The 90,000-nt window shown below is 64.3% G+C and carries 90 protein-coding genes, 1 tRNA gene and 1 other RNA gene (1 of these 92 only partly in view); 42 read left to right on the top strand and 50 right to left on the bottom strand.

The window, feature by feature from the left end; genetic code table 11:
- The 4 genes in view from HHL27_RS00460 to HHL27_RS00445 are tightly spaced (at most 53 nt apart) and all read left to right on the top strand, a layout consistent with a single transcriptional unit that may run on beyond the window.
- Positions 1-939, top strand: the 3' portion of a protein-coding gene (locus tag HHL27_RS00460) for a glycosyltransferase family 2 protein (RefSeq protein ID WP_169491429.1). The gene continues 60 nt to the left of window position 1, outside the view; only the last 939 of its 999 coding nucleotides appear in the window; the start codon falls outside the window, past its left edge; its stop codon occupies positions 937-939.
- On the top strand, positions 932-2,449 hold the full coding sequence (locus HHL27_RS00455; protein ID WP_240959215.1) for an oligosaccharide flippase family protein: 1,518 nt from the start codon (positions 932-934) through the stop codon (positions 2,447-2,449). Before HHL27_RS00460 ends, HHL27_RS00455 begins: the two co-directional genes overlap by 8 nt.
- A gap of 53 nt (positions 2,450-2,502) precedes the next feature.
- Positions 2,503-3,465, top strand: coding sequence for a retroviral-like aspartic protease family protein (locus HHL27_RS00450; RefSeq protein ID WP_338114784.1), 963 nt, complete (start codon positions 2,503-2,505; stop codon positions 3,463-3,465).
- Positions 3,466-3,517: 52 nt separating this feature from the next.
- Complete coding sequence (locus HHL27_RS00445) at positions 3,518-5,335, top strand: ABCB family ABC transporter ATP-binding protein/permease (protein ID WP_169491428.1); 1,818 nt, start codon at positions 3,518-3,520, stop codon at positions 5,333-5,335.
- Between the two features lie 7 nt (positions 5,336-5,342).
- On the opposite strand, the gene HHL27_RS00440 is transcribed toward HHL27_RS00445, so the two are convergent.
- The gene (locus tag HHL27_RS00440; protein WP_169491427.1) at positions 5,343-5,546 is read right to left on the bottom strand and encodes a DUF1737 domain-containing protein; all 204 of its coding nucleotides are present in this window, start codon (positions 5,544-5,546) and stop codon (positions 5,343-5,345) included.
- Positions 5,547-5,617: 71 nt separating this feature from the next.
- Between HHL27_RS00440 and HHL27_RS00435 the strand changes: the two genes are divergently transcribed.
- Complete coding sequence (locus HHL27_RS00435) at positions 5,618-6,628, top strand: serine hydrolase domain-containing protein (RefSeq protein ID WP_169491426.1); 1,011 nt, start codon at positions 5,618-5,620, stop codon at positions 6,626-6,628.
- 4 nt (positions 6,629-6,632) lie between these two features.
- On the opposite strand, the gene hslU is transcribed toward HHL27_RS00435, so the two are convergent.
- Genes hslU through HHL27_RS00420 form a run of 3 tightly spaced genes read right to left on the bottom strand, consistent with a single transcriptional unit; the run spans position 6,633 to position 9,039 of the window.
- Positions 6,633-7,934 carry an ATP-dependent protease ATPase subunit HslU gene (hslU, locus tag HHL27_RS00430; protein WP_169491425.1) on the bottom strand — a complete coding sequence of 434 codons (1,302 nt, stop codon included), beginning with the start codon at positions 7,932-7,934 and terminating at the stop codon, positions 6,633-6,635.
- A 4-nt stretch (positions 7,935-7,938) separates the two neighbouring features.
- Positions 7,939-8,496, bottom strand: coding sequence for an ATP-dependent protease subunit HslV (gene hslV / locus HHL27_RS00425; RefSeq protein ID WP_169491424.1), 558 nt, complete (start codon positions 8,494-8,496; stop codon positions 7,939-7,941).
- Between the two features lie 42 nt (positions 8,497-8,538).
- The gene (locus HHL27_RS00420) at positions 8,539-9,039 is read right to left on the bottom strand and encodes an outer membrane protein assembly factor BamE (protein ID WP_169491423.1); all 501 of its coding nucleotides are present in this window, start codon (positions 9,037-9,039) and stop codon (positions 8,539-8,541) included.
- 200 nt (positions 9,040-9,239) lie between these two features.
- Here HHL27_RS00420 and HHL27_RS00415 point away from each other — a divergent pair, with 200 nt between their 5' ends.
- From HHL27_RS00415 to HHL27_RS00405, 3 genes are read left to right on the top strand one after another with little or no spacing between them, the layout of a single operon-like run.
- A complete protein-coding gene (locus HHL27_RS00415) occupies positions 9,240-9,755 on the top strand; it encodes a ubiquinol-cytochrome C chaperone family protein (RefSeq protein ID WP_169491422.1) in 516 nt (171 codons plus the stop codon).
- Entirely contained in the window at positions 9,752-10,270 is a 519-nt protein-coding gene (locus tag HHL27_RS00410; RefSeq protein WP_169491421.1) for a YceD family protein, read from the top strand. Before HHL27_RS00415 ends, HHL27_RS00410 begins: the two co-directional genes overlap by 4 nt.
- Before the next feature lie 4 nt (positions 10,271-10,274).
- Complete coding sequence (locus HHL27_RS00405; RefSeq protein WP_169491420.1) at positions 10,275-11,735, top strand: MATE family efflux transporter; 1,461 nt, start codon at positions 10,275-10,277, stop codon at positions 11,733-11,735.
- 7 nt (positions 11,736-11,742) lie between these two features.
- Here HHL27_RS00405 and HHL27_RS00400 read toward each other — a convergent pair whose 3' ends face one another.
- The 5 genes from HHL27_RS00400 to HHL27_RS00380 form a co-directional block, all read right to left on the bottom strand.
- Positions 11,743-13,395: an ATP-binding protein gene (locus HHL27_RS00400; protein ID WP_169491419.1), complete on the bottom strand. Its 1,653-nt coding sequence runs from the start codon at positions 13,393-13,395 to the stop codon at positions 11,743-11,745.
- 98 nt (positions 13,396-13,493) lie between these two features.
- On the bottom strand, positions 13,494-14,246 hold the full coding sequence (locus HHL27_RS00395) for a TIGR02186 family protein (RefSeq protein ID WP_169491418.1): 753 nt from the start codon (positions 14,244-14,246) through the stop codon (positions 13,494-13,496).
- Positions 14,246-15,160 carry a sulfite exporter TauE/SafE family protein gene (locus HHL27_RS00390; protein WP_169491417.1) on the bottom strand — a complete coding sequence of 305 codons (915 nt, stop codon included), beginning with the start codon at positions 15,158-15,160 and terminating at the stop codon, positions 14,246-14,248. The genes HHL27_RS00395 and HHL27_RS00390 overlap by 1 nt, the downstream gene beginning before the upstream one ends.
- Positions 15,161-15,231: 71 nt before the next feature.
- On the bottom strand, positions 15,232-16,287 hold the full coding sequence (locus HHL27_RS00385) for a hypothetical protein (protein ID WP_169491416.1): 1,056 nt from the start codon (positions 16,285-16,287) through the stop codon (positions 15,232-15,234).
- A 44-nt stretch (positions 16,288-16,331) separates the two neighbouring features.
- Positions 16,332-17,717 (bottom strand): glycosyl transferase family protein, encoded by a 1,386-nt coding sequence (locus HHL27_RS00380; RefSeq protein ID WP_240959214.1) that lies wholly within the window; start codon positions 17,715-17,717, stop codon positions 16,332-16,334.
- A gap of 100 nt (positions 17,718-17,817) precedes the next feature.
- On the opposite strand from HHL27_RS00380, the gene nhaA reads away from it, so the two are divergent.
- On the top strand, positions 17,818-18,993 hold the full coding sequence (gene nhaA / locus HHL27_RS00375) for a Na+/H+ antiporter NhaA (RefSeq protein ID WP_169491415.1): 1,176 nt from the start codon (positions 17,818-17,820) through the stop codon (positions 18,991-18,993).
- A 107-nt stretch (positions 18,994-19,100) separates the two neighbouring features.
- On the top strand, positions 19,101-19,556 hold the full coding sequence (locus HHL27_RS00370) for a Dps family protein (RefSeq protein WP_169491414.1): 456 nt from the start codon (positions 19,101-19,103) through the stop codon (positions 19,554-19,556).
- 7 nt (positions 19,557-19,563) lie between these two features.
- On the opposite strand, the gene gspN is transcribed toward HHL27_RS00370, so the two are convergent.
- The 9 genes from gspN to HHL27_RS00325 all read right to left on the bottom strand — a co-directional run bounded on the left by gspN (position 19,564) and on the right by HHL27_RS00325 (position 28,762).
- Positions 19,564-20,247, bottom strand: a complete 684-nt coding sequence (gene gspN, locus HHL27_RS00365; RefSeq protein ID WP_169491413.1) for a type II secretion system protein N — start codon at positions 20,245-20,247, stop codon at positions 19,564-19,566.
- A gap of 32 nt (positions 20,248-20,279) precedes the next feature.
- Positions 20,280-20,750 (bottom strand): type II secretion system protein GspM, encoded by a 471-nt coding sequence (gene gspM / locus HHL27_RS00360; protein WP_169491412.1) that lies wholly within the window; start codon positions 20,748-20,750, stop codon positions 20,280-20,282.
- The gene (gspL, locus tag HHL27_RS00355; RefSeq protein ID WP_169491411.1) at positions 20,750-21,847 is read right to left on the bottom strand and encodes a type II secretion system protein GspL; all 1,098 of its coding nucleotides are present in this window, start codon (positions 21,845-21,847) and stop codon (positions 20,750-20,752) included. Before gspL ends, gspM begins: the two co-directional genes overlap by 1 nt.
- A gap of 10 nt (positions 21,848-21,857) precedes the next feature.
- The gene (gspG, locus tag HHL27_RS00350; RefSeq protein WP_240959213.1) at positions 21,858-22,361 is read right to left on the bottom strand and encodes a type II secretion system major pseudopilin GspG; all 504 of its coding nucleotides are present in this window, start codon (positions 22,359-22,361) and stop codon (positions 21,858-21,860) included.
- A gap of 2 nt (positions 22,362-22,363) precedes the next feature.
- Positions 22,364-23,593, bottom strand: coding sequence for a type II secretion system inner membrane protein GspF (gspF, locus tag HHL27_RS00345; protein ID WP_169491409.1), 1,230 nt, complete (start codon positions 23,591-23,593; stop codon positions 22,364-22,366).
- Positions 23,593-25,119 (bottom strand): GspE/PulE family protein, encoded by a 1,527-nt coding sequence (locus tag HHL27_RS00340; RefSeq protein ID WP_169491408.1) that lies wholly within the window; start codon positions 25,117-25,119, stop codon positions 23,593-23,595. Before HHL27_RS00340 ends, gspF begins: the two co-directional genes overlap by 1 nt.
- A 16-nt stretch (positions 25,120-25,135) precedes the next feature.
- On the bottom strand, positions 25,136-27,316 hold the full coding sequence (gene gspD, locus HHL27_RS00335) for a type II secretion system secretin GspD (protein WP_169491407.1): 2,181 nt from the start codon (positions 27,314-27,316) through the stop codon (positions 25,136-25,138).
- Positions 27,313-28,167, bottom strand: coding sequence for a type II secretion system protein N (locus tag HHL27_RS00330; RefSeq protein WP_169491406.1), 855 nt, complete (start codon positions 28,165-28,167; stop codon positions 27,313-27,315). Before HHL27_RS00330 ends, gspD begins: the two co-directional genes overlap by 4 nt.
- Before the next feature lie 106 nt (positions 28,168-28,273).
- Positions 28,274-28,762, bottom strand: a complete 489-nt coding sequence (locus HHL27_RS00325) for a hypothetical protein (protein ID WP_169491405.1) — start codon at positions 28,760-28,762, stop codon at positions 28,274-28,276.
- Positions 28,763-28,805: 43 nt separating this feature from the next.
- Between HHL27_RS00325 and HHL27_RS00320 the strand changes: the two genes are divergently transcribed.
- Positions 28,806-29,258 (top strand): NUDIX domain-containing protein, encoded by a 453-nt coding sequence (locus tag HHL27_RS00320; RefSeq protein WP_169491404.1) that lies wholly within the window; start codon positions 28,806-28,808, stop codon positions 29,256-29,258.
- On the opposite strand, the gene dinB is transcribed toward HHL27_RS00320, so the two are convergent.
- On the bottom strand, positions 29,237-30,397 hold the full coding sequence (dinB, locus tag HHL27_RS00315) for a DNA polymerase IV (RefSeq protein WP_169491403.1): 1,161 nt from the start codon (positions 30,395-30,397) through the stop codon (positions 29,237-29,239). The two genes, HHL27_RS00320 and dinB, sit on opposite strands and share 22 nt — an antisense overlap.
- A gap of 117 nt (positions 30,398-30,514) precedes the next feature.
- On the opposite strand from dinB, the gene HHL27_RS00310 reads away from it, so the two are divergent.
- The gene (locus HHL27_RS00310) at positions 30,515-31,744 is read left to right on the top strand and encodes a multidrug effflux MFS transporter (protein ID WP_240959211.1); all 1,230 of its coding nucleotides are present in this window, start codon (positions 30,515-30,517) and stop codon (positions 31,742-31,744) included.
- A 15-nt stretch (positions 31,745-31,759) separates the two neighbouring features.
- On the opposite strand, the gene HHL27_RS00305 is transcribed toward HHL27_RS00310, so the two are convergent.
- From HHL27_RS00305 to apaG, 3 genes are all read right to left on the bottom strand, one after another.
- A complete protein-coding gene (locus tag HHL27_RS00305) occupies positions 31,760-33,718 on the bottom strand; it encodes a putative bifunctional diguanylate cyclase/phosphodiesterase (protein ID WP_240959208.1) in 1,959 nt (652 codons plus the stop codon).
- 119 nt (positions 33,719-33,837) lie between these two features.
- Positions 33,838-34,644 carry a LysR family transcriptional regulator gene (locus HHL27_RS00300; RefSeq protein ID WP_169491401.1) on the bottom strand — a complete coding sequence of 269 codons (807 nt, stop codon included), beginning with the start codon at positions 34,642-34,644 and terminating at the stop codon, positions 33,838-33,840.
- Between the two features lie 66 nt (positions 34,645-34,710).
- Entirely contained in the window at positions 34,711-35,109 is a 399-nt protein-coding gene (gene apaG / locus HHL27_RS00295; RefSeq protein ID WP_169491400.1) for a Co2+/Mg2+ efflux protein ApaG, read from the bottom strand.
- Positions 35,110-35,198: 89 nt separating this feature from the next.
- On the opposite strand from apaG, the gene HHL27_RS00290 reads away from it, so the two are divergent.
- The 3 genes from HHL27_RS00290 to HHL27_RS00280 are packed head-to-tail and all read left to right on the top strand — an operon-like array spanning position 35,199 to position 38,013.
- Positions 35,199-35,804 (top strand): recombination protein O N-terminal domain-containing protein, encoded by a 606-nt coding sequence (locus HHL27_RS00290; RefSeq protein WP_169491399.1) that lies wholly within the window; start codon positions 35,199-35,201, stop codon positions 35,802-35,804.
- Positions 35,805-35,818: 14 nt separating this feature from the next.
- The gene (gene leuB, locus HHL27_RS00285) at positions 35,819-36,874 is read left to right on the top strand and encodes a 3-isopropylmalate dehydrogenase (protein ID WP_169491398.1); all 1,056 of its coding nucleotides are present in this window, start codon (positions 35,819-35,821) and stop codon (positions 36,872-36,874) included.
- Positions 36,875-36,885: 11 nt separating this feature from the next.
- The gene (locus HHL27_RS00280) at positions 36,886-38,013 is read left to right on the top strand and encodes a glycosyltransferase (protein ID WP_169491397.1); all 1,128 of its coding nucleotides are present in this window, start codon (positions 36,886-36,888) and stop codon (positions 38,011-38,013) included.
- A gap of 21 nt (positions 38,014-38,034) precedes the next feature.
- On the opposite strand, the gene HHL27_RS00275 is transcribed toward HHL27_RS00280, so the two are convergent.
- A complete protein-coding gene (locus HHL27_RS00275) occupies positions 38,035-39,330 on the bottom strand; it encodes a phospholipid carrier-dependent glycosyltransferase (protein ID WP_169491396.1) in 1,296 nt (431 codons plus the stop codon).
- Between the two features lie 107 nt (positions 39,331-39,437).
- Between HHL27_RS00275 and HHL27_RS00270 the strand changes: the two genes are divergently transcribed.
- On the top strand, positions 39,438-40,646 hold the full coding sequence (locus HHL27_RS00270; RefSeq protein WP_169491395.1) for a trans-sulfuration enzyme family protein: 1,209 nt from the start codon (positions 39,438-39,440) through the stop codon (positions 40,644-40,646).
- Positions 40,647-40,736: 90 nt separating this feature from the next.
- Positions 40,737-42,080 (top strand): PAS domain S-box protein, encoded by a 1,344-nt coding sequence (locus HHL27_RS00265; RefSeq protein ID WP_169491394.1) that lies wholly within the window; start codon positions 40,737-40,739, stop codon positions 42,078-42,080.
- 176 nt (positions 42,081-42,256) lie between these two features.
- Here the strand turns inward: HHL27_RS00265 and HHL27_RS00260 are convergent, their stop codons facing one another.
- The 3 genes from HHL27_RS00260 to HHL27_RS00250 form a co-directional block, all read right to left on the bottom strand.
- Positions 42,257-42,544, bottom strand: coding sequence for an accessory factor UbiK family protein (locus HHL27_RS00260; RefSeq protein WP_169491393.1), 288 nt, complete (start codon positions 42,542-42,544; stop codon positions 42,257-42,259).
- 95 nt (positions 42,545-42,639) lie between these two features.
- The gene (locus HHL27_RS00255) at positions 42,640-43,194 is read right to left on the bottom strand and encodes a TspO/MBR family protein (RefSeq protein ID WP_169491392.1); all 555 of its coding nucleotides are present in this window, start codon (positions 43,192-43,194) and stop codon (positions 42,640-42,642) included.
- A 100-nt stretch (positions 43,195-43,294) separates the two neighbouring features.
- Positions 43,295-44,005, bottom strand: a complete 711-nt coding sequence (locus HHL27_RS00250) for a TlyA family RNA methyltransferase (protein WP_240959291.1) — start codon at positions 44,003-44,005, stop codon at positions 43,295-43,297.
- Between the two features lie 82 nt (positions 44,006-44,087).
- On the opposite strand from HHL27_RS00250, the gene HHL27_RS00245 reads away from it, so the two are divergent.
- Complete coding sequence (locus HHL27_RS00245) at positions 44,088-44,639, top strand: hypothetical protein (protein ID WP_169491391.1); 552 nt, start codon at positions 44,088-44,090, stop codon at positions 44,637-44,639.
- A 414-nt stretch (positions 44,640-45,053) separates the two neighbouring features.
- Positions 45,054-46,154, top strand: coding sequence for a branched-chain amino acid aminotransferase (locus tag HHL27_RS00240; protein ID WP_169491390.1), 1,101 nt, complete (start codon positions 45,054-45,056; stop codon positions 46,152-46,154).
- A gap of 18 nt (positions 46,155-46,172) precedes the next feature.
- On the opposite strand, the gene HHL27_RS00235 is transcribed toward HHL27_RS00240, so the two are convergent.
- Positions 46,173-47,627 carry a porin gene (locus HHL27_RS00235; protein WP_169491389.1) on the bottom strand — a complete coding sequence of 485 codons (1,455 nt, stop codon included), beginning with the start codon at positions 47,625-47,627 and terminating at the stop codon, positions 46,173-46,175.
- A gap of 183 nt (positions 47,628-47,810) precedes the next feature.
- On the opposite strand from HHL27_RS00235, the gene HHL27_RS00230 reads away from it, so the two are divergent.
- Both HHL27_RS00230 and HHL27_RS00225 read left to right on the top strand, forming a co-directional pair.
- Entirely contained in the window at positions 47,811-48,719 is a 909-nt protein-coding gene (locus HHL27_RS00230; RefSeq protein WP_169491388.1) for an SDR family NAD(P)-dependent oxidoreductase, read from the top strand.
- 87 nt (positions 48,720-48,806) lie between these two features.
- The gene (locus tag HHL27_RS00225; protein WP_169491387.1) at positions 48,807-49,430 is read left to right on the top strand and encodes a DUF4328 domain-containing protein; all 624 of its coding nucleotides are present in this window, start codon (positions 48,807-48,809) and stop codon (positions 49,428-49,430) included.
- On the opposite strand, the gene HHL27_RS00220 is transcribed toward HHL27_RS00225, so the two are convergent.
- From HHL27_RS00220 to HHL27_RS00200, 5 genes are all read right to left on the bottom strand, one after another.
- Positions 49,417-49,734, bottom strand: coding sequence for a hypothetical protein (locus HHL27_RS00220; protein WP_169491386.1), 318 nt, complete (start codon positions 49,732-49,734; stop codon positions 49,417-49,419). The two genes, HHL27_RS00225 and HHL27_RS00220, sit on opposite strands and share 14 nt — an antisense overlap.
- A 23-nt stretch (positions 49,735-49,757) precedes the next feature.
- Positions 49,758-50,087, bottom strand: a complete 330-nt coding sequence (locus tag HHL27_RS00215) for a DUF2794 domain-containing protein (protein ID WP_338114782.1) — start codon at positions 50,085-50,087, stop codon at positions 49,758-49,760.
- Positions 50,088-50,128: 41 nt separating this feature from the next.
- Positions 50,129-50,851 (bottom strand): serine O-acetyltransferase EpsC, encoded by a 723-nt coding sequence (epsC, locus tag HHL27_RS00210; protein ID WP_169491385.1) that lies wholly within the window; start codon positions 50,849-50,851, stop codon positions 50,129-50,131.
- A gap of 64 nt (positions 50,852-50,915) precedes the next feature.
- On the bottom strand, positions 50,916-51,542 hold the full coding sequence (locus tag HHL27_RS00205; protein WP_169491384.1) for an HdaA/DnaA family protein: 627 nt from the start codon (positions 51,540-51,542) through the stop codon (positions 50,916-50,918).
- A 37-nt stretch (positions 51,543-51,579) separates the two neighbouring features.
- A complete protein-coding gene (locus HHL27_RS00200; protein WP_240959206.1) occupies positions 51,580-52,845 on the bottom strand; it encodes a heavy-metal-associated domain-containing protein in 1,266 nt (421 codons plus the stop codon).
- A 120-nt stretch (positions 52,846-52,965) separates the two neighbouring features.
- Here HHL27_RS00200 and purM point away from each other — a divergent pair, with 120 nt between their 5' ends.
- Positions 52,966-54,072, top strand: coding sequence for a phosphoribosylformylglycinamidine cyclo-ligase (gene purM / locus HHL27_RS00195; RefSeq protein WP_169491383.1), 1,107 nt, complete (start codon positions 52,966-52,968; stop codon positions 54,070-54,072).
- Positions 54,065-55,018 carry a phosphoribosylglycinamide formyltransferase gene (purN, locus tag HHL27_RS00190; RefSeq protein ID WP_169491382.1) on the top strand — a complete coding sequence of 318 codons (954 nt, stop codon included), beginning with the start codon at positions 54,065-54,067 and terminating at the stop codon, positions 55,016-55,018. Before purM ends, purN begins: the two co-directional genes overlap by 8 nt.
- A gap of 4 nt (positions 55,019-55,022) precedes the next feature.
- On the opposite strand, the gene HHL27_RS00185 is transcribed toward purN, so the two are convergent.
- The gene (locus HHL27_RS00185; RefSeq protein ID WP_169491381.1) at positions 55,023-55,265 is read right to left on the bottom strand and encodes a hypothetical protein; all 243 of its coding nucleotides are present in this window, start codon (positions 55,263-55,265) and stop codon (positions 55,023-55,025) included.
- A 255-nt stretch (positions 55,266-55,520) separates the two neighbouring features.
- Here HHL27_RS00185 and HHL27_RS00180 point away from each other — a divergent pair, with 255 nt between their 5' ends.
- Genes HHL27_RS00180 through HHL27_RS00170 form a run of 3 tightly spaced genes read left to right on the top strand, consistent with a single transcriptional unit; the run spans position 55,521 to position 58,698 of the window.
- Positions 55,521-57,440: a TadE/TadG family type IV pilus assembly protein gene (locus HHL27_RS00180; RefSeq protein ID WP_240959204.1), complete on the top strand. Its 1,920-nt coding sequence runs from the start codon at positions 55,521-55,523 to the stop codon at positions 57,438-57,440.
- The gene (locus HHL27_RS00175; RefSeq protein ID WP_169491380.1) at positions 57,437-58,027 is read left to right on the top strand and encodes a TadE/TadG family type IV pilus assembly protein; all 591 of its coding nucleotides are present in this window, start codon (positions 57,437-57,439) and stop codon (positions 58,025-58,027) included. Before HHL27_RS00180 ends, HHL27_RS00175 begins: the two co-directional genes overlap by 4 nt.
- The gene (locus HHL27_RS00170; protein ID WP_169491379.1) at positions 58,024-58,698 is read left to right on the top strand and encodes a TadE/TadG family type IV pilus assembly protein; all 675 of its coding nucleotides are present in this window, start codon (positions 58,024-58,026) and stop codon (positions 58,696-58,698) included. The genes HHL27_RS00175 and HHL27_RS00170 overlap by 4 nt, the downstream gene beginning before the upstream one ends.
- Positions 58,699-58,765: 67 nt before the next feature.
- On the opposite strand, the gene ndk is transcribed toward HHL27_RS00170, so the two are convergent.
- From ndk to HHL27_RS00145, 5 genes are all read right to left on the bottom strand, one after another.
- Positions 58,766-59,188 (bottom strand): nucleoside-diphosphate kinase, encoded by a 423-nt coding sequence (gene ndk / locus HHL27_RS00165; RefSeq protein WP_169491378.1) that lies wholly within the window; start codon positions 59,186-59,188, stop codon positions 58,766-58,768.
- A gap of 90 nt (positions 59,189-59,278) precedes the next feature.
- On the bottom strand, positions 59,279-59,722 hold the full coding sequence (locus HHL27_RS00160) for a DNA polymerase III subunit chi (RefSeq protein WP_169491377.1): 444 nt from the start codon (positions 59,720-59,722) through the stop codon (positions 59,279-59,281).
- 4 nt (positions 59,723-59,726) lie between these two features.
- Positions 59,727-60,968: a M24 family metallopeptidase gene (locus tag HHL27_RS00155; RefSeq protein ID WP_169491376.1), complete on the bottom strand. Its 1,242-nt coding sequence runs from the start codon at positions 60,966-60,968 to the stop codon at positions 59,727-59,729.
- Complete coding sequence (locus HHL27_RS00150; protein ID WP_169491375.1) at positions 60,968-61,132, bottom strand: DUF2256 domain-containing protein; 165 nt, start codon at positions 61,130-61,132, stop codon at positions 60,968-60,970. Before HHL27_RS00150 ends, HHL27_RS00155 begins: the two co-directional genes overlap by 1 nt.
- A gap of 9 nt (positions 61,133-61,141) precedes the next feature.
- Complete coding sequence (locus HHL27_RS00145; protein ID WP_169491374.1) at positions 61,142-62,602, bottom strand: leucyl aminopeptidase; 1,461 nt, start codon at positions 62,600-62,602, stop codon at positions 61,142-61,144.
- Between the two features lie 115 nt (positions 62,603-62,717).
- On the opposite strand from HHL27_RS00145, the gene HHL27_RS00140 reads away from it, so the two are divergent.
- The 4 genes from HHL27_RS00140 (at position 62,718) to rsmA (ending at position 68,454) form a co-directional block, all read left to right on the top strand.
- A complete protein-coding gene (locus HHL27_RS00140; protein WP_169491373.1) occupies positions 62,718-65,006 on the top strand; it encodes an LPS-assembly protein LptD in 2,289 nt (762 codons plus the stop codon).
- 181 nt (positions 65,007-65,187) lie between these two features.
- Positions 65,188-66,567 carry a peptidylprolyl isomerase gene (locus tag HHL27_RS00135; RefSeq protein WP_169491372.1) on the top strand — a complete coding sequence of 460 codons (1,380 nt, stop codon included), beginning with the start codon at positions 65,188-65,190 and terminating at the stop codon, positions 66,565-66,567.
- A 43-nt stretch (positions 66,568-66,610) separates the two neighbouring features.
- Complete coding sequence (gene pdxA, locus HHL27_RS00130; RefSeq protein ID WP_169491371.1) at positions 66,611-67,627, top strand: 4-hydroxythreonine-4-phosphate dehydrogenase PdxA; 1,017 nt, start codon at positions 66,611-66,613, stop codon at positions 67,625-67,627.
- Positions 67,624-68,454 (top strand): 16S rRNA (adenine(1518)-N(6)/adenine(1519)-N(6))-dimethyltransferase RsmA, encoded by an 831-nt coding sequence (gene rsmA / locus HHL27_RS00125; protein WP_420874021.1) that lies wholly within the window; start codon positions 67,624-67,626, stop codon positions 68,452-68,454. The genes pdxA and rsmA overlap by 4 nt, the downstream gene beginning before the upstream one ends.
- Positions 68,455-68,490: 36 nt before the next feature.
- Here the strand turns inward: rsmA and HHL27_RS00120 are convergent, their stop codons facing one another.
- Entirely contained in the window at positions 68,491-70,617 is a 2,127-nt protein-coding gene (locus HHL27_RS00120; protein WP_169491369.1) for a malate synthase G, read from the bottom strand.
- Between the two features lie 188 nt (positions 70,618-70,805).
- Here HHL27_RS00120 and HHL27_RS00115 point away from each other — a divergent pair, with 188 nt between their 5' ends.
- From HHL27_RS00115 to HHL27_RS00105, 3 genes are all read left to right on the top strand, one after another.
- Positions 70,806-72,011, top strand: a complete 1,206-nt coding sequence (locus HHL27_RS00115) for a hydrolase (protein ID WP_169491368.1) — start codon at positions 70,806-70,808, stop codon at positions 72,009-72,011.
- Positions 72,012-72,018: 7 nt separating this feature from the next.
- Positions 72,019-73,056, top strand: coding sequence for an arginine N-succinyltransferase (locus HHL27_RS00110; protein WP_169491367.1), 1,038 nt, complete (start codon positions 72,019-72,021; stop codon positions 73,054-73,056).
- Positions 73,057-73,254: 198 nt separating this feature from the next.
- Complete coding sequence (locus HHL27_RS00105; protein ID WP_169491366.1) at positions 73,255-73,509, top strand: hypothetical protein; 255 nt, start codon at positions 73,255-73,257, stop codon at positions 73,507-73,509.
- Positions 73,510-73,588: 79 nt separating this feature from the next.
- On the opposite strand, the gene ssrA is transcribed toward HHL27_RS00105, so the two are convergent.
- Both ssrA and mscL read right to left on the bottom strand, forming a co-directional pair.
- Positions 73,589-73,955, bottom strand: a transfer-messenger RNA (tmRNA) gene (gene ssrA, locus HHL27_RS00100).
- Between the two features lie 50 nt (positions 73,956-74,005).
- On the bottom strand, positions 74,006-74,449 hold the full coding sequence (gene mscL, locus HHL27_RS00095; RefSeq protein WP_169491365.1) for a large conductance mechanosensitive channel protein MscL: 444 nt from the start codon (positions 74,447-74,449) through the stop codon (positions 74,006-74,008).
- Between the two features lie 204 nt (positions 74,450-74,653).
- Here mscL and HHL27_RS00090 point away from each other — a divergent pair, with 204 nt between their 5' ends.
- The 6 genes from HHL27_RS00090 to purU all read left to right on the top strand — a co-directional run bounded on the left by HHL27_RS00090 (position 74,654) and on the right by purU (position 79,218).
- Positions 74,654-75,331 (top strand): LemA family protein, encoded by a 678-nt coding sequence (locus tag HHL27_RS00090; protein ID WP_169491364.1) that lies wholly within the window; start codon positions 74,654-74,656, stop codon positions 75,329-75,331.
- A 26-nt stretch (positions 75,332-75,357) separates the two neighbouring features.
- Positions 75,358-76,149: a TPM domain-containing protein gene (locus HHL27_RS00085; protein ID WP_169491363.1), complete on the top strand. Its 792-nt coding sequence runs from the start codon at positions 75,358-75,360 to the stop codon at positions 76,147-76,149.
- A gap of 1 nt (position 76,150) precedes the next feature.
- Entirely contained in the window at positions 76,151-76,828 is a 678-nt protein-coding gene (locus HHL27_RS00080) for a TPM domain-containing protein (RefSeq protein ID WP_169491362.1), read from the top strand.
- Between the two features lie 78 nt (positions 76,829-76,906).
- Complete coding sequence (locus HHL27_RS00075) at positions 76,907-77,455, top strand: NUDIX domain-containing protein (RefSeq protein WP_169491361.1); 549 nt, start codon at positions 76,907-76,909, stop codon at positions 77,453-77,455.
- Positions 77,456-77,479: 24 nt separating this feature from the next.
- Entirely contained in the window at positions 77,480-78,277 is a 798-nt protein-coding gene (locus tag HHL27_RS00070; protein ID WP_169491360.1) for an SDR family oxidoreductase, read from the top strand.
- A gap of 89 nt (positions 78,278-78,366) precedes the next feature.
- A complete protein-coding gene (gene purU, locus HHL27_RS00065; protein WP_169491359.1) occupies positions 78,367-79,218 on the top strand; it encodes a formyltetrahydrofolate deformylase in 852 nt (283 codons plus the stop codon).
- Between the two features lie 34 nt (positions 79,219-79,252).
- On the opposite strand, the gene HHL27_RS00060 is transcribed toward purU, so the two are convergent.
- Complete coding sequence (locus HHL27_RS00060) at positions 79,253-79,678, bottom strand: DUF983 domain-containing protein (protein WP_169491358.1); 426 nt, start codon at positions 79,676-79,678, stop codon at positions 79,253-79,255.
- A gap of 4 nt (positions 79,679-79,682) precedes the next feature.
- Positions 79,683-81,074, bottom strand: a complete 1,392-nt coding sequence (der, locus tag HHL27_RS00055; protein ID WP_169491357.1) for a ribosome biogenesis GTPase Der — start codon at positions 81,072-81,074, stop codon at positions 79,683-79,685.
- A 124-nt stretch (positions 81,075-81,198) separates the two neighbouring features.
- Between der and HHL27_RS00050 the strand changes: the two genes are divergently transcribed.
- The gene (locus HHL27_RS00050; protein ID WP_240959202.1) at positions 81,199-82,053 is read left to right on the top strand and encodes a CHAP domain-containing protein; all 855 of its coding nucleotides are present in this window, start codon (positions 81,199-81,201) and stop codon (positions 82,051-82,053) included.
- A 12-nt stretch (positions 82,054-82,065) separates the two neighbouring features.
- On the opposite strand, the gene mmsB is transcribed toward HHL27_RS00050, so the two are convergent.
- From mmsB to HHL27_RS00020, 6 genes are all read right to left on the bottom strand, one after another.
- The gene (gene mmsB, locus HHL27_RS00045; RefSeq protein ID WP_169491356.1) at positions 82,066-82,935 is read right to left on the bottom strand and encodes a 3-hydroxyisobutyrate dehydrogenase; all 870 of its coding nucleotides are present in this window, start codon (positions 82,933-82,935) and stop codon (positions 82,066-82,068) included.
- A gap of 11 nt (positions 82,936-82,946) precedes the next feature.
- Positions 82,947-83,735 (bottom strand): enoyl-CoA hydratase-related protein, encoded by a 789-nt coding sequence (locus HHL27_RS00040; RefSeq protein WP_206069299.1) that lies wholly within the window; start codon positions 83,733-83,735, stop codon positions 82,947-82,949.
- The gene (locus tag HHL27_RS00035) at positions 83,719-84,087 is read right to left on the bottom strand and encodes a YunG family protein (protein ID WP_169491355.1); all 369 of its coding nucleotides are present in this window, start codon (positions 84,085-84,087) and stop codon (positions 83,719-83,721) included. The genes HHL27_RS00040 and HHL27_RS00035 overlap by 17 nt, the downstream gene beginning before the upstream one ends.
- Positions 84,084-85,130 (bottom strand): 3-hydroxyisobutyryl-CoA hydrolase, encoded by a 1,047-nt coding sequence (locus tag HHL27_RS00030; protein ID WP_169491354.1) that lies wholly within the window; start codon positions 85,128-85,130, stop codon positions 84,084-84,086. Before HHL27_RS00030 ends, HHL27_RS00035 begins: the two co-directional genes overlap by 4 nt.
- Before the next feature lie 40 nt (positions 85,131-85,170).
- Positions 85,171-86,313 (bottom strand): acyl-CoA dehydrogenase family protein, encoded by a 1,143-nt coding sequence (locus HHL27_RS00025; protein ID WP_169491353.1) that lies wholly within the window; start codon positions 86,311-86,313, stop codon positions 85,171-85,173.
- Between the two features lie 175 nt (positions 86,314-86,488).
- Complete coding sequence (locus HHL27_RS00020) at positions 86,489-87,985, bottom strand: CoA-acylating methylmalonate-semialdehyde dehydrogenase (RefSeq protein ID WP_169491352.1); 1,497 nt, start codon at positions 87,983-87,985, stop codon at positions 86,489-86,491.
- 101 nt (positions 87,986-88,086) lie between these two features.
- On the opposite strand from HHL27_RS00020, the gene HHL27_RS00015 reads away from it, so the two are divergent.
- On the top strand, positions 88,087-88,983 hold the full coding sequence (locus HHL27_RS00015) for a LysR family transcriptional regulator (RefSeq protein WP_169491351.1): 897 nt from the start codon (positions 88,087-88,089) through the stop codon (positions 88,981-88,983).
- 40 nt (positions 88,984-89,023) lie between these two features.
- On the opposite strand, the gene HHL27_RS00010 is transcribed toward HHL27_RS00015, so the two are convergent.
- Complete coding sequence (locus HHL27_RS00010; RefSeq protein WP_169491350.1) at positions 89,024-89,320, bottom strand: DUF3297 family protein; 297 nt, start codon at positions 89,318-89,320, stop codon at positions 89,024-89,026.
- Between the two features lie 91 nt (positions 89,321-89,411).
- Here HHL27_RS00010 and HHL27_RS00005 point away from each other — a divergent pair.
- A tRNA-Val gene (locus HHL27_RS00005) sits at positions 89,412-89,486 on the top strand.
- Positions 89,487-90,000 lie beyond the last annotated feature (514 nt).

The raw sequence follows: 90,000 nt of genomic DNA, 5'->3' as shown, positions 1-90,000 counted from the left end.
CTCGCCGAGGCGATCGAGAGCGTGCTGGGTCAGACGTTCGAGGATTTCGAGTTCCTGATCGTGGATGATGGCTCGAGCGACGCCACCTCGGTGATCCTTCAGCACTATGCCGCGCGCGACACACGGATCCGGCCGATCATACGGGAAAACCGCGGATTGGTCGCCAGCCTCAACCAGTTGCTGGAAGAAGCTCGCGCTCCGCTTATTGCTCGCATGGATGCCGACGATATCGCCGCTCCAACGCGATTTGCGAGACAGTTTGCTTTTCTGGACGCCAATCCGGCCGTTGGGGTTCTGGGAAGCTGGACAACCGACATCAACGAGGTTGGGGCGCCGCATCCGGTCGCAGCGCCCGACCATCCCGTCACGCACGAAGACTTCCTGGCAGCCATCGACTGCGGCCTGCCGCTTCTATGTCATCCGGCGGTGATGTATCGGCGGGACATCGTGCGATCGGTCGGTGGCTATCATGCCGCCTTCCGGCATTGCGAAGACCTGGACCTGTGGCTTCGCCTAGCGACGGTGACCCGGATTGCGAACCTGCCGGAGCGGCTACTGCATTATCGTCACTACGAAGATCAGGTGTCCAGCCGGCACGCCACTGTGCAGCAGGTCGGCGCGGCCGTCGCCAGGATAGCCTACCATGAAAGACTGGCCGGGCGTCATGACCCGACCGCGCAGATTGAAGCACTGCCGCCAATCGAGCAGCTTGATGCGTTGTTCGGCCGCGAGGGAATTGCTCAGGCCGTTCGGGCGCGCGTCGCCCCCGGGCTTCTTTATTCGCGCAGCGGACTGCGAGACGAAGGATTCGACATTCTTCTTCGCTATATAAAGGACGGCGGTGATCGCGCGGGATTGTGGCGAACGGTCGGTCGCCTCATCTTGTTCGGCGAACCTGCAAGAGCTGCCTCGCTAGCTGTGACCCTGCTCCTTGACTGACAACCTGCAAGACAAGGACCAAGAGTTCGGGCGCGAGCCTGCTGCGATGAGTGTCCGCGGCGCCGCAGTCTGGGCGATGGCCGCACAATACCTGTCGTTCGCGGTCCAGTTCGCGACGTCAGTCATCATATCCCGCTTTTTCCTGACCCCGGCGGAAGTCGGCCTGTTCTCGATTGCCATGGCCGCTGCACTGGTGGTTTCCGTGCTGCAGGACTTCGGCCTGGCTCGCTACATTTCCGGCCTGCCCGTCATCGATAGCCACGAAGTGGAGCGTTGTGGATCGGTTGCGATCTTGTTCGCTTTGGCCATCGCCGGGACATTGGCGTGGGCCAGCATCCCCCTCGGCCACTTTTACAAGATGGCCGCGCTGGCCCCGGTGCTTCAGGTCATAGCCGTCAGCTATCTATTCGCTCCGCTTTCGATCGTGCCGTTGGCGCTGATGGCCCGCGCGATGCAATTCCGCGGACATTTTGTCGTCAACTTGTCAGGAGCCATCGCACAAGGAGCCGTTGCGCTCGGTCTCGCCGCGTCAGGATCGTCCTCATTTGCGCTCGCCTGGGCGACCGTCGCTTCGACCCTCGCCCGCGGTGTCACCGCACAGATCTTGCGCCCCACCTTGCCCCGCAGACTCCGTCTCGACGGCGTCAGCGGCGTTCTCGGCTTTGGCGCACGATCCACGCTCCTCTACCTATCGGGTGCTTTGGGGACGAGGACGCCCGATCTTATCGTCGGCAAGGCTCTCGGCGCGTTCGCGGTCGGCCTGTTCAGTCGCGCGGCGAGTCTATCCGATCAGTTCCGCATGCTGATCTCTGGTGCGATCGGCAGCGTCTTCTACCCCGCCTTCGCACGCATTCGTGACCGCGGGGATTCGCTCGGGCCTGCCTATCTTCGCGTGTGCGCCGGCTATTCCGGCGTGGTCTGGCCGGGAATGGCCGCCCTTGCGCTCGGTTCCGAACCCTTAATTCGTGCTCTTTACGGTCCAGCCTGGGCTGCCACGGCGATGCCTTTGACCATGATCGCCTTGACCGAGATCCTGCTCGTGGCCCTACCATTGCACATCGATCTTCCGATCCTCGCCGGGAAGCTCAACCCGCTTCTGGCTCGAAACCTCATCGATACGGCGATGTCGATCGGGTTGCTGGCGATCGGCTGCCATTGGGGCATCACTGGCGCTGCCGCTTCTCGCCTTGTTTACGGGCTGGCGTGGCTGCTGCTCTACTTCGGCTTCATGCGCAGGATTATCGGCTTCGACGTCAATGCACTTTTCGTGATCTATCTGCGAAGCGCAGCAACGACCGTCGCAGCCTTGGCACCACTTGCGCTTGGCTATGTGCTGTGGCTGCCCCCTTCGCAGATGACATTCTTTGGTCTCGCCCTGTGCTCAGTGACAGGTGCCTTTACTTGGCTCGGCGCTCTCGCGTTGGTCCGACATCCCGCGCTGCAGGAGATCATCGCGATCGCATCGCATGTCCCCCTGCCGGCGCGTCTTACCGCTCGGATCCGATCGTAGACCAAGCGCACAAACCGCATGGCCTTGCGGTGTCCCGAGGCGTATGCTCCCAAGTGGAGAAGGATGCCATGAGCCCACGACCGCACATTGCGGCGGGGTTGTACCTGGTGCTGGTGGTTATTGCCTCAGCCAGCGCACTGGCGCAGCCATTGCCGCCTGCAGATGCCGCGCGAACCGAGACGATCGAACTCGGACGAGACGCAAGTCATCGCATGACAGTTCCTGTGCGGATCGGAGCAGCGGGCCCATATGACTTTCTCGTCGACACAGGTGCCGAAAGGACAGTCCTCGCCCGGGACATAGCCACGCGGCTCGGACTCGGGTCTGCGGGAACCGCGCGGATGGTCGGGGTGGCTGGCGTGCAGGATGTCGACCTGGTCGAGGTCGAGGAAATCGGCCTCGGCTCGCGCAGTTTCTATGGGTTGTTCGCGCCGCTGCTGGATGGCGGAAACATTGGTGCTGACGGAATCGTCGGGCTCGACAGCCTTCAAGGCCAGCGCGTCCTGCTGGATTTCGACCGCAACCGCATGGCGGTCGGCGAGGCAGAGGATCTCGGCGGCAACAAGGGATTCGAGATCACCGTCACTGCAAGGCGAAAATCCGGACAGTTGATCATGACAGACGCCGTACTGGATGGCGTGCGCACGGCCGTTGTGATCGACACCGGCTCGGACGCTTCGATTGGCAATCGCGCCCTGCAGAAGGCGTTGGCGAAGAGACGCCAAGCAGAGCGAACGCGCCTGTTTTCGGTCACCGGGCAAACGATCTTCGCCGACGTGGGCTTTGCCCGCCGGCTCGAGCTCGGACGGTTGGTGCTGGGTAACACCGCGCTCGTATTCGCCGACGCGCCGCCGTTCGATCATCTCGGCCTGGGCCGCAAGCCCGCATTGCTGCTCGGCATGAACCAGTTGCGGCTCTTTCATCGCGTTGCGATAGATTTTGCAGCGCGCCGGATCCTATTCGACATGCCCGATGGCCTTCGGCCGCTGGACCCGTTGTTCATGCCGCCAGCCTAGCTTGGCTGCATCGGGACTGGCACCGGCGCAGAAACCGCCTATTTGAAGGGCGATGCCACCCGAAACAACCACCGACCGCAACGCCCGCCACGATGGCTGGCGCACGCTGCAGCGCTTTCTCCCGTATCTATGGCCGAGAGACAATCCGGCTCTGCGCTGGCGCATCCTGGTGGCGTGCGGGCTGATCCTCGTTTCAACCGGCGTCCAGCTTGCCTTGCCCTATGCGCTCAAGTGGGCGGTTGACGCCATGAACACCACGGGGCCGCGGGCAATCCAGTTCGTGATGCTGACGGTGCTGGCTTATGGCGCTGGCCGATTTGCCGGCGTCACGTTCGATAACTTGCGCAACATCGTGTTCGAACGCGTGGGCCAGGATGCGACCAGGCATCTGGCCGAGAACGTATTTGCACGCCTGCACCGGCTTTCGATGCGCTTTCACCTTGCCCGTCGCACGGGCGAGGTGACCAAGGTGATCGAGCGCGGAACCAAGAGCATCGACACGATGCTCTATTTCATGCTGTTCAATATAGCGCCGACCGTACTTCAACTGGTGGTCGTCGCGGTGATCTTCCAGCTGAACTTCGGCTGGGGCCTGGTCGCCGCGACCGGCCTTGCGGTTGTCGCCTATATCTGGGTGACCCGCACGATCACCGAATGGCGCACGCACCTTCGCGAACGCATGAACAAGCTCGACGGGCAGGCGCTATCGCGCGCAGTCGATTCGCTGTTGAACTACGAAACGGTGAAGTACTTCGGCGCCGAAGCGCGCGAGGAAGCGCGCTATGCCGCCGCCACCCGCGCCTATGCCGACGCGGCGGTGAAGAGCGAGAACAGCCTCGGCCTGCTCAACATCGCGCAGGCGCTGGTGGTGAACCTGTTGATGGCCGGAGCGTTGGCCTATACCGTTTGGGGCTGGGCCAAGGGTCAGTACACGGCCGGCCAACTGGTGTTCGTCCAGACATACCTTACCCAGCTGTTTCGCCCGCTCGACATGCTTGGCATGGTCTACCGCACCATCCGCCAAGGTCTGATCGACATGGCCGAGATGTTCCGCTTGATCGACACCGAAGTCGAGGTTGCCGACGCGCCGGGTGCACCGGCGTTGATCGTGCGCCGTCCTTCCGTGACCTTCGACAACGTCGTGTTCGGCTATGAGCCCGACCGGACGATCCTTCACGGCTTGTCGTTCGAAGTACCCGCGGACAGCCGCGTTGCCATCGTCGGCCCCTCGGGCGCGGGCAAGAGCACGATCGCACGGCTGCTGTTCCGCTTCTACGATCCGCAGGGCGGCCGAATCATGATCGACGGGCAGGATATCCGCAAGGCGACGCAGGCAAGCGTGCGTGCTGCCATCGGCATCGTTCCACAGGATTCGGTGCTGTTCAACGACACGATCGGCTACAACATCGGCTATGGCCGTGAAGGCTCGAGCCAGGGCGAGATCGAGACGGCGGCGCGGGGCGCTGCGATCAGCGACCTGATCGACCGCCTGCCACAGGGCTTCGACACCGAGGTCGGCGAGCGCGGGCTCAAGCTCTCGGGTGGCGAAAAGCAGCGCGTGGCGATTGCGCGCACCCTGCTCAAGAACCCTCCGATCCTGCTGTTCGACGAAGCCACCAGTGCGCTTGATACCCGTACCGAGCAGGAAATCCTGGGCACCATGCGTGACGTCGCGCGCGACCGCACTACCATCTCGATCGCGCACCGCCTGTCCACGATCGCGGATTCGGATGTCATCCTCGTGCTCGATCAGGGCCGCCTTGCCGAACAGGGAAGCCATGCCGAACTGCTGCGCCGGGGGGGTCTCTACGCCGAGATGTGGGCGCGCCAGGCCGCCGAGAGCGACGAGATCAGCGAAGCGGCGGAGTAGGCGGAGTTCACTTCACCACGTCGGCCTCGTGCCACACCACCGCTTGTGCCACCTTCACGCAGTCCATTCCGCCGTCGTAGGTAATCGAGGGGGAGCCATAGAGTCGCCAACCCTGCGCCAGCGCCTCGGACACGCGTTCGCAGAAGGCGCGGTCGTCCTTGCCGGTCAGCAAGCGGTAGATCGGCCGGTCCTCGGGAGTTTGGTAGGTCATTGCACTAGTTCCTGTTGGCGATGATCCGCACTTAGGCGATAGTGCCTCCTACCGCCACGGGGGACTCATCGATGCGCGCGCTTGCCGGACTTGTCATTCTCGCGCTGGCTTCGAGCGCGAGCACCGCAGCGCAGGCAGGAGACCGGCTCGATGCAGCGGCGAGCGCACTCGCCGCCCGGGGCTTCACTGGCGAAGTGCTGTCGGGGACGGGCGAGCGCCACGTCATTGGCGTCAAGGTGCCTAAGCGCTGGGTCTTGGGCTCGGTGACCAAACAGATGGTCTCGGTCGCCGCGGCCAAGCTGGTCGAGGAGGGCAAGACCAGCTGGAACGACACGCTGGCCGCGCGTCTGCCCGCCTTTGTGGGCCATCCTTCGGGTTCGGTCACGCTCACGGAGCTGTTCCGGCACACCTCGGGCCTTGCGTCTCCGCAAGACGGCGTGGCCGACGATGCCATTCCACCTTATCTTGCGCGCGGGCGCACAAGCAACGTTCTCGCCCCATGCCTCGCCCCCCCGACAGGCGAACGGGGGCGCTTCCGCTACAACAATTGCGACACGATCGTGGCAGGCGCGATGTTAGAGGCTGCGAGCGGCGAGAGAATCTCCGATCTGTTGAAACGCACCGTCTTTCGGCCGGCGGGCATGACGCACACCCGCTTCGCCCGGCCTGGCGAAATCGTCGCCTACTCGGCCTCCAAGAACAAGATCGACGTCGCCGGTTACGGCGCCTCGGGCGGACTGCTCGGGACGGCCGACGACATCGTCCGCTTCGACAAGGCGCTAATGGGTGGAAAGCTGGTGGACGATGCGCAGCGCAAGCTGCTGTGGCAGGGCGAACCATCGCTCGGCTACGTCGCGCTCGGCGTCTGGAGTTTCCCGGCGATCCTGAAGGGCTGCAAGGGCGAAGTTGCACTGGTCGAGCGGCGTGGCGATGTCGACGGCACGCAAGTGCGCAACATCATCGCACCCGCCCTTGGCCGCTTGGTGGTCATTCTCACCCCGAATCCTGACTTCGACTTCGGCGAAATCTGGCAGGGCAGCGGCGCGAGCTATGATGTCGCGTCCGCCGCCTTTTGCTCCTGAACTGTCAAAGAATGTACTTCGACAGGTCCGCGTTGGCTGCCAACCCTTCTAGCCGCGCAGCGACGTAAGCTTCGTCGACCGTCACCGTCTCACCCTTGCGGTCCTCGGCATCGAAGCTCACCTCTTCAAGCAGCTTTTCCATCACTGTCTGCAGCCGCCGCGCACCGATATTCTCTACGCTTTCGTTGACCTGCGCCGCGGTCCGGGCAACGGCCCGGATCGCCTCCGGCGTGAAGTCGAGCGCGACTTCCTCGGTCGCGATCAGAGCACGGTACTGCTCGACGAGATTGGCGCGCGTTTCCGACAGGATTCGCACGAAGTCGTCTTCGGACAGTGCCTGCAGTTCGACCCGGATCGGCAGGCGGCCCTGCAGTTCGGGCAGCATGTCGCTGGGTTTGGCGACGTGGAACGCGCCACTGGCGATGAACAGTACGTGGTCGGTCTTCATCGGCCCGTATTTGGTCGCGACTGTGGTGCCTTCGATCAAGGGCAGGAGATCGCGCTGCACACCTTCGCGGCTGACTGATCCGCCGCGAACATCCGATACCGCGATCTTGTCGATCTCGTCGATGAAGACTATTCCGTTTGTCTCAGCATTTTGCAGGGCGACGCGGGCAACGTCATCCTGGTCCATGCGCTTTTCGGCCTCTTCGTCGACAAGCTTATCCCACGCGTCAGCAACCCGCATCTTGCGCCGCTTCATCTGCTGGCGACCGAATGCCTTGCCCATCATGTCCGACAGGTTGATCATGCCGACGTTGCCGCCCATGCCCGGAATTTCCATCGGCATCGACGGCGCATCCTCGACCTCGATCTCCACTTCGACATCGTTCATCGAACCGTCCGAGAGACGCTGCTTGAAGCTTTCGCGCGTGGCCTCGCTGGCGCCATCACCGACCAGCGCCTTGAGCAGCCGGTCCATTGCGGCCTTACTGGCTGCCTCGCGGACTGCTTCGCGACGACGCTCCTTTTCAAGGCGAATCGCTTCCTCGACCAGATCGCGCGCAATCTGTTCGACGTCACGACCGACATAGCCGACCTCGGTAAACTTGGTCGCTTCGACCTTCACAAACGGCGCATCGGCCAACTTGGCCAAGCGCCGGCTGATCTCCGTCTTGCCGCAACCCGTCGGTCCGATCATCAGGATGTTCTTGGGCGAAACCTCGTCGCGCAGGTCGGCGGATAGACGCTGACGCCGCCAGCGGTTGCGCAAGGCCACGGCCACGGCCTTCTTGGCGTCGGTCTGACCAACGATATGCTCGTCGAGCGCACGCACGATGGCCTTTGGGGTCAGGGTATCGGTCATTTGATCAGACTTCCTCGACCGTCACGCGGTCGTTGGTGAACACGCAGACTTCGGCTGCAACCTGCATGGCGCGGCGCGCGATCTTTTCAGCGTCGTCTTCGTAATCGGTCAGGGCACGCGCCGCAGCGAGGGCGTAGTTTCCACCCGAACCGATTGCAGCAATCCCGCCTTCAGGTTCAAGCACGTCGCCGTTGCCGGTCAGAACCAGCATGGTTTCCGAATCCGCGACGATCATCAGCGCTTCAAGATTGCGGAGATACTTGTCCGTGCGCCAGTCCTTGGCGAGCTCCACAGCGGCACGCATCAGCTGGCCGCGATGTTGTTCAAGCTTGCGCTCGAGCCTTTCGAACAAGGTGAAAGCGTCGGCCGTCGCGCCAGCAAATCCGGCAACGACCTTGCCGTCTCCGATCCGCCGCACCTTGCGGGCATTCGGCTTCATCACCGTGTTGCCCATCGATACCTGGCCATCGCCGGCAATGACCGTGCGACCGTTCTTCTTCACCCCGATGATGGTGGTGCCGTGCCACTGGATCAGGCCGTGGCTCGCCCTGCTTTCGTCCATGCGTCGCGATATGTGACGCATGGACACGAATTCAAGCGCGCGTCAGCTTCCGTTGGGACCAGACCCGTTCGGGCCGCTGGTGCTGCCAGCCGTGCCGCCCGGAAGAGCGCCAACGGCACCGATGTTGCCGAAAAGGTCCTCGAAGAAGCTGCGATCGCGGCCGAGCGTGGGCGTCTTGTCGCCGTTCGGCTCGATCCGGACGACCTTTTCCATCCCGCCGCGCTGGACACTGGCGACGTTGCCGGCCGGATCGAAATCGATCTTGATGATCTTCTCGTCTCGGGTCCTCGGCCGCATGAACGGAGCCTGCCTCGTATCGATCGACACGTAGTACCAGCTTTGCTTGCCGAACTGGCTTTTGAAGGTCGGCTGGCCAAGCGCGCGTTCGACCGAAAGGCGATTGTCGATGCCCGGCTGGACGGATTCGGTCAGCGCGGGGTCGACCAAGTAGCCGCGATGATCTTTGATGCTCGCACAACCCGAGGCAAGCGCCGCAAGGCCGATAACTGCCACGGCGCGCAAACTGACCTCGGTATTCCGCATTCGTTGCTCCGATCCACTGATCCGGGTGTACACCCGGACAATTGCCATGCGCCCCCGGGTCCCTATATCGCGGCAAGCCTTAGGGCCCAAACGGCATTACCGCAATGGCAGGCTTTCCTGCCAAATGTGGTCTTCGCCCGTTAGACTGCCAGCTTGAATTGGCCCTGAACGGCCGCCTGCCATTGGAAAGGTTTTAGTCCATGTCGCTGCTCGCCCGCCTGTTCGGCCAGACGCAGGACGACCGCGCCGTTGCCCGCCCGCTGTGGCACAAGGTTGTCGAGATCGCCCGCGAGAAGGAGTGGTATCGCGATTGCGGGATTGCCGACAACGTAGCCGGGCGCTTCGACGCGATCACGCTGGTTCTGAGCGTCGTGCTGCTGCGCATGGAAAGGGACAAGGAGCTTATCGAGCCGTCCGTGCGCCTCACCGAGCTGTTCGTCGAGGACATGGATGGGCAACTTCGTGAAAGCGGCGTGGGGGATCTCATGGTTGGCAAGCATGTCGGCAAGCTGATGAGCACGCTGGGCGGTCGCCTCGGCGCCTACAGGGAAGCACTGGCGGCGGGCGAGCAGCCGCTCGCCCAAGCGGTGTCGCGCAATGTCACCTTAGTAGAAGGCGCGGATCCGCTGTTGGTTGCCCAGCGCATCCGGGCCTTCGCAGCAGGCTTGGCGCTTGAACCGGCGCACCGGGTTCTTGCCGCGGAGATCGGGAAGTGAGCGCGCCTGCCCCAGAGTTCAGCCGGGTGATCGATCTGCGCCAGGTTACCGACGCGCCGATCGTGCTGGAGCCTGACGCAGACGAGCGGCGCCGTCTTGCCGCACGCTTCGCTATCAGCGCCGTTGATTCGCTGCACGCCGAACTCGTGCTGGTCCGGGAAGGCGAAAACGTTCTCGCTTCCGGCCTTCTTGTGGCCGACATCGTTCAGGCTTGCGCGATTTCCGGCGAGGATTTCAACGTCCACGTCGAAGAGCCGGTGAACCTTCGCTTCGTGCCACCCGGCCACCATGCGCCCGACGAAGAGCTCGAGATAACTGCGAACGAATGCGATGAGATCGAGTTCGAGGGCCTAACGATCGATCTTGGCGAAGCGATCGCCCAGAGCCTTGCGCTGGCGATCGATCCTTTCGCCGAGGGACCCGAGGCGGACCGCGCGCGGATCCAGCACAACCTGGCCGGCGATCCATCCAGCGGCCCCTTCGCGGCGCTGGCTGCACTGACCAAGAAGGACTAACCCTATGGACGCCCCGGCAGCCACTCCCGTTCGCGCCGGGCATCGAGACCTGACGCGCGGCCCCATTCTGCGCACCCTCATCGCATTTTCGGCTCCCACGCTGCTTTCGAACGTGCTGCAATCGCTCAACGGCTCGGTCAACGCGGTCTGGGTGGGCAGGTTGCTGGGTGAAAATGCTCTTGCCGCCACGGCCAACGCCAATGTGATCATGTTCCTGGTGTTTGCCGGCGTGTTCGGCTTCGGGATGGCCGCCACGATCAAGGTCGGTCAGGCCTTTGGCGCCGGGAACATTGATGCGGCGCGCCGCACGTTCGGCAGTGCGTTGGGACTATGCGTCGGCTTGGCGATCATCGTGGCATCGGCGGGCTGGATGCTGGCACCTTCACTTTTGCGCGCGATGGCTACACCGCCGGAGGTCTTTCACTACGCGCTCGATTACCTGCGCGTGATCTTCATCTCGATGCCGGCATCGATGATCACGCTGATGATCGGAATGGGCCTGCGCGGTGCAGGAGACGCCCAAACGTCGCTGCGCTTCATGATACTTTCGGTCGCGCTGGACGTGGGGCTCAATCCCCTTCTGATCAACGGAATCGGGCCATTTCCAAAGCTTGGAATCGCGGGATCGGCGGTCGCAACGACGATTGCGTCGATCGTGTCGATGGTGTCGCTCCTTGTCTATGTCTACGCGCGCAACCTGCCCCTGCGGTTGCGACAAGCCGAAATCGGCTATCTGATCCCTCAGCCGAGCGAGTTACGCTACATCATCGGGAAAGGCCTGCCGATGGGCGCCCAGATGCTGATCATTTCGGTGGCGGGGATCGTCATGGTCGGCCTGGTGAATCGCGAGGGAGCCACTTTCAGCGCGGCGTATGGAGCGTCGCTGCAATTGTGGAATTACGTGCAGATGCCAGCCATGGCGATTTCGGCCGCCGTATCGGCCATGGCAGCGCAGACCATCGGTGCGGGGCTTACCCAGCGGCTCGGGAAAATCACCAAGGCAGGAATCGTCCTCAACCTTGCAATGACCGGCACGCTGACGGCCCTTATCCTGCTCTTCGATCGCCCCGTCCTGGGCCTGTTTCTCGGCGCGAGCAGCCCGGCTGTGGAACTGGCACGGCACATCCAGTACCTGGCGATCTGGACCTACATCCTTTTCGGCGTCACGATCGTGCTTTTCGGAACCATGCGAGCAGGCGGGGTGGTTTTCGCACCGCTCATCATTCTTACGATCAGCATGTACCCGGTACGGCTCGGTTTCTATGCACTGGCCCGCGGTGCGTTGGGATCGGATGCCTTGTGGCTGTCCTTCACGGTGGGATCCACAATATCGATGATCCTTGCATTCATCGCTTATCGGCGATCTGGCTGGCGAGCGCAGGCTAGAGCGGTTGCCCCGGAAAAATGCGCCGAGGAAACCCACGTCGATGGCGACAGCGCCGGGCGGATGGCTCCAGCGGTCTAGGTCTTTGTTATCGGGACTGTGCGCGCCAGCGCTGAACTGTCCGCTCGACCGAGGCCTCCTCGCCACCGCTCTTGCACCAGAGCTGTGCGAACGACGGATCATCCGATGCTGGCCGCAGCGGTGCATCGAGTTCGTCGAAAGTGACGCGGACAGGGATCGAGACGCCCTCGCCGCAGATGATGCATTCCCGATTCTTCAACGCGGGAATGGAATCGAGGAATCCGCGCGCCCCTTCGGGCATGGCGGCGCGCACGAAAGCCTGATCTCGCTCGTTGTTGAGGCGCATAGCGATGATCGTGCCGCACTGCGAAAGCACGCCCTCGGCCAGGTCGGATGGTCGCTGGGTTATCAGGCCCAGGCTGACGCCGTACTTGCGGCCCTCCTTGGCGATGCGGGAGAGGATCCGACCGACGGAAGAACCGTCTGCATTCTTCTCGTTGGGCACATAGCGGTGCGCTTCTTCGCAAACCAGCAGCACCGGCCTCGTCTCTTCGTCCCGCGACCAGATTGCGTAGTCGAAGACAAGCCGGCTGAGTACCGCCACGACCGTCGACACAATGTCGCTTGGCACGCCGGAAACGTCGATGATCGAAATGGGACGACCATCGGCTGGAAGGCGGAAGACACGCGAGATGAACTCGCTCATCGTGTCTCCCACAAGCATGCCGGAGAACATGAACTGGTAGCGCGGGTCGTTCTTGATCTCGTCCAGCTTGGACTTGATCCGCATGTAGGGGATCGAATTCGTGCCCTTGTCCAGCTTGCCCATCTCGTTGGAAAGGATCTGGGCCAGGTCCGATAGCAGGTAGGGAATCGGGCTGTCGACGGTGATCTTGCCGATCTGTTCGGCAAGGCGATTGCGCTGGCGTGCGGCCAGAAGGCACTTCCCCAGAATGTCCGCATCGATTTGCCGGTCCGCACCGCTCGTGGTGAGGAATATCTCGCAATGCTCCTCGAAGTTCATCAACCAGTACGGCATCTGCAGATTCGACACGTCGAGCAGCTGCCCGATGCCGCGAAATGCTTGCCCATATTCGCCGTGCGGGTCGATCATCACGACATGGCCCTGCGGGGCAGTCTCACAGATGCGATGAAGGATGAGCGATGCGCTCGTCGATTTGCCCGTACCGGTCGAACCCAGCAACGCGAAGTGCTTGCCGAGCAGGGCATCGACGTAAAGCCCGGCGCGGATGTCACGGCTAGGAAAAACCGTCCCGATCGACACGTTGGCCCGGCCATCACTGGCGTAGATCTGACGCAAGTCCGCACTGGTGGCGGGATAGACCAGAGAGCCCGGGATCGGATAGCGGGTCACGCCACGACGGAAAGCAAAGATCCGCCCCGTCAGGCGCTCTTCCTCGCCCTCCCCAAGGAAATCGACCCGTGCGACGATGCAGTCGCTCATGCCACTTTCGTGACGCTGCGTCCGGACGCTGGCCAGAAGCCACGAATTTCCGACCCGGATCTTGATCTGACTGCCCACTTGGCCAGACAGCGATACCGAAGGATCGGCGTCCGCCATGCATTCCTCAAGACGCTTGAGGTCTAGCGCAATCTGGCTGCCAGACCCGGCGACATCGATCACCGAACCGATTGGCTGGCGGGCATTGTCCTCGCTCGCGACTGTGGCAGTGAAGCCCTGCACGATCATCTCGGTCATTGGTAAGCCCTGCCCCTTGCGCGCGCAGGCACGCTGTTACCGGCCTAGGCTAGTCCAAGCAGGGTTAACAACCGGCTAAATTTGCCCCTCGCACCCGGTCAGACCAGCGCGAACAATCGTCCCGCGAGCCATCCCATGCCGACAGACAGCAGGACCGCAAATAGCCCGTATATCAGACCGTTGTTTTCCGCGTTCAGGGCCACGAAGCGCTCGAAACCCTCCTTTTTCACCTCGACCCGGGTTATGGCGGACGCCACCACCTTTCCGTTCCGTATGGCGAAGGTTTCGGCGGTGTATGTTCCGGTCTGCACGCTGGATGGCAGAGATATACGCGCCTGATACAGCACGTCGCCGCTGGTGTGCACGGCGCCATCGTCTTCCTGATAAAGCCCCTGCCGCCGCATCAGGTCCACCAAACCAGCCGCAAAACGCTGCTGTTCGCTGGGATCAATTACGCCAATCGGTGAAAGCTGGAGCCACTTGAGCCCCAGTTCGTAGATTGCCGCAGTCTTGTCATCTACGATCTGCGAAATTGGCCGGGTTGCTGCAACCGCAAAGAACGTCGGAGCTGAGCGGAATTCGGTGCTGTCGGCGTTGACCCAGATGCCCGCAACCTTCTGCTTTTCACGCAATACGATGGAGCGGGCCGGCCCCTCGAGCACGACGACGATATCCGTCCCTTGTGCGGCACGGGTGCCTTCTGGCGACAGAATGGCGCCGAAGAGCAAAAGGTCTGCGCCCGTAAAGCCTTGCCTGACTTGTATCTCGTGCTGGGATATCTCGGGTACGAGCACAGGTTCTCGCGCTCCACCGATCAGGACAAGGATGATCAACAGAAATGCGCACCGCATCACAGCGGCACCAGCGTGTAGATTTCATCCGGCCGATAACCGAGCCCAAGCGCCATGCGGACTGCAACACCCAGGACAATGATCGCCAGGATCAACCGAAGCTGTTCTGGCTTCGCCTTCTGCGCAAATTGAGCGCCGATCTGCGCCCCGGACACCGAACCGAGCAGGAGAAGCGAGGCGAGAACGATGTCGACAGCGCGCGTGGTCAGCGCGTGCATCATCGTCGTTGCCATCGTGACAAACAGGATCTGGAAGAGCGAAGTGCCGACGACAACGCTTGCCCCCATGCCAAGGATGTAGAGCATGGCTGGCACAAGGATGAAGCCGCCGCCTATGCCCATCAGCATCGTCAGAATGCCGGTGGCCATTCCCAACAGCAGCGGCGCGAGAGGCGATATGTAAAGGCCCGAACGGTAGAACCGCCAACGCAGCGGCAGGCTCGCCACAAGCGGATGATGACGCCGCTTTCTTGCTGGGACCGGAACACCGAGTCGCTGCGCACGGAGAGCGGCAACGCTTTCATGGGCCATCAATCCACCGATCCCGCCCAACAGCAGGACGTACAGAATATTGATGACCGTATCGATTTGGCCAAGTGCCTGCAGCAAACGGAAGAGCAGGGCACCGATGCCGGTTCCGATCACGCCGCCCGCAACCAGCACCGCGCCCATCTGGTAGTCGATGCCGCCGCGCCTGGCGTGGGCAAATGCGCCCGAAACGCTGGCCCCTGTCACCTGGCTGGCTGCCGATGCTGCAGCGACCGTGGGTGGAACGCCGTAGAAAATGAGGAGGGGCGTCGTTAGAAAGCCGCCCCCGACACCGAACATGCCGGAAAGCAGGCCGGTCAGCGCGCCCAGCCCGATAATCACCAGGCCATTGACGGCAAGGTTGGCGATGGGAAGGTAGACATCCATCTCCCCCCTTCGCTAGCGCAGCCGGGCGACCAAGGAAACGCCGGAGCCGGTTCTTTTTCGCACCCGCCGGCCTAGAACCCGGTCGAAAGCGTCAAGGCGAGGCCGGATCCGGGCCGCGCATCGCCTGCCACTCGAAACCGCCAATCGAGTGCCGCCTGAAGTGGCACGCCAGCGACTCTCGATCTGAGCGCAGCCCTCGGCCCAATATCGAGCCGCGCCGCGCCGCGCTGCCCGCCGGTCCAGACACCGCCCCCCAGGCGCAACTCAGTATCCATCGCGCCGAGCGGAAACGGCTTTTCCACGTTGGCCTGCGCGTCGAAGAAGGGGGTTGCATTTCGACCGCCGACCCAACCACCCTGTGCGTAGATCGTCGCCTCCAATCCGAGCGGCATCCCGACGGGCGGAATCTCGCTCACCGCTGCCAGTGCGGGTGCCACGCGGGAGGCATCTTGCTCCTTCTGCAGGCGCGCCTCTGCCAGGAAAGCTACGGGCAACCCAGCCGAAGGCCGAAGACCAAGACCTGCTGCAGCCTGGCCATCTTCACCTGTCGTGGCACCTGCGATGCGCAAATAAGCAAAGGCAGCACCACGAGGTCGAGGGCCGAAGCTTCGGCGAACAACCACGCCGAACTGACTTGCACCGTAGGAGGGCATAAGAGATGCCAATGCCCCTTCACGACCACCGCCACCTCGAAGGAACAGCCACGCATCGCCAGACCATCTTTGGCCGGACGCGGATGCGCTGCCAGCGAGCTTCGGCCGAATGTCGCCAACGCGTTCGCAATTGGCCGGCGTGTCGCTGCGGCAAGTCCCATCTCCGACCAAGGCTGATCGGGGCCCGGTTTCGGTCTCTGCGGCTACGGACGAAGAATTGGCAAGCTTTGGTGGCAGTTCGAAAATGGTCGCCGATGGTGTTCTGTGCCTTTCCCGGAAATGCGTCGATCCAGGCGCATGGCCCTCGAGGTGATGGATGTCGCTCAGCATTGCGGCAGGCGGCCGTCGAACACTTGGCGCACTTCGGCGCTCGAAGCCTCGCTTAGGCAAAAAACCGGCCTCCTCAGCGCTGGAAGCAATGAGGACAGCGCGCATTCCCACCCAAAGCGCGATGATCGCCAGCAGCGCCAGCAAGGGCTGCCCCCGTCGTCGCGATGGACTGACCGCGATCGTTGCAATCACTGCGCGGAAACCGACGAGATCGAAGGGTGACCGATGTGGGTGGTATGGTCCCACGTGACCGCCCCACTTCGAAGCGTAGCGACGTAGGCCGAAAGGGCCCGCCGCCCCGCCATGATCGCCACGACGTTTGCGAGCGGCATCCGCAAGATGGCGCAGAGCCCCTCATGCAAGCCGTATTCCCGAGTCGTGAAGGCAACCCGCATTCCCACTCGCCAAGCGAGAGCGGCAAAGTTGAAAATGAGAAGGGCTCGGATGGCTGGATCAACCGGAGGTGGCGTCCACAGGCCGCTCCACGCTGCCATCATTGTCACCGGCGCAAGGACGCAAAGCAGATAGCCAACGGCGAGCACCATAGCCGTCAGCGGCCCGCGCCGATCGCGCAATCGCATCCACAGCTCAAGCGGCCGTGCGCTCCATCCCAGTCTTTCCCATCCCTGATAGGCTATGCCGTGAAGCCAGCGGGTCTTCTGACGCACGGCGCTGACCAATGTCCCGGGAAAGAACTCACGCGTCGCAACAAGCGCACCGTCGGCATCGCGCAGACGAAGGAACTTTGCTCGCTTCCCGATTTCGCCGACAAGGAGACCGAATTCGTAGTCTTCGGTAAGGCATTCGGCAGCAAAAGGTTCAGCTGCTCCGCGCCGGGTGGCAATCGCTTCAATGGCGTCGCGCCTGAAGGCACAGCCAACGCCAGCTGCCGGAAGGCCAACTCCAAGCCAGTCGCGGACCACCATGCCCTTGCCGTGGCTTTCTGCAAACTCGTCACAATAGTGACCCGCGATCCATCGCGATCCAGCCTGCGGTTCGGGCCGAACGGGCAACTGCACAAAGTCGGCTGTGTCCAAGGCCCTGTCCAGTGCAACGAGTGCATCCGGATGGACCATGTCCTCGGCATCATGAAGGATGACGCTTCGAACGTGTGGAGCGCCCCGCGCCTCGTCCTCGCGCATGGCGGCATACAGCCGGTTCAGGCAATCGGCCTTGGTCGTGGGTCCATCCTGATCGTGCACTACAATCCGCAGGCGGGGATCGTGCCCGACGTTGACAATGGCCATCACCGTCTCGGCATCGTTGCGATAGCATCCGGCGTAGATCACCAGTTCTCGCTGGGGCCAGACGGCGAGGCAATGCGACAACATCGCGCCGACAACATTGGATTCATGCCAAGCGGGCACTAGCACGGCAGCTACTCCGCGCAGTGGCGCACTGCTTGGCTCGCGTACCGCTCCCGTTCCGACCCGCCCCGTCAGTCGAAGCCAGAGCCAAAGGATATCGACGCCCCATTCATCGATGGCGCCCACGGCAAACCAGACGCCAGCAAAAAGCAGCAGCTCATGCTGGATCCTGCCCAGCAAGTCGAAGGCCATGGTCAACGGCGTCATTTCGTGGGCCCCTGCCGTTTGACGACATTCGTACAAGCCTGCAAGTATGCCCGCAGATGGCGCAATGACAACGCAAGCTTAACGAGGATTTGGTTCGAATATGGCAGAAAACCAAAAGTCTCGAAGCGGGATGGAAATAATTTTGGCAAGCGAGGCAGCTCCCGGCCTCGTTCTGATGGCATGCGCAGCCATTGCGCTCGGTCTCGCCAACTCGCCCCTGTCCCATGAATGGCACGAGTTGCTGCATCATGTCCTGCCTTGGACGCCCATCGCAAAGCTCAACACCATCCATCTTTGGATCAACGATGCTCTGATGGCCGTGTTCTTTTTCGTGGTGGGGCTCGAAATCAAGCGTGAGGTCATCACTGGCGCCTTGGCAAACCCTCAGCGGCGGCGCCTCCCGGTGATTGCGGCCATTGCCGGCATGGCTGTGCCGGCGCTGGTCTATCTGACCGTGACCTACGACCGACCCGACCTGCACGCCGGATGGGCCATCCCGGCTGCAACGGATATTGCCTTTGCAATGGGCGTCCTCGCGCTCGTCGGAAAGCGTATCCCGCCTTCCGTGCGCCTTTTCCTGCTAACGGTCGCCATCGTCGATGACCTTGGCGCGGTTGCAGTCATCGCCTTGTTCTATACCGCCAAGATCAGCCTTAGCTGGCTGGGCTGGGCAGCCGTGGTGCTGATGGCCATGATCGCCCTGAATCGTTCAGGGGTGCGTCGAACTTGGCCCTTCATTGTGCTGGCCGTTGTTCTTTGGTTTGCTGTGCTCCATTCGGGCATCCACGCAACGGTTGCCGGAGTGCTTGCCGCACTGACCGTACCAATGGCCTTGAATGCGGAGCATGACAGTCCGCTCCTGCGCCTGGAGCACGCATTGGTCGCTCCGAACGGCTTCATCGTCGTCCCGCTGTTCGGGCTCGCAAACGCAGGCGTTTCCCTGATCGGTGCGGATGGTGGATCTGCGCTGGCCCCTCTGCCGCTGGGCATCGCCGCAGGCCTGTTCATCGGCAAGCAGGTTGGCGTGCTGATGGCGTTGCTGGTCTCGGAAAAGCTGGGCATCGCCTCTCGGCCGGCCGGAACCAGCCTTATGCACCTTTGGGGCATGGCCGTTCTGTGCGGCATAGGGTTCACGATGAGCCTGTTTATCGCCGGACTAGCATTCCCGGAACATCCAGACCTCGCAGAAGAGGCAAAAATCGGGATTCTGGCCGGATCCGTTTTGTCGGCAGCTATGGGAGCCTTGCTCCTGAGGATTGCTAAACCTGTTCCCTGATTGAAACTGCCGATCAGTGCCATCCGCCATTTGCATGAAACCTTTCTGCGCCGACGGCGTATAACCGGCCGACCACAGCAAGGCCCAATCATGCAAAGGGGATTATCATGCCGGGTGACAATGCCAAGAAGGCCCTGATCGACAGCCTCAACGGGCTGCTGGCTGACTATTTCGCGCTCTATCTGAAGACGAAGAACTATCATTGGCATGTCGCCGGCCCACAGTTTCGCGACCTGCATCTTTTGTTCGACGAGCAGTCGGCCGAGCTGTTCGGTCTGACCGACATCATCGGCGAGCGCGTCCGCAAGAACGGCGGGACGACCCTGACCTCGATCGGCGCAATTGCCGACAAGACCGTGATCAAGGATGACGATCGCGCCAAGGTCGATGCACTCGCGATGATCAAGTCGCTGCGCGACGACAATGCCACGCTCGTCGAGCGCATTCGCGCCGTGAAAGCAGCCGCCGGTGAGGCGGGCGACAATGCGACCGAAGGTATGGCCGACGACTGGACCGACCAGGCAGAAAAGCGCGTCTGGTTCCTGACAGAGATTGCGAGCTAATATAGCGCTAGAATTTGCCGCTCGCCCGCATCACCATATCGGTCGAACCGGGGCGAGCGGCAAAGCCGCTCTTGGCCAGCTGCGCTTGGACTTCCCCCGATATCCCTGCAACAGCCAAGTCGCCCTGCCACCGGCCATCAGGCAAGATTCGCAGATCAAGTCGCTCCATTCCGCCTGCGCCGCGTAGCGGAATGACAAGGTCCCTTCCCGAACAGTGCGCGCTACCCGACAGATCAAGCTTTGTGCTGCCGGGGATCGCAACCGAAATTGAGAGCATGCCGCCAGCGCGTTGACATCCGTTCGCGTCGAACACGGCGCCAAATTCCGAGAACGAGGCGCTGTCGATCGGCAGCCCTGAAAGTCCGCCTGCTAGCGGAAGCGTGCCGTCGAGGTCGGCGAGCCCTGTTGGTCCGACCTTTCCCTTGAACGCCCAGGATGCTTCGAGACTGCGAGTTGCGATAGCAAGCTCCAGCTTTCCAGCGAGGAGCGGGAGCGGTCGCAAGTGAACTTCGAGCGTATCCGCCGCGAATGGTCCAATCCGAGCTTCGCGAAGAACGCCGTGCCACACGCTGCCTTCCGCTTCGCGCGCGGAAAGACCCGGCACCGCCCCCGCGACAAGCCGGAGCGGCAGCGTGAGGACGAGAGAGAAAGCGACCAGGACCGCGATCCCTGCCACTGCGCCGCGCGGCATGCGTCGATCCAGCAAGACAACAAGGCGCCCGATCATGGTCGATCGATAACAAGATCAAGCACGACCGTACCATCGTTGGAAGGTCGTACTGCAAGATTGACGATTCGAAGCCCGTCGCCATCCAATCGAACCAGCCATGACAGCGCCATCGCCGAATTTGCCCCGACAAGGCTGGCGTGTACCTGCCCGCTGCCCTGTCTGTCATTGGATTGGATCATCAGCCCTGCAGCCTGTGCCGACCGAGACAGAGCCTGATCAAGATTTGGCGCGCCGCGCTGCAATCTGTGGGGCTTTCGATCGATCGCATCGACCGCCTCGAGGAGCTTCGCGCTCCTGCGAACCGCATCGGTGTGCCGCGTCGCTGCTGCGTCGAAGCCTGCGCCAACGGGAAGCACGATGCCACAAACCAGCACGACTAGCGCCGTGAGTGCCACCGCAAAGTCGATCAGCCGCTGCTCGCGCCGCGTAAGCTGCGACCTCCATTGCCTGACCCCTGCCAGCATCATTCCGCCCTCAGTGTGATTGCGGCCACTGTTGCGCCCGTGGGATCCGGCGCCAGACTGGGCGGCACGGTGACCTTCCAGCCCTGATGCTGCAACGTCCGGAGCACCGTGTTGATATCCTCCGCCCTTGCTGCTGCCGCCGTAAATCTGAGCGATCCGAGCCCATCGAATGCGATATCGCGGACCGCCACACCCGGCACAGTGGAAATGGCTGACAACAACGCCGCCATCGGCGCCGAAAAACTTTGGGCTCCCGCGCCCTGCCGCGCCGAAGCAGCGGTCACCAGCCGCTCGGCCGTGTCCAGATTGACTGCCGATGGAAAGCGCTGCTGCACTTTCGCAACGGCCTGCTGCTCCCGTGCCGATGCATCAAGGTCAAGACGGACGATGATCGTCAACATTGCCAGCAGCGCCAGAAGCGCAGCGTTGGCGGCCAGCCTGGCTAGAGGCAGCCAGTCAGCGACCGTGAAGTAGGAAACACGCCGGGGGGCGTAACGCCCTTGCCGCAAGTCCAGCGCGGGTGAAGCGTGTAGTGCAAGAAGCGCGGCCTCGATCTCGTTGCCGGACATGGCACGCAGCTGCTCCGCCAAGGCGTCAATGAGCGCAGCTTCTCCTGTAAAAGCAGCGTGCGGTGTTCGAACAAGGGTCTGACCGCCCAGTTCCGCGATGAGCGCTCCTTCGTCGGGGCGCGGCAAGCAAAGTGCGGCAGGGACAATCGCTCTGGGCGAGAGACCGCTCGCGATCAGGGTGGCGAGCCAGCCGTCCATAAGATCCGGGCTCGTGACGGCAGTCAGGAGCCGCCCGTCTTGTGCGGCCACCGCGACATGTCGATCCTCTTCTAGCTCACCCCTTCCGGCAGAAATGCGGGCTGCAGCCAGAGCCTGCGCAACGGGCAAGTCCGGCAACTGGCTATCCGTGACCGGCGCCATCTCCGCCGGAACCAGTGCTGTGGCCTGGGTTCCCCCTTCCCACGGCACGTCCTCACCTGGGGCCCACTGACGCTCTTCGCCCAGTGCGCCTGCTGCGACGGCACACCAATGCCAGGGCGCCCCGGGCACCGCAGGCAGCAGGACTATCACGCCATCAGGAGTGGGCACCGAAATTGTGTCAGTCCTTTTTTGCGGTCACGTCGGCGTCGAGCCCGGATCCTCCAGGCTGACCATCAGCGCCAAGCGAAAAGACTTCGAACGGCCGGCCTTCTTCACCAGGCACCTTGTACTGGTAAGGGTGCCCCCAGGGATCGTTGGGCAAGTCCTTGATGTAGCCCCCACTGCGATAATCCTGAGGGCTTGCGAGCCCTGCCGGCGGTTGACGCAATGCGGCCAGTCCCTCTCCCTGCGAAGGATACGTACCGAGGTCGAGTCGATACATCTCGAGCGACTGGTCGAGCGTGGCGATGTCTGCACGGGCGGCAACGACCTTCGCCTTGTCGCCCACCGGGATCACGTTGTACGCAACCACAGCGGCCAGCAGCGCCATGATGAACAGGACGACCATCAGTTCAACAAGGCTGAATCCCTGCTCGCTGCTCCTATGCGCTGAAGCTTGAGCAGCGGACTCTCTGCGATTGACTGGCAGTTTCGCTGTGGCGGCGTCAGTTCGTACGTACATGATCATAGTCCGGTAAGGTTCTGGAGCTGCAGGATCGGCAGCAGGATCGCAAGAATGATGAGCGCGACGACGACCCCCATGACGACAATGATCGCAGGTTCCAGCAGCGCCATGGCGGTTGCCGTAAAACTTTCGAACTCCCGTTCGAGGTAATCGGCGGCACGCTCGAGCATCAGCGCGAGTTGTCCGGCAGACTCTCCGCTCGCTGCAAGATATACCATCAAGGGGGGAAAGGTCCCTGCCTCGCGCAAGGCTGTCGAAAGGGCCCCGCCGGCCCGCACTTTTTCGGTAATGATCCCGAGTGCATTTCGCTGAACCGTGTTGGAAGCCGTGCGTGTTGCCAATCGCAAACCGTCGACCAGCGGCAGGCGCGCCTCGATCATCGTGGCGAGTGTTCGCGCAAGTCCGGCCGCGTGCACGTCGCGGACCAGGCGGCCGACGAAGGGCAAGCCCAGCACGGCGGCATCGACCCGAAGCCGGAAGCCTGGCTGCTGCAAGCCCCGCAGAAAGCCGGCGCCGCCCAAGGCCAAAGCGAGCAGCATGGCCCACCACCAGTTGGCCATCGCTTGCGAAAGGGCGATGACGGTTCGCGTCAGCAAAGGCAGCTGCCGGCTGGCGTTGTCGAACTGCTCGACCACCCGCGGCACGACAGAGATCATCAGGCCGGAAACCACCGCGATAGCGACGAGAGAAAGCACCACTGGATAGGCAAGTGCGGCCACGATCTTCGCACGTACCGTTGCCTGCCGCTCCAGCATATCTGCCAGCCGCATCGCGATCGATGGCAGACTGCCCGAGCTTTCTCCCGCTGCGATCATCGCGCGATAGACCGGGGGGAAACTCGGCTCCTCGCGCCGCATCGCTTCGGCCAAAGGCAAGCCTTCGACGATGCCGGCATGGACGTTGCCGAGTATGAAGCGAGCTTTCTCCTTCTCGGTCTGCCGCGCAATGGTCCTCAGCGATTCCTCGAGTGGAGCCACCAGCATCAGCGAAGCAAATTGGCGCGTAAATAAAGCCAGCTGCTTCGCAGAGAGGCGACGCGCCAACCAGCGAGAACCGTCCGTGCGCGATGAGGCGTCGTGGACGTAGGTTGCCGTATCGGCACTGACGGAAAGGACATGCCATTGCCGTTGGCCCAGCTTGGCAATGGCGCCGGGCTCGTCCTGGGCGTCGACCGCTCCGCGGCGCTCCTGTCCTTTCACATCGATGGCGTGATAGGCAAAGCGCGCCATCACCCCTCCTGCCGCAGGATACGGGCAGCTTCGGCCGGGCTGGTCAGCCCTTCTTTGACGAGCCGCCGGGCCGACTTGGCGAGCTTTGGCGCGTCCGCGAAAACGTGACGCGAGATGGCTTGCTCGCTTTCTCCCGCCAGGATCATGCGGCGCAGTTGGTCGTCAACCCGCAGAGCTTCGAACACGCCGATTCGCCCGGAAAATCCGGTGTTGTCGCAGGCGTCGCAGCCGACGGCATCGCGTACCAGGCGGCCTTCCTTCAGCCCCAGCAAGTTTGCAAGACTTGGATCGAGTGGACGCTCGCAGCTGCAATGATGACAGAGCCTGCGCACAAGTCTTTGCGCCAAGACGGCGCGAAGTGTCGATGCGAGCAGAAACGCTTCAACCCCCATGTCCCGCATCCGGGTGACCGCGCCCACCGCATCGTTGGTATGAACGGTCGACAGCACCAGATGGCCCGTGAGGGCTGCCTGAACTGCAATTTCCGCCGTTTCGCGATCGCGGATTTCCCCGACCATGACCACATCAGGATCCTGTCGCAGTATTGCGCGCAAACCTGCTGCGAACGTCAGGCCGACTTTTCCGTTCACTTGCGTTTGCCCAACGCCATCGACGGCATATTCGACCGGGTCTTCCACCGTAAGGATGTTGCGCGCACCATCGTTCAGCAGACGCAGGGCGGCATAAAGGGTGGTTGTCTTGCCCGACCCGGTCGGGCCGGTGACGAGAATGACGCCATTGGGCTCGGCAAGAGCGCGGGTCAGGACGTCGCGACTGTGCCCATCGAGTCCGAGATGCGCGAGATCGAAACCTGCGTTTTCCTTGTCGAGAAGCCGTAGGACCACCCGTTCGCCAGCGCGGCTGGGCAACGTCGAAACGCGCACATCGATCAGCCGGCCACCGAGAGAGAGGGAAATGCGCCCGTCCTGCGGCACGCGTCGTTCAGCAATGTCGAGCCGGGCCATGACCTTGATACGGCTGACGAGAACCGGTGCGACATGTGCCGGCATGCGCAGCTTTTCAGCCAGAACACCGTCCATCCGCATGCGCACGACAAGCGCCTGTTCATAGGGTTCTACATGGATATCCGAGACCCCCTGCCTTAACGCTTCCGCGATGAGCCCGTTAATGAGGCGGATTGCGGGCGCATCATCGGCACTGTCGAGCAGATCCTCCGCACTGGGGAGGTCAAGAGCGGCGCTGTCCCGGCCGATGCCAAGATCGCCAGCCATTGCTGCCGCGGTTCCGTCTATGGCATAAACAGTTGCCAGCAACTTCTCGAATTCGGCCAAGGAAACCTGACGAACGGACAGCGGTCGCCCAAGAACCCGCCGAAGCTCGAGCAGAGGTAGCGGATTGGTGCCTTCGAGACGCACCACGTGGGCAAAAGCATCGTCGCCGCCTTCTACAAGCAACCCTCGATCCCGAGCGAAGGTGTAAGGCACCGACGATATGGCTGGAGACACGGCGATATCGAGCCCAGTGGCTAACGACAGGCCCGGCGCAATCTCGGTCAGATCGGCCATCTCCGACTCCATGGCGTCAGGGCTTGCCCGCACCGGGCGCAATGACAGCATCCCCCGGTGCAGATGTCGGGACGGCGGGCAGCGCAGCGCCCATATAGTCGACGATCAGTTCATCGATGTTGGGCTCGCGCTTGGGATCGAAGGTGCTTTGGGCATTGCGGATCACCCCGTACCGCCGGGCGGTGAGTGCCGCGCGGTCCGCACCATTGCGCATGATTGTTGGGCGGATGAAGACCATCAGGTTGGTCTTCACGTGGCTCTTGCCGCGTGACTTGAACAGTTCGCCCAGAAGAGGGACATCGCCCAGCAACGGAACCTTCTCGATCGTACGGCGCTCATTGTCGTCAAGCAGACCACCCAGCACGACGATCTCACGGTCGCCGACAGTCACTGTCGTCTTGATCTCGCGCTTGTTGATGATCAGTTCGCTGTTGGACGACGAGACCGGCCCCGCGATCGAACTTACCTGCTGGCGCAAGTCCAGCCGGATCTGGTTTCCCGCGTTGATCTGCGGGGTTACATCAAGTTCGATGCCCACGTTCTGGCGCTGGATGGTCCGGAAGGTATTGCTGTAGTTTGCGCTCGACAGCGCCTCTCCGGTGGCCACCGGGATCTCTTTGCCGAACAGGATCGAGGCAGGGACGTTGTTGTTGGTCGTTATGTGCGGCGTCGAGAGAATGTTCGAATTCGTGTCGGACTGAACTGCGTTGATCAGGGCACCCAGAACGCCATCCTTGCCAAGATCGGTCACGAACCCGCCGAAACCGCCTTGCGCGCCCAGGATCGCATTAGCTGCGTTCTGGCGAAGCAGATCACCGGTCGTCGAATTGGTCGTGGTGGTAACGGTGCTCCCATTGATCACCGTGGTGGTGGAATCCAGCTTGTCCGCGTAAAGTCCGCCGGCGATATCGATGATGTTCGGCGACACGTTCGAGTAGTTCGTGACCGCAAATGGCATGTTCTTGCCACCAAGCAGCATCTGAACGCCCAGTTGCCTTGCAACGTCGTTCGAAATCTCGACGATGATCGCCTCGACCAGCACCTGTTCCTGCGGCACGTCGAGCTGGCGGACCAGCTCGGTCAGTCGGCGTTGTTCATCCGCAGGCGCAGCGATGATCACGGCGTTCGCGCCGGGATACCGGGTGATCGTCGCGGTTCCACGGCCACCTTCGAGCTTGATCGGACCGGAACCCAGCCCGCCGGTCGTTCCACCGGTGGGGTTCACGCCTTGCGCGCCTGCAGCCTGTCCACCCGCGGGGGTTGTCGAACCTTGCGTTCCCCCCGTCGACGTGCTGGATCCGCCGACGCCGCCCAATGACACCGGTGCCTGCGAGCCCGATGCGACTTCACTACCGCCCGTGCCACCCACCAGGCGCTCCAGGACCGGAACGAGCACGGCCGCATCGGCATAGTCGAGCCACAGAACCTTGATTTCGCCGCCATGTGCGGCCCGGGCGTCAAGCTGCCGGGCCATCGCTTCAAGGCGACCAATGGTGGCCGCATCCCCGCGCAGAAGCAGTGCGTTGGAACTGTCGACAGCAACCACGCTCGCCAATGACCTGCCCCCTTCGCCCCCTGCCGGAACAAGCTGGGCCAGCGCGGTGGCAATTTCGCGAGCACCCGCGTGATCGAGCATTACCGTGCGTGTCGATGACTGATCGCGATCGATCGAACGGACAAGCGCGCGGATCCGCGCGATGTTATCGGCGTAATCGACCACCACCAGCGAGTTACCAGCCTTGTTGGCCGTGATCGAACCGTCCTTGCTGACGAGTGGTCGCAACGTCTCCACCGCCTGCGGTGCATCGATCGTCGACAGGCGGACAATCTCGGTCACCATCTGGTTCCGCGCGGCACCACGGCTGCCGATGCGCATCGGCTGGCTCGCCGCGCCCTCCACCGGCTGAATCCGGAAAGCGCCATTGCCGGTGGGCACTGCGACCAGGCTGTTGGCCCGCAGGGTCGAAAGGAAGACCTCGAAATACTCCGATCGCGATAGCGGCCGGTCGCTGACCACGCTGACCTTGCCCTGCACGCGCGCGTCCACGATGAAAGTACGACCGGTGACTTCGGCAGCATCTGCGATGAAGGCGCGAATGTCCGCCTCACGTACGTTGAGGGTGTATTGCGCGCACGCGACGCCCGGGACGAGCAAGGCGCTTGCCGAAAGGGCGATGAAGAAATGTCGCAGGTTCATTGTCCGAGCTTGATCGCAATGGGAAGCTGGCGGCCGCCGCGCTGAACGGTGATCGCCACTGTCGAACCGGGCTGCAGCGCGCCGACCAGCAGGGCAGTGTCTCCAGCCCCCCGGACAGGCTGACCGTTTACCGCCGTGACCAAATCGCCGGGTTGGAATCCTGCATTCCGGAACACATTGCCATCACCTTGTGGCATCACTTCAAGGCCCACGACGCGGCCACCGGCGGCGCGCGGACCGAAGCCGATCCCGCTACGCACGCTCTGCACCGTGATCGGAGCGCCGGCAGTATCCGCCTGCTGCATGCCCGTCGCCTTCACCGGATTGGCCGCAACCACTGCAGTCGCGGTGGGAGCAGATCCAGACTGGTCGAGATACAGCATTTCGCGTGCACCATTGTGGGTGAGGATTACGTGGTCGAAGGCCACCGCAACTAGCTTGATCCCAGGCTGCACTTCGGTTCCCACTTGGACCACCGTCTGCACACCGTCGCTGCCAGCGAGGATCGCGCTACCGCCTCCGCCCGGCATTGCGCGTGTCGCATAAAGCGTCAGAGCAAGGCTTGTCACCGCAGCAGTATCAGATCCGACCGCAGCGTTCGTGGTCCGATTGAATGGATCGACGGTTGCAAAAAGTGCGGCCCGTTCCGCCAGCGAAGGCATGCGTACCGCGGACGGACGCCATTGCCCGACTGGCGAAAGCGGAGTGATCAAGGTCCAGAACAGGATCGCGCCGAACAGCGCATTTAGTGAAACCAGCAACCACCACAGAAGATCGCGCAAGGCTGGCGGGCGAAGCCGCGCAACCTTTATCGTGCGTACAACGCGTACGATGCTTGCCGCCTGCGCCAAGCTGCCTGTTCCCCGCTCGTGGCGGCACACCTGCACCGCCCCTCCACACCTCAAGCCATAACGGGGCGGACCGGAATTACAAACGCTGGCTTATGCTTGCAGCCCTTCAGGAGCGCGAAACTGTGTCCGGCTCAAAACATTCGCCAAGCCGCTTCTCGAGCAGAGCCTGCGCATCTGCGGGACTGGCGCTGCTGACAATCTGCCGTGCCAACGCCTCGGTTGCGCTTTCGAAGCGAGCCGCGAACGAGGGCTGGGACGTTCGTGCCAGCCAGTTGCGTGCGCGGGAACGGAACAACGCTGCGTCTTCGCGATCGGCCGAACTCGCGTCTGCAGAGGTCTCGAGCATTGCAGCCAGAACCTCGTTGGAGGCAGCGCAGCGCAGGGCCTGCTCGTCGGAGGGCCGGGCCTCGGCGCGCTGCTTGGGCTGGGCGGGCGACGAAACGATGATCGTGGCGGCAAGGAGCGACGTGATGAGCATGACAAGACCTTGTGCGGGCGCACGCTGCGCGTCGAGGACGTTAACCAATCGAAAACCATGATGTTTCGTGCCGGCACAGACTTGTGTCGAGCCCGCGTACAGCACAGGGTTGCCCATGCTCTCTCGCCTTCCCGCACCGCTACACAGGCTGCTCCTGCGCATGGCACAGCCGCTGCGTCTGCGGATATGGGGGATGCTCAAGCTCAGAGTTCGCGGGGCCAGCGTGCTCGTGTTCGATTCGGCTGGCCGGGTACTCCTCGTCCGGCACAGCTACCATCGGCCCGACTGGTGGATGCTGCCGGGTGGAGGGATAGGGCGCGGTCAGGATCCTGAACAGGCCGCAAGGCGCGAGCTGCAGGAGGAAACCGGCTGCGTGCTCGAGAATGCCATATGGTTCGGCACGCACCCGAATCTGACAGCGCAGGGGTGGATCAATGTGACGGAGCTCGTCGCCGGGACCACAGCCGATGCCCCACAGATTGATGACAGAGAATTGAAGGAGGCGCGATTCTTTGCGCTCGATGCTCTGCCTGAACGCACTTGCGAAGGGCCACTCCACTATATCGGTATGTGGCAGGCTTGGCGTTCGGATCAGAACGGAAGCTCAGCCTGAGGCGAGCCCGGAACTGGCGCTGCTGCCGATAGGCCAACCTCATCCGCATCTTCCGCTCCCTCCAATGCGGAGAGTGTCAGCCCCATCAGCCGGATCGGCTGGGGCAGTGGCAACATCGAGTCCAATATGGCGCGAGCCATCTGCGCAAACTCAGCCTTTTCGGCCACTGCATGCGCGGCCGAACGTGCACGGGTCATCGATTGAAAGTCGACGAACTTGACCTTGAGCGTGACTGTCCGCCCCCGCGCCCCGCTGCGTTCGATGCGATCCCAGACGATATCGATGATTGTCTCGAGCGTTTCTCGGAGCACGGTCCCCGACGACAGATCGCGGTCGAACGTCCTTTCTCCGCCCACAGACTTGCGCGGACGGTCGGCGCGTACGGCGCGCAAGTCGATCCCTCGCGCCGCGCGATAGAGATAATCGGCAAAGCTGCCGAAATGACCGCGAAGCGTGGCTAAATCGAATGCCAGCAGGTCGGCACCGGTCTGGATCCCCAAACGCTCCATCTTTTCGGCTCCACGCGGGCCCACTCCGTGAAAGCGTTTGACAGGAAGCGCCGCAGCGAACGCAGCGCCCTCTCCCGGCCTGATGACGCATAGGCCGTCCGGCTTGTTCTGATCGCTGGCCAGTTTCGCCAGGAACTTGTTGTAGGAGACACCAGCGCTGGCAGTAAGACCGGTGTCCGTGCGGATACGCGCTCGAATGAGTTCGGCTATCCTCGTCGCCGACCCCACGCCCTTCAGATCTTCCGTCACGTCCAGATAGGCTTCGTCCAGCGAGAGCGGTTCGACGTGCGGCGTGTAATCGAGAAAAATCGAACGGATCTGCTGGCTGACGGCGCGGTAGACATCGAATCGCGGTTTGCAGAATATCAGGTCCGGACAAAGGCGAACTGCGCGAACCGAGGGCATGGCCGAGCGGACGCCGAACTTCCGCGCCTCATAGCTTGCGGCCGCAACCACTCCACGGCCAGACGATCCCCCCACCGCGACGGGCTTGCCTCTCAATGACGGATCATCGCGTTGCTCGACACTGGCGTAGAATGCATCCATGTCCACGTGGATGATCTTGCGCAGTCCGCTGGCCTCTGCCTCGCGCTGGGAATCACCGATATCGCCATCGCTAACTTCGGCCATGCGCTTACATACAGCAGGTCGCGATGCAGCATAAGGGCTTGGCTTGGCGAGAGTTCGCTGATTAAGGCCTGGCCAATGCTCATGCAGAATCACAATGGAGCCTCGGCAAGAAGCGCGATGGGCTATCGCGAATTCATCGCCATGATGGCCATGATGATGGCTCTGCAGGCGCTCGCCATCGATACGATGTTGCCTTCGCTTGGCCAGATTGCCGCCGATCTCCACGTAAGCGATCCAAATCGCCGGCAGTTGATTGTCGGCAGCTATCTTCTTTCGACGGGGATCGGGTCTCTTGTGCCCGGAGCACTGGCCGATCGATTCGGGCGCCGGGCGGTGGCGCTTGTCTGCCTGGCCATCTATGTCGTGCTCTCCGTGGCTTGCGCTCTGGTCACGGATTTTACAGCGCTATTGGTATTGCGCGTGCTTCACGGCTTTGCATGCGCCGGCCTGACCGTCGTTCCGAGTGCGATCATCCGCGACCGGCACGATGGAGATCGCATGGCGCGCATGCTGTCGACCGTCTCGATGGTCTTCATGATCGTGCCGATCCTTGCACCGTTGCTGGGTCAGACCATTCTGCTGTTTGCAGGTTGGCGCTTCATCTTTGCGACACTGGCAGTGCTGTCGAGCATTATGGGTGTGTGGGTGTGGCTGCGGCTTGAGGAAACGCTTCACAGCGAGTTCCGCCAACCGATCCAGCCCAGGACTATTGCTGCCAATATGAGCCGCGCTGCGACCACGCGGGCTTCAATCGGATACGTGCTCGGATCCAGCCTCGTGCTGGCTGGCATGTTCGGCTACGTCAATTCGGTCCAGCAACTCGTCGGCGAGCACTTCGGCGCGGGGGATATGATGCCAATCTGCTTCGGCATCACCGGCACTGCCCTGGCGTTTGCAAACTTCTCCAATTCGCGAATTGTCGAACGGTTTGGCGCACGGCGGGTCTCCCACACAGCGCTTCTGGCGTTCATCGTCACGGCCAGTCTGCAGGTCTGGCTGGCGCTTCAACCTGACGAAACTCTTTGGCAGTTCCTGCCCGTGATGGCTCTGAACGTCTGCCTGATGGGCTTCATCGGGGCAAACTTCAGTTCGATCGCCCTTCAGCCCTTCGCCGACATGGCTGGCGCGGCCAGCTCAGTTCAGGCCTTCCTGCGCATGGCGATCGCCTCATTCGTCGGCATGCTGGTCGGGCAAGCCTACGACGGAACCGCTGTGCCGCTGGCCCTGTCCCTGCTTGTGGGAGGCTCGTTGTCTTTGGTTCTGGTGCTGTGGAGCGAGCACGGGCGACTGTTCCGGCGCGTACTTCCACCCGGCTCTGCACGCGAGACGGTCATCGACTTCCATTGACCAAGCCGGGTCCGTTCAGGCCACCTCGCGCCGGGTAACCGCCAACGCTTCGGAAATCGTAGCCGGGCGACCGAAATGATACCCCTGCATCAGCCGAATGCCGAGCGCGCGAGCGGCAGCGACTTGCTCTTCGCTCTCTACGCTCTCGAGAATGCAGTCTATTCCCAGTTGCCAGGACAATGACACGATCATTCCGACAATGGCACACGCGCCAGGATCGGAAGGCAACGCCGCCGTGAGAGCACGGTCGAGCTTCACCATGTCGAGCGGAAGATCGCGCAGCTGCGAAAGGCTGGACCAACCGGCCCCAAAGTCATCCAGCGCGATGCGGAAGCCGAAATCGCGAAACGCACGCAACTGCAAGGCTGCACGCCGCGGATCCGCCAGAATCGCCCGCTCGGTAACCTCCAGCGTTACACTTTGCGGTGACGCACCCGCGTTCCTGACGATCGCGGCGATGTTCGCAGCAACGCCTTCGCGCACGACATCGCGCGGGGAAAGGTTGACCGATATGCCGACCCCCGTCTCCGCCGGGCGGCATTCCTCGAGAGCGCGCGCCAGCACAAGCCGGGTCAGCTCCCCGGTTCGCCGCGTCGCTTCGGCAATCGCCAGGAAAGTGGCGGGGCTTTGCCATGTCACACCATCTGGCGACCAACGCGCGAAAGCCTCAACCGCGACGATGCGTCCATCCGGCACGTCGAAGATCGGCTGGTAAAGCAACTTCAGCCGGTCCTCGAGCGCGCAGTCGTTGAACCTGCGCGTTGCATCGATCCTTGCCTGCAAGGCCGCTTCATCCTCAGGCCCGAACAGCATGACGGAACCGTCTCCACGATCCTTCGCCTTGTAGAGCGCGGCATCTGCCCGCTCTAGCGCACCGCTGACCCCTTCATGGCACAGACGATGAAGGCCAACCGATGCGCTAAGGCGAAGACTTGCGCCATTGTGCGGAATCTCGGTCCGTATCGTGCCTACGAGGTCGCAAGCTGCCTCTGCGACATCCGGCCCTTCGAGTCCGGAATCGAAGATCACGGCGAACTCGTCACCGCCTAGACGTCCATGAGCGAGGATGAACGGCAGTTCGCCGATACGCCGCGAAATTGTCTTCAACGCCTCGTCGCCAGCAGCGTGGCCGTACGTATCGTTGACGTGCTTGAAGCCATCGAGATCAATCAGGGCAAGCCAAGGCTTGGCCTCGCCGGGCTGTGAATGAGACGCTTCCCGGTCAAGTCGATCGAGAATGGCACGGCGATTGAGGCCGCCCGTCAGCGGATCGATTGTCGCCAGCATATGAGCCTCGCTCGCGAGCGCCGCCGTCTGACGTTCGCGGCGCATGAGTTGTTGGCGCGACAGTTCAAGCCGGACGAAATCACGATGATGGCCGTAGGTCACGGAAAGCAGGATGACCGTCACCATGACCTGCACCAACGAAACATAGACAGCGTTGGGGTGCCCGGCGAGCAGGAAGAACAGGCTGCTTGGCACAACGATCGAAAGTGCGATTCGCAGCGCGGTCTGCGGCGCATGGGCGAGGCCGAGGACACCCGATATGGTCGTGACCGCAAGCAGGTAGTGGATCAGGCTTCGGGCGTTGCTGTCTCCGTAGGGATAGAGCGAAAGCCCCCATCCTACAAACAGAAGACCAGCGAAGCCGCCGATCCGCCCCATGCGGGCCAAGTCGTGGCGGAGCTGCTCGATTGTGCGGCGGCCGACGCGGTTCGGCATCCAATAGATTGCCCGCGACGCGCCAAACACACCAAACGCTGGCCCGAACGCGGTCAGCACTAGCGGGGCACGATCGTAGAATCGCCAAGCTAGAAGCGCCAGATCGATAACCACCACCAAGTACAGCAGTGGTAACCGGCGAGACAGCGACAACGCGTAGGCACGCGTGAACGCGTCTCCCTGGTGCTGACGAAAAGAAATGCGCAGACGGTTCAGAAGACGGCGCAAATCAACGCGCCGAGCCGCAGCCATGGACTGCCTCCGGCTTGCCACCTTCTCCCTATACGCCTCGTCCATATGGCGTGATTAGGACCATCTAGGTTAACGGCAAGTCAAGAATTGTCTTCAATTTGTCGCAGGGATCGGGTGGATTAAGCGGCTGACAAAGCTTCGATAAGGGCTTTGACCTTCTTTTGCCGCCATTGTGGCAGGGGTGCGACAAGCCAGTACCCCTTGCGGCTGGCTTCCGAATGGCCTGTCGCAACGACCCGACCCGAGTCGATTGCTCCCTGGGCAAGTAGCAAAGGAACACGAGCGCGCCCAAGGCCCGCAGCGGCCGCGCTTATCGCGGTGCCGGCGTCACCGACCGAGAACTGGACATCACGCGCTTCGCCGTCCGGTGCGGGATCACCCGGCCAGCCGATCCACGGCGCGTCGGCTGAAGCGTCATGCGCGCTGACGACAACCGTGTCGGAGACTCCCAAGGGTATACCCTCGAGTTCCCCCGGCCCCTCTGCCCAGCGCACCGCCAGATCCAGATTGGCTTCCGTGAAATCGACGTCTCCATCCCCGCCGACGAGGAAGAAACGCAGTTGTGGGTGTTCGACACGGAACGCAGCGAGGCGCGGCGAAAGCCACGCTGCAAAGAAATCCCGTGGGCAAGCGATCGTGTAGACGTGGCTGGATTGCCCAGCCTGCATCGCCTGCACGCCCTCTTCGAAGCGCAGAAAGCCCTCCCTAATGGCGTCGAGGCCGGCTGCGGCTTCGTCGGTCAGCTCAAGCCCCTTGGATGTGCGCCGAAAAAGCACCACCCCAAGAAGGTCCTCCAAGGCTCGGATCTGCTGTCCTACGGCTGCGGGCGTCACGGCAAGCTCGTCCGCGGCGCGGGTGAACGACAGATGACGCGCTGCTGCATCGAGCACGCGAAGGCCATTGAGAGGCAGATGCGTCCGCTTCATGGCGCCTCCCTTCCGGTGCCGCGCCGTGCTTGTCAATCCGTCAGGCGCAGGTCCGTTGCAGCACGATCAACTGGCCGTAGCCGGAGCTGCCAGCGGAAAGAACGGAATGGCGACTTCCAGCAATGTCCCATCGGCACGCTGCATCGTGTAATGGCCCTGCATGCTGCCCTGCGGCGTGCCGAGCGGGCAACCGGACACATAGTCGTGCGATTGTCCCGGGCGAAGCAAGGGCTGCTCACCCACCACGCCGTCCCCATCGACGAAGTTGACGAGACCGCGCCCATCGGTGATGCGCCAATGCCGGGTCAACAGCTGGATCGGTTGGTCGCCATCATTCTCGATACGGATGTGGTAGACCCAGAACCACTTTCCCGCATCGACGCGCGACTGCTCGGGAAGGAAGTTTACCGCGACCCGCACGATTACCCCTTCCGTCACCGCGGCATGCTGGAAAAGCTGTTTCATGGCTACCAAACTACTCCACAAGGCCCCGCGTTCCAAAGACATAAATTGTCGGGCTTGCCACCGTTCCCGATCAAACGCACAGCGGTGCAATGAACCTTCGCGCCCTTGCGATCTTGTGTTCGGTGCGCGCGCATGGCGAGCATGGGGCAATTGTACGACTTCTTACCTCCGAGCAAGGCTTGCAGGCGGCATATATACCCGGCGCGAAGGGACGAGACCTGCGCCCGGTTCTGATCCCCGGAAATATCGTCGATGTCGAGATACGAACCAGAGCGGCCAGCCAACTTCCAACAGCGCGGCTCGAGCTTGTCACGAGCCGCGGCCCCTGGCTAGGCGAACCGCTGGCAAGCGGCGGGATCAGCTGGGCCACCGCCCTAACCGCTGCCGCCCTGCCCGAGGGGCACCCTTATGCTGCGTTGTATGAAGCGCTTGCCGCGTTGCTCGATGCGATTTGCCATGCTCCCTCGGCACGGGGCTGGGCCCGCGCTCTCGTTGGGTATGAAGCCCTGCTCCTGCGCGAGGTCGGGTACGGCCTTGCCGGCATGCCGCCGACAGAAGAATCGTGGTCTCAACTAATCGAGCGGCTTGATCGACAAGGCAGGGCGATCGGGAACCGGCTTCTTGCCGATCGAACCGGCGATGTTATGGGGCTGCGCACGATTCTGCTCGATCGCCTGAGGCGCATCGAGCGCTAGCGAGGGGTTTTTCCATGAAGGTTGCGGTTCTGCCAGGCGACGGCATCGGTCCCGAAGTCACGCGGGAAGCGGTTCGGGTGATCGAAGCGTTGGACCTTGGCATTTCGCTTCAGGAAGCTCCTGTCGGGGGCGCTGCCTACAAGGCGCATGGTCACCCGCTTCCTTCGGCCACGCTCGACATTGCACGGGATTCGGATGGCATCCTGTTCGGCGCCGTAGGGGATCCAGACTGTGACGCGCTTGAACGTCACTTGCGGCCGGAGCAGGCCATCCTGGGCCTGCGCAAGGAGCTGACCCTTTTCGCCAATCTGCGACCGGCAAAGGTGTTCAAGGGACTGGAAGACCACTCCGCGCTTCGGCCCGAAGTGGCCTCGGCAATCGACCTGCTGATCGTGCGCGAACTCAACGGCGACGTCTATTTTGGCGAGAAGGGCTTTCGCACCGCGCCGGACGGTTCGCGCGAAGGCTATGACATCATGTCCTACAGCGAAAGCGAAGTGCGCCGGATCGCCCACGTCGCCTTCCGCGCCGCACAGGGTCGAGGCAAGCGTCTCTGCTCGGTCGACAAGGCCAATGTCCTCGAGACGAGCCAGCTTTGGCGCGATGTCGTGATCGAAACGGCCGCGGACTATCCGGATGTGACGCTGACGCACATGTATGTCGACAACGCCGCGATGCAGCTGGTGCGCAATCCCGGACAGTTTGACGTGGTTGTGACCGGCAACCTCTTCGGCGATATTCTTTCGGACCAAGCAAGCATGTGCGTCGGTTCGATCGGCATGCTCGCCTCGGCATCCCTCGGCGAACGGCAGACGGCTCACGGAACTTTCGGCTTGTACGAGCCGATCCACGGATCTGCCCCGGACATCGCCGGCAAGGGCTTCGCCAACCCGATGGCTACCATACTCTCTGCGGCTATGTTGCTGCGCCATTCGCTCGGCAAGTCAGCGGAGGCAGACCGAATCGAGACTGCTGTCGGCAAGGCGCTCGAAGACGGCGTCCTGGGACGGGACCTCGGCGGTTCGGCCGGAACGACGGAAATTGGTGACGCGGTGCTCGAACGCCTGTAAGCGCGCGCGTCATGCTGCAACTCGCCGTCATTTTGCCGACCTACAACGAGCGCAAGAACATCGCGCTCATGGTCGAACGCCTCGATTCCGCGCTCGCCGGCATTGTCTGGGAAGCGATCTTCGTCGACGATCACAGCCCCGATGGCACCGCGGACGAGGCACGGCGCTTGTCGCTGACTGATCCCCGCATCCGCGTTATCGAGCGCATTGGTCGCCGTGGCCTCGCGTCTGCCGCCATCGAGGGCATGTGCGCGACGGCGGCGCCCGTGGTGGCGGTGATGGACGCCGACGGACAGCACGATCCCAAGCTGCTGCCCGAGATGCTTGCCGCCGTCACCGGCGGTGATTGGGACGTCGCCTATGCGAGCCGCTTTGCAGAGGGCGCCAGCACCGAAGCTTGGGGCCGCCCCGATCGGGTCAAGGCGTCGGGCATGGCCAATCGGCTTGCACGACGGGTCACCGGTGTCCAGCTGTCTGACCCGATGAGCGGCTTCTTCATGCTGCGCGCCGAGACGTTGCGCGCGGACGCACACCGCCTTTCGGGTGTGGGCTTCAAGATCCTTCTCGATATTCTCGCCACCGTCGATGCGCCGCTGCGCGTGAAGGAATTCCCGCTCAAATTCGCTGCACGAATGGAAGGCGAGTCTAAGCTCGATCGCACCGTCGTCTTCGAATTCCTGATCGGCCTTTACGACAAGTGGCTTGGCCGGATCATTCCCACCAGGTTTGCCCTCTTCGGAACGGTCGGCGCACTGGGCGTCGCCGTCCAGATGGGCATGCTCTACCTGCTCCTGCGCGTTCTGCTGGGCGAGAGGTTCGTTTATGGCCACTGGTCCGGCGAGACCACGTTCAACATCGCTAATACCCTTGCCGCCATCGTGGCGATGACCTTCAATTTCGTGCTCAACAACGAGCTGACCTATTCGGACAAGCGCTTGCGCGGCTTTGCTCCACTCATGCGCGGCTGGGCCAAGTTCGCCATGACGTGCTCGCTCGGGCTTCTGACGAATGTCGGATCCGCCGCAGCACTGAAGGCAATGGGTTTCCACGATTTCGTTGCCGTGATCATCGGAATCGTGCTCGGGTCGGTCTGGAACTTCGCACTTTCCAGCAAGTTCGTCTGGGGCAAGTACGGTTGATGATCTTCCCCTCCCGATGACCTATCGCCAGCTCTTCAACCAGGCGTAGTCGACATATGAGTTGGCGCGCGGAAGGGCTCCGGCGGACAGGATCGGGTAGAAGCCTATAAAAAGTGCGAACGCGAGGCCGGCCCCGAGGTAGGCCGGCCACCGTCGGCCCGCTTCCCACCACTCTGCCAGCACAATGGACAGCGCAGCGACCAGGAACACGCTGGCCAAGGCATAGTGATAATAGAATTGTACGGGCTTGCCGTTCAGCGCCCAGAACACCAACGCAAGTATGTATAGCAGGACGATGCCGCGCCGCAGGCGATCGCCGCGCATTCCATCCCAGGCGCAGAATGCCAGCGCTGGCAATCCGGCGAGCATCGTGAACGGATTACCCAGCATCAGCACGCCACGCTGCGCGCCGTCGACGTTTTCGTAAAGAAACCAGATCGGCCGAATATTGAACACCCATTGCCACCACCGGCTCATGTAGGTGTGCGGCTTCACCACGCTGTCCTGAAGCTGCAGCATATAACCCTGCCACGGGATCAGACCCCGCAGCGTCAGGGGCTGCACCTTGTAGAAGAACGCGGGCGCGAAGGTCGCCAGGTACACGACAGCAGGAAGCAGGCCGAGCCAAAGCCCCGCCTCAAGCAACGAAACGCCGAACACCGGTCCCGCCTTTGGGGCCGTCAGAAAATACCGGCGCTCAGATCCCTTCAGCGCCTGCCAGCGCTCCCAGGCGAACAGCAAGCCCGGCGCAACAAGCAAGGGCGCGCCGTTCCACTTGGCCCCGAGAGAAAGGCCAAGGAAAACGCCGCACAGGATCAGATGAAGCCGTCCATTCGTGCGCTGGTCATTTCGAAACGCGAGCGCCCACTGCCAGAATGCCAGCGCCATCATCGCCAGCATCGTCATGTCCAGCATCGCGATACGGCTGAGGATGAACCAGATGAAGTTTGTTGCCAGAAGGACCGCGAACAGAATTGTCGCACTGCGCGACCGGCTCGCCCACCACATCGCGCGCGTCGCCGCAAACAGGCCGATCGTGCCCAGCACCGCGTTCGGGAAGCGCCAGCCAAAGGCGTTGTCGCCAAATGCACGGATACCAAGGGAAATCATTTCCTTGGCCAGCAGCGGATGTTCCGGATTGTACCTGCGCGTCAGGTCGATCAGGCGTCGAGCCGCCGGAAGGTAGTGAATTTCATCGAACATCGTCTTGGACGGAATCGCGATGCGATGCAGCGCCAGCGCGAAAAAGGCCACGGTGATCGCCAGAAGCCACGGCAGGGGATCGCGCTGCTGCGCCGATTTGGGGGAAACCGTCATGTCGTTGGGCAGATAGGCGATGACCGTACCAGGGCGCAATCCCGCCCGCTTGGCGTCAGGTTCTCGCGCGCTTGCACGCGGGGTCGCGCGAAACTAAGGCACAGATCATGAAGCGCACCACAGGTCAGGACAGATCGATCACCGCCAGCTGGCGTCCCGCAACCCAGGCGATCCGCGCAGGAACGTGGCGTTCGGAGATGGGCGAAACGAGCGAGGCGCTGTTCCTGACGTCTGGCTACACATATGACGATGCCGCCACCGTCGCCGCGCGGTTTGCAGGTGAAGAGGACGGGATGACCTACTCCCGCCTGCAAAATCCGACCGTGCAAATGCTCGAAGAGCGGATCGCCATCCTCGAAGGGGCGGAAGCATGCCGTGCGCAGGCGAGCGGCATGGCCGCGATGACCACCGCGCTCCTCTGCCAGCTTTCCGCCGGTGACCATGTTGTGGCCGCCAAGGCTGCTTTCGGTTCGTGCCGGTGGCTCGTCGACAACCTGCTGCCCCGCTTCGGCATTTCGGGAACAACCATCCATGCGAGCGACAACGCTGCCTGGGAAGCTGCGATCAAGCCGAACACCAAGGTGTTCTTCTTTGAAAGCCCGGCCAACCCCACGATGGATGTGGTCGACCTCGAATTCGTCTGCGCGCTCGCCCGCAAGCACGGTATCATCACCGTGGTCGACAACGCCTTTGCCACCAGCGCGCTGCAACGCCCGCTCGACTTCGGCGCAGACGTCGTAGCCTACTCGGCGACCAAGATGATGGACGGCCAGGGCCGCGTTCTCGCCGGGGCGGTCTGCGGTTCGCAGGACTTCATCGACAACGTGCTGCTGCCGTTCCAGCGCAACACGGGCCCAAACTGCGCGCCGTTCAACGCTTGGGTCGTGCTCAAGGGGCTCGAAACACTGGATCTGCGCATCCACCGCCAGAGCGAGAATGCGCTGAAAGTGGCGACTTTCCTCGAGGCTCGCGTGCCGCGCGTCCTCTACCCCTTCCTCGAAAGCCATCCGCAGTTTGCACTGGCCAAGAAGCAGATGAAGGCTGGCGGCGGAATCCTGTCCATCGAACTCGACGGTGGTCGCAAGCAGGCTCACGCACTTCTCGATGCGTTGCAGCTCGTTGATATCTCGAACAATATCGGGGATTCGCGTTCGCTGATGTGCCATCCGGCCTCGAGCACGCACCATGGCGTGGGGGCCGAAACCCGTGCTGACATGGGCGTGGGCGAAGGCATGCTGCGGCTCAACGTCGGGCTTGAAGATCCCGAAGATGTCATCGCGGACCTGGACCAGGCGCTCGCTGCCGTTGGACTTTAACAATCTGGCAAATAAGTATTATTTAAAATATTGCATCGCCCCAGCCGCAGCGTAGACTGCGTGCGGGCGGGGTTGATTGGAGCACGCGCATTGCTGGCGGAAGCTCATCTTTCGGCGATCGTCCAGTCTTCCGACGACGCCATCATCAGCATGCAGCTGGATGGAACCGTCATCAGCTGGAATCCGGCTGCAACCATCATCTTTGGCTGGGCCGAAGACGAGATGATCGGGCAGTCCATCCGCAGAATTATTCCTCCGGATCGCGAGGGAGAAGAGAACGACATTCTGGCGCGGATCGCTCGCGGCGAGCGGGTCCGCAGCTTCGAGACGATCCGCATGCGCAAGGATGGTACCGTGCTCGAGGTTTCATTGACGGTTTCGCCCATCCTGGCACCCGATGGGCAGATCATAGGCGCCAGCAAGATCGCGCGCGACGTGACCGATCGGCACCGGGTCGAAGCCGCGCGCGACGAAAGCGAACTCAAGTTCCGCATGCTTGCGGACAATATCTCGCAGCTGGCATGGATCGCCGAACCCGATGGGGGCCTGATCTGGTACAATCGCCGCTGGTACGATTACACTGGCACCACATTCCAGCAGATGAAGGGCTGGGGCTGGACTGCCGTGCACCACCCTGATCACGTTGAACGCGTGCGCGAACATTTCAGCACCTGCATCGGACTGGGCAAGACTTGGGAAGACACCTTCCCGCTGCGCGGCGCCAATGGCCAATTCCGCTGGTTTCTCTCTCGAGCAAAGCCGATCCACGACAACAATGGCGACATCGTCAACTGGTTTGGCACGAACACCGACGTGACGGAGATGCTCGAGAAGGAAGAGCAGATCCGTGTCCTGCTGATGGAGGTCAATCACCGCTCCAAGAACATGCTCTCGGTCGTTCAGGCACTCGCCAGGCGGTCAGGCGCCGCAGACGGCACGTTTCTGGAGCGGTTTGAGAACCGCCTTGCCTCGCTTTCGGCAAATCAGGACCTTCTGGTCAAACGTGGTTGGGCAACGATCCCTATTGCCGATCTAGTGGACGCCCAATTGGCGATCCTTGGGCGCGAGAGCCGCAGCTTCGTGAAGACATGCGGAGCCGACTTCGACCTGTCTCCGCGCAGCGCCGAAATTATCGGCATGGCGCTACACGAACTTGCCACGAACGCTCTGAAATACGGCGCCTTGTCGCAACTGGGCGGCGAAGTCTGGCTATCGTGGGAGCGGACCGACAATGATCGGCTCTGGATCGAATGGCGGGAAACCGGCGGACCAGCCGTCGATAGCGTGCCCGAAGGGTCGGGATTCGGCACCACGCTGATCCGGCACATCCCCATGCGGAGCCTGAAGGCGGACGTGTCGTTGAATTACGAGCCGAGCGGGCTCGTCTGGCGGCTGGAGTGCGATGGCGCCATCGCTCGTTCCTTGTCGAGCTGAGAAGACAACTTGCTGCAAAAACGCCCCACCAGAGCGATGTGCGATCGCGCTCGATCAGGGTATACCTATCGGCCCTGCCCCAAGGTCTAAACACGCGACCGGGGTCTCCAGCACATGAGGAGACCCCTACCTTCCGCCGATCGAGATATTTCCCGCCTGCGCGGATGGCCGATCCTTCAGCCTACCGCCGTGTCGCTCGCGCTCTCGGCAGGGTCCGATGAAGCCGCGGCACCCTCCAGCTTGGCAAGACGCTCCTTCAGCGTCTCTACTTCCTCACGAGCCGTCGCCGCCATCTCCTTCACAGCGTCGAACTCTTCGCGACTGATGAAGTCAAGGCCGCCCATGGCCTCCCGCAGCTTCTCGCGCGCGGTCGCGCCAGCTTCGCGGCTCATCCCGGCAAAGGTCCCGGCCGCACCGTTCAGCAACTTGACGAAATCGGCGATCAGCGGGTTATCGCTCTGCATTCTCGTGCCCTTCGCAACGTTCTCGGCCGTGCCAAAAGCTGGCGCAGCGCTTTCGCTTCCTTAAATGGTCTCGTGCCCCTGCATCCGCAAGACGCTCAGAGCTCGACGCGGACCGCCGCCCCCGAATTCTTTATCTGCTCGGAGTCGGGATTGAGCACCACGAACTGCCAGTTGAGAAAGGCAGCAAAGCATATCCAAGCGAGATAAGGCGCCAGCAGCAGCCCAGCGATCGGCCGGATGCGGAAGAAGATGAAGAGTGTCGCCAGCACCAGCGGAACCATGGCGAGGATGATCCACAGGGCAAGCGTCGTCTGGTGCAGGCCGAAGAACACAGGGCTCCACGAAAGATTGAGCAGCAACTGCACAGCGAAGAAGATGATCGCGACAGTCCGGCCGCGTGCACCCCACGCCGAGATGATCATCGCCAGGGCCACCCCCATCAGAACATAGAGGACGCTCCACACGATCCCGAACGTTGCCGGCGGGGGATAGAGCACTGGCTTGTTCAGCACCGCGAACCACGCGTTGGCAGGACCACTCCCGGCCGCGATGCCCGAAAGCATGCCAAGCCCGAGTACCAGCGGAACGGTGAACAGCGACCAGCGCAAAAGGCTGGCGCGCAACTGCGCAGGAGAAGCGAGATATCTCATGGTACCCGAACTGCGACCCCCAATCGATTCGTAGGTTCGAGCCGGCCGACGCTGGCGCAGCTCCATTCACCGCACAATTCCGCCGACAATCCGCGCAAAGTCAATCGTGCGTCGCAGAAATCAGGAACTCGACGTTGCCTTCCGGTCCGGTGATCGGGCTTTCGACGACCCCCTGCACCGCCCAGCCCTCTTCCTGCAGCCATTCCAGCACTTCGTTGCAAACGCGGGTGTGCAATGCAGGGTCGCGTACGACTCCGCCTTTGCCGACCTCGCTTCGCCCGACTTCGAACTGGGGCTTGATCAGGGCCACGAGCTGCGTCGGACGTGTCGCCAACGCCAGCGGCACCTCGAGCACCTTGCGCAGGCTTATGAAACTTGCATCGCAAACCACCCAGCTTGCCGCTTGATCGATGTGCGCGGCGGTAAGGATGCGCGCGCTGGTCTGCTCAAGCACCGTCACCCGCGCGTCCTGCCGCAGTTTCCAGGCGAGCTGGTTTGTCCCGGAGTCCACCGCGAACACATGGCTGGCGCCCTTCTGCAGCAGGACGTCGGTGAACCCGCCCGTCGAGCTGCCGATATCCATCGCCACGACACCGTCGGGATCGAGACCGAAATGATCGATCGCGTGGGCAAGCTTGATTCCGCCGCGCGAAACCCATGGATGGTCCCGCCCACGCACTTCAAGCGGTGCCTCGGCGGAAACTGGCTGACCCGCCTTGGCGATCTTGGTTTCCCCCGAAAACACGACGCCGGCCAGGATCAGAGCCTGCGCGCGGGTGCGGCTTTCGGCCAGCCCTCTGTCTACCAGCATCTGGTCGACACGCTGCTTCGCTCCGGCTGGGCTCTTCGGGGGACGGGTTGAGGTCACCCGGTCTCTCTTCCATAAGCCGGGCATGAAGATCAACCGCACAGGCCTGCCGCTGCTCCTTTCCGTCGCATTGGCGGGATGCGTCGCCGCGCCCGTCCCGCCTCCCCCGGCAGCACCGGCGCCAAAACCGACTCAAGCGCCGCCTCCCTCTAAAATCGCAGAAAGAGCCGCTCCGAAGGATTGGCGTGATGCTGCCCAGACGCCCGGTGATTGGGTCTATGCTCCGCTCGGAAACGGCAGCGAGGCTCGGTTCGTCTCGAACGGGGGCGCGACGCTGGCGTTGCTGCGCTGCGATCGGCCTAATGCAACGGTGACCTTTTATCGCAACGGTTCGGCCTCGGCCCCCGTCCCCGCGTCGATCGCCACCTCAAGCGAGACGCGCAACACAAGCGCCGTGCCGGTCAGCGGCGGCGCCGTGCCGATGCTAGCGATCGCAATTGCAAGGAATGATCGACTGCTTGATGCTTTCGCCTTCAGCCGTGGCCGCTTTGCAATCGATATCAACGGCTTGCCCACTCTGTACCTGCCTGCCTGGGCAGAGATCGGGCGGGTCGTCGAAGATTGTCGAAAAGCGTGAGGAGAGGCTATCTGGCCATCGGCGCGAAGCGGCTATCCTGACGGCAAAATAATTTCACGCAAGACTTGTTGTTGGCGACTGGATGAATCACATTGAGTTCAAGATCGAGGCGATGACGTGGTGCTTCGATCCAGCCGCGAGAGCGGCGACTTTGGCTCAACAGCGCGAAAGGAGGTGATCCGATGTCTCATGGTTCAGCAGAGAGGTCGGTACAGTCCCGCGCGAGGCATTATCGCTGAGTTTCGATTAAGCGATAAAGGCTTCGTGGGCGGCACTTCCGGCCGCTGACCATGCGAAGGGCCGCTCCGGATTGACCGGCGCGGCCCTTCACATTTATTACATTATGCTTGCGTCTTGCGCAATAATCGTTCACGGAGCGCGCTCCATTACGATTCCAGCAAGGACATCCGAGCGATGGCGACCGACGCCGAAACCAGCCAGACCTTCACGCGCCACCCGCATCCCGCCCCGCTGGCGGTGGATGCGCGGACTGCCGTGCTGGCGGACCCGGGGTTCGGTCGCGCCTTCACCGACCACATGGTCGAGATCGACTATACCGAAGGGCGCGGTTGGCACGACGCCCGGATCGTGCCCTATGGTCCGATCCCGCTCGATCCTGCCGCTGCCGTGCTGCACTATGCGCAGGAGATCTTCGAAGGGCTGAAGGCCTACCGCCTGGCCGACGGCGGCATCGCGCTTTTCCGCCCCGAAGCCAATGCCGCTCGCTTCAATGCCTCGGCCCGGCGCCTGGCCATGCCAGAACTGCCGGAAGACCTGTTCGTCGAAGCCGTCCGCCAGCAGGTGCTTGTCGACAAGGATTGGTTCCCGACTGTCGATGGCGGCTCGCTTTATCTGCGCCCGTTCATGTTCGCATCCGAAGCCTTCCTCGGCGTGCGGCCGTCGAAGCAGTACAAGTTTCTCGTCATCGCAAGCCCGGCTGGCAACTACTTCAAGTCAGGCGCGCCAGCAGTCTCGATCTGGGTTTCGGACTATACCCGCGCGGCCCCTGGCGGAACCGGGGCGGCCAAGTGCGGCGGCAACTACGCGGCAAGCCTCGTCCCCACCGCCGAAGCTTTCGAGCGTGGCCATGATCAAGTTCTGTTCCTCGATGCTGCCGAGCACAAGTGGGTCGAGGAACTGGGCGGGATGAACCTGTTCTTCGTGTTCGACGACGGCTCGGTGCTGACCCCGGAGCTGACCGGCACCATCCTGCCCGGCATCACGCGGGAAAGCCTGCTCAAGTTGGCTGCCGAGGAAGGCCTGACCGTTCGCGAGGGCCGCTACAGCCTCGACCAGTGGAAGGCGGATGCCGCATCGGGCAAGCTGCTCGAAACCTTCGCCTGCGGCACGGCCGCGGTGGTGACCCCGGTCGGAAAGGTTGCCAGCCGCGATGGCGAATTCGTCATCGGCTCGGGCGGACCCGGCCAGCTCACGCAGAAGCTGCGCCAGCGCCTCGTCTCGATCCAGCGGGGCGAAGCGGCCGACACGCACGGGTGGGTCAAGCGTATCGCCTGATCCGCCCGGCGCACAGGTTCAGTAATTCCACTGGATCTGGGTGCGCAGGACGTTGCCCTCGGCCCGGCCAAGGCGGCGTTCGTCAGCCTCGGAGCGCCTCATCCGTGCGTAAGCGAGGGTGAGTTCGAGCGCCTTCATCGCCTGCCATTCGAGGCCGACCTCGATCTCGTCGGTCTCGACTCTCGGCGCGTTGAGCGCGACCTTCCAGCCGCCGCGATAGTGTTGCCAGCGGGCATAGGGCCACAGCGTGCTGCCGCCTTCGGTGGCAAAGCGTCCCATCACTTGAACGTAGCCGCCGTTCAGCTTCTTTTCCTTGATCGTCCCGCTGGCGCGGTCGAATTCGGGGCCCTTGCCCCAGTTCCATTCGGCTTGCACGCCGATCGGGCGGGGATAGAGCATGGCGTGCACGCCGATGCGATCGTCGGCATAGCCCTTGGCGCTGACGCCGCCGCTGCGCAGTTCGGGGCGGAAGCGGTTGCGCATAGCCGACGCGCCAACCTCTAAGATCTGGTCGCCAACGCGGAACGGCAGCGAGACCAGTGCCACCTGCATCAGGGCGTTGTCCTGCTCGGTCTTGTTAGTGCCCTGCCCGTTCATCAGGCCGATACCGAAAGCGCCATAGTTGCCGAAGGTCTTCTGCCCCTCCTTGGTGAGCTCGTCCCAGATCTTCTGCATGGTGCGCGGCGTGAAAAAGGCAATCACGCCAAGATCGCGCTCGCCGGGCACCGCGCTGTTGATACCGTCGCTGCGATCGAGCGTCAGGCGATTGGACGAGGACTGCATGTTCTCCCAGCCGTATGGCACCTTCGACTGGCCGAGGCGGACCTTGAACGTCTTGTGCCGGTCGAGGAAGACATCGGCATAGGCATCGCGCAGCTGGCCGAAGCCTTCGCGCCGCTCGCCCGCCTGCTGCCCCAAGACCGCGCTGGCGAAGTCGTGCTGGAGATAGAGCGAGACGCGGTCGGATATCTCGCCCTGCAGGACGACGCGGACGCGGCGCAGCGAAAAATTGCTGCGGTCGGAGATCGAACCGTCGTGCACCGAACGCAGGCGCGACTGGCCGGCGGGCGCGGTCTTGTCTCCCGATATGATCTCGTTGAAACGCAGCTGGGTATAGCCGCGCAACTGCAGGCGATCATACCAGGCCTTTGGCTTGGGCTTGTCCGCAGCGGTCGGCGAGGTCCCACTCGACCCACCCAGCGCCGCCAACGCGAGCGGCGCGGGCTGCGGCGTCGGGGCGGCAACCAGTGGCGAGGTCGCCGGCACCGGATTTGTGGCGCTCGCCAGCTTCCCCTGCAGTGCTTCGATCTGCTGCTGCATGGCCAGCATCGCTGCCATCTGCCCCCGCATTTGCTCCTGCATCTGGGCAATCTGCAATTGCAGCGTGGCAAGATTTTCGCCCTGCGCATGGGCAGGGTTTGTCCATCCCAGCGATACGGCAAGGGCAATGACGGAAAGACGCTTGGCAGCCATGGTGGTCGGTCCCCTCGAATGACCGGGCTGCGCTATGAAGGTATTGTTACATGTTTTTGACTTTCGGCTGACGGTATTGTGACGTTTTGTTGCCGCCGCTGGGGCGTTGCCTTGCACGGCGCTTCATGGCACCGCCCAAGCAGGGATCGCGCCTTTCGCCGCCCATCAGACAGGAGCCCATCGATGACCATTTCGTTCGAAGGCCGCGTGGCAATCGTCACCGGCGCTGGCGGAGGTCTCGGCCGCGACTACGCGCTGGAACTGGCGCGCCGCGGCGCCCGGGTCGTCGTCAACGATCTGGGCGGCACGCGCGATGGTACGGGCCATTCCGATGCCGCGTTGAAAGTAGTCCAGGAGATCGAGGAGATGGGCGGCCAGGCCATGGCCAACGGCGGCTCCGTGACCGAGATCGAGCAGATGGTGGAAATGGTCGCGCGCGCGAAGGAAAAGTGGGGCGGCGTCCACATCCTGATCAACAACGCCGGGATCCTGCGCGACAAGAGCTTCGCCAAGATGGACGCTGCGGACTTCGAAACGGTGGTCAAGGTGCACCTCACCGGCTCCGCCTTTGCCACCAAGGCCGTGTGGGATACGATGCGCGAGCAGGGGTATGGCCGCATCCTCATGACGTCCTCGTCGACGGGCCTGTTCGGCAATTTCGGGCAGACCAACTACGGCGGCGCAAAACTCGGCGTCGCGGGCATGACCAAGACGCTCTACCTGGAAGGCGCGAAGTATAATATCCGCGTCAACACGCTGGCTCCCGTCGCTGCAACGCGTCTGACCGAGGACATTTTCCCCGAAGCCGCCTTCGCTGCCTTCTCGCCGGAGAAGGTCGTCCCGGCAGCGCTGTATCTCGTCTCCGAAGATGCGCCGAGCAACGCCATCGTCGGTGCTGGCGGCGGGGCATTTCATTGCTCGTGGGTCACTATGAACCCGCCAGTGGTGCTTTCCGAAGAGGAGCAGACATTGGAAGGCTTTGCCGCCGCATGGGACCGCATTTCTGACCGCACCGGAGACTTCGTGCCCCAGTCCGGAGGCGAGCAGTCTGCAGTGATCCTCAATGCCCTCGCCGCAACGCTGAAAGCCTGAGCGCGCGCCCTTTCATTTGGCTAGTCCTTGCCGTTCATCAGAACGTGCCTAAGCTGTGGCGCAATAGAATGGGCGGGAGAATACCGGATGGCTGACGAACCTGCAGCGCCGCAGCAGGCCCGGCTCGAAAAGCTTGCCAGCCGGCTGCAATGGCTGCTGCCCCTGTTCGGCGTATCGCTTGCCCTGGTTGTCCTCTGCGACCGACTGGGCCTTGCCGATCCGCAGCGGGCTTCTCGCCCCGCCCTGGCCACCAGCGTCGCAATTGCGCTCGTGCAGTTGGCCTCTGCCCTGCTTTGCGTAATTATCTCGGCGATGTGGCTGCACCGGGCGAGCGCAAACCTTGCCGAACGTGGCGTCCCCATGCGCCATTCGCCGACCGGTGCCTGGGGCTGGTACTTCCTGCCGATCGCCAATCTGTTCAAGCCTTTGGGCGCGATGAAGGAAATCTGGGCCGCAAGCATCGGAACGGATGGAAGCGTTGGAACCACGACCGATCCGCTGCTGGTGCGCTGGTGGAGCGCCTGGATCGTCGGCAACATCGCGTTGTCGATGTCCGCCAGGACGGAATCCATCGGCGGTACCAGCATGGCGATCGTGCTCGATGTCGTCGGGGTCGTTGCGCTTTTTGCCGCAGGGTTGTTCTTCGCCCGGATCGTCGACGCAGTCACCAGTTCGCAAGGTGGCGCAAGCACCGCCGCTACTTTCGCCTGAGCGTATCCTTGGCCGCGTCACAGGTGCCGCGCGTTGCCGCCGCCAGTTGCATCGACTTCAGCCGCCGCGACATCTCGCTTGCCGTGATCGCTTTTGCCGCACCGCTTGCCGGATCGATCAGCAGCGGTGTCGCGCAATCGCTCGGCACCGGCGGATCACCGGGCTTGGCCGGCAACGTCACCAGCATCAGCACCTTGTCATCACGATAGAGCACACGCAGGACTTTGCGCCCCGCATGCTCGGCCTTGCCCGGCTGGACAGGGCTGGAGCAGGCAGACACATCCGCCAATGCGACAACGGCCATGACTGGCGCAATCCAACGAATGCTCAGTCCTCGACGACCTTGAGCAGCTTGCGCTCGAGCGGCGAAAGCACGCTGGCCAGATCGTGCCCGCGCTTGAGCACCTGCCCCGCTTCGCCATAAAGCGCCCACATGCCCTGGCGCTGACGCAGCGCGGGACGCTTCTCGATCCGGGCGGTCGCGCGCTCGGCACTCCGGCGATAGGCCGAAAAGCTCGCAGCATCGCGGTCGAAGTTGAGCGCGTAGTCCTTCCACAAGCCTGCGGCGACCATGCGGCCATAAAGGTCGAGGATGCGCATGAGCTCTGGACGATCGAAGCCGACCTGCTGAACGGGCCGGGCAATCGGAAGCGGCACGACATTGGCCGCGCCACCTGCGGAATCGGGCGCGTTTGCGCTCAGCTGCGGCTCCTCCGCCGGGGTGTCGTGCTGGTAGGCTCAGGCTCGGGCGTTTCGCGCGCGAGCAAGGCTGCTACCTGGGCCTTGAGCAGCGCAACCTCGGCCTCGAGCTCCTCGACGCGGCTTCCGCCGGAGCCGCCAACCGGCTCGCACGGCTCCTTGCAGGGCGTGCCGTAAGGGATGAAGTCCTTGAGCCAGGTTTCCACCGGCACCAGCGTCGAACGCGCCTTCAAACCAATCATCGTCGCGCCTTCGGGCACGTCATCGGTCACCACCGCGTTCGCGCCGACGCGCGCGCGAGCGCCCACCGTGATCGGCCCCAGCACTTGTGCGCCCGATCCGAGGATCACGTTGTCGCACAACGTGGGGTGCCGCTTGCCCGGCACGCCATTGGCCGGATTGGTACCGCCCAACGTGACACACTGGTAAATCGTGACATTGTCACCGATCTCGGCTGTTTCGCCGATCACGGTAAAGCCATGGTCGATGAACAGATGTCGCCCGATCTTGGCGCCGGGATGGATGTCGATCCCGGTCAGAAAGCGGGAGAAGTGGTTGATGAGACGAGCCATGAAATAGAGCTCTGCTTCAAACAGCCAATGCGCGACGCGATGAAGCCCGACTGCCCATAGCCCTGGATAAAGCAGGATTTCCCAGCGCGAACGCGGTGCCGGGTCTCGCGCGCGGATTGAATCCAGATAGGCGATCAAGCTGTCGAACATGGCGCCGCAATCCTTCCCTGTTTCTTTCTGCAAGGCAAGCGCAGCGCGGCTAGCCCTTTTCCCCTTACAGCAAGCGCGGCTGGAATTCGCCCCCGACCGCGCCATGCACGCGCTCTGCCAAGGCGTCGCGCGCAAGGGATATGGTGACGGGCGCCTTGCGCTCAAGGGAGAGCCTGTCGATTGTCTGCACCAGAGCCTCTGCCGCAGCATGACTGCGCTCGATGCGCGGCAAAAGCCAAGCAAGCACGCCCTCGCCAAGGACAAGCCCGCGTCGCATCGCATGCTCTTCGATCAGGCCGCGAAGCAGCAGGTCGTCCGGCGTCGCGATTTCGAGCAACAGGGCAGCGCCGATGCGCGAGGCAAGGTCCGGCAATGCGATGCGCCATTCGCCGGGCGCGCGGCTGGTGACAAGCAGCAGGGCCCGGCCATCCGCCTGCGCCCTGTTCCAGCGATGAAACAGGGCGTTTTCGTCAAGATCATCGGCATCGTCGATGGCATCGCCCACCCCGCTGTCGGCAAACCACCGCGCCAGAAGGCTCTTGCCCGACCGCGCCGGGCCCGCGAGCACGGCGGTATGGAATGGCCAATCCGCACTCGACTGAAGCGCCCAGATGACCGGTTCAAGCGAAGGCCCCGTCACGATCCGGCCCGCGCCAGATAGGGTAGTCAGAGGAAGAGCGATCTGGCTCATGCTGATGCAACTTCGGCGCGGTCTGGTTCGGCCGCGGCTACTTGCGAATCACGATCGCGCCCGCACCCTGCGTGACCTTCCAGCCCTGGGCCTTCAACCCGGCGGAAAGCGCTTCGAGATCGCCTGCGTAAGTCGCACGGATGACCGACATGCCGCCTATGGCGAGCGAGGAGACCGTTGCCCCCTGCACGCCCGCCACCGCGCGCACGGCGGCGAGGCCCGCATCGAGCGCGACCGCGTCCGGCGTCGAGAACTGCACGGTAAAGGTCTGGGTCTGCGATGCCGTCGTGGCAGCGGCGACCGGCGCGCTTTCGACGCCCGCCACGGGCCCGGCTGCCACGGGGCCCGATTTGGCCAGCACTTCATCAACCAGCTTGGGATCGATCTGCGGCTGGACCACCAGCGTGGCATCGGGCGTCAGCTTTCCGGCAGCCAGCGCTGCAGCATAAAGGCCATCGATCCGCTTGACCGCTTCGTTCAGCATCGCCGGCAGCTTGTCCTCGCTCACTGCTGTCATTTCGAAGCTGCCGAGATACCGGTTGTCCGGACCATAGCGGGCGCTGAAAGTCCCGTGGACTGGTCCTCCCGGGAATTCGCGCTGCAACCGGGCTATCGGGATCACCACATCTGCCGCACCGAATTCGTCGAGAATCATGCGCCACCAGTTACGGCTGCGACGCGTGATCTGGCCTTCGGTCAACAACAGCGAATCGGCGCCCGAACCCGTCGGGCGGACGTAATCAATCACGCTTTCGCCAGTGCGGAACTCGGCCCAGGCTTTCTGCCAGGGGGTACGCGTCTCGAACACCGATCCGACCCCGCCCTGGTACAGCACCGGGATCACCAGCATCGGCGCCGAGCGTGCCACCTGGCCCTGCATGCCGAGGTAGCCGCCGGTGCGGGCACGGTCGAAGATGACGCCCAGCGTCGCGATATAACGATGCGGTCCGATCTGCTCGTTCTCGACCACGATCGCCGAGACCATGCCGTCGAGCGTTCCGGCGTCGAGCGCAGGCGCGGTGCCGCCGCCCAAGCCGTTCTTGGCCCAGAGCTGCTCCCACGCCTTGCGCTGCGCCTCGCGCCAGCCAGCGGCGCGAGCGGCTTCGGCATTGTCGCCGGTCGCATTGACCTCGATTCCCGAGATCTCGAAATCGCCGGTGCTGGCGATCGGCGGTATCCCGCGATCGCCTTCGATCTGCGCATAAAGCCCGGCGCCTGCCAGCGCGAGCGCCACGCCGCCGCCCAGCACGAGCAGCGCCTTGCGCGGGCGAAATGCTCGATTCGGCAAGGTGAAGACGGCCAAGGGAACTCCGCGATGCGCAAGGGTGCCGAAACGAAGTTTCCTCCCGGCTCCCGATGAGATGGGCGCTTTTGCCCAAAGGCAAGTGGAAATCCAAGCAGGAAAGCGCTAGGCGGCTGCGCCATGGCATCCGACGACCCCAAGCAGCAGTCCTATTCCTACGAACAGGCAGGCGTGAATATCGCCGCCGGCAACGCGCTGGTGAAGGCGATCGGCCCTCTGGCCAAGGCGACAGCCCGTCCCGGTGCCGACGCCGAGCTAGGCGGCTTCGGCGGCTTCTTCGACCTCAAGGCTGCAGGATACAAGGACCCCTTGCTGGTGGCCGGAAACGACGGCGTCGGCACCAAGGTCAAGCTCGCCATCGACCATGATCGCCATGACGCCATCGGCATCGATCTGGTCGCGATGTGCGTCAACGACCTGATCGTGCAGGGTGCCGAGCCGCTGTTCTTCCTCGATTACTTCGCCACCGGCCGCCTCGACAACGGCGTGGCTGAGCGCGTCGTCGCCGGGATCGCCGAAGGCTGCAAGCTCGCCGGGTGTGCCCTGATCGGTGGCGAAACCGCCGAAATGCCGGGAATGTACGCCGACGGCGACTATGACCTCGCCGGGTTCTGCGTCGGCGCGGTGGAGCGCGGCGAACAGTTGACCGGCGATCGTGTGGCCGAAGGCGACGTGCTGCTCGGCCTCGCCTCCTCGGGCGTCCACTCGAACGGCTATTCGCTGGTCCGCCGCCTTGCCGCCGACAAGGGCTGGAAGATGGATCGTCCGGCCCTGTTCGACAACGAACGGCTGCTTATCGAACATCTTATCGAACCCACCCGGATCTACGTGAAGAGCCTGCTGCCCTTCATCCGTTCGGGTCGCATCCACGCACTGGCCCACATCACCGGCGGCGGTCTGCTCGAAAACGTGCCCCGGGTGCTTCCGGCGGGCCTCCACGCGCGGATTGATGCGGACGCGTGGGAGCAGCCACGGCTCATGGCGTTCCTGCAGGCGCAGGGCAATATCGAGCCCAAGGAAATGGCGCGGACCTTCAATTGCGGGATCGGCATGGTTCTGGCGGTCGCGCCGGATGAAGCCGATGCGCTGGCACGCGATCTAGGCCACGCGGGCGAGACGGTGTTCCGCATCGGCGAGATCGTCGCGGGCGACAAGGGCTGCACCGTGTTCGGCAGCGCCGAGGCGTGGTCCGCGCGCGAGCCGTGGGAAGCTGTCCACTTTGGCTGAAGGCAAGGCAGCGAAGGCCAAGGTCGCCGTCCTCATTTCGGGCAGCGGCACCAACATGGCCGCGCTGCTCTACGCCAGCCGCCTGCCCGGCTCCCCATACGAAATCGTACTCGTCGCCTCTAACCGGCCGGAAGCAGCGGGGCTTGCACTGGCCGCTGCCGAAGGCATTCCGACGTTTGCACTGCCACACAAGGGGATGAGCCGCGACGCGCACGATGCTGCGATGGAGGCCGCCGTGGTCGAACACGGCGCGCGGTTCATCGCGCTTGCGGGCTACATGCGCATCCTGTCGGAAGGTTTCGTGGCGCGCTGGGAGGGGCGGATGCTCAATATCCATCCCTCGCTGCTGCCCAAATATACCGGCCTCGACACCCATGCCCGCGCCATCGCGGCCGGCGATACGCATGGCGGCTGCACCGTCCATCTGGTGACCGCCGATCTGGACGAAGGTCCTGTGCTCGGACAGCTGCCGGTGGCCATCCGTCCCGGCGAAAGCACCGAAGCGCTCGCCGCACGTGTGCTCTTTGCCGAATACCAGCTCTATCCACGCTGCCTTGCGGAGCTGGTGGGACGAGAGACGTCCCCCGTCTGGCTGACCGAACAGGTTCGCCAGCGCGCCCTTGCCCTGCCCGCGGCGGAAGAAACCGTCAGCCACGGGATGGCCTGCTTCGGCATTGCCAAGGGCAAGAAGTTTGCGTGGGTTTCGAACGACCACCACGGCGACGGTCGCGTCGCGCTGTTGGTCAAGGTCAGCGGCGCCGACGAGCAGGAACAACTGATCGAAAGCGATCCCGCGCGCTTCTACAGCCCTGCCTATTTTGGCAGCGACTGGATCGCAATGCGGCTCGATCTGGGCGATGTCGACTGGGACGACATCGCGGAGTGGTTGCGCCGCAGCTGGAGCGCCATCGCCCCACGCAAGCTGACGGCGATGCTGGAGTTCTGATCGCTCAGACCTGATCCTCGCTCACCACCGGACGGCTTTCGCGTGTGCCGCGATATCGCACCAGCGGATCGTTCGCATCGCCCGATATGACGACGTGGTCGTCGTGCACTTCGAGCAGGGTACCCACGAAAGGCATGCCGTCTAGGCTCCCGCCGCCAATCCGATAGCTGACCACGTCGCCCACCTTGAATGTGGCTGCGTCGAAGTTGAATTCGAACGGGCATTCGCCCTCGCCCATACCAATCATCGCTCTCTCCTAAGTGCCCCGCTCGATAGCGGCCGCAAACGTTGCTGGGAAGCGCGACACGTCCGGGCGACGATCCAATGTCGTTAATTCAACTATTTCCCAGCCGATCAGCCGCACATTTTACAACTTTCGTTGGTTAACGGCGCCTATGATTAAATCCTTATAACACTTAGGGTTTTGTTAGCCACGATGGGGTCAGTTGCAACCATTCGCGTCGCCTGAGCTGCGACCCAATGGTTAACAAGGTCGGCCTCGATGATACAGGTTTATACGTGGACCCGGCACGCGGCCAGTTGGACGCGACAGGCGCTGATGCGCCTCGCACTCGAAACAACCGGGTCGATCCTGCCACTTTCGGTCGCCGCGATCTTCGTTCTCGCTGCAATGGCTGGCGGTGCGGTCGATGCAAGCGGCGTCTATAAGGCGCGCAACCGTCTGCAGTATGCCTGCGATGCCGGCACGCTGGCCGGTCGCCGCGCAATTACCACCAATGGCTACGACCAGACGGCCAAGGACAAGGCGAGCAGCTATTTCCTCGCCAACTACGACTTCAACCGCAATCAGTCCCAGACGCCGACCTTCACCACGTCGTCGCCGGACAGCGGCAATTCCGTCGTCGGCACGGCATCGGTGACAGTGCCGATGAAGGTCATGCAGATTTTCGGCATGAACAACATCTCGGTTTCGGTGAACTGCTCGGCCACGATGGGCGTCGGCAACGCCGATGTGGTCATGGTGCTCGATACCACCGGCTCGATGCTGCAGACGGCCTCCGGCAGCACCCCAAGTGGCACGCAAACCAGCAAGCTGCAGGACCTGCGCGCCGCGATGAAGAGCTTCTACACCACGCTTGCCACGGCCAGCGCCGGAACCAATGCGCGCCTGCGCTATGGCTTCGTGCCCTACACGCAGACCGTGAATGTCGGCAGGCTTATCCAGAGCCTCAACCCCGATTACCTTGCCGACAGCCGTACCATCCAGTCGCGCCAATGGTCGTCTTCGGTCGGATCGCCCACGACCACCTACTCGACTGCGTCGACATCGAACTCGAAGCTGTATTCGAACACGGCCTACACATCGAGCGGGTGCAGCAGCGCCATCACATCGCTTCCGTACACCAGCTGGACCGATACCGGCACGTCGACTTCGAGCACGACCAACAGCACCAGCGGCTATCAATACCTCAGCACGAATACGGTAACCCAGCCGCAGACCCTCAATACCTACACATGCAACAAGAGCGGTAACAGCTACTACATCTATTACACTGTCTCCACGCGCAACAAGTATACTGCCACCACCACCACCAGCCAGTTCACTTACAAGGCGGTGACTTACGACACGAGCCAGTTCAAGAACTTCACGCCGGTGACCACCCAGACCGGGGACGCCGGCACGAACATCACGACGACCTGGGACGGCTGCATTGTCGAACGTTCAACCACGGCGTCCGCAACGTTCAGCTATTCGTCGCTGCTCGGCATCACGCCCACGGCATCCGACCTCGACATCGACACGGCACCCGATCCTTCGACCCCGTCGACGCAGTGGGCTCCGCTGTGGAAGGAAGTGGCCTATTACCGCACCAATTCGACCGGCTCGAGCCTGACATCCAACGCGACATCGTTCTACGGAGACAGCGCGGCCTACGGGTGCCCCTACCAGGCGCAGAACCTGTCCACGATGACGCAGACCAGCTTCAACGCCTATGCCGACTCGCTCGTCGCCGGTGGCGCGACCTATCACGACATCGGCATGGCCTGGGGCGCGCGCCTGAGCTCGCCCGACGGCATCTTTGCCGACATCGTCAACGATCCACCCAACAACGGCGGCAAGGTCTCGCGCCATATCATCTTCATGACCGACGGCATCACCGACACCGGCAACTCGCTCGACAGCGCCTGGGGCATCGAATGGCACGACCGGCGCGTGACGTCGGATGGCTCGAAGTCGCAAAGCGATGCCCGCCACATCCAGCGCTTCCGCGCCCTGTGCGATGCGGTCAAGGCCAAGGGCATCCGCGTCTGGATGATCGCCTTCGGCACATCGCTGACCACGGACATGAGCTACTGCGCATCCGACCAGAGCGCCTACACCGCGGCCAATTCCACCCAGCTCAACGCCGCGTTCCAGGATATCGCCAAGCAGGTCGGCGAGCTCAGGATCTACCAATGACCGCCCGCACGCTCCAGCGCCTGCTCGCCGATACCGAAGGCGCCTACATCCTCGAGTTTGGGATCATTGCGCCCGTCTTCATGCTGATGATCTTCAGCCTGATCGACCTTGGCCAGCTGGTGTACGGCAAGGTCCTGCTCGAAGGCGCGGTCGAAGCCGCGGCGCGCGATTCATCGCTCGAAACGGCCGATACCACGGCATCCGACGCCATGGTTGCGGCCACGGTCAAGAACATCCTGCCGGGCGCGCAGGTCACATCGACCCGCACCAACTACTATGACTTTGCCGACATCGCGCGTCCCGAAAAATGGAACGACACGAACAGCGACGGCACATGCTCAGGGGGCGAGACCTACATCGACGAGAACCGCAATGGCCGTTGGGATGCCAATATCGGCCAGTCGGGCAACGGTGGCGCCTACGACGTCGTTATCTACACGACGACCGTCAAGTACGACCCGCTGATCAAGTTGCCCTTCGTGCCGGGCTTCACCGGAACGCAGACGCTCGTGTCCAAGACCGTGCGCAAGAACCAGCCTTTCGCAACGCAAACGAAGTATGGTTCGTCGAGCGGGACATGCGCATGATGACGCGCTCCGCCTTGCCACCGCGCGCGCGCCGTCTGGTGCGCCGCCTCGCCGCAAACCGCAGCGGGATTGCGCTGATCGAATTTGCGATTGCCCTTCCCGTGCTGATCTCGTTCGGCATGTTCGCCACCGAGGTTGCCAACCTCACGGCGATCGACATGCAGCTGAGCGAAATCGCGCTCGCGGTCGGCGACAATGCGTCCCGTCTGGGGCAGGCAGACAACAGCTCGGTTACGCCGACCATCGCCGAAACGGACGTCGATTCGGTGATGAAGGGTGCGGGCGAAGCGGGGAAGTCGATCAGCCTGTCGACCAATGGCCGCGTCATCCTGACCAGCCTTGAGAAGGATACTTCGACCGGAAAGCAGTACATCCACTGGCAGCGCTGCTACGGCAGCCTGGTCAAGACGTCCGCCTATGGCAACGACAGCACCCAGAACGGGCTCAACGGTGCGACCATCACGGGCGTCAACATGGGCCAGGCCACGCTGACCGCCGACACCGGCAGCGCCGTGATGATTGCCGAGGTCTATTACCAGTACACGGGCCTGTTCGGCAGCTTCTTTTTTTCGCCCTTCACGATCCGCCAGCAGGCGGCCTTCATCATTCGCGACCAGCGCAATCTCTCAGCAGGCCTCACCGGCACAGGCGGCACGTCGAAGTGCACCTGAAACGCGAAGGGCCACCGGGACGCGATGTCCCGGTGGCCCTTGCGTTGTTCCGAATGGGACGGTCTGATCAGCCGACGATTTCTTCCGGCTTGAAGAAGAAGGCGATTTCGGTCGCCGCGTTCTCTTCCGAGTCCGAACCGTGGACCGAGTTCGCCTCGATCGATTCGGCGTAGGTCTTGCGGATGGTGCCTTCGTCGGCGTTGGCCGGGTTGGTCGCGCCCATCACGTCACGGTTGCGCTTTACCGCGTCTTCGCCTTCGAGCACCTGGACCACGACCGGGCCCGAGATCATGAACTCGACGAGATCGTTGAAGAACGGGCGTTCCTTGTGGACCGCATAGAAGCCTTCGGCCTGCTCGCGGCTCATGTGGATGCGCTTCGACGCGACGACGCGCAGGCCGGCTTCCTCGAGCATCTTGGTGACGCCGCCGGTCAGGTTGCGACGGGTCGCGTCGGGCTTGATGATCGAGAAGGTGCGGGTAACCGCCATGGGACGTTCCTTGCGAATTGTGGGGTTTTCTGGTTGCGCGCGCCCCTAGCCGGGTTTGTGCTGCGCCGCAAGGCAGCGTGCCCGTGCACGTCAACGCCCCGGCTTGACCTCTTCCCAGCCACGCTCGCCCTGCCGCCAGTACCGCAAGTCTGCCCCTTCGCGCGCGCGCAGCGCCTTCCAGGTCGCACGGGCATCGTCGACCTGCTCGGGCGGGAACAGCAGGAACGCCCGCTCCATCCCGTGCATTTCGCGAAACTGCCCGTCAGCGCAGGCGAGATACGTCGCCGCATTCGCCGGCTCGGGCGCGTCTGAGAGCAGGATAGGCTGTCGCGCATCGTGCGCACCCCCGGCGCGGCCGTGCGCGAGGAAGGTTTCGGGAAGGCGCGTCCACAACGCCTCGTCTATCCGCGTCAGCTGCGCTTCGTCCGACGACACCACCAGCAGACGCGCGCCGGCGCCGAGCGTCGCCCGCGCAATCAGCGGCACGACCAGCTCGGCCGGATCGCGGGTCAGCTGGTAGAAGTCGACGCGCATCGGCTCAGATCGGGTATTCGAGCGAACGGGCGAGTGGCGTGAACGCCTTTGGCCCTGCCGCAGTCATCACCCAGCAGTCTTCGAGCCGCACGCCGAACGCGCCCGGGATATAAAGCCCCGGCTCATTGGAAAAGCACATGCCGGGCTCAAGCGCGGTCTGGTCGTTTCCGACAAGATAGGGCGATTCGTGCCCATCCATGCCGATGCCGTGCCCGGCGCGGTGCGACAGGCCGGGCAGCGCAAACGCAGGACCCCAGCCCTCCTTCTCGTAGGACCGGCGGACCGCCGCATCGAGCGCGGCGACCGGCACGCCCGGGCGGGCCGCTTCGAACACCACGTCCTGCCCGCGCCGTACCGTCTGCCACACCTTGCGCTGCCTTGCGCTCGGCTCTCCGAACACCCACGTGCGCGAGATATCGGACTGGTAATCCTCGACCGTGCAGCCGCAGTCCATCAGGATGACCGACCCTTCGCGCACCACCTCTGGCGTGCGCGAACCGTGCGGATAGGCGCTGGCTTCGTTGAGCAGCACCATCGCGAATTCGCTCGCCCCGCCGAGCCGGGCCGTCGCCGCCTCCATCATCGCGGAGATGTCCTTGGCCGTCATGCCCTGCCGCACGCCCGCGTGAACCTCGCGCAGCGCCGCCAGCGTGATGTCGTTGGCGATCTGCATCAGTTCGATCTCGGCCGGAGACTTGAACCGCCGGCACGCATCGACCAGCGCCGCACCGGACACCACCTTGAACGTGCCCTCGCGCTGCAGGCCGTCGACGATGAATTCGCGCGTGGTCTGCTCCACCGCGATGGGCCCGGCATTGCCGCCGCCCCGCAGCGTGCTGGCGATCAGCGCGAACGGGCTCTCGTCCTCGTTCCAGGTGAGAATGTCGGCGGGGACGGCCAGCGTCTCGCGCACCGATGGCGCCTCGAAGAACGGCGTCACGATCACCGGCTGTCCCTTCGCCGGGATCACCGCGGCGGTCACCCGCTCGGAACGCCACCAGCGGACACCGGTGAAATAGACGAGGCTGCTGCCGCTTTCGACCAGCAACGCCGCCACGCCGGCGCGCTGCATCAGATCCTGCACCTTGGCGATGCGGACAAGGCGCTCCTCGCGGCTGATCGGCCGAGCCTTGGCACCCGGCCGCGCGCCGGAAAGGACCGCTGGCCCCGGCGCCGCACGGAGCGCCGACGCAGCGAAGGTCACCGCGCCGCCCGCCAGCATCGCGCGTCGCGACCAGCCGGCCATCACGACGCCTGCGGCGTTGCGGCGCTGCGATTGCCGCGACAACGGTCAGAGCAGAACTTCACGTTTTCCCAGTCCCGTTCCCACTTCTTGCGCCACGTGAACGGCAGGCCGCATGCGGCGCAGGTCTTGGTCGGCAGGTCCGACTTGCGCCGCATCTTGGGCATGTGCCGCGCTTATGCCTCCAGCACGTTGCGGACGTAGCGATCGAGCAGGCGCACGCCGAAGCCGGTCGCGCCCTTGTCGTGCGTCGCCCCGGCCTTGTCGACCCAGACGGTGCCGGCGATGTCGAGGTGCGCCCACGCGACGCCCTTGTCGATGTAGCGCTGCAGGAACTGCGCCGCAGTGATCGAGCCACCATAACGCGGGCCGACGTTCTTCATGTCCGCGATCGGGCTGTCGATCAGCTTGTCGTACGCCGCCCCGAGCGGGAAGCGCCACAGGCTGTCGCCGCTCGCCTTGCCCGCGGCGTCAAGCTGGCTGGCAAGCAGGTCGTCGTTGCTGAACATGCCGGCGTGTTCATGGCCGAGCGAAATGATCATCGCGCCGGTCAGCGTGGCAAGGTCGACGATCGTCGCCGGGCTGTATTCCTTCTGCACCCAGGTCAGCGCATCGCACAGCACCAGGCGCCCTTCGGCGTCGGTGTTGATGACCTCTACCGTCTGGCCCGACATCGATGTGACCACGTCACCTGGGCGCTGCGCATTGCCGTCGGGCATGTTCTCCACCAGCCCGCACACGCCGATCACGTCGGCCTGCGCCTTGCGCTTGGCGAGCGCGAGCATGGTGCCCGCAACCGCGCCGGCGCCGCCCATGTCCCACTTCATGTCTTCCATGCCCGCGGCGGGCTTGATCGAGATGCCGCCAGTGTCGAAGGTCACGCCCTTGCCGACGAACGCGGTGGGACGGGCGCCCGCCTTGCCCTTCCAGCGCATCGCCAGCAGGCGCGGCTCGCGCACCGAACCCTGCGCCACGCCCAGCAGCGCGCCCATGCCGAGCGCGGTCATCTGCGCCTTGTCCAGCACCAGGATCTCGATCCCCGTGCCTTCAAGCCGGGCGCGGCAGCGCTCGACGAAGCTTTCGGGGTAGATCACGTTGGCGGGCTCGGTCACCAGTTCGCGGGTGAACTCGACGCCTTCGGCGATCGCGCTTTCGATCTCCCAGGCAGCATCGGTTCCGTCCGGGGCATTGATCGCAACGATCGTGCCCAGGCTCGCCTTCTGTTCGTCTTTCAGTTTCGTGCGATAGACATCGTGGCGCCAGCCGCGCAGCCGAGCGCCCAGCAGCACGGCGGCCGCTTCGTCCGCCGAAAGACCGCTACCGCCAAAGTCGATCGCAACCGCCGCTTCGCCAGAGGTCAGGTACTTGGCGGTCAGCGCACCGCCGGCCTTCTCCAGCGCCGCAATCCGGCCAGCGGCCGATGCATCGCCAATGCCCACCAGCGCATGGCGCGCGATGGCGTCGCCAGCGCCCGCGGCGAAGTACTCGAAAACCTGGCCGGTCTTCCCGGAAAAGCGCTGCGCCTCGGCCGCGCCACGGGTCACGGCGTCGAGATCGGCGGGAAGCGCGCCGTCGGCCACCAGACGGGCGACGAGGCGGGGGCGTTCTGCGCCGGTCTTGCCGAATTCTACGATCATCGTCTGAAAGCTCCTGTCGGATCGGGCGCTCCCGGGCGCGGCACGAAGGCAACACACGGCAGGAAGCGCAAATGTTGGTTTGCAGTTAGGGCTCGCCGATGCGATAGGCAAGCGCATGCAACCCGCCGCGCGGCCGCTGCCGCAAGCCTTTTCCCGACGCTTGCGCACGCGCCGCTTGGCCGCAAGCACTTCTCTCCACGCGCTGTTTGCCGCCGGCCTGTTCGCCCTGCCCGGTGGGGCAAGCGCGCAAGATGCCGCCGCCCCGGCCGCATCCGCCAGCGCGCCTGCCCAACAGCAGGAAGAGCAGGTCCGCTTCGAGGCCGACAAGGTCCAGTACAACAACGATTCGGATCAGGTGATCGCCACCGGCAGCGTCGTGCTGCGGCGCGAGGACCAGACGGTGCGCGCCAATGTCGTCACCTGGGACCGCAAGACCGGCAAGATCGAAGCCAACGGCAACATCCGCTTCGTCGATCAGGACGGCAACGTCCTCTATACCGACAAGGTCGAACTGACCGAGGAGCTGAAGGCCGGCGCGATCGAGGATATGCTTCTGGTGCTGCGCGAAGGCGGGCGCCTTGCCGCCCGCAGCGGCGAGCGCGACGAAAAGGGCAACATCACCCTGCACGACGCGGCCTTCTCCGGCTGCGCGGTAGAGGACGACGATGGCTGCCCCAAGAAGCCGAGCTGGGAAATCACCGCCGTCCAGGTCTACTTCGACGCCGCTGACAAGCGCGTGAAGTACAAGGGTGCGAAGCTGCGCATGTTCGGCGTGTCGCTGCTGCCCCTCCCCGGTCTTGGCCACACCAGCGATTTCCGCGCCGAAACCGGCCTGCTCATCCCCGACCTGCGGCTTGGCGCCACCAACGGGGTGGAACTGTCGGATACCTGGTACTGGCGCATCGCCGATAACAAGGACCTGGCGCTCACCGGCTACGTCTACACCGGCGCGCTGCCGATGGTCTCGGCCCGCTACCGCCAGCTTACCGACATCGGCGCCTTCCAGGTGACCGGCTACCTGACGCGAAGCGCGGTCATCCCGACGAACGCGACGACCGCGCCTGTGCCCGGCAACCAGCAGTTCCGTGGCTACATCGAAGCGAACGGGCGCCTCCAGTTCTCGCCGACCTGGAGCCTTACCGCCTACGGCCGCTACGCCAGCGACCGTACCTTCCTGCGCCGCTACGACATCAGCCGCGATGACCGACTGCGTTCGTCGATCAACCTCGAACGGATCGACAACGACAGTTATTTCAGCCTCGCCGGCTGGGCGATCCAGACCTTGCGCCTCGGCGATACGCAAGGCCAGATGCCGATCGCGCTGCCGAGCCTCGAATACCGCCGCCGCGTCCAGGCGCCCCTCGGCAAGTTCGAGTTCGAGGTGAACTCGCTCGCCATCACTCGCACGCAGGGCCAGGACACGCAGCGCGCCTTCGCCCGCGCGCAGTGGGACCTGCGCACGATCACCGGGCTTGGCCAGGAAGTGACGTTCACCGTGCTCGGCCGGGGCGATGTCTACCACAGCGCGCAGAACGATCTGACCTCGACGATCATCTATCGCGGCACGCCCGGCTGGCAGGCGCGCGCCATCGGGACGGCCGCGGTCCACGTGAAGTGGCCGCTGATCGGCGCCGCCTTCGGCGGTACGCAGGTCATCACGCCGCGCTTCCAGATCGTCGCCACGCCGCACGTCAAGAACCTGTCGATTCCCAACGAGGATTCGCGCGCGACCGATCTTGAGGACTCGAACCTCTTCTCGCTCAACCGCTTTCCCGGCTACGACCGGATCGAGGACGGCCTGCGCTTCACCTACGGCTTCGATTACCAGCTGACCCGTCCGGGCTGGCGCTTCTCGACCACGATCGGGCAGAGCTATCGCCTCTCGAACGACCGGACGCTGCTGCCCGAAGGCACCGGCCTGTCGAACCGCATGTCCGACATCGTCGGCCGCACCGACATCCGCTTCCGCGACATCGTTCAGCTGACGCATCGCTTCCGTCTCGACAAGTCGACCTTTGCCCTGCGCCGCAACGAATTCGACGCGACGATCGGCAGCCACCGCACCTATGTCGAGGTCGGCTACCTCAAGCTCAACCGCAACATCGACACCAGCTTCGAGGACTTGCGCGATCGCGAGGAACTGCGCGTTGCCGGCCGTGTCGCCTTTGCCAAGTACTGGTCCGCGTTCGTATCGTCGGTCATCAACCTGACCGACAAGAGCGAAGATCCCACCCAGTCGTCCGACGGTTTCCAGATCCTGCGCCACCGGATCGGCGTTGCCTATACCGACGACTGCCTCGACCTCGCCTTCACCTGGCGGCGCGACTACATCACCACCGGCGACGCGACGAAGGGCAACAGCTACCTGATCAGCCTGTCGTTCAAGAATCTCGGCGTGAAATGAACGGCCGGGCCCCGGGCCCGGTTATCCGGCGGTTTGGCTTTGCAGGTCGTTGCAAACGGGGTATCGGGCCGTCTATCCGGGCTCTCCACTCAGCTTGGGTTCAGCAGACGGAGCCGATCTGCGGGCGAAACGGTCGAGCAAGGGGAACCCTTCGCTCCTTCGACAGGATGTTGCGATTGCCATGAAGCGTAGTTCCCGCATTGAGCACCGGAGCGGTTCGAGCCGTTTCGGCAGGTCCGTTGTCCTGCTCGGCCTTGTCGCCACCGTGGCGGCACCGATCGCCACGAGCGTGGCCCATGCCCAGACGGCCGACGCCAGCGGTGCGCTCAACATCCCGGACAATCCGCGCATCTTCGGCAAGACCGATCCGAACGTCCGTCGCGCCACGGCGGTGGTCAACGGCGAGATCATCACCGGCACCGACATCGACCAGCGCCTTGCGCTGATCATCAACGCCAATGGCGGCAAGGTGAATCCGGAAGAGATGGACCGCTTGCGCCTGCAGGTGCTGCGCAACCTGATCGATGAAACCCTGCAGATCCAGGAAGCCAAGGCCGCCGACATCGACATCACCGATGACGAGGTGATGGAAACCTATACCCGCGTCGCCTCGCAGAACTTCGGAAAGGACGTCGCCGCGCTCGACAAGTATCTCGCGGGCATCGGTTCTTCGTCGGCGTCGCTGAAGCGCCAGATCAAGGGCGAACTCGCCTGGCAGCGCCTGCTGCGCCGCAACGTCCAGCCGTTCATCAACGTGTCGGATGAAGAAGTGAAGGAGGTCATGGACCGCCTCAACGCGGCCAAGGGCACCGAGGAATATCGCATCGGCGAAATCTACCTCTCGGCCAACGACCAGAACCGCGCGCAGGTCGAAGCCAACGCGCAGAAGATCGTCGATCAGCTCAAGCAGGGCGGCAGTTTCGTCGCCTACGCGCGCCAGTATTCCGAAGCCTCGACCGCGGCGGTCGGCGGCGATCTCGGCTGGATCAAGCTGGCCCAGCTGCCCAACGAACTCGCTGCGGCCGCTGCCACGATGGCCGCTGGCCAGTTGACCGGCCCGGTTCCGGTCAGCGGCGGTTTCTCGATCATCTACCTGATCGACAAGCGTCAGGTGCTGACCGCCGATCCGCGCGATGCCGTGCTGGCGCTCAAGCAGATCTCGATCAGCTTCCCCAAGGGGATCGCCGAAAAGGACGCCACCGCCCGCGCCGCCACGTTCGCCGCGGCGGTCAAGGAAATCCACGGCTGCGGCGAAGCGGAAGGCGCGGCCTCGAAGCTCGGCGCCACGATCGTCGCCAACGACCAGATCAAGGCGCGCGACCTGCCGCCCGCGCTGCAGGACATGCTGCTCAAGCTGTCGGTCGGCGAAGCGACCGCGCCGTTCGGTTCGATCGAGGACGGCGTGCGCGTGCTGCTGCTGTGCGGCCGCGACGATCCGAAGCAGGCCGCAGGACCCAACTTCGACCAGCTGCAGGCGCAGATGGAGGACGAACGCGTCAACAAGCGCGCCCAGACCTACCTGCGCGACCTGCGGCGCGACGCGGTGATCGAATACGACTGATCGCGCTCTTTCCGCGCCAGCCGAACGCGGCTAGGCGGAAACCATGATCCAGCCGTCCAGCCCGCATCCGCTGGCCCTCAGCATCGGTGACCCTGCCGGGGTCGGCCCCGAACTTGCCTGCGCGGCCTGGGCGCTCAGCGGGACAGCCGCGCTGCCGCCGTTCTTCGTGGTCGGTTCCAGGCGCGTGCTGGAAAAGGCGGCGCGGCGGCGCGGCCTGCACCTGAAGGTGCGCGCGATCACCGCCCCGCACGAAGCCGCCGCGATCTTCCCGAACGCGCTTCCGGTGCTCGACCTTGGCGATGCGGACTATACGCCCGGGGTGCCAGACGACCAGGGTGCCGCGCTTGCACTGGCCGCGCTCACCGAAGCGACCCGGCTCGTCCGCGAAGGCAAAGCGGGTGCGCTCGTCACCGGCCCGATCGCCAAGAGCCGCCTTGCCCGCGTGGGCTTCGATCATCCCGGCCAGACCGAATTCGTCGCCGCGGCCTGCGGCGTCGCGGCTGACGATGCCGTGATGATGCTCGCCGGGCCATCATTGCGGGTCGTGCCCATCACCGTGCACGTGGCGCTGTCCAGGGTGCCGAGCCTGCTCTCGGCCGAGCGGATCGAGCGCCGCAGCGCTATCGCGGCCGAAGCGCTGGTGCGCGATTTCGGCATCCCTGCGCCTAGACTGGCTGTCGCCGGGCTCAATCCGCACGCTGGCGAGGACGGACGCATGGGATCGGAAGACGCCGCCGTCATCGCGCCCGCCGTTGCCGCGCTGCAATCGCGCGGCATCGATGCGCGCGGCCCCCTGCCCGCCGATACGATGTTCCATGCAGCAGCGCGCGCAACCTACGATGTCGCCATCTGCATGTACCACGATCAGGCGCTGATCCCGATCAAGGCGCTCGATTTCGACGAAGGCGTCAACGTCACGCTCGGCCTGCCGATCGTGCGCACTTCGCCCGATCACGGCACCGCCTTCGCCATCGCCGGCACCAGCACGGCACGCCCCGGCGCGACCGTGGCCGCCATCCGCATGGCCGGCGAATGCGCCGCGCGGAGGCATGGGGCGTGAGTGATCTTCCCAGCCTTCCGCCCTTGCGCGATGTGGTCAACCGCCACGGCCTGATCGCGTCCAAGGCACTCGGCCAGAACTTCCTGTTCGATGAACAACTGCTCGACCGGATCGCCACCGTGCCGGGCAAGCTCGCCGGGCAGAACGTGCTCGAAGTCGGCCCCGGCCCCGGCGGCCTTACCCGCGCGCTGTTGCGCGCCGGCGCCAACGTCACCGCGATCGAGATGGACAAGCGCTGCCTGCCCGCGCTTGCCGAACTCGCCGAAGCCTTCCCGAGCCAGCTGCGCGTGATCGAAGGCGATGCCACCAAGATCGATCCGGCAACCCTGTTCGACGGTCCGTGGCACGTCGCGGCGAACCTTCCCTACAATGTCGGCACGATGCTGTTCACCGGCTGGCTGTCGGGGCAGGACTGGCCGCCGCAGTGGCGCTCGCTGACGCTGATGTTCCAGCTTGAGGTGGCCGAACGGATCATCGCCCGCCCCGGCACCGACTCCTACGGCCGGCTTGCCGTCCTGGCGCAGTGGCGCGCGACCCCCCGCATCGCGATGAAAGTGCACCGCAGCGCCTTCACCCCGCCGCCCAAGGTGATGTCGGCGATCATCCACGTCGAACCCGCCGCGATGCCCGAAGGCGTCTCGGCGCGCATGCTCGAACGCGTGACGGAAGCCGCCTTCGGCCAGCGCCGCAAGATGCTGCGCCAATCGCTCAAGGGACTGCCGGGCGCGCTCGAAGCGCTCGAGACGCTGGCCATCGACCCGCAACGCCGCGCCGAAACGCTCGACGTCGACGAATTCGTCGCCATCGCAAGGGTGCTGACGAAGTAAGCCGGGGGGCAAGCCGCAGTCTGCCCCCGCCTTAACTCACGCCGGTTCGGCCACCTTCGCCGCCGCCTTCTTCTTCAGGCGCCAGGCGTGCAGCAGCGGCTCGGTATAGCCGTTGGGCTGCTCCACGCCCTTGAACACCAGATCGCAGGCCGCGCGGAAGGCAAAGCTGCTGTCCCAGTTGCCGGCCATCGGCTCGTACAGCGCATCGCCCTCGTTCTGCGCATCGACCTTGGCCGCCATGCGCTTTAGGCTGTCCATCACCTGGCCTTCGCTGGCCACGCCATGCAGCAGCCAGTTGGCGATGTGCTGGCTCGAAATGCGCAGCGTCGCGCGGTCCTCCATCAGGCCCACGTCGTTGATGTCGGGCACCTTGGAGCAGCCGACGCCCTGGTCGATCCAGCGCACGACGTAGCCCAGCAACCCTTGCGCGTTGTTGTCCAGCTCCTCGGCGACTTCCGCTTCCGACCAGTTGGTTCCTTCGGCCAGCGGAATCGCCAGCAGCGCATCGAGCCCCGGCGTCGGCTCCTGCGCGATGTCCCCGCGCAGGCCGAACACGTCGACCTGGTGGTAGTGCGTCGCATGGAGCGTCGCCGCCGTCGGCGAAGGCACCCAGGCGGTGTTTGCACCGGTCTTGGGATGCCCGATCTTCTGCTCCATCATGTCGCGCATCATGTCGGGCGCGGCCCACATGCCCTTGCCGATCTGCGCCTTGCCCGAGAGGCCGTGCGCGAGCCCGATCGAAACGTTGCGCTTCTCATAGGCGGCAATCCAGCCCGAGCCCTTGATCGCGCCCTTGCGGATCATCGCCCCTGCGCGCATCGAGGTGTGGATCTCGTCGCCCGTGCGGTCGAGGAAGCCCGTGTTGATGAACACGATGCGGTCCTTCACCGCCGCGATGCAGGCGGCGAGGTTGGCGCTGGTACGGCGCTCCTCGTCCATCACGCCGACCTTGACCGTGTGACGCGCCAGCCCCAGCAGGTCTTCGACCGCATCGAACAGGTCATTGGCAAAGGCCGCTTCTTCCGGCCCGTGCATCTTGGGCTTGACGATATAGATGCTGCCCGCCCGGCTGTTGCGATAGCGGCCCAGCCCTTTGAGGTCGTGCATGGCGATCGCCGAGGTGATCACCGCGTCCATGATTCCTTCGGGGATTTCCGAACCATCGGCCAGCAGGATCGCCGGGTTGGTCATCAGGTGACCGACATTGCGCACGAACAGCAGCGAACGCCCTGGCAGGGTCAGGCGCGCGCCATCTTCGCCGGTCCAGGTGCGATCGGCATCGAGCGTGCGCGTCATCGTCCGCCCGCCCTTCTGGAAGCTCGCTTCCAGATCGCCGCGCATCAGGCCGAGCCAGTTGGTATAGGCCGCGACCTTGTCCTCGGCGTCCACTGCCGCGACCGAATCCTCCAGATCGACGATGGTCGTCAGCGCCGCTTCGAGCACGATATCGGCAATGCCCGCCTTGTCGGTGCGGCCGACGTTGTGATCGCGATCGATCACCAGTTCGATGTGCAAGCCGTTGTGTCGGAACAGCAGCCCGCCAGCACGACGCGCGACGAACGCCGCAGGATCGGCAAGCGGCGGAAGGTCGCCGCCATCCCAGTCGGCCCAGCTGCCTTGGGCGAGCGGGATCGCCCCGTCGAGGAAGCGGCGGCCTGCCGCGATCACCGCCGCACCGCGCACCTCGTCATAGCCGCCCGGCCGCGCGGGCGCCGCATCGAGCGCGTCGGTGCCGTAAAACGCATCGTACAGGCTGCCCCAGCGCGCATTGGCGGCATTGAGCACGAAGCGGTCGTTGAGCACCGGCACGACCAGCTGCGGCCCCGCCATCGTGGCGATTTCGGGATCGACGTTCTGCGTGCCGATCAGGAAGTCCTCGGGCTCGGGCACGAGGTAGCCGATCTCTTCGAGGAAGGCGCGGTATTCAGCCGCATCGAGCGGCTTTCCGGCGCGCGCGGTGTGCCACGAATCGATCTGTTCCTGCAGGTGATCCCGCTTTGCCAGAAGCGCGCGGTTAACGGGGACAAGGCGATCGCACAGCGCGGCGAAACCCGCCCAGAACGCGGCGGAGTCGAGCCCCAGCGGCCCAAGCACGCGATGGTCGACGAAATCCGCAAGCAGGCGATCAACCTGGAGGCCGCTCAGCGTGACGCGATCGTTCATGACAGTCCAACTTCCCATTCGCTTCGAACAATAACCATGGCGAGACGCCAACGCATGGCGCGCCATTTCGGAATCGACGATCCTGGGGAGGACGGATACAGCCTATGAACCAAGCGCGCCTCCGTTGCAACCGCACCCTTGGCGACACGGGGTTCACCCGCAACGGTTCCCGCGCTAGACGGTTGCGGATGAAACAGCTTTCGCGCGCCGAGCAGGCCCTTCTCGACCGGATCGACGCCGCTGCCATGCTGCCGCAAGTCGAACGCTGGTGCGCGATCAACACCGGCACCCGCAATCTCGATGGCCTTGCCACGCAAGCGGCCATGCTGGGCGATGCTTTCGCCGCGCTCCCAGGCACGCTCACGCTGATCGAGCCGACCCCCGTCGAAGCCATTGCGGCAGATGGCACGAGGCTCGCGCTCGACCATGGCCGCCACCTCGTCCTCTCGGTCCGCCCGCAGGCCAGCCGCCGCTACCTGCTCACCGGGCACATGGACACCGTCTACCCCCTCGATCATCCGTTCCAGACGCTGACCTGGCTGGAGGACGGCGTGCTCGGTGGCCCCGGCGTTGCCGACATGAAGGGCGGCATCGCGGTGATCCTCGCCGCGCTCGCCGCCTTCGAGCACAGCCCTGCCGCGCGTGATGTCGGCTATGACGTGATGATCAATTCGGACGAGGAAACCGGCAGCCTGTCCTCGGCCCCGCTGATTGCGCAGCTGGCTGCAGGCAAGGCCGCCGCGCTGACCTATGAACCTTCCGCCCTGCCCGATGGCACGCTCGCCGGCGCACGCCCCGGCAGCGGCAACTACAGCGCGATCGTCACCGGCCGCAGCGCGCATGCCGGGCGCAACCCGCAGGACGGCCGCAACGCCATCCTCGCCGCCGCGGCGCTCGCGCTCGAACTCGGCAAGGCGGTCCGCGATGGCCTGTCGATCAACCCCGCGCGCATCGACGGCGGCAGCGCCAACAACGTCGTGCCCGACCACGCCATCCTGCGCTTCAACGTGCGGCCCCGCACCCCTGAACTGGCCGAGGAATTCGCCCGCGACCTCGCCCGCATGATCGCCAGGATCGAAGCCACGCACGAAGTCTCGATCCACCTGCATGGCGCCGTCACCCGACCGCCCAAGCCGCTGGACGAAAAGGCCGAGGCGCTGTTCGGCCTGGTGCGCGAATGCGGCGCGGCATTGGGCCAGTCGATCCGCTGGCAGGCGGCGGGCGGGGTGTGCGATGGCAACAACATCGCCGCGCTGGGCGTGCCGGTGGTGGATACGATGGGCGTGCGCGGCGGCGCGATCCATTCGCCCGCCGAATACCTGATCACGGCCTCGCTGGCCGAACGCGCGGCGCTTTCGGCGCTCGTGCTGCACCGACTTTCCGGAGGGGAATGACAAGACAATGACGCACCGCATCCGCGCCGCGCGGCCCGAAGACCTGCAGCATCTCTACGAAATGGCCAAACTGACCGGCGGCGGCTTCACCAACCTGCCCCCCGATCGCAAGGCATTGACCGCCAAGCTCGAACGCTCGGCCCAGGCCTACGCCAATCTGGAGGAAGGCGACCCCAAGTCGGAACGCGACGAACTGTTCGTGCTGGTTCTGGAAGACGTCGCCACCGGCGAAGTGCGCGGCACCTCGCAGATCTTCACCCGCGTTGGCCAGCAATGGCCGTTCTATTCCTATCGCATCGCCACGCTGACGCAGCATTCCAAGGAACTGAACCGCACCTTCCGGGCAGAGATGCTCAATCTCGTCACCGATCTAGAGGGGTCGAGCGAAGTCGGCGGCCTGTTCCTGCACCCGTCCGAACGCGCCGGCGGCCTTGGCATGCTGCTCGCGCGCAGCCGCTATCTGTTCATCGCGATGCACCGCAAGCGCTTCTCCGACCGCATCCTCGCCGAACTGCGCGGCGTGATCGACGAGCGCGGCGGCTCGCCGTTCTGGGACGGCGTTGCAGGGCGCTTCTTCGGGATGAACTTCCAGGAAGCCGACTACTTCAACGCGATCAATGGCCACCAGTTCATCGCCGACCTGATGCCCAAGCATCCGGTCTACATCGCCATGCTGCCCGAAACCGCGCGCAGCGCGATCGGCCTGCCGCACCCATCGGGCCGCGCGGCGATGCGCATGCTGGAAGAGGAAGGCTTCGCCCACGAAGGCTATGTCGATATCTTCGACGGCGGCCCCACGATGACCGCCCGCACCGACCGGGTCGAATCGATCGCTTCGGCCAAGGCGGTTCCCATTGCCCACGTGCGCGCACCCGAAGGCAGCGGCACTGCCGCCAAGGCGCTCGTCGCCACAGGGCGCCTGGCCGATTTCCGCTGCTGCTTTGCCGAGATCGGTGAAAGCGCCGAAGGCCTCGTCCTCGATCCGATCGCGGCCGCCAGCCTTGGCGTCGGCGAAGGCGACACCGTCTGGCACGTGCGCCGATAGGGCGTCCCGGATCGGGAGCAGGGCGATCCGGCCGAGCGGAACGCCCTCCCCCGCCATCCGTTTCAGGGCCGCAAAGGCTGGTGACAACACGACCTGTCGCCCCGCCTTACAGTGAAAACGGTATTAACCAGCACTTGGGGCGGAAATCTGCATCTGGCATGAAGGTTGCGGATCGAGTCGCCAGCAAGAGGACAAAAAATGCTCGGCAAGATTGCACGCCTGTTCCTGATCAAGACGCGGTTCGAGGCCTTTGCAATCATCTATGCCCTCGCGCTCGGCGCGGTCGAGCGGGGCCATGTCTACCTCACCCAGTACCCGGGCTTTGGCGGCAAGCTGCTGTTCCTGGCCTGCACCGGCGCGGTGTTCATGGCCGGCGCCAAGATCCTCGATGCGCTGCGCTACGAACACGCGCAGCGCAACGGCTCTGCAGCACCCGCCGCTGCCGGCGGCTGAGCCCTTCCCGCCGCGCACGGGCAATCCATCGATTTGGGTGAGTAGGGCGATTCTGTTGCTAGGCTCGCCCCCAGCCCCCGGTTTCCGATTCTGTTACCCGGTTCGGTCCGAACCGTGCTCTAACTTTGTAAGATCAGGCCGTTAGGCCGTCAGATTACGCCGCGAGAGCAAGTGCTTCGTTGTCGTTGGCACTTGTGAGTTTTGAGCCTTGAACGGGTTACTCAGCCCGGGCAAAAACAGCGCTTTTCAACACACGTCGATCCTAGTTCGGCCCCATCAACACCCTTGCGACAACAAGGCCCGGCCTGTCTCAGCCGGTGGTGATGGTGGAGCCGCCGGGTACCGCCCCCGGGTCCGCTGTGCCTATTGCACGCCGCAGTTTATCACCATAGCCGGTCGAAACCGGCAGGGACCCATATAGGGCGGCGCGCTCAAATGAAAAGGGGCGGTCTTGGCCGCCCCTTCCCTTCTATTGCCGGATCGGTCGACTCGCCGATCAGCCCCGGGCCTTCAGTGCATCGCGGATTTCGGCCAGCAGTTCGACCTCGGTCGGACCGGCGGGCGCGGTGGGCGCCTCGTCCTTGGGCTTTTCGAGCAGGCGGTTGGCCGCCTTGACGATCAGGAAAATGATGAAGGCCACGATCAGGAAGTTGACGCCCTGGGTGATGAAATCGCCATAGCCGATCATCGGCACCCCCGCGGCCTTCAGCTCGGCATAGTTGGTCGGATCGCCCTTGAACGTCGCCGGGATCGGCCCCAGCCGCACGAAGAAGCGCGTGAAATCCACGCCTCCGGTCACGAAGCCCACCACCGGCATGATCACGCTTTCGGTCAGCGAGGTGACGATCTTGCCGAACGCGCCGCCGATGATCACACCGACCGCCAGGTCGAGCACGTTGCCGCGTGCGATGAACGTCTTGAATTCCTGCATCATGCTCATGATCGGTCGCTCCCCTTCCTCGTTGCGTCCCCTGCCGGTGCTTGCCATCAGCCCGGCTGGGCGACAAGCGGGATCAGGATGCAGATCGGACCTCGCCTTGCGACTGCATGACGTTTCGTGTCGTCCCTTGAACGCAACCCCCACCACGCTACATTGCCGCAACGATGCCGGTTTCGCCGGCGAACGAGAGGACATTTCAAAGCCATGGCCGCTTCCTTCCTGTCCCGCCTCACCCGTTTTGCTTTCGTCGCTGCTGCGGCTGCCGGTCTTTCGGCCTGCGGGGTCAACTCGATCCCCACCGCCGAGGAAAACGCGAAGGCCAAGTGGGCCGACGTGCAGAACCAGTACCAGCGCCGCGCCGACCTGATCCCTAACCTCGTCGCCACGGTGAAGGGCTACGCCAAGCAGGAACAGGACACCCTGACCAAGGTGACCGAAGCCCGCGCCAAGGCGACCAGCGTGCAGATTTCCGCCGCCGACGTCACCGATCCGGCCAAGATGGCGCAGTATCAGGCGGCGCAGGGCCAGCTTTCGGCCGGCCTCGGGCGCCTGCTCGCCTCGGTCGAAGCCTATCCCGACCTCAAGTCGAACCAGAACTTCCTCGCGCTGCAAAGCCAGCTCGAAGGGACCGAGAACCGCATCGCCGTCGCCCGCCGCGATTACAACGAAGCGGTTCAGGCCTACAACACCACCATCCGCACCTTCCCCGCCGTGATCGGCGCCAAGGTGATCTACGGTGCCAAGCCGATGGTGCCGTTCCAGGCCACGACGCCGGGTGCCGACACCGCCCCCACGGTCAGCTTCGACAGCCCGGCCGCGCCCGCCGCAGCCCCGGCCAACGATAACGCCGCCGCCCCCGCGAGCCAGGCGGCGGGCCAGTAAGCGGGCGCGCGGGGAGCGCCCCGGCGATGCTCAAGCGCCTGCTTGTCGTGCTCATGGCCGCGCTGGCGCTCGTCGCCAGCCCGGCCTTGGCGCAGACCTTCCCCAAGCTCACCGGCCGGGTGGTCGACGACGCGCACCTGCTCCAGCCCGATCAGGTCGCGGCGCTCGATGCCAAGCTCGCCGCGCTCGAACAGCAGTCGCAGCGCCAGCTCGTCGTGGTCACGCTGCCCAGCCTTCAGGGCTACGAGATCGAGGACTACGGCTATCGGCTGGGGCGCGCGTGGGGCATCGGCGACAAGGGGCGCAACGACGGCGCGCTGCTGATCGTTGCGCCCAACGAACGCAAGGTGCGGATTGAGGTCGGCTATGGCCTCGAAGGCATCATCACCGATGCGCTATCCAGCGTGATCATCCAGCGCGAGATCGTGCCCCGCTTCAAGCAGAACGACTACGCCGGCGGGATCAACGCCGCCACCGACCAGCTGATCGCCCAGCTCAGGCTGCCCGATGACGAGGCGCGCAAGGTCGCCGCCAGCGCCGCGCAGCAACAGAAGAAGGCCAGCGAACCGAAGTTCGATTTCGGCACGGTGGTGTTCCTGGTGATCTTCTTTTTCTTCTTCGTCCTGCCCTTCCTGCGCGCGATGCGCGGCGGCGGGCGCCGCTATGGTCGCAGCCCCGGCGTGATGATCTTCCCCACCGGCGGCTGGGGTGGTGGCTCCGATTGGGGCGGCGGCGGCGGTGGCGGCTGGGGCGGCGGTGGTGGCTTTTCGGGCGGTGGCGGCAGCTTCGGCGGCGGCGGATCGTCGGGGAGCTGGTGACATGACGCATCCTCTAACCGACACCGATCGCGCCCGCGTCGCCGCGGCGGTGACCCATGCCGAACTGTCCAGCGCGGGCGAGATCGTCACGATCATTACCCCGCGCTCGGACATCTATCGCGACGTGGCCCTGGGCTGGAGCGCGTTTGTCGCGCTGCTTGCGCTGGCCGCGCTCGAACTCGCGCCCGATTTCTACATCGCGCTGGTCGATCGCGTGCTCGGCCTGTGGGCCAGCGACTGGAGCCCGCGCGCCGTGCTCGGCCTTGCACTCACCGTCGCCACGCTCAAGTTCCTCGGCATGCTGGCGCTCATGGCGTGGTTTCCCTTGCGCCTGTGGCTCACGCCCGGTCCGGTCAAGGCGGCGCGCGTCCACGCCCGTGCGCTCACCTGCTTCCGCGTCGGCGCGCAGAGCCGCACAACCGGCCGCACCGGCATCTTGATCTATCTCTCGCTCGCCGAACACCGGGCAGAGATCATCGCCGACGAAGCGATCGCCGCCAAGGTTTCGCCCGAAGTCTGGGGCGATGCGATGCACGCCATGCTTGGCCACTTGCGCCAGGGCCACGTCGCCGACGGCATGATCGCCGCGGTCGAACAGGTCGGCGCGGTGCTGGCGCTGCACTTCCCCCGCGCCGACGACGACATCAACGAACTGCCCGACCGCCTGATCGAGGTGTGAAAGGCGCGCCGTTGACTCCCCGCTGCCGTTTGTGTCGAACGGCGTCCACACACCCCGCGCAGCGATGGGACCATGCCCGTGAGCCTTGAAGACGAATTCCGCGACATTCCCGAAGAAGTCCGCTGGGAGGGTCGCTTCATCGTCACCAAGACGCGCGGCCGCTGGGAATACGTCGGCCGCACCCGCAACATCCGCGCGGCGGTCATCCTCGCCATCGACGAAGGCCACGTGATCCTTGTCGAACAGTTCCGCGTGCCGCTCGGCCGCCCCTCGATCGAAATGCCCGCCGGCCTGATCGGCGATATCGAGGGCAGCGAGGGCGAGGATGCCGCCATCGCCGCCGCGCGCGAACTGGAAGAGGAGACCGGCTATCGCGCCGGCCGCATGGAGGAGATCGGCGAATTCTTCTCCTCGCCCGGCATGGTCACCGAAGCCTTCACGATGTTCCGCGCGCACGATCTGGTGAAGGTCGGCGAAGGGGGCGGCACCGAAGGCGAGGGCATCACCGTCCACCGCGTGCCGCTGGACGGGTTCGATGCCTTCATCGCCGAAAAGCGCGCCGCGGGCTACGGCATCGACGTGCGCATGCTGATGCTGATCGGCGCCCGCATGCCCGAACTGCGATAAGAACGAACACGGAGAGGAAAAGACATGGCCAAGACAGAGCGTACCGGCAGGGTTGAAGGCAAGAAGGCGCTGGTCACCGGCGCCGCGCAGGGACTTGGTGCCGCGCACGCGTGGACGCTGGCGCGCGAAGGCGCGAAAGTGCTGCTGACAGACATCAACGGCGAAGGCGCTGCCGCGCAGGCCGCCGCGATCAATGCCGAACTTGGCGAAGGCACCGCCTTCGCCCTGCGCCACGATGTGACCAGCCCCGAAGACTGGGACGCGGCCATCGCCATGGCGGTCGCCAAGCTCGGCGGCCTGTCGGTGCTGGTCAACAACGCCGGCGTCGGGGTGCGCGGCAACATCGAGACGGCCACACTCGAAGACTGGCGCCGCGGCTTTGCCATCAACGTCGATTCGGTCTTCCTCGGCTGCCAGAAGGCGCTGCCGGTGATGAAGGAGAACCAGCCCGGCTCGATCGTCAACATCAGCTCGATCGCCGGCCTGATCGCGTCCGACACCATGCCCGGCTACAACGCCAGCAAGGCGGCGGTGTGGATGCTGAGCAAGTCGGTCGCGCTCTACTGCGCCAAGCGGGGCTGGGACATCCGCTGCAATTCGGTCCACCCGACGTTCGTCGACACCCCGATCCTCGATGGCATCGCCACCAATGCCAATCTCGACAAGGACGTGGTGATGGGCAAGCTCGCCCGCCAGATCCCGCTCGGCCGCGTGGGCGAACCGCAGGACATCGCCAACGGCGTGCTCTACCTCGCCAGCGACGAAAGCCGCTTCATGACCGGGGCCGAACTCAAGCTCGACGGCGGCATCAGCGCGCTCTGACACACGCCCGCCCGGGCAAGCCGGCGGGGGTTGGCGCGCCCCCGCCGCTCGCCTATGAGCGCACCCGCAAGAGGGGAAATCCAGACGTCATGTCCGCGCCATTGATCCTGACCTTTTCGTGCGAGGACCGTCCCGGCATCGTCGCCAAGGTGACCGGCTGCCTGTTCCAGGCGGGTGCCAACATCCTCGAGGCGCAGCAGTTCGACGATATCGAATCCGGCCGCTTCTTCATGCGCGTGGTCTTTGCCGCCGATGCCGGGCTCGAAGGCATGCGGGGCGCGATCGCGCCGATGGCCTCCAGCCTCGGCATGGACTGGTCGCTGCGCGATACATCGGTGAAGCGCCGCGTCGTGCTGATGGTCAGCAAGTTCGACCATTGCCTGGGCGATCTGCTCTACCGCACCCGCATCGGCGAACTGCCGATGGAGATCGTCGCGATCATCGGCAACCATCCCTTGGAAGCGCTCAACGTCTCGCTGTTCGGCGATCTGCCCTACCACCACCTGCCGATCACCAAGGACACCAAGCCGCAGCAGGAAGCGCAAGTGAAGCGCGTGGTCGAGGAAACCGGCGCCGAACTCGTCGTGCTCGCCCGCTACATGCAGATCCTGTCGGACGATCTCGCCAGCTTCCTTTCGGGCCGTTGCATCAACATCCACCATTCGTTCCTGCCCAGCTTCAAAGGCGCCAAGCCCTATCACCAGGCGCACGCGCGCGGGGTGAAGATGATCGGCGCCACCGCGCACTACGTCACCGCCGATCTCGACGAAGGCCCGATCATCCATCAGGACGTCGAGCCGGTCAGCCATGCCGACACGCCGGAGGATCTGGTGCGCAAGGGCCGCGACATCGAACGCCGCGTGCTGGCCGAAGCGGTGCGCCTGCACCTGGGCGACCGCGCTCTGCTCAACGGCAGCAAGACGGTGGTGTTCAAGAGCTGAAAGTTCAGTCGGGCGGAGTTCAGTCGGGCGGAGTTCAGTCGCCCAGCGCCTCGCGCCGGCCGGGCCGCGCGGCAAAGCCGTGCATGCCCATCCACCACTGAAAGGCGATGATCCCGCCCTTCGCCGGGCGCAGCAGCGCGATCAGCAGCACCAGCGCCATCGTGCCCACCAGCGCCATCATAGCGCCCAGCGAAAGCTCGGTCTTCAGCCCCAGCTCGATGATTACCGGCGCCATCACGTGGCCGGTGATCAGGATCGACAAATAGGCGGGAAAGTCGTCCGCCGCGTGCAGCGTCCAGTTCTGCCCGCACAGGCGGCAGCGTTCCACCGGCTTGACGAACCCTGCGAACAGATGCGTGCCGCCGCAGCGCGGGCAGCGCCCCCGCGCGCCCCGCGCCAGTGCCGCGCCCAGCGAATGCGGCAGGGCAGCAGACGGCAGCGGCAGCGCGGCATCGGGCATCGGCCTACTTCTTCGTCGCGAACGGGTTCTTGGGGCTGCGCAGCGTCAGCCGGATCGGCACCGCATCGAACCCCAGTTCGCGCCGGATGCCGTTGATCAGGTACCGGCGGTAGCTTTCAGGCAATTCGTCCAGCCGCGTGCCGAACAGGACGAAGCCCGGCGGCCGGGTCTTGGCCTGCGTGATGTAGCGCAGCTTGATCCGCTTGCCGCCCGGCGCCGGCGGCGGGTTGGCGGCCAGCGCATCGTCGAACCAGCGGTTCAGCGCGGCGGTCGGGACGCGCTTGGACCAAGCCGCGCGGATCTCGAAGGCGGCTTTCAGCAGATCGTCGAGCCCCTTGCCGGTGCGGCCCGAAATCGCCAGCAGCGGCACGCCGCGCACTTGGGCAAGGCCATCGTCCAGCGCCTTGCGGATGCCCTGGAACAGGCCCGAAGGATCTTCGGCCACGTCCCACTTGTTGATCGCGATCATCAGTGCGCGACCTTCTTCGAGCACCATCGACGCGATCTTGAGGTCCTGGTGCTCCAGCCCGCGCGTCGCATCGAGCGTCAGCACGACGACTTCGGCGAAATCGATGGCGTGGCGCGCATCGGCCACCGACATCTTCTCAAGCTTTTCGGTCACCTGCGCCTTCTTGCGCATCCCCGCCGTGTCGATCAGGCGGACCGGGCGATAGCCTTCGCGCTCGGGATCGAACCACTGCCAGTCGATGGCGATCGAATCGCGGGTGATGCCCGCTTCCGGCCCGGTCAGCAGGCGGTTTTCGCCCAGCAGCTTGTTGATCAGCGTGGACTTGCCCGCGTTCGGGCGGCCGACGATGGCGAGCTTGAGGACCGATTCGGGATCGAACTCCTCCTCGTCCTCGCCCGCTTCGTCTGCATCCTCGTCCTCTTCGGCCTGCTTGGGCTCGAGATGCGGGCGCAGCGCTTCGAACAGGTCGGCCAGGCCCTGGCCATGCTCGGCGGAAAAGGCCACCGGCTCGCCGAAGCCCAGCGCGAACGCGTCATAAATGCCGGGATCGCCCGAACGGCCCTCGGCCTTGTTGGCCATCAGCACGATCGGCACGCGGCTCGATCGCAGGTATCGGGCGATCTCCTCGTCGAGCGGGGTGACGCCGGCACGCGCGTCGATCACGAACAGCGCCACGTCGGCGCCGATCAGCGATGCCTCGGTCTGCTGGCGCATGCGGCCGGGCAGCGTTTCGGGATCGAGGTCTTCCCATCCGGCGGTGTCGACAATGGTGAAGTCGAGCCCCAGCAGGCTCGCATCGCCGAAGCGGCGGTCGCGCGTGACGCCCGGCTGGTCGTCGACAAGTGCCAGCTTCTTGCCCACGAGCCGGTTGAACAGCGTGGATTTGCCGACGTTGGGCCGGCCGATAATGATAACCTGGGGACGCATGGTCCTCCCGTGGCCCTTATGCGCGCCGAAGGCAAGCATACGGCGTTCTTACTCACTTTGGCTATAGAGCCGTTAACCATTGTGTGAAAGCCTTGCTCAACCACGGCAAGGCAGAAACATGCCCATGCGGAATTGGACTTGGACGGGCATCCCGCTCGCGATCATGCTGGCAACCGGCTTCGGCGCGACCGCGCCGGCGCGCGCCATCGATGCGCCTGTCGCGGGCTACGACGATGCTTCGGTCGGCGACGATGCCGATACTGGCCTCGCCGATACTGGCCTTGAATGCGTGCCCTATGCCCGGCAGGTGTCCGGCATCGCGATCTATGGCGATGCCTGGCGCTGGTGGGACCAGGCCGAAGACCAGTATGCGCGCGGCCGCCGGCCCAGGGTGGGCGCGGTGATGAGCTTTGCGCCCCACGGCGCTATGCGCCTGGGCCACGTTGCCGCGGTCAGCCGGATCATCGACCGCCGCACCGTGCTGCTGCGCCATGCCAACTGGTCGCCCATCGGCGGCCGCCGCGGCCAGATCGAGGACAACGTCCGCGCCATCGACGTCTCGCCCGACAACGACTGGAGCGAAGTGCGCGTGTGGTACGCCCCGCTCGGCGATCTGGGCACCACGCACTGGCCGGTCAACGGCTTCATCTACAACGAACCCGCAGACCCCGCCGCGCGGATGACCGGCAAGCCCGTCGTCCTCGCCTCGGCATCGCTGCCTGCCACGCTTGCCCGCGCGCCCTATCGCTCGCAGATCGGCGCGGACTTCCTCTCGGGCATCGCCACCGACACGCCGGCCCGCCCGCGCCCCGCCGCCAAGGCCGCCAGCGCCTCCTCGTCCCCTCTGTCGCCCGCGCCCGCGCGCCGGATGCTCGCCTACGCCGAACCGGTCGCGCAGACGAAAACGACCGCACCCCGGGGGGCGCGGTCGCTTGCCGACGATCCGATCGGCCGGATCATCGCCGCACGGATGCGGTAATCACCCGGCGCGTTACAGCGTCGTGAAGATCGCGCCGAAGTCCTTGCCGCCGTTGCCCGCTTCGACGAACGCTTCGTAGATCGCCTTGGCGTGCTCGCCCATGGGGACGGTCGCACCGGCGCTCTGCGCGCCTTCCATGGCGAGCTTCAGATCCTTGAGCATCAGCGCCGAGGCGAAGCCGCCGGCATAGCCGTTGTCCGCCGGGCTCGTCGCGCCCACGCCCGGTGCCGGGGTATAGTCGTTGAGCGACCAGCAGTAACCCGTCGACTTCGACGAGATCTCGTAGAACTTCTGCGGGTCGAGCCCGGCCTTGCCGGCCAGCGCCAGCGCCTCGCACGTGCCGATCATGTGGATCGCCAGCAGCATGTTGTTGCACATCTTGGCAACCTGCCCCGCGCCCACCTCGCCGGCATGGATCACCGCCTTGGCCATCGGTTCGAGCACGGCCTTGGCCTTTTCGAACGTCGCGTCCGAAGCGCCCACCATGAACGTCAGCGTGCCGCCGTTGGCCGCCGCGATCCCGCCCGAAACCGGCGCATCGGCCATTTCGTATCCGGCATCGCTGGCCAGCGCCGCCACTTCGCGCGCCGTGGCAACGTCGATGGTCGAACAGTCGAGGAACAGCGCGCCCTTGGGCGCCTTGCCGATCACGTCGGCGGTATAGACGCTCTTCACGATGGCGCCGTTGGGCAGCATCGTAACCACCGCATCGACGTCGGCAACGGCGTCGGGCACGGCGGTAAAGGTCTGGCAGCCGCCCTCGCCGGCTTTGGCCAGCGCGTCTGCGGAAAGGTCGAAGGCGTGGACCTGGTGGCCCGCCTTGACCAGGTTCGCGGCCATGCCGCCGCCCATGTTGCCAAGGCCGATGAATGCGATCTTCATAGCGTTGCTCCTCAGCGGCCCTTGAACACGCCGGGGCGCTTTTCGATGAAGGCCTTCATGCCCTCGGCCTTGTCCTCGCTCGCGGTCAGGACCTGGAACACGCGGCGTTCGAACAGCAGGCCCTGGTCCAGCGTCGTTTCGAACGCGGCGTTGACCATTTCCTTGTTGGCGACAGCGGCCATCGGCGGCATCGCCGCGATCGTCTCGGCTGCCTTGAGCGCCTCGCCCAGCAGGTCGGCCAGCGGCACCACGCGGCTGACGAGGCCCGAACGCTCGGCCTCGGTCGCGTCCATCATGCGGCCCGTCAGGCACATGTCCATCGACTTGGCCTTGCCCACCGCGCGGGTCAGGCGCTGCGATCCGCCCATGCCCGGCGCCACGCCCAGCTTGATCTCGGGCTGGCCGAACTTGGCGTTTTCCGATGCGATGATGAAGTCGGCCATCATCGCCAGCTCGCACCCACCGCCCAGCGCAAACCCGTTCACCGCCGCGATCCACGGCTTGCGGGTGGTCTTCACGATGTGGCTGGTCCACTTCGAGAAGAAGTCCTCGTTATAGAAATCCGCCGCCGGCTTGTCGGCCATTTCCTTGATGTCGGCGCCCGCGGCAAAGGCCTTCTCGCCCGATCCCGTCAGCACCGCGCAACGCTGCGAAGCATCGGCCTCGAACGCGGCGAAAGCCTCGATCAGCTCGCCCAGCACCTGCGAATTGAGCGCGTTGAGCGACTGCGGGCGGTTGAGCGTGATGAGGGTGACGGCACCCTTCTGTTCGACGAGGATCGTTTCAAAGGCCACGGTCATCTCCGCTGTTCTGATGGTTCTGGATGTTGTGAAGCAGGGTGGCGAGGTGATCCTCGCTGGCGTGCTGGTGCGCTTCGGCCGCATCGGTCAGCACGTTGTCATAAGGGATGGGTTCGTCGAACTGGTCGGCGGCAAGGTCCCAGTATCGGCCGTCGATCAGGTTGTAGAAATGCGTGCCGCCCTTGGTCGCCGTCTTGACGATGTCCCCGCCGAAATGGCGCTGCACGGCCAGCGCCGTCACCGCACACTGGTTGCGGCAGGGGTTGGCAGGATCGAACGCGTCGGGAATCGTCTGCGCCGACCAGCTGCGCTTCACCACATGGTACAGCGCGATCGGGTCGGCAAAGCTCACAGCGGTTTCCACTCATCCGCCGGATCGAGCGGGGCGAAGATGCCGTCGATCAGGGCATCGCTCACACCTTCGGGCGTGGCCGGGTCCCACTTGGGCGCATTGTCCTTGTCGACGATCACCGCCCGCACGCCTTCGGCAAAGTCCGGGCGGGTCAGCACGCGGCTGGCGATGCGGTATTCCATCACCATGTTCGCGGCGAAGTCGGGCAAGGTCAGGCTGTCGGCCAGCTGGCGCAGCGCGACCTTGCAGGTCTGCGGGCTCTTGCTGGCAAGGCTCGCCAGCGTGGCGTTCGCGAAATCGCTGCCTTCGGCCTTCAGCGCGGCAAGGATGTCTTCATAGACGTTGGAAGCGAACAGCCGCTCGATCTCGGCTGCATGAACGGCGATCTTCGCCTCGGGCGGCACCGCCGAAAGTTCGCGCAGGATCGTCGCGATCGCGCCCGGCTCGGCCGCGATCCGCGCCTTGGCCGCAGGCAGGTTCTCGGCCGGCAGGTAATGGGTGGCAAGCCCCGCCCAGACGCATTCCGCCCCATCCAGCCGCGCGCCGGTCAGCGCAAGGTACTGGCCCAGCCGCCCCTTCAACCGCGACAGGTACCAGCCGCCGCCCACGTCGGGGAACAGGCCGATCCCGGTCTCGGGCATGGCAAGGCGCGTCGCCTCGGTCGCCACGCGGTACTGCGCCGGGCCCGAAATGCCCACGCCCCCGCCCATGGTGATCCCGTCCATGAACGCCACCACCGGCTTGGGGTAGGTCATGATCAGGTGGTTGAGCTGGTATTCGTCGTGGAAGAACTTGCGCCCCGAAGCGCCGCCATCGTTCAGCGCAGAATTGCGCAGGAAGGCGATGTCGCCCCCTGCGCAGAAGCCCCGCCCCTCGCTGTGGTCGATCAGCACCGCCTGCACCGCCTCGTCGCCCTGCCAGCCCTGCATCGCCGAAACCATGGCATGCACCATGTCGAGGTTGAGCGCGTGGATCGCCTTGGGCCGGTTGAGCGACAGCACGCCCACCGCCCCGTCGCGCTTCACCAGAAGGTCATCGGTCACTGAACAATCTCCGTTCACTTCAGGCGCAGCCCGAAAGCGTTCATTTCAGCAGATCGCGGCCTACGATCATCCGCATCACCTCGTTGGTGCCTTCCAGGATGCGGTGGACGCGCAGGTCGCGCCAGAAGCGCTCGATCGGGTAGTCGCGCAGGTAGCCATAGCCGCCGAACATCTGCAGCGCCTTGTCGACGATTTCCGAGCCGTTGTCGGTCGAAAGCTTCTTCGCCATCGCCGAAAAGCGCGTCTTGTCGGGCGCGCCCTGCGTCACCTTGGCTGCGGCGAGGTACAGCAGCGCGCGCGCCGCTTCCAGGTCGGTCGCCATGTCGGCCAGCACGAACTGGGTGTTCTGGAACTCGGCGATCGACTTGCCGAACTGCTTGCGATCCTTGACGTACTGGATCGCCTCGTCGAGGCAGCGCTGCGCCCCGCCCAGCGAGCACGCGCCGATGTTCAGGCGCCCGCCGTCGAGACCCGCCATCGCGAACTTGAAGCCATCGCCTTCCGCGCCGACGCGGTTGGCCACCGGCACCTTCACGTTGTCGAAGATCACCTGCGCGGTGGGCGACGCGTTCCAGCCGAGCTTCTTTTCGGGCGCGCCAAAGCTCACGCCGTCCATGTCCTTGTCGATCACCAGGCACGAAATGCCGCGCGCACTGTCATCGCCCGTGCGCACCATCGTCACGTAGATATCGTTGACGCCGCCGCCCGAGATGAACTGCTTGGTGCCGTTGACGACATAGTGGTCGCCTTCCAGCCGCGCCGTGGTCTTCAGCGCCGCCGCGTCCGAACCCGAACCCGGCTCGGTCAGGCAGTAGCTGGCGATCTTGTCCATGGTCACCAGCTGGGGAAGGTAGCGGCCCTTGATCTCGTCGCCGCCGAAGCAGTCGATCATCCACGATGCCATGTTGTGGATCGAGATGAACGCGCTCGTCGCCGGGCAGCCATAGGCCATGGCTTCCATGATCAGCGCCGCTTCCAGACGGCCAAGGCCGATGCCGCCCGATTCCTCGCTGACATAGATCGCGGCAAAGCCCAGCTCGGCTGCCGCCTTGATCGTTTCGCGCGGGAAGGTGTGGTCCTCGTCCCACTGCGCGGCGAACGGGGTGATCGCATCGGCGGTGAAACGGCGCGCCATGTCCTGGATGGCGATCTGGTCTTCGGTCAGCGCGAACTGATCGGTCATGTGTCTCATCCCCTTGGGCGCTTAATCGCCCGCTTGAATTGCCTGACCGGCGCCTAGACCCGGCGCTCCATGGCTGTCCAGTCTCACCCATGGGCCATGCCGGCAATCGGGCGGCGGAGCAGCAATTGCGTGCAAAGAGCCGGGCAATTTTATGCCCGGCTCCATGCCCTTTCCATCAGCCCATCGTCGGGATGACGAAAGCGTTGCCGCCGTCGGGCGAACCGTCGGGCCAGCGCTGGGTCACGGTCTTCACCTTGGTCCAGAACTTCACGCCTTCCATGCCGTGCTGGTTGGTGTCGCCGAACGCCGAACGCTTCCACCCGCCGAAGGTGTGGTAGGCGACCGGCACCGGGATCGGCACGTTGATGCCCACCATGCCGACATTGACGCGCGCGGCGAACTCGCGCGCGGCATGGCCGTTGCGCGTGAAGATGGCGACGCCATTGCCGTACTGGTGCTTGCTCGGCAGCTCGACCGCTTCCTCGAAGTTCTTGGCGCGCACGATCTGCAGCACGGGCCCGAAGATCTCGTTGTGGTAGCTGTCCATGTCCGGCGTCACGTGGTCGATCAGCGTCGGGCCGACGAAGAAGCCCTTTTCGTGGCCCTGCAGGGTGAAGCCGCGGCCGTCGATGACCAGCTCGCCGCCTTCTTCCACGCACTTGCCGATCCAGCCTTCGACCTTTTCCTTGTGCGCCTGGGTCACCACCGGACCATAATGCGCTTCGGGATCGGTCGACACGCCCACGCGCAGCGCGTTGATCGCGGGGATCAGCTTGGCGCGCAGCTTCTCGGCGGTTTCCTCGCCCACCGGCACGACCACGGGCAGCGCCATGCAGCGCTCGCCGGCCGAACCGAAGGCCGCGCCGCACAGATCGTTGACCACCTGGTCAAGGTCGGCGTCGGGCATGACGATGCCGTGGTTCTTCGCGCCGCCCATGGCCTGCACGCGCTTGCCCGCCGCCACGCCGCGGTTGTAGACATAGTGCGCGATGTCGGACGATCCGACGAAGCTGATCGCGCCGATCGCCGGGTGATCCAGGATCGCGTCGACCATTTCCTTGTCGCCGTGGACCACTTGGCAGATGCCCTCGGGCAGGCCCGCTTCGATGAACAGCTCGGCCAGGCGCACCGGCACCGAAGGATCGCGCTCGCTGGGCTTGATGATGAAAGCGTTGCCCGTGGCGATGGCGATCGCGCTCATCCACAGCGGGATCATGCCGGGGAAGTTGAACGGGGTAATGCCCGCGCCGATGCCGATCGGCTGGCGCATCGAATAGACGTCGATGCCGGGGCCGGCGCCTTGGGTGTATTCGCCCTTGATCACGTGCGGCAGGCCGCAGGCGAACTCGACGACTTCAAGCCCGCGCTGGATGTCGCCCTTGGCATCGGCGATGACCTTGCCATGCTCGGACGAAAGCGTGCGGGCGAGCTCTTCCATGTTCGCCTCGACCAGTTCCTTGAAGCGGAACATCACGCGGGCGCGGCGCTGCGGGTTGGTCGCGGCCCAGGCCGGCTGCGCCTTCAGCGCGGCCTGCACCGCGCGCTCGAGCGTTTCGGCCGTGCCGAGCGCCACCTGCGCCTGCACGCCGCCGTTATTGGGGTCGAAGACGTCTCCCTTGCGGGCGGGCTCGCCGCCGGCACCGCCGACGATGAAATGGTCGATGAGGCGCATGGTAATCCTCTCAAACTGGATGGGCGACTGGACTTGGGCCGCGATGTGCACCCCCGCCCGGTTGCAAGCAAGTCGCGAAAATGCGAGGTTCACCTGCAATTATGCAGGTCCCCGACTGGAACGACTTTCAGGCCTTTCTCGCCGTCGCGCGCAGCGGCCAGCTCGCGCGCGCCGCCGCCGCGATGGGCGTCGATGCCACCACCGTCGGCCGCCGCCTGCGCCGGCTCGAATCGCGCGTCGGCGCCACGCTGTTCGAACAGACGCGCGAAGGGCAGGTCCTGACCGAAGCCGGCGAAGCCATGCTCGCCGAGGTCGAGGCGATGGAGCAGGCCGCCAGCCGCATCGCCGAACATGCCGCCACCGGCGGTGGCCCTGCGGGACTCTTGCGCGTCAGCCTGTCCGAAGGCTTCGCCAGCTGGATCGTCGCGCCCGCGCTGCCCAGCTTCATCGATGCCAATCCGCGCCTGATGGTCGATCTGGTGGCGAACTCGGGCTTCCTCAGCCCGTCCAAGCGCGAAGCCGATCTTGCCGTCACGCTCTCCCGCCCCCGCGCGGGCCCAGTCATCGCGGGCAAGCTCTCGGACTATGCGCTCAGGCTCTACGCCACGCGCGGCTATCTTGCGCGGCGGGGCATGCCCGAACGCCCGGCGGACCTCGCGCAGGGCCATCGCCTCGTCGGCTACATCCCCGACCTGCTCTATGCGCCCGAACTGCGCTATCTCGCTGAAATCGAGGAGGATCTTTCCGCGACGGTGCGCTCCAGTTCGATCAACGCGCAGCACCGCCTGATCGCCGCCGGGGCCGGCATCGGCGTGCTGCCCTGCTTCATCGGCGATGCGGACAAGTGGCTGGTGCCCGTGCTGCCAGAGGCGCGCATCACGCGCAGCTTCTGGCTCGTGACGCACAAGGACACGCACAACCTCGCCCGCGTGCGCGCCTTCAAGGACTGGCTGACCGCGCTCGCCTTGCGCGAACGCGCCCGCCTGCTGCCCCGGTGACCGGAGAGCGAAGCCGCCGGGCCACGCGCCCGGCCGGCTTTCAGGCCTTGGCGACCGGCGCGCCCTCGCCCAGGTCCTCGTACCACGCCTCGACCGGACCGTTCAGCTTGAGCGTCAGCGGATTGCCCTTGCGATCCATGGTCTTGCCCGCCTGCACGCGGACCCAGCCCTCGGAAATGCAGTATTCCTCGACATTGGTGCGCACCGTGCCCTTGAAGCGGATGCCCACGCCACGGCGCAGCTTGTCCGCATCGAAGTACGGGCTGCGCGGATTGATGGCGAGGTGATCCGGCGGCACGTCGGGGCCGGAAGTCTGCGGAGTGGTTTCATCGGTCATGGTGCGCGGCAAATATCTTGCCCACCCCACTTGTCAATCGCAGCCGCACGGGATAGAGGCGCGCCCCTGCCCCGGCTCGACGCCGGCGAGCGGGCGCGTAGCTCAGCGGTAGAGCACACCCTTCACACGGGTGGGGTCACAGGTTCAATCCCTGTCGCGCCCACCACTCAAACCCGCGGGGGTCCCTGCGGGTTTTTGTGTTTCTGGCCCGGGGCGCGGATTTGCGGAAGTTGTGCGCCGCACCCGATCCTCCCCTGCAAGTGGAGGGGGTACAGCGCGGCCCCAAGGAAAAGAACAGTCCTTCGACAAGCTCAGGATGGACGGCGGTGGGTTTCCCTTCTAACGTCATCCCAGCGAAGGCTGGGATCGCTGGCCACCAAGCGCCGCCCAACCGTCCCGCAAACCGCCAACGATGCCAGCCTACGCTGGCATGACGTTTGAGGGAAAAAGGAACCCCTCCCCCCAAACCGCCTGCCCTGAGCCTGTCGAAGGGCCGCCCTTGTTCTCCCAAGCGCAACACCGAGAGAGGGCGTAACCCCACCCCACAGCCCTTGGCCAGCGCCGGAAGACGTCCCGGGAGCGCGAGGGGGTCACCCCCTCGCATCTGTCCTGTTCTCTGCCCTCCCCCACCAATCTTGACAAAAAGAACCATATAGGTTATACGCCAGCCCACGGACCGG

This window comes from Novosphingobium olei, from assembly GCF_012927405.1.
Taxonomy (GTDB): domain Bacteria; phylum Pseudomonadota; class Alphaproteobacteria; order Sphingomonadales; family Sphingomonadaceae; genus Novosphingobium; species Novosphingobium olei.
Note: the sequence above shows the minus strand (reverse complement) of the source record. Positions and strands in the feature narration are given on the sequence as shown.

What these genes read in the sequence shown, in the direction of transcription:
- HHL27_RS00155 (WP_169491376.1), bottom strand. Translation starts at nt 60,968, where the DNA reads ATGGCCGGCTGGTCGCGACGCGCGATGCTGGCGGGCGGCGCGGTGACC.
- HHL27_RS00270 (WP_169491395.1), top strand. Translation starts at nt 39,438, where the DNA reads ATGAAGCGCACCACAGGTCAGGACAGATCGATCACCGCCAGCTGGCGT.
- HHL27_RS00185 (WP_169491381.1), bottom strand. Translation starts at nt 55,265, where the DNA reads ATGATTGGTATGGGCGAGGGCGAATGCCCGTTCGAATTCAACTTCGAC.
- HHL27_RS00325 (WP_169491405.1), bottom strand. Translation starts at nt 28,762, where the DNA reads ATGGGCAACCCTGTGCTGTACGCGGGCTCGACACAAGTCTGTGCCGGC.
- HHL27_RS00110 (WP_169491367.1), top strand. Translation starts at nt 72,019, where the DNA reads ATGACGCACCGCATCCGCGCCGCGCGGCCCGAAGACCTGCAGCATCTC.
- HHL27_RS00160 (WP_169491377.1), bottom strand. Translation starts at nt 59,722, where the DNA reads ATGCGCGTCGACTTCTACCAGCTGACCCGCGATCCGGCCGAGCTGGTC.
- HHL27_RS00140 (WP_169491373.1), top strand. Translation starts at nt 62,718, where the DNA reads ATGCAACCCGCCGCGCGGCCGCTGCCGCAAGCCTTTTCCCGACGCTTG.
- HHL27_RS00180 (WP_240959204.1), top strand. Translation starts at nt 55,521, where the DNA reads ATGATACAGGTTTATACGTGGACCCGGCACGCGGCCAGTTGGACGCGA.
- HHL27_RS00090 (WP_169491364.1), top strand. Translation starts at nt 74,654, where the DNA reads ATGGCCGCTTCCTTCCTGTCCCGCCTCACCCGTTTTGCTTTCGTCGCT.
- HHL27_RS00025 (WP_169491353.1), bottom strand. Translation starts at nt 86,313, where the DNA reads ATGACCGATCAGTTCGCGCTGACCGAAGACCAGATCGCCATCCAGGAC.
- epsC (WP_169491385.1), bottom strand. Translation starts at nt 50,851, where the DNA reads ATGTTCGACAGCTTGATCGCCTATCTGGATTCAATCCGCGCGCGAGAC.
- der (WP_169491357.1), bottom strand. Translation starts at nt 81,074, where the DNA reads ATGCGTCCCCAGGTTATCATTATCGGCCGGCCCAACGTCGGCAAATCC.
- HHL27_RS00085 (WP_169491363.1), top strand. Translation starts at nt 75,358, where the DNA reads ATGCTCAAGCGCCTGCTTGTCGTGCTCATGGCCGCGCTGGCGCTCGTC.
- HHL27_RS00235 (WP_169491389.1), bottom strand. Translation starts at nt 47,627, where the DNA reads ATGGCTGCCAAGCGTCTTTCCGTCATTGCCCTTGCCGTATCGCTGGGA.
- leuB (WP_169491398.1), top strand. Translation starts at nt 35,819, where the DNA reads ATGAAGGTTGCGGTTCTGCCAGGCGACGGCATCGGTCCCGAAGTCACG.
- gspG (WP_240959213.1), bottom strand. Translation starts at nt 22,361, where the DNA reads ATGTACGTACGAACTGACGCCGCCACAGCGAAACTGCCAGTCAATCGC.
- HHL27_RS00300 (WP_169491401.1), bottom strand. Translation starts at nt 34,644, where the DNA reads ATGAAGCGGACGCATCTGCCTCTCAATGGCCTTCGCGTGCTCGATGCA.
- HHL27_RS00390 (WP_169491417.1), bottom strand. Translation starts at nt 15,160, where the DNA reads ATGGATGTCTACCTTCCCATCGCCAACCTTGCCGTCAATGGCCTGGTG.
- HHL27_RS00310 (WP_240959211.1), top strand. Translation starts at nt 30,515, where the DNA reads ATGGGCTATCGCGAATTCATCGCCATGATGGCCATGATGATGGCTCTG.
- HHL27_RS00145 (WP_169491374.1), bottom strand. Translation starts at nt 62,602, where the DNA reads ATGATCGTAGAATTCGGCAAGACCGGCGCAGAACGCCCCCGCCTCGTC.
- HHL27_RS00415 (WP_169491422.1), top strand. Translation starts at nt 9,240, where the DNA reads ATGTCGCTGCTCGCCCGCCTGTTCGGCCAGACGCAGGACGACCGCGCC.
- HHL27_RS00220 (WP_169491386.1), bottom strand. Translation starts at nt 49,734, where the DNA reads ATGGCCGTTGTCGCATTGGCGGATGTGTCTGCCTGCTCCAGCCCTGTC.
- purM (WP_169491383.1), top strand. Translation starts at nt 52,966, where the DNA reads ATGGCATCCGACGACCCCAAGCAGCAGTCCTATTCCTACGAACAGGCA.
- HHL27_RS00150 (WP_169491375.1), bottom strand. Translation starts at nt 61,132, where the DNA reads ATGCCCAAGATGCGGCGCAAGTCGGACCTGCCGACCAAGACCTGCGCC.
- HHL27_RS00105 (WP_169491366.1), top strand. Translation starts at nt 73,255, where the DNA reads ATGCTCGGCAAGATTGCACGCCTGTTCCTGATCAAGACGCGGTTCGAG.
- HHL27_RS00380 (WP_240959214.1), bottom strand. Translation starts at nt 17,717, where the DNA reads ATGACGCCGTTGACCATGGCCTTCGACTTGCTGGGCAGGATCCAGCAT.
- gspF (WP_169491409.1), bottom strand. Translation starts at nt 23,593, where the DNA reads ATGGCGCGCTTTGCCTATCACGCCATCGATGTGAAAGGACAGGAGCGC.
- HHL27_RS00135 (WP_169491372.1), top strand. Translation starts at nt 65,188, where the DNA reads ATGAAGCGTAGTTCCCGCATTGAGCACCGGAGCGGTTCGAGCCGTTTC.
- HHL27_RS00115 (WP_169491368.1), top strand. Translation starts at nt 70,806, where the DNA reads ATGAAACAGCTTTCGCGCGCCGAGCAGGCCCTTCTCGACCGGATCGAC.
- HHL27_RS00175 (WP_169491380.1), top strand. Translation starts at nt 57,437, where the DNA reads ATGACCGCCCGCACGCTCCAGCGCCTGCTCGCCGATACCGAAGGCGCC.
- HHL27_RS00170 (WP_169491379.1), top strand. Translation starts at nt 58,024, where the DNA reads ATGATGACGCGCTCCGCCTTGCCACCGCGCGCGCGCCGTCTGGTGCGC.
- HHL27_RS00050 (WP_240959202.1), top strand. Translation starts at nt 81,199, where the DNA reads ATGCGGAATTGGACTTGGACGGGCATCCCGCTCGCGATCATGCTGGCA.
- HHL27_RS00405 (WP_169491420.1), top strand. Translation starts at nt 10,275, where the DNA reads ATGGACGCCCCGGCAGCCACTCCCGTTCGCGCCGGGCATCGAGACCTG.
- HHL27_RS00445 (WP_169491428.1), top strand. Translation starts at nt 3,518, where the DNA reads ATGCCACCCGAAACAACCACCGACCGCAACGCCCGCCACGATGGCTGG.
- HHL27_RS00010 (WP_169491350.1), bottom strand. Translation starts at nt 89,320, where the DNA reads ATGACCGATGAAACCACTCCGCAGACTTCCGGCCCCGACGTGCCGCCG.
- HHL27_RS00225 (WP_169491387.1), top strand. Translation starts at nt 48,807, where the DNA reads ATGGCTGACGAACCTGCAGCGCCGCAGCAGGCCCGGCTCGAAAAGCTT.
- HHL27_RS00060 (WP_169491358.1), bottom strand. Translation starts at nt 79,678, where the DNA reads ATGCCCGATGCCGCGCTGCCGCTGCCGTCTGCTGCCCTGCCGCATTCG.
- HHL27_RS00240 (WP_169491390.1), top strand. Translation starts at nt 45,054, where the DNA reads ATGGCGACCGACGCCGAAACCAGCCAGACCTTCACGCGCCACCCGCAT.
- HHL27_RS00420 (WP_169491423.1), bottom strand. Translation starts at nt 9,039, where the DNA reads ATGCGGAATACCGAGGTCAGTTTGCGCGCCGTGGCAGTTATCGGCCTT.
- HHL27_RS00280 (WP_169491397.1), top strand. Translation starts at nt 36,886, where the DNA reads ATGCTGCAACTCGCCGTCATTTTGCCGACCTACAACGAGCGCAAGAAC.
- HHL27_RS00080 (WP_169491362.1), top strand. Translation starts at nt 76,151, where the DNA reads ATGACGCATCCTCTAACCGACACCGATCGCGCCCGCGTCGCCGCGGCG.
- hslU (WP_169491425.1), bottom strand. Translation starts at nt 7,934, where the DNA reads ATGACCGATACCCTGACCCCAAAGGCCATCGTGCGTGCGCTCGACGAG.
- hslV (WP_169491424.1), bottom strand. Translation starts at nt 8,496, where the DNA reads ATGGACGAAAGCAGGGCGAGCCACGGCCTGATCCAGTGGCACGGCACC.
- HHL27_RS00255 (WP_169491392.1), bottom strand. Translation starts at nt 43,194, where the DNA reads ATGAGATATCTCGCTTCTCCTGCGCAGTTGCGCGCCAGCCTTTTGCGC.
- HHL27_RS00320 (WP_169491404.1), top strand. Translation starts at nt 28,806, where the DNA reads ATGGCACAGCCGCTGCGTCTGCGGATATGGGGGATGCTCAAGCTCAGA.
- HHL27_RS00015 (WP_169491351.1), top strand. Translation starts at nt 88,087, where the DNA reads ATGCAGGTCCCCGACTGGAACGACTTTCAGGCCTTTCTCGCCGTCGCG.
- apaG (WP_169491400.1), bottom strand. Translation starts at nt 35,109, where the DNA reads ATGAAACAGCTTTTCCAGCATGCCGCGGTGACGGAAGGGGTAATCGTG.
- gspD (WP_169491407.1), bottom strand. Translation starts at nt 27,316, where the DNA reads ATGAACCTGCGACATTTCTTCATCGCCCTTTCGGCAAGCGCCTTGCTC.
- HHL27_RS00260 (WP_169491393.1), bottom strand. Translation starts at nt 42,544, where the DNA reads ATGCAGAGCGATAACCCGCTGATCGCCGATTTCGTCAAGTTGCTGAAC.
- HHL27_RS00040 (WP_206069299.1), bottom strand. Translation starts at nt 83,735, where the DNA reads ATGACCGTGGCCTTTGAAACGATCCTCGTCGAACAGAAGGGTGCCGTC.
- pdxA (WP_169491371.1), top strand. Translation starts at nt 66,611, where the DNA reads ATGATCCAGCCGTCCAGCCCGCATCCGCTGGCCCTCAGCATCGGTGAC.
- HHL27_RS00435 (WP_169491426.1), top strand. Translation starts at nt 5,618, where the DNA reads ATGCGCGCGCTTGCCGGACTTGTCATTCTCGCGCTGGCTTCGAGCGCG.
- HHL27_RS00290 (WP_169491399.1), top strand. Translation starts at nt 35,199, where the DNA reads ATGAACCTTCGCGCCCTTGCGATCTTGTGTTCGGTGCGCGCGCATGGC.
- HHL27_RS00250 (WP_240959291.1), bottom strand. Translation starts at nt 44,005, where the DNA reads ATGCTGGTAGACAGAGGGCTGGCCGAAAGCCGCACCCGCGCGCAGGCT.
- gspN (WP_169491413.1), bottom strand. Translation starts at nt 20,247, where the DNA reads ATGCCGCGCGGCGCAGTGGCAGGGATCGCGGTCCTGGTCGCTTTCTCT.
- HHL27_RS00230 (WP_169491388.1), top strand. Translation starts at nt 47,811, where the DNA reads ATGACCATTTCGTTCGAAGGCCGCGTGGCAATCGTCACCGGCGCTGGC.
- HHL27_RS00440 (WP_169491427.1), bottom strand. Translation starts at nt 5,546, where the DNA reads ATGACCTACCAAACTCCCGAGGACCGGCCGATCTACCGCTTGCTGACC.
- mmsB (WP_169491356.1), bottom strand. Translation starts at nt 82,935, where the DNA reads ATGAAGATCGCATTCATCGGCCTTGGCAACATGGGCGGCGGCATGGCC.
- HHL27_RS00120 (WP_169491369.1), bottom strand. Translation starts at nt 70,617, where the DNA reads ATGAACGATCGCGTCACGCTGAGCGGCCTCCAGGTTGATCGCCTGCTT.
- purU (WP_169491359.1), top strand. Translation starts at nt 78,367, where the DNA reads ATGTCCGCGCCATTGATCCTGACCTTTTCGTGCGAGGACCGTCCCGGC.
- HHL27_RS00020 (WP_169491352.1), bottom strand. Translation starts at nt 87,985, where the DNA reads ATGCGCCTCATCGACCATTTCATCGTCGGCGGTGCCGGCGGCGAGCCC.
- gspM (WP_169491412.1), bottom strand. Translation starts at nt 20,750, where the DNA reads ATGCTGGCAGGGGTCAGGCAATGGAGGTCGCAGCTTACGCGGCGCGAG.
- dinB (WP_169491403.1), bottom strand. Translation starts at nt 30,397, where the DNA reads ATGGCCGAAGTTAGCGATGGCGATATCGGTGATTCCCAGCGCGAGGCA.
- mscL (WP_169491365.1), bottom strand. Translation starts at nt 74,449, where the DNA reads ATGAGCATGATGCAGGAATTCAAGACGTTCATCGCACGCGGCAACGTG.
- HHL27_RS00340 (WP_169491408.1), bottom strand. Translation starts at nt 25,119, where the DNA reads ATGGCCGATCTGACCGAGATTGCGCCGGGCCTGTCGTTAGCCACTGGG.
- HHL27_RS00205 (WP_169491384.1), bottom strand. Translation starts at nt 51,542, where the DNA reads ATGAGCCAGATCGCTCTTCCTCTGACTACCCTATCTGGCGCGGGCCGG.
- HHL27_RS00395 (WP_169491418.1), bottom strand. Translation starts at nt 14,246, where the DNA reads ATGCGGTGCGCATTTCTGTTGATCATCCTTGTCCTGATCGGTGGAGCG.
- HHL27_RS00305 (WP_240959208.1), bottom strand. Translation starts at nt 33,718, where the DNA reads ATGGCTGCGGCTCGGCGCGTTGATTTGCGCCGTCTTCTGAACCGTCTG.
- HHL27_RS00245 (WP_169491391.1), top strand. Translation starts at nt 44,088, where the DNA reads ATGAAGATCAACCGCACAGGCCTGCCGCTGCTCCTTTCCGTCGCATTG.
- nhaA (WP_169491415.1), top strand. Translation starts at nt 17,818, where the DNA reads ATGGCAGAAAACCAAAAGTCTCGAAGCGGGATGGAAATAATTTTGGCA.
- HHL27_RS00070 (WP_169491360.1), top strand. Translation starts at nt 77,480, where the DNA reads ATGGCCAAGACAGAGCGTACCGGCAGGGTTGAAGGCAAGAAGGCGCTG.
- HHL27_RS00400 (WP_169491419.1), bottom strand. Translation starts at nt 13,395, where the DNA reads ATGACCGAGATGATCGTGCAGGGCTTCACTGCCACAGTCGCGAGCGAG.
- ndk (WP_169491378.1), bottom strand. Translation starts at nt 59,188, where the DNA reads ATGGCGGTTACCCGCACCTTCTCGATCATCAAGCCCGACGCGACCCGT.
- HHL27_RS00275 (WP_169491396.1), bottom strand. Translation starts at nt 39,330, where the DNA reads ATGACGGTTTCCCCCAAATCGGCGCAGCAGCGCGATCCCCTGCCGTGG.
- HHL27_RS00370 (WP_169491414.1), top strand. Translation starts at nt 19,101, where the DNA reads ATGCCGGGTGACAATGCCAAGAAGGCCCTGATCGACAGCCTCAACGGG.